Raw genomic sequence first — 115,343 nt, forward strand, 5'->3', positions numbered from 1 at the left:
TGATGAAGCATTGAAAAAGATATATCACGATCAAGGGCCGGACTCCTCGGACTATCAATCGTTGTGGCAAGAAATGTTGGAGAAGCGTGAGGCGAGTAGCGCACATTACCTGAAGCGGATTCAGGAGAGTCTGGAAGAAGTGTGTGAGTTGTCTGAACAGCGCGGATACGGGGTGAATTTCGGCATTGAGACTCGATCACGCTGTTACCAAATGCCGACGCTGCAGGAGGCGGGCGCACTTATCCGTGGAATGAAAGGGGCACCACTCGGCTTATGGTACGACATCGGTCACGGCATGATGATGGATCGAATGGGGCTTTATGATAATGTACGCGAAGCAAATGAATTGATCGACCATGTCGTCGGGGTCCATATTCATGAGACGGTAGGCTTATCGGATCATTGGTGTCCTTATATCCATAGTAAGGACATGGCATTTTTTGATTCATTCCTGGATATCATTGATCGTTCTCCGGTCAAAGTATATGAGTTGAAAGCAGCCTGCACACCGGAAGAGATTGATGAGAGTCACCAGTTAATTACAGCTCGTATCGCCGGACGTCAAGCGGCACGGCAGCACGGATAATCTGGCAAGAGAACAGCGGTGAAAAATAAACGTAAAGAGAGCGGTCAGAATAATCTTACCTTTTGGGTTAAGTGGTATTCTGCCGCTCTCTTTCCGATGTGATATTTTCTAATCAGTAATTATAAGATATAATATGCATTAATCAGGCTATGGTATCCCTTCCTTCTGAACTCTTACAATGGTATTAGGGGTGCCGCTTCCCTGATTTTTTTAGTTTTTTGGACTGTGTTATACATATGAAGAACCGCCACGAGCTAGGCCAAGTATACCAATGCTGAATATATTATCGTCATGTGGGAGAGTACAAGTGATGGATTTATTCTCAATCTATTTCAGCAGGAATTTGAAAGTGATCATTGCAGAGCGCAAGGGCAAGCTGCCTGTGCGTATATTGGCGACTGCACTGAGAAATTTGGAATCGCTGGGATATACGTTTTCGACGAAACTGATAGATGTGCTGAATACCTGGGAACGTGACAGATTCGTTTTCTGGTTTGAGCAATTGATAGATGAGCTTCGAAAGATGAAAGGAATCAATTTAAAGGAAATCCTCGTGTATCCGAAATTTCCTAAGCGGAAAATGAATATTCAGGAAAGTAAATTTTATTTAAATGCTTTGATGCATTCCTGGAGACAGCAGCTTCTTGAAAAGGAGCAAGAACAGGAGCAGCGCATATTACTGCTGAACAAGCTGCGACTGCGTGTGATTCATCTCGGCAGTGAAGCAGATTTTTACCAAGTAGGAATGGACCTGCTTACAGCAAAATCTTCGTTAATGCCAGTTGCAAGAGAGCAGTTGACCTGGTTTGCAACAAAGTACGAAGGCTGGGCCACATTTGAACCAGAGGCAGGGCAAATACCTGTGAGGGAAAATGCAGCCGTTTATTGCGCGGCTTTATTAAAGGCGGGGCGTGCTTCGGTGAAGCAACTCCAGCGACATTTGCGCACGGCAACAGATATATTGCGGCTGGCGGTAGCGTGTTCCGATGGAGATGTCAGTCTGAAGGAGAACACCCGCTTCCGTTCATTTACTCGATCTGAACGTCGGGTAATACTTGCTTTATTGGAGGGTGCTTCGAACCCGCTGGAAGATTTGTTTCGATATAAAGGGCGCTGGCAGAGATTGGCCGAGCGACTGCATCCAGGTGAATATCGTCACCGTTATCCAGGGGCAATAGCGGCGCTGGACCAGTTGCGACGTGGGGAACGACCGCTTACCTTTCATGGCCGAGTGGAGCGGGCATTTGAACAGAAGGATAACCAGCTTATTCTGGAGACGCTTGCGGAACGTCCGGGAGAGATGGTCGGTCAGCTCGACCGAATGATACGTTCCGGTGTTCCGGTGCAGCAAGTGATCGGCAAAATGGAAACTGTGGAAGAGAAGGTTTCGACAAGGGCGCTGCTTGGAGTGTTGGCCCATTTCAGCACACGGACGGAGTTTCAGGTCAGGAGGAGCTTTTTCCGCAAAGGCAACACGGCAAATCTGTATGTCTCCACTCAACCGCTACCGTCCCTCAACGTTGAGGATGTTCATGCGGTGATATCGGCGGTAGAGCATACACTGTTGAAACGGTTTGCCGTGCTTCCACCACTCGGTAATGTCTACATTGATGAAAGACTTCAAGAGTTTTCAGTTCCATGGGGAAAACGCCGGGCAAGCGAATCTCTTCGAGCTCTATCGCGTGCGTCATGGATATCGTTACCCACAGGAGATACCGTTCGTTTTTTTCTGTGGTGGAGAGAAGGCCTGAGCGGTGATGAGCGAATCGAACGTGTGGATACCGATCTGTCGGGTGTACTGTATGATGAGGATTGGCGTTATATGGACCAAACATCCCGGACCCCTCTGAAATCGAATGAATATATAGCTGCAAATAGTGGGTTTATGGTGACTGCACCGGATGGAGTGGCGAAGTATATGGATCTGCATTTGCCGTCCGTTTCTAGGTTAGGGGCACGTTATATTGTAATCATGGTTAACGCATTCAGGGATAATGCTATCAAGGATTTATCGGAGTGTTATGCTGGCTGGATGATGCGTCAGGTTCCACAGTCGGATGAAATGTTCGAACCTTCAACGGTGCAGGAGCGAATCGATCTGATGGCAGATTCCCGCAATTGTATTCCAGCCATTATTGATGTACAGGAGCGGTGCATTTTGTGGTGCGATCTTGGCTTAAAGAGACAGCCTAAAGCGCATCATCCGATGGGAGACAACAAAGCCGAATTGGCTTTGATCGCCCGGGCAATGACGGAGTTGAAACGACCAGATTTATATACCTTATTCATGCTTCACGCTAAAGCGCGGGGAACATTGGTTGAGACATTAGGGATGGCCAATCTCGTATTTACAGCGGAACTGGAATCCAATCGTGTGGCTGAAGTGGCAGAGTATCTGACAGAAGGCCCACCCGTGGAGCGCACTGTGATTACACCTCTGGAGCAGGAGTATATTATGAAGCAGTTTTTGTAACGATGTAGGTTCGGATGTTTAGTCATAGATTATTGTAAAAGGGGTATTTGTCACGTTGGACCTGCGCGGGTAACCATGACAAATACCCCTTTTGGTGTGGATTATATATTTCTGAGCCTATAGGTAGCATGAAATTGAATGGAGAAAATGAAGGTCGTTCCATTCCATTACACATTTTATTCGTACATTCGTTGTTCGACTTCAGCAAAAGCGATATCAGGGCTCTCATTTGAATTATCAATGTAAGCAACGGCTGAGGCGGGCAAGGGCCAGGCTACTTGTTTACGGGCAAGTGAAGCTGTGAAGGCATCCCAGTTCTCCAGCTTCCACTCATCCAGCGGGGATTTTCTGGCTGTAATCCGCTCTCGATACAACGCTTCATTTGCAAGATAAATATAGGCCACACGTACATCTGTATCATCAAGGGAACGTCCAATCCGTGCGAGTTCCTGCTCGATCCAGTCCGGAGTTCCGATTTCTTTGGTAAAGGGTCCTACAACCACGGTATCGATACCCAATTGCACGTTGTCCAGTGCAGCATCCATCGTAATACGGTATCCCAAATCACGGCACAGCCGTTTGTATTCCGGTGAATCCCGATCGGATGGATCGAGTCCTTGTAGGGTCATTATTGCTTCAGCAGCTGGACGCAGCAGGATATCCATATCCAAAAAAGCAGCTTTATGTTTACGCGAGAGGGCTTTGGCAAGGGTTGTTTTGCCACTCCCGGCCCCGCCAAGAAAAAAAATCAGTTTGCTCATGGTTTGAATTGCCTCCTCATAATCGATAGAAAGAATATGTAATGTCTAAGTAAGAATAAGAGATTCATGATGACACCTCAGGTGTGAAATGACTTGTTTATTTTATCACAAACGTCTTCAATTGATAGCTAGACAGAAAAGGAAGGATCAGGTAATATTATACCTAGTTTTACTATGCATAGATTTCCGATGTATGTAGCCAAGTGGATTTATTAGGTACATGTTGAAGTTTTAAGAAGTGTGGTAAAAGTGGATGTAGTTATTGGACGTGGAAGCATGAACCAAAGGGAGTGACAGCTTTGCAGGTAAACAAACAAATGATTAAAGGCAGCACGGAGACATTGATTCTTACGCTACTGAAGGAACAGCCGCTTTACGGTTATGAATTGATCAAGGAACTCCATCGTCAATCCGAAGGTGTGTTTAATTTGAAGGAAGGTACGTTATATCCCATTCTGCACGCGATGGAGCTTGAGGGATGGGTGGAGTCTTACTGGATGGAGGTTGAAGGTAGGAAACGTAAATATTATTCCATTTGTGACAAGGGTGTGGAGGCGTTACAGCATAAAAAAGCCGAGTGGCTTTTATTCCGCGGTGCCGTGGATCGGGTGCTTGGGGAAGGAGGCTTAACATGACGGATCGACATGAGAAGATTAAACATTATCTTGATCAACTGTGTAGTCAGGTTAAGGCACGTGAAGTACATACTGATCTGCGTGATGAGCTTGGCAACCACATGGAAGAAATGATGTTGGACAAGGAGCAAGAGGGACTGAGCCAGGAAGAGGCAGCTGCATACGCCATTGATCAGATGGGTGATCCCGCAGTGGTGGGCAAAAGTATGCACAGATTGCATCGTCATCGTATGCATTGGGGGCTGTTAGTTGGATTAATTGGTTTGTCTATAACTAGCCTGTTACTGATATGGATTTTTACGACGAATGTCGCAGATGAAAAGTATCAGTCCTTATATCGGGGGCATGTGGTGTATACCGTTATAGGTGTAATGATGATGTTGTTCTTTATTTACTTTGATTATCGTAAGTTGAAGAGAGCTGCCTGGTGGATCTATATTCTACTTAATGTCATGTTGTGGATCAGTCCAATGATAACAACGGATATTCATGGTAATAGCAGGTACTGGGGCTTATTTGGATTAACGATAGACCTTACCACAGCTTCAGTGTGGATTTTGCCACTTGCTATAGGTGCCATTATGTTGGACAAGCTTCGTTCCAATTGTAATATGCAATCCATTTTGACCTACATTGCAATGATAATGTTCCCCGCAGTACTATTGTTTCAAACGTTGGACTGGGTTCGGTTGTTTCTGTTTGGCATAATGAGCATTATTATATTTGGCTGGCTCACGAAAAAATGGCTTTATACAGTCATAGGTGCTGTTATAACAGGAAGTATTTTTGTACTGCTATTGTTTTTTGCAGATCAATACGGACGCCTGGAGAGGCTCTCTGTCGTTTTGAATCTTCAGGATGACCCTTACGGGAGTGGCTATAGCAACAATTCCATTATTGAAGTTATTCAATCATCCGGCTGGTGGGGGAATGGGATTGATACAACGTTCGATAAGTTTAAAACGAGTTATTATAATTACCCAGGTGTTCTGCTCATTGATGTGTTTGGTTGGTCAGCCGGGATCCTGTTATTGGTGGGGATCATCTGGTTTGTTATCAGTATGATGAAGATGCTTCCTCGCATCCGGGATGATTTTGGTCGTATGATTATTGTCAGTATCACCGCCGTTTTTGCATTGCAAATCATCTATTCGTTGGCGATGACCACTGGGAAGGCTCCGATTCTTAGTATTTCTTTTCCTTTTATTGGATACGGTAATCATCTGATGTTTGATTATGCCATGCTCGGTTTACTCCTCGGTGTGTACCGTCGGAAGGATACCATTTCGAAGAGAAATGAAAAAATACGGCACAAGGTGGATGCCGATCCAATGACCAGTTTATAAGCATGCAACATCATTACCGCATCTAGAAACGAATGGATTGTTATGCTCATTTAACGAGCATTCATGGGAACCAGATATGTCTGAGGTTTACCCATCCCTGGCTGTTAAAGGAGAGGCCACGAACGGAAGGCAGGTAGGCAGTCTCCACATGTTTTTCAGTTAAATGGAATAATAAACTCTGCTGCACCAGAAATTGTTCGATCCGATCCAGTTCGGCAGTTCGGTCTGCTACTATTTGCGAAGCAACAACAGTTTGCAGCATCTCTTGAACACTCTTCTTGGAAGATTCCTCCAGATGTTCGGATAAAGTGAGATAGAGATCGTACCTGCGTAATTCTTCGTCCCGGTCCCGAATCAAGGAGAAGAGAATCAGATCGGATTCCAGTCTCAGGTTCCCTTTGAATTGCTCCATCGTGCCTATGCGGACAGTACATGTGAAGCCGTACATTTCCAATGACGATGCCAAACGTCTAGCATCCATCCGATACTGAGGAATGGTTGTGATGTGCAAGGGGATAGGTAGATCAAAAGTAGGGTGCTGAGACAAATAAGTCAATTCTTCTGCATTCATCAACACTTTATCAGCATCTCCTGAATCAGCTTCATTACTTTCATTAATGCCATTCCCATACAATTTAGTAATACACGCCTGAACATGTGCTCTTACATCCGGATCGCTTAGCGGTCCGGTTTTTTGTGTATTACAAGTGAGTAATTTGCGTACCATCACGCCTGCACTAATCTGTGTCCAGTCTCTACTCTCAGACGAGGATGGATTATGAACAAGGTGGAAGAAAGGAGATTCGATATCTTGTTTTTCATCCAAATGTGCAGGAGCACTCCACGGGATTTGTAGAATATCTACTCGGTCCAGATGGGCCCTGCCTTGAAAATACATCGGAAAAGCTTCAAGTCTGCACAGGTGATCATCCCAGGTTGTGACCTTGAAAGGCCCCGTTCCTATAGGCTTATGCATGGTATTCGGTAGATCTGGTTCATTGTCTCCATCTTTATGTTGCCCGTAAGCGGCTTGTGAAACAATCGCTGCACGGCTCGTAGAAAGAAAGGGCAAAAACAGTTCGTGAGGGGCTTTGAGCTTGAAACAAACGGTCAAGGGATCTGCTGCTTCAATCGATAGAATTTGTTTACTCACATCGCGGTATAATGTCCGCCGTTCTGTGGATTGCAGTCGTTCAAATGTATACACCACATCCGCGGCTGTCAGCAGGTGTCCATTGTGAAAAGTAATCCCTTTACGCAAATAAAAAAACCATGTTTTCCGATCTGAACTGACATCCCAGGTATGAGACAGACAGGGAATAATCTCTCCGTGTTCATTACGTTGAACCAGCCCGTCGAACACATGACTAGTGACAAAAGATTCTGCCAGCAAATTGATAAAAAGGGGATCAAGGGCGTGCAGTTGTTGGCGGATCGGTAACCTGAGCGTATCAATTCGCTCATTATGGCTACCAGCTTCCGTATGGTGTCCAGAATAACCAAGCAGCCACTGGTTTAGGTGATCCTGCATTGTCGTAGTACTAGAGAAAGCACCAACCTGTTCGGCGGCTTGCTGCAACTCGCGGCGATTCATGGCCTGCATCATGTATTCTGCTGCAATTTGATCAGCCGGAACAAGTAGGGTCAGCGTAGAACGCCGTCCACGTCCGCGCTGGGACACCCACCGAATCCAGTCTTGGGCAACCATTTTTTTGACGATTGTTAATGTGTTACGGTGTGTACACTCGAGCAGTTCCGCAAGGTCAGAGAGCGTTACTTCATGTTCTAATAGTTGACCAAACCGGCTATGAAGCAGCAAATATTGCTGATGTAATTTCAAGGTTTTGATTCCTCCTGGAGGTTGTAGCTGATGCAATATAATAAAATAAGAAGTTTTATCGTTTTTAATTTCTATTTATATTCTTATTTTATCATCTAGAATTAAACCTAGAAAGTTTAATGGAGGTTTTTCCCATGATTGATAAAATAATGGCTTCACCCAACCGTGCTTTAATTACGCTACTATCCGCATTAATGTTAGCTATCATTCATCAGTATTTGTTCTATGGCAAGGATATTGGTGTTTCTTATCCCATCTTTGTTATCCTCTTTTATGGCTTTATGTTCTTGTTTGCCAGGGACCGAATGCGGCCATTGACCATGATTGATGCTTTTATGGCTGGGGTGGTGCTGATGCTGGCGCTAACGTTTCTGTTATACGACAATGAACCGCTGCGTATCCTTAATTTCCTGATCGTACCGGGGCTTATTATCTTACATATGACTTATCTGGTCGGCAGAAAACAGAGACAATGGTGGGACATTGGATTGATCGGTACCGCGATGGACCATTTGCTGCCACAATCCATCCGTCATTGGGGAACGGTCGCAAGCATTGTTGTGAAAACAGGAGGACGTGGGCTAGGTAAAACGCAGAAAACGGCTGCTTTCAAAGTATTCATTGGCCTTATAGCATCCGTTCCCATCCTCATCGTGGTTGTAGCACTGCTGACCTCAGCAGATGGGATTTTTAATGAGTATTTATCCGGTTTTCCGGAATGGTTAAATAAAATGACACTGACACCAGGATTTCCGAGAGTGATCTGGATTCTCATCGCGGGCGTTTTATTGTTCAGTTATGTATGGGGTTTCGTGCAGCCGATGCAATATGAAGCAGATAAGAGAGAAAATGCACATTGGAAAAATGGAAAAGCAATTACGGTTACTTCAGAAATCGAAAAGCGAGAAGATGTTTCCGTGAATTCCATACAGGAGAGTCCTTCCTTGAACTCAATCATAGAGGATCAGCCAGCAAATAAGCCCGCACCTGAGGCAATTTCTACTCAAGCTCATCGTGAACCTTTAAGATTGGACCCCATCATTGTGGGCACGATGCTGTTGGTCATCAACTGTGTGTATGTTCTGTTTGTACTTGTACAATTTTCTTATCTTTTTGGGGCGGGTGAGGGACATCTTCCGTCAGAATTGTCCTACGCAGAGTATGCAAGAAGTGGATTTGTGGAGCTGATACTGGTAACAGGCATTAATTTTTTCATCCTGATTATCGCTCTTCAGTTCACGCGTTCAAGCGGCAAAATAGGTTCTGTTGTGCATCAGGTGCTGCTCTTTGTCCTGGTGGGTTGTTCCGCAATCATGCTGTACTCGGCGTTTATACGCCTCAACCTGTATGAACAGGCTTATGGATATACCTACATTCGATTTCTCGTACATGCATTCATGATTTTTCTGGCGCTACTGCTGCTTATTGCAGCTCTTCGAATCCGTTATACCTCCATACCGTTGATCCGCTGGTATATTGTATTGTCCCTAGCAGCCTATGTGGCAGTCAACTATGTGGGCATGGATAATCGGATTGCAGAGCTTAATATTACACGATATCATCAGACAGGCATTATTGATGCATCCTACTTGACGAGTTTATCTGCAGATGCCGTTCCGATACTGCGAGAGTTTGCCCAGAGGGAGTACCCGGATTTGAAAGGGGAAATGCTGGAGCATCAAGCTAACTTTGACCTGGAAGAAACAGACAGTTCCTGGGCTTCTTTTAATATGGCAAGACATAGAGCTAAGCTAGAATTGTCCAAATTGAGAATGAAATGAATTCATCTACCTGTTTTCCAGCAATGAATTTATGCAAAATCCATATGTAAGTGTTATACTATAAAAACTAACCTATAAAGGGGGTGAATCCCTTGTTTGAACTTCAGGAATTGATACCGTATATATTTTCACTCGGACTCATTTTCACAGTCAGTTACGCTTATATTGCCCATCTGCATTGCGGCATTACAGAGTACTGGATGGAAGGTGGCGCCGGAGGTGGTCTGGAACCTGGATTGCCAACCTTGTCCTTGGACGGACAACACAGACCTGAAGCTTTAAGTCGAATCGTCAGACGAAGAGAATCCCCGGATGAAGATGAACCAGATTGCCATTCCTCGTTGTATGTACTTTCTACAAATCAACGAGGAGGATATATATGGAACATAAGACAAGCAAGGGGTTCACTTTTACATCTGGCAAGGGACGGATCTATGGCCTGATTGCAATTCTTTTTGCAGTGATGCTACTGGCTGGATGCAGTAACAACGTCTCAGAGATTAATTCATCAACACCGGGGTTCTTTAACCATTATGTTGTATTTCCACTGTCGTATCTCATTCAGCACATTGCAACGATATTTAATGGAAGTTATGGGGTAGCCATTATTGTGATTACCCTCGTTATCCGTCTTGCGTTGTTGCCATTGATGATGCGACAAGCAAAATCTCAGCAAGGTACCCGAGTGATCATGAATGCTATGAAGCCGGAGATGGATGCGCTCAAGAAAAAGTATGAGGGCAAAAACGACCCAGCCGATAAGCAGAAGCTTTCGCAGGAAACGATGGAGCTGTACAAGAAGCACAAGTTCAATCCGCTGAATATTGGATGCTTGCCACTGCTGATTCAGTTGCCTATTCTGTCAGGTATCTACACGGCTATTCGGCTTACGCCAGAGTTGTCATCTCACTCCTTTCTGTGGTTCAAATTAGGAGCGCCTGACTATGTGCTTGCAGTCGTGGTAGCTATTATTTATCTGATCCAAGCCAAGGTTTCGCAAGCCAATATGGCGCCGGAACAACGAAAACAATTCGCAATCATGGGATATATCTCTCCTTTGATGATGGCCTTTTTCTCGCTTTCGGCACCTGCAGCGATGCCGCTGTATTGGACGATCGGCGGTTCATTCCTGGTCTTGCAGACGTTATTGTTCCGCAAATTGTATCCGGTTGAACACCCGCAAGAGCCCGTGGCTGTGCAGGTAAAGAACAAAAACATCAAACCTGCGAAGCCCGCTAAGTCCTAAGTTTTCACTCATGAGAATGGTGCAGTAGAATTGAATGAATTAAACGTATGTGTTGATATAACTGATGTTCTTCACCATAATGCAGTGCAAAGATGCCTTGTCCCATGGGACAAGGCATCTTTTTTTGTATGTCCAGTTATAACATTCAAATAGCTGGTTCATCAGACAACTGGAAACGGGATACGAAATACCAGATTAACTCACGGCGGGAGGATACGTCTGTTTTGGCAAAAATGGATTTTAAATGATCCTGTACCGTGTAAGCTGATATATGCATTGCTTCGGCAATTTCTTTGGAAGAATAGCTGCGCAGCACGTAACCCAATAGTTCTCGTTCCCGAATGGACAACCCATGACTCTCTGCGAGTAATGGCAGTAAGTCCTGCGGCATAGCCTGTTCAAGCCTGATCGCAATCTGATCCGGACCTGAAAACTGTTGCATGCGGCTGGCATGAAGCACAAGGTAACGGCCATCCAGGAGTTGAATGCAAACTTTGGAAGGCGAATGAAGGATAGGTTCTTGCGCAACGATCAGGTCGGAATCTGTACGAATCTGACGCTGTAAATGCGAACTGACTGCACGGACTGGGCGCGGCAATACATCTGGTCCCACCTGCTCCAGTAAACGTAATTGTGATAGCCAATATTGAGCGGGAGCGTTCACGGATAACAGCTCGAAAGCGTCCGATGTGATCATAATACCAGGGTCCGAGGGACTTCCGCTCTTAATCTCGTCCATAAGAGTCAGACTTGTGGATCGTAACATCAAAGCAATAGAAGGTGTCCAGGCCTGAATGCTTAGTCGCTCCTCTTCCGTGAATACGGGTTGTTCCGTCTTGCGATATAGGGTTAGATACCCCCAACAGGCTCCGCCACTGACCAGTACAGCCCGAAGTTCATCACCGAAACCTGCGGGTTGAAGGATGTTATGATACCGAGCGCTTACAATAGGGTTTTCGCTTATCGATGCATGAAGGATCGCTGTATAGTCGCCGCTGTGAATCAAATCAGCATACTTATGTATATCTTCTTCCATGTATTCATTAACGAACAGCCGGTCATGAATGGCTTCAATGCCGTCTTCCGTCACGGCACCTGTTGAGAGAAGAGTCTGTGGATCAACTGTTGTGAAGCAATACGCGTCATAGGGAACGATGTTCTGAATTTGTTTCAGGACAGCTTCCCGGTATGTGCGCGAGGTCCAGGTTCCTTTTTCGAGAGAAGTAATGAGTCGCTGGTTCGGTTCCATGCGTGATGTCATAAAGCTTTCTCCTCTCCACATGCAGATATCCCATTGTTCTGGGATTGTACGCTCTGCGTATCATTCTATAATGAAATTAGACGAACGAAGAGTCAAGTCTAACTTGAATCCATGAGGAGTGTAGTATCGATGGACCACAATCAACCATCTTTGAGCTGGGATACGGCGGATGAAAACCGTTACGAACAATCGATAGCCCTGAAAATTCCGGGTTATTCTCATATGCATGATCTGATGGAGCGGCTGCTTGTCGCTTCTATCACGGATAACAACGAGGCTAAAATACTAATTGTCGGAGCCGGTGGAGGTAAGGAAATAGCTCTGCTTGGTTCTCGCCATGCGGGATGGACGTTTACTGGAGTAGATTCTTCCCAGCCGATGCTTCAGTTAGCAGAGAGAAGAGTCCAGGAAGCGGGAATCGAAGCCAGAGTTCAACTTAAATTCATGATGCTTGAAGCGTTACCGGAAGATGAGGTCTACGACGGGGCAACAAGTATGCTAATGCTGCATTTTATTCAGGGGATCGAGTCCAAAAGACGGTTCCTGTCCAATCTAGCGGCCAGACTCAAGCCTGGGGCGCCACTCATTATTGCAGCAGTGAATGCCGATCTTCATTCGCCTGTATATCCAACCATGATGCAAGCCTGGCAGGATCACATGTTAAGTAATGGTATTCAGCTTGAAGAATGGGAGCGGTTTGCAGCTTCCCTTGGCCGAGAATCGGATCCTATCTCATCTGAACAAATGATTGGGCTGATGAAAGAATGCGGATTCTCGCACATTACACGTTATTTCGGAGCATTTTGGGTGGAGGGATATTATGCGAAACGAGACTAAAACAGATTCTGTGAAAGACCAGATTTGGGTTGTTGGCGGATACGGTCAGGTGGGGCAAATGATATGTACGCAACTGGGACGATTGTTTCCCGGCAAGGTATGGGCGGCAGGTACGCGGATGAATCGGGCTGAGAAATTCAGCCGATCTACGGGTGGTATAGTCCAGCCGCTTCAATTGGATGTACGAAAAGCGATTGACCCTGTTGTGCTTCAATCGGTCAAGTTGGTGATCATGTGTGTGGACCAAACGGATACACGATTTGTCGAGGCTTGTGCGAAAGCAGAGACAGATTATATTGATATTTCAGCCGATTATGACTTTCTGGGTCAGGTCGAACAGCTGCATTCCAAAATGCAGCGTTCCAAAGCAACAGCCATGCTTAGTGTGGGACTGTCGCCTGGGGTGACCAATCTGCTTGTGCGTGAAGCAGGTGCCCATATGGAGCAAGTAGACGAAGCGGACATTACTGTCATGCTGGGGCTGGGTGAAAAACACGGAAAAGCCGCGGTGGAGTGGACTGTGGATCAGATGAATGCTACCTATCAGGTCATGAAAAAAGGTAAGCCAGCGGAAGTGCAAAGTTTTCACGATGGTAAATGGATTGATTTTGGCGCAGACTTGGGCCGCAGGAAAGCATATCGGTTTAACTTTTCGGATCAACACGTCGTTGCTCGTACACTTGATATTCCAACGGTTTCCACTCGGTTATGTCTCGATTCCCGTTGGATGACTAGATTCATGGCAATTTCGAAACGTATGGGGCTGTTCACACTACTGCGTATTCCCTCCCTTCGTAATGGCACGGTCAAGGCTTTTGGGGTTATTCCCGGAGGGGAGCCGATGTTTGCAGTCAAGGTAGATGCAGTGGGATGGAAAAAGGGCAAACAAGTCCATTTCGAGCAGCTGCTGGTTGGCGAGCGTGAAGCAGATGCAACAGCAGCAGTTGCGGCGGCGGTAGCGGAGAGAATGTATCGGACGGAACTACCGCATGGCGTTTTTCACATTGAACAATGCCTTTCCTTGCAGCATATTCAGGAAGCACTTCGTTTTCCATTGAAAGTAACAACGAAGATTACGTAAATCATATATGTTGTTGGATCATTTTTTTGCTCAGGCTCTCCGATCTGCTATGATGGAACAAATAATCATGGTAGAACGGAGGGAGATCATGAACTGCATTGCTGTATTGCCTTATTACAAAGTACAGAGAGAAGTGACGGGTCTCGCACAGGAAGTACTGCATAGTGATCGGTCCATGATCCTGTACTCGGACAAGATTGTAACGAAATACCGCGAGTTTAATATTACGGAAGTGTTCGACATGTCCTTTCGGAGAATGGGGAATGAAGGTGGTTTTTTCTATCTACATACCAGCACCGGAGTCTATCCTTATATGGTCAACATAGATCCCAAACCTTTTATCCAAACTTTCAGAACGATGACGACTCAAAAATTAACTTAGTCTTGACCTTGCCGTTACGTGAAGGCTTATCCTCGGATTTGGAAGTAAGGCAATCCAAACCTAGAGGAGTTGTGAAACGAATGAGTATTTTAATCCAGCAAGCCACAATCTTAACGATGAAAGACACCGATTCCCCCTTCAAGGGGGATATTCGCATTGTTGGCGACCGTATCGTAGAGATTGCTCCCCACATTCAGGCTCAACCGGGTGATGACATTATGGATGGTCAACATAAAGTGGCAATGCCGGGCCTGATCAATGCTCACCAGCATACACCGATGAGTCTGTTACGAGCATTCTCGGATGATCTGAAGCTGATGGACTGGCTTGACCGTAAGATGCTGCCTGCAGAAGCCCGGATGACACCCGAAGATATATACTGGGGAGCACAATTATCCATCGCCGAGATGATCCGTTCAGGAACTACAGCTTACGCTGATATGTACATTCACATGAATGAAATTGCAGAAGCGGTAATGATAACCGGTATTCGGGCATCGCTCACACGCGGCATGGTATTCGTGGAGGATGACGGGGGGCGCAGATTACAGGAAGCTGTCGATTTGGTGCAGCGTTGGTCGGGTAAGGCAGAGGGGCGAATTACGACGATGTATGGCCCGCATTCTCCCTATACTTGCCCAGTAGAACCTTTGCGGGAAGTCATCGCGATGGCGGAACGGGAGAACGTACCTATCCACATTCATCTGGCTGAGACGAAAGAGGAAGTTGTGAAAATTCGTGAACGCTATGGCATGACGCCAACGGAGTACTTGGAAGAGGCAGGTATGTTCGAAAAGGCACATGTACTGCTTGCCCATGGTGTACACCTGAATCGCAGAGATATTGGCAGATTGAAAGGCATGCGTGGTGGAGTAGCGCATAATCCGGTCAGCAATCTGAAGCTTGGCTGCGGAATTGCCCCAATTACCGAGATGATTGCACAGGGAATTAACGTGGGTCTTGGAACTGACGGGGCAGGCAGTGCGACAACCATCGATATGTTTGAAGAGATCAAGGCTGCGACCTGGCTGCAAAAGCTGGATTATGCTGACCCTACCCGGTTGTCGGCAAGAGAGGTACTACACATGTCTACACGGGGAAGTGCAGGTCTGTTGAACCTTCAGGATGAAGTAGGTGTGCTGGAAGTTGGGCGCAAGGCCGACCTGATTCTGATTGATCTGAAGAAACCGCATTTGCAGCCGGTTCATGAGCTGGAATCATTGCTTGCATACAGCGTGAATGGCGCCGATGTAGATACCACCATTGTGAATGGTCGTGTGTTGATGAGAGGCAGGCAGCTGCTAACGATAGATGAGGAAGAACTTTTCCGTCAGGTAGAGGTTCGTTCGAAGCGTATTGTGGAAGGGATTTAATGTGCCAAGCGGAACTAAGCAAACGGAGTCCTAATGAATGTAGGGCTCCGTTTGCTTTTCCTTACATATTGATTTTTGACAGCTACAATTCTTTTGCCAGGCAGACGCGAATTGTCCAGTTCATTATCAGTTCACACAAATTTGTTAGAATGTGAAATGGCCAATATAGATAGGGTGTATGACTTGGAGAGGAAGAGATCAAGATGACTATTTTAGAAGTAAAACATGTGAAGAAATCATACACGCTGTATGGTAAGGAAAAGGTTCCTGTGCTCCATGATGTGAATTTGAGCTTTGAGACAGGAGAATTCGTCTCGATCCTTGGTGAATCGGGTTGCGGAAAGTCAACCCTTATGAATATTATTGGTGGAATGGACTCCGATTTTGAAGGGGAGATCCTTGTTCATGGAAAGAACTTAAGTGCTATGACTGAAAAGGAAATGGATGATTATCGGAAGAATAATATCGGCTTTGTGTTTCAAAATTTCAATCTGATCCCGCATCTGTCTGTGCTGGAGAACGTTACGATTGCCATGCAAATGACGGACACAAGTGAAAAGGAACGCAATAAGCGCGCTATAGATATTTTGACCGAGGTCGGGCTGAAGAGTCATCTGAACAAACGGCCTAACCAGCTATCGGGTGGGCAGAAGCAAAGGGTTTCCATTGCTCGTGCACTATCGAACAATCCAGACATTATTTTGGCGGATGAACCAACAGGTGCTTTGGATAAGGAAAACGGGGATCAAATCTTGGCTCTGCTGGACAGTATTGCGCAAAAAGGGATGCTGGTCATTGCGGTAACTCACTCGCAGAAAGTAGCTGATTCCGGTACGCGTATTGTGAAGGTTGAGGAGGGACGGATTAAGGATGATATCCATCTAAAAGATCGTTCCTTGACCACTTATGAAGGCAGTCGTGGTGCTTCCAGAAACTTGGGCTTACTGGCTTCTTTCAAAATGGCTCTCAAAAATATGAAACTCAACGGCAAGCGTAATGTACTGGTTGCATTGGGTGGGTCGATCGGGATTTTAAGCGTACTCCTGATGCTCTCCTTGGGTAATGGAATAACGACATATATGAACGACGAAATCAATTCAAGTATGGACCCTTTGCTTGTGGATATAACGAAGCCCAGTGCAGATGCCAAAGATATGCAAGGCCCGCAAGCCTTGATGGCAGCAGGCGCCCCTTTTACAACAGTCGACATTGAGACTATTCGCAAATTCCCTAATGTGGATCATGTAGAGACCATCACTACCATTACAGGCAAATCGACTATGGTTAATTCAAAGCAAAGTGTGGCACTTACGCAGTTAACGACGTTAACGGATGCTTTTGATCCAGCAACGCTAACAACGGGTAAGCTTCCGGTAGAAAATGAGATGTTGTTACCCCTCGATACGGCGAATAAATTAAGTGGAAATGACCAAGCTGAATCCATGATCGGCAAGTCTGTGTTTCTATATATCAATGAGATGGATGGCAATAATAAACCCGTAACTTTGGAGAAAGAAATAACCATATCTGGTATTTATGAAGCATCAGATCAAAGATCACCAATGCAGCAATCACCGGGTTACATTTCATCACAGACGTTGGAGCAAATGTATGCGGACAAAGGAATAACGATTGGGCCAATTCAGGTTAACGCTTATGCAACCGATATGAAATATGTCAATGATATTAATGCAGCAGCTGTTGATGCGGGCTTCTCAGGCTCCCAGACGGCAAAAATCATGGAAAATATCACGACATACGTGAACATGGCCACGATCGTTCTGTCTGGTATTGCAGGCATTTCGTTAATCGTATCCGGTATTATGATATTGGTTGTGCTTTACATTAGTGTCGTGGAACGAACGAAGGAAATCGGAATCCTTCGTGCGATTGGAGCAAGAAAGAAGGACATCAAGCGAATTTTCTTTTCTGAATCTGCTCTATTGGGGGTATTCAGTGGTATCATTGCGGTAGTATTTGCGATAATTATTAGTTATGTGTTGAATATTCTCTTGGACAACGCTTTTGGAGCTAAGCTAATAAATCTATCGGGATACTACATTGTGTTCGGAATCGTTGTAAGTACAGTGATTAGTATCATCGCTGGTTTGATGCCATCATCGAAGGCTGCCAAGCTGGACCCGATGGAATCCTTACGATACGAATAAATTTAAGTTGTGAATAATGAAAATTGCGGAAAGGATAATGGATACATGAACACGATTCTTGTGGTGGATGATGATTCCCATATCCGCAAATTAATCCGAATTTATCTCGAAAAAAATCAGTTTTCCGTCGTGGAAGCGCCGGATGGCCAAGAAGCACTGAACATTTTGTCTCATACCAAAATTGATTTAGCGATTGTAGATGTGATGATGCCAAGAGTAGATGGTATTGAACTGACCGAAGACATTCGATCTTATCTGGATATTCCGATTCTGATGGTGACTGCCAAGGGAGAATCCAAGGATAAAGTCAGAGGATTCAATGCAGGGTCAGACGATTATTTAGTAAAACCTTTTGATCCTGTGGAGTTAATTTTGCGTGTGAAATCTTTAATGAAGAGATACAACAAGATTTCATCGAATGTTATTCATATAGGCGGTGCAACGATTGATCTGAGCAATTTGACAGTGGAGGCAGGAGCTCAAACGGTTGAATTGAAAAAGAAGGAATGTGAATTGTTGTTTGCTCTAGCGAGTTTGCCAGGGCAAATATTCACACGTACACAGCTTATAGAAGATATATGGGGAATCGATTATGAAGGTGATGAGCGTACCGTTGATGTGCATATCAAAAGGTTACGAGAACGGCTTGAACCGATCCCTGAGTTGATCATTTCGACGATAAGAGGACTTGGATATCGTTTGGAGAGTGTATGAAAATCGTGAGGAAAAGCCTGCGTCTACGAATCGTAGTTACCTTTTTTGGTATTGTGATCGTCAGTTTAATTCTCTCCTTTATATTAAATATGCGGTCTCAGGAAAACACACCAAATCATTCTATGGTTACGATTGCCGAAGACATAGCTACGATGATAAATCTGATTGATGATCCGGAAAAAGTGAAAACAAGCTTGGATATCTTTGCACGATACGGCTTGGACATAAACTCCGTGAATGAACAAAGTGAAGTGCTTGCTTCACTACCAGATGATAAAGTTCATGAATTATTCGATGAAAATACTAGGGAAGCGTTTATTCTATCCAATAAAGATGAAACAGCTATTGTCGGTGTTCCCAGGATGAATGAAGAAAAAGATGCGCTCCTGATCAAAATTAATTTTTCATCGATTTTTCATAATGTGAAACGCACATTATTTATATCGCTATTAACTGTCTTAGTTATAGGAAGCTTATTAATCATGTTCATGTCTGGGTACATTGTGAAACCGATCAAAAGGCTAACTGCTGCAGCTAAGAAAATGGCTTCAGGCGATCTGTCTGTCCGGTTGAAACATAATAATCCAGATGAATTTGGTGAGCTAATGGAAAGCTTTAATCATATGGCCCGTGAGTTGCAAAAAATAGACTCGGTGCGTGATGATTTTGTCAGTAATGTCTCTCATGAAATGCAGTCCCCACTAACATCGATTAGAGGATTCACAAGAGCGCTGCAAGATGGTGTCATCCCTTTGGAAGAGCAGAAAGAGCATCTGGATATCATATACGAGGAAACATTACGCCTTTCCAGGCTTAGTGATAATTTACTTCGGTTAGCCTCGCTGGACTCGGAGCACCATCCGTTTAATCTCAGTACGTTCCAATTAGATGAGCAATTAAGAAGAACGATCGTATTAGCAGAACCCCAGTGGGCGCACAAAAATATCAGGATTGAATTGGATTTATTGCCTTGCGAGATCACGGTCGATAAAGATTTGTTTGAGCAGGTCTGGCAGAATTTAATCAACAATGCGATAAAATATACGGGTACCGATGGGTCCATTCACATCGAAATCGAGATGTCCACGTCATTCGTGAAGGTATCGATTAGAGACTCAGGACAAGGAATACCCGAGGAGGCCCTTCCGTATATTTTCGATCGATTTTATATGGTGGACAAAGCACGGAGCAGTGCTCTTAGAGGCAATGGATTAGGGCTTTCCATCGTGATTAAAATTTTGAAATTGCATGATTGTACAATTGATGTGGAGAGCAGGGTTGGAGAAGGAACGCAGTTTACGGTTACGATCCCCAGACCTTCGACTACATCTTAAGTAAGCTCAATTAGCAATATTGAAGCAATCTTGGTCCTTAGAATACAAGACCCTGTTGCTTAAATATTGCTTTTTGGTGAGCACTGCGTGAAAGATCTGATATATTGTTTTGTTTAGTGGCAGATGATTTGATAAGATAGAAGAGATGTGAGTATCAATCCATTTATATGGTGACGAGAGTAAATTAGATTCAACGTTTTATTCTATCCGCTACCCCTGCACATCTATGTGAATATATGAACATAACAATTTATTATATACAGAATGGAGCCATCCAATGAAATATCGCAATATGGAAGATTGCATTAATGATCTGGAGCAGCATGGACATTTGATTCGAGTGAAGGAAGAAGTGGACCCTCATTTGGAGATGGCAGCGATACATATGAAAGTGCATGAGGCGAAAGGCCCAGCTCTGCTTTTCGAAAATGTGAAAGGCTCCAAGTTCCAGGCTGTTTCGAACCTCTTCGGTACACTGGAACGAAGCAAATTCATGTTCCGTGGAACGCTTGAAGGTGTACAACGTGTCATGGCTGTCCGGGATGATCCAATGAAGGCACTCAAGACGCCTTTTCAGCATATCAGCACCGGTCTTGCCGCGTGGCAGGCTCTACCTAAGCAGAAGTCCATCAGTTTGCCTGTAACCGCGCAAGAGATTCAAATCTCGGATCTGCCGTTGATCAAGCATTGGCCTATGGATGGTGGAGCATTCGTTACGCTGCCTCAAGTCTATTCGGAAGACCCAGACAAGCCAGGCATCATGAACTCCAATCTGGGCATGTATCGGGTACAGCTAAGTGGTAATGATTATGAACTGAATAAGGAAATTGGACTTCATTATCAGATCCATCGCGGAATTGGTATTCATCAGGCCAAAGCAGTCAAAAAGGGAGAACCCCTGAAAGTGAGTATATTCATTGGGGGTCCGCCGGCACATACACTTTCTGCAGTGATGCCTTTGCCTGAAGGACTCAGTGAGATGACTTTCGCGGGGCTACTTGCCGGCCGGCGTTTCCGTTACAGCTATAAGGATGGGTATTGCATCAGCAATGACGCCGATTTTGTCATCACGGGTGATATTTACCCGGACGAGACGAAGCCTGAAGGACCGTTTGGTGATCATCTTGGATATTACAGTCTGACCCATCCGTTCCCACTAATGAGAGTGCATAAAGTGTACGCCAAGCCGAATGCGATCTGGCCATTTACCGTGGTGGGTCGTCCTCCGCAAGAGGATACTGCATTTGGGGATCTGATTCACGAAATTACGGGTGATGCCATTAAACAGGAAGTTCCCGGTGTGAAAGAAGTCCATGCTGTCGATGCAGCAGGAGTGCATCCGCTTCTGTTCGCGATCGGAAGTGAGCGGTATACGCCCTATCAGACGGTAAAACAGCCAACAGAGCTGCTGACGATTGCGAGTCGTATTCTGGGTACAGGCCAGCTCAGTCTGGCGAAGTATTTGTTTATCACAGCAGAAGATCAGCAACCGCTGGATACGCACCGAGAAGTGGAGTTCCTGACGTATATCCTGGAACGAATGGATCTGCAACGGGACATTCATTTCCATACCAACACAACGATCGATACGCTGGATTACTCGGGAACCGGGTTGAACAGCGGCAGTAAGGTTGTATTTGCAGCCTATGGGGACAAGAAACGGGAATTGTGCCGTGAAGTACCGGAGACATTGAAGGATATCCGAGGTTATAGTAATCCGCAGCTGGTGATGCCAGGAATTGTAGCTATTCAGGGTGCGCCATTCAATAGTTATGCGGATACAGAACAAGAAATGAAGGCATTTACGGACATGCTGAAGGAAAAAGGAGACCTGTCTTCTTGTCCAATGATTGTATTATGTGACGATAGTTCTTTCCTGAGTGCGAATCTCAGCAACTTCTTGTGGGCGACATTTACCCGCAGTAATCCGTCCCATGATATGTACGGTGTGAACAGCAGTTACAACTATAAACATTGGGGCTGTGACCAGATCATTATCGATGCCAGAGTGAAGCCGCATCAGGCACCACCATTAATTCCAGACCCATCTGTTGAGAAAGGGATTGAACGCTTTTTCGTACAGGGAGCGAGCCTGAGTTCAATCAAAATTTAGTTGAATTCAATAAAAGCCCAAAGATTTTTTTGGGCTTTTTGGTTATATATGTGTAAAGCGATATGCCAGATATCTAAATACAAATTCAAACCGGGACTTTTTTGAAAATGGGACTGAGAATAAAGTCTTATACGTTCGTATTTCCTTTTACGATTAAGGTCGTTTGGACTATGGAGAAAAAGAATGTATTTATCGATATAAAGTAGTATAGGGATTTTTGGGACCCGATCTAACGGGTACTGTTGACTATAAATGATTGTTCAGGGGGAATACCGATTTGAGAATCCATATTATGAACCTGCAAGATGGAGACCGTCTAACTGCGGATACATTCAGCGAAGCGGGATTACACGTTCTGGGTCAGGGTACTGTGATCAAAAGTGAAGATATCACCTTGCTGATGCAGCACCGCGTAGACTATGTGGATATTGAACCACGCGAGGAAGAGATCACGGAAGCGGAATTCTTTGCTGCTGCAGCAAAATTTGCATCTGGAGCAAGCACAAGCACAAGCACCAAGGAAGAACCGCCTGAAGAAGAAATGAAATCCCAATTTATACAAACTGTACATAATTATCAATCCGCGTTTCTCGAAGCGCTGACGGTGGGCAAGTTCAACGCAACAATGGTGGACGATGCGCTTCAACCGATGGTGGAGGGATTGGACGAGCAAAAGGATGTCGTGCATCTCCTGATGATGCTGGAACGGGATGATGTCAATAACTACACACATTCCATTCAGGTTGGACTGTTGTCATTTTACCTAGCTAATTGGCTTGGTTATTCCCAAAAAGAAAGTTATCAGATCAGTCGTGGGGGCTATCTTCACGATATCGGCAAATGCAAGGTATCTCATCGGATACGCAACAAGGTGGAACCGTTAACCGCAGATGAACAGCTCGAATTGCAGCGTCACACGATCTACGGACATGATATTATCAAAAGTTCCATGACCGATGAGGCTACAGCGCTGGTAGCTCTTCAGCATCATGAACTGGAGGATGGTACCGGATATCCGATGCAACTGAAGAAAGACGAAATTCATCCATATACACAGATCGTATCAGTCGCTGACATATACATCGGGATGAGATCCGGCAGTCACGGAAGCAGCAATCCGAACCTGATCAATAACTTGCGCGATATTTATGCGATGGGATTCGGCAAACTGAATGAGAAGCCGGTTCAAGCCTTGATGCAGCATCTGCTTCCTAATTTTATTGGTAAACAAGTACTGCTGAGCAACGGCGAGCGGGGTGTTATTGTCATGAACAATACATCCGATATTTTTAAACCACTGATCAAGGTGGAATCGGAACAATATCGTGATCTGTCCAAAGAACGCACTCTTGCCATTAATGAATTAATTATCTAAGTTTGAATAACAAATGAATTCATACAGAAAACGGGCCTCCTATAAGATAACAGGGGACCCGTTTTTAATTTAGATCATGCACTGAATTGTTCTTCATGGTGACCAGGAGTATACTTTGCAAAGACCTTAATCTTCCTTTTTAGGCAAGGGTATGTTGAAATTTGTTGTTGATATTTGAAAATTACGAACAAGTGTTCTTTAATAAGGGCAATATAACTGTTCGGAGATGATTTGCCCATGGATTTAAAGGAACTGAAAAAGCTTGCTGATACGTTGGACGATAATGGTAAGCGAGAACTTATCTACTTTTTGCAGTCCCGAACCAACAGCTACCACAGCCGCTTGAAGAAATGGATGGATCGCATCAATGGTGTTGCAACAAAGTATTTGCAGAATTACTTGGCGTGGTTTCGTTACTTAGACAGCAAGTATGAGAATACCGCGTCGAATAAGAAAAATATGTTGGTCAAATTGTGTCTGTTTACTGTGACCGACTCGGCTTTCTACTTATTCTTGTTAAGCTAACGGGCAGTTATGCGTAAATTCCAGGGAATGTAAACATCTAAATAACGTAAGGAACGAGGAGGCAGACAATTCATGGGAGGAACGAATGTATGGGATGCGGAGTGGGAGGTTAACGAAGAGCAGGCGCGGACGCTGATCGGCAGACAATTCCCTCAGCTGTCATCGAAGCAAGTAAAGCGATTGGGCTGGGGCTGGGACAATACGGTTTTTCTCATCGGTGACGAGTATGTGTTCCGGTTTCCAAGAAGAAAGATTGCAGTTGGCTCTATTCGTATGGAAGGGAAGCTGCTGCCGAAGCTGGAGCCATATATGACCATCCCCTATCCGAAACCGTTGTTTTATGGCGAAGCAAGTGACGAATACCCGGCACCATTTCTTGGCTATGCCTACGTGTCAGGAGATTTCCCAATCGGTTTGACGGAAGAACGCCGGGCTTTATCGGCAGAGACATTGGCGAAATTTTTGCGGAGATTGCATGAGTTTCCGGTGCAGGCGGCGCTGAAGTGCGGAGTTCAGCAAGATCATCGAAACTTGACGGACATAGCATCGCGCAAAGTGAAATTGGAGGGCTTTCTATCGAAGGTGGTTGAACACTTGTCGCCGGAGGAGTCCGGTGTGATCGAAGCGTATATTAGCAGGCTGCAAAAGGACCGTGTCGAGGCGGTGAATGCACTGCTACATGGCGATCTTCATTTCAAAAATATGCTTGTAAATGAGAACGGGATCGTTTCCGGCATCATTGATTGGGGCGATCTGAGCGTAGGCCATCCGGCTTGCGATTTGAGCGTTGCTTATAGCTTTTTACCACCTTACGCTCGCGGCGTGTTTTTTGAAACGTACGGAGGAGCGGACGAGGAAACGAAGCTGCTGGCACGGCTGATCGCGGTATACATCCCCATACTGGTCTTAATGCAAGCGGTCGATGATGGGAATGAAGCGATTGCGGTAGAGGCGAAATCCAACATCATGCGGGCACTGTCGGATTAGACTCATTATTTCGTTTCGGCTGTGGGGCTAGGCTATCGGCACCATTTTGTCGTTTAAAGGCCTTGATAAGGTACGATCCGCCTTCTCTGATGCCGCTTTATGTTGAGGAACACGAAATTCAACAGAGTAAGTCCTTGCGCTAACGGGACACGATAGCAATAAACCGCCTTTTCAACGATTGCGGTTTTCTTATGGTCAAATATCAACATTAGAATTTAACATAGCCTTAGGCAAAGGAAGCGGAAAAGGAGTGATCGTCCTTGATTGAAGTGGTAACCGAGATTACAATACATGCGCCCATTGAGCGATGCTTTGACTATGCTCGGGACATTGATATTCATACCCGGACCGTCTGGAAACATACCCGTGAGCAGGCTGTAGCGGGTGTTACAACGGGCAGAATTGGTGAAGGCGATACGGTAACTTTCGAAGCGAGCCATTTCGGGATAAGACAGAAGCTGACTTCCCGGATCGCCGAGTACAATCCGCCGTATCTCTTTGTGGATCAGATGGAGAAAGGTGCTTTCAAGAGCATGAGACATGAACACAGCTTCAACAAGCTTGGAGAGCAGACCACTTGTATGAGGGACACACTGAGATTCGAAGCTCCCCTTGGCGTTCTGGGTTGGGTTGCAGAGCGGATTGTACTCAAGAGGTATATGCAGGCTTTCCTGGAGAGCCGTAATTTGAAGCTAAAGGCGTTACTAGAGAATAGATAGAGCCGATCTGTAAGGAGGAAATGATAGTTGATGGAAAACGAATATTTTGTAGGTTGGGGCACACTTGCCCTTATTAATGCCGGACTTGCTCAGGGAAAAAACAGAAGTGGTCGTAACTGGTTTCTGATTTCCCTGTTATTTGGTCCGTTAGCCACTCTGTTTATCGTGGTATGGAATAAGCTGGATTAAGTTCTTTTATTGATCCGAATTCCGATGGATATATCGATCAATGGTCCAGAACAGAAGCGCAGCGGCACTCACGCCTGCACCCAGCCAGCAAACGCCAGTCCAACCTGCCCATGCGTACACTTGAGTAGAAGCAATGGAGCCGGTAGCACTTCCTATTGAATAAAAAATCATGTAGGCGCCCGTCAAACGGCTCTGCGCCTCTGGTCGAACTTCATAGATCAGACTCTGGTTGGTGACATGTACGGCCTGCACGGCAAGGTCCAGCATAATTACCCCAGCTACAAGCAGCCATAAAGAGTGGTGAACATAGCCAATGGGCAGCCAGGATAGAAGCAATATGACCAGAGCGACGCCCGTCGTCTTTTGTCCCAATCCCCGATCAGCCAGTTTTCCAGCACGTGCAGCAGCCAGGGCACCAGCAGCTCCCGCGAGACCAAAGGCTCCAATAGCAGTATGTGACAGGGAAAGTGGCGGAGCACTAAGTGGCAACACCATGGAAGTCCATAACGTGCTAAAGGCTGTGAAAATTAACATGGCGAGAACGCCGCGTGTTCGCAGAATAGGCAACTCACGGTACAGTTGCATGACTGAAACAATTAATTGGGTGTAGCTGAGTTTCTCTCGCTTGGGTTCGTGTTTTGGGAGTACAAGAAACAGGGCGATAATCCCGAGTAATGTCAGACTGGCAGAGAATAGATAGACTGATCTCCAGCCGATCCAATCGTTTAAGGTGCCTGCTATGGTTCGCGCCAGTAATATGCCTATGACGATTCCGCTTGTGACCAGACCGACGATACGCCCTCGTTCTGAAGGTACAGCCAGGGAGGCGGCAAAGGCAACGAGTGTTTGTGTAATCACGGCAAGCAGCCCGATGGCGGCCATTCCAATGAATAGAACCTGGCTGGATGATGAGGTACCGACAGTAACCAGGGCGATTACGGATAAAAGCATCTGGATCATGATCAGCTTGCGCCGGTTCAATAGATCACCAAGTGGGACCAGTAATAACAATCCGAGGGCGTAACAAATCTGGGTTACGGTAATAACGATTCCAATAGAGGAATGAGAGATTCTAAACTCGTCAGCAATGGAGTCGAGCAAAGGCTGGGCATAATAAATGTTGGCTACCGCCAGTCCGCTGCACAGGGCAAATAACAGCGCGACAAGTCGGGACATGCCTGGACGTCCTTCGCTGAAGGGATGTGCTTGATGAGATGGATTTTGCATGGATGATTCACCTTTCTGTATTCGAATGTGGTAAGTTAGGGGGAGCGGTAAGAACACGGTTGAATTTAAATATACCGATCAGTACATTATGATTCCGAATAAACATACTTCACGCTTTGACACGATGTCAAGAAATAAAATGGAATGGTTGATTTTTCTTTTATAAATAAAGATAGGTTTGACATGGAAATTGGATCTAGATTAAAATAGATGTATACTGATCGATACATAAAGAGGGTGAATACATGGTTAGACAACGGGAATTTGATACGGATCAGGCACTGGAAGCAGCGATGCAGATTTTTTGGGATAAGGGATTTGAGGCGACGTCCCTAAGTGATTTGACAACAGCCATGGGAATTCAACGTCCCAGTCTTTATGCGGCTTTTGGTGACAAAAAGGAATTGTTTGAAACGGCACTTCGCAGATATACAACTTTGCATGCCGGGCAGGTCAGATCCAGGCTTCAACATACATCCTCTGTAAAAGAAGCCTTCCGTGCTTTATTTGAACATATCGGAGCAGAAGGGGACGTGACAGATACTCGTCACGGCTGTTTTTGCATCAATACGATGGTTGAACTGGCTCCACATGACCCCAAATTTGCTGTTCTGACACGCGAGCACCAGATGTATCTCGGGGCGATTTTCAAGGAAACGATTGAACGGGGGCAGGAAAACGGGGAACTGTCTAATGATTTCGACGCAAGTGCGTTGTCCAAGTCTCTGGTTGTATCGATGATTGGATTGACCGTGATGATGAAATCGGAGCCGGATCGCTCATTTGTGCAGCAGAGTATTAAGGTTACGTTATCGTTGCTTGAGGAATGAGGGAAGGATTTCATTTTTAGAGAGGGTGTTCATATGGAGCGTTATTTTCATAGGATCTACCTAGTCGTTTTATACATTATAGGTGTGCTGCTGACGACATACGGCGGGATGGGGATCATCGAGTTCAGTTTGATTGTGATTGGCATGCTTGCTTTTATTGCTATTGTGGGTTCGCTAACAGAGAATGATCAATCGAAATTAGATACGATTTTTTGGAAAATACGGTCCTTGCTTCAAGTGGCGATGGCCATACTGATGACGGCGCTGCTTTTCAAGCTGTTCTGAAGTGAGAGCGAGAAGCGGGAATCTGTTCCTGCTCTTTTTGTGTCTGAGGACATTGGGCAGATGAGGGCTTGAGTTGATACAATACAGATAGGGTATAGATTAAATTAGGGTGTATACTATGATTTACATATTCGGGTAACATGTTCAAAGAATGTTTGATGATGCACATATATGAGGAGGAGATTCAACCATGCAGACGAAGTTGCGTTGTGCCATATTGGATGATTATCAGAATGTAGCCCTTTCTTCAGCGGATTGGACTCCTATCCTGGATCGAGTTGAGGTTCAGACGTTCAATAACTATTTGGGATCAGAAGAGAAGGTCGTTCAGGAACTGCAGGATTTTGAAATTATTGTCTTGATGCGTGAGCGTACACCATTTCCTGAATCCGTGATTACACAATTGCCCAAGCTCAAGCTTCTGATTACAAGCGGCATGCGCAATGCCTCCATTGATCTCCGGGCCGCGGAAGAAAGTGGAGTAATCGTCTGTGGCACGGAAGGCAGCTCGAACCCGCCGACGGAACTGACATGGGCGCTGATACTGGGTCTGTCCAGACAGCTGGTAACTGAAAATAACGCACTGCGTTCCAATCGGAATTGGCAGAGTACAGTTGGCATGGATTTGTACGGAAAGACACTGGGACTGCTCGGTTTAGGCAAGATTGGCAGCCGGATGGCAGAGATTGCACAAGCCTTTGGCATGAACGTGATCGCCTGGAGTAAGAATTTGACACAGACAAGAGCAGAGGAGCAGGGAGTCCAGTGGTCAGAGACGAAGGAACAGCTGCTGGAACAAAGCGATATTGTTTCCATTCATCTGGTGCTCAGTGATCGCACTCGTAATCTGATCGGACGAGCCGAGCTGCAACGGATGAAAAATACTGCTTTATTGATCAATACGTCCCGTGCAGGCATTGTGGATCAAGAGGCGATGGTCGAAGCTTTACAGAATGAGTGGATTGCCGGGGCCGGTCTAGACGTATATGAACAGGAACCTCTTCCTGTGAATCATATGTTGCGTACACTGCCCAATCTGCTGGCAACACCGCATCTGGGTTATGTGACTCAAGGCAACTATGCCATTTATTTTAACCATACCGTAGAGGATATTGAGATGTTTATGAAAGGAACACCGATTAGACAATTGCTTACGAAGAAGTAATTGCTCGGAGGTGGGTTTGAGATAAAAGGGTGTGAATGAAGATAAAAAAAGGTGTTTCTCAGGACGAAATTCATTCCTGGTGAACACCTTTTTGTGTTTATCGAAGGTTTGGACAGTCCATTAGATCCGGTGTCTTCGCAATCATTCTTATGCGCGTGGTCCTTGTGAAGATGAGCGGATCATGGAAACGCTGGACTCGCGCACAATTAACCGTGGCTCAAATTGAATATGCTCGTAATCCGTGGTGCTCATCTCTCGAATCCGTTTTAACAGTAATTCCGTAGCAAGTCGGGCCACTTCTTCGCCCATAATCGAGACTGAACTGATCTGCGGAGACGTAACGGTAGTCCATTGGTTATTATCAACGCCCACAACTGCAATATCTTCAGGGACACGAACGCCGAGTTCTTTAAACCGATTTACCAGTCCGATGGCGACCATATCGTTAATCGCGTATACGGCATCTGGCATGTGAGTCAGTCCATAGAAATAATCCGCTGCATTAGCTCCTGTATTCAATGAAAAATCTTCTCCGAAGTAAACAAGCGAGATATCTACATGTCCGAGTGCTTGCTCATAAGCCCGATAACGCTCTTCAATAATGTCTTTGGGAGCACCGGCGTATGCAATGCGGGTCCGTCCAATCTTAATCAGATGTTCCATTACCAATTTCCCTTCAGGCTGTGAAAGAGAAACGACATCAGCTTTCATACCAGGGTCCAACTTTTTACCGTAATTGATCATGGAAATGGGAAGGGGAGCTTTATCAATTAAACCAGGCAATGTTTTGGGATATGCCAAAGGCATGAAAATAAGCCCGTCCACATGCAATTTTTTGATCGTACGAATGGTTTCCAGTTCCGTTCGTGCATTACCCGCCGTATTGATTTGAACCACATGATACCCATGCTGCTTCGCCGTTTGTTCAACAGACCAAGAGATCTCGGGAATGATAGCATTGCGTATGTCGGGAACAACCAGTGCGATCTGATGTGTCTGCCGTATTTTCAAACTCTGGGCAGAGGTATTGGGGACAAATCCAAGCTCCTCAATGGCCTGCAAGACTTTATCCCGTGTTTTGTTGCTGATGCCATCGGAATTGTTAATGGCTCGGGAGACGGTAGCGATACCTACACCTGCAAGTTCTGCAACGTCCTTGATCGTAATCTTCTGATCTTTACTCACGTTTAGTTAACCTCACTTCATCGGAAACGATTCCGAATTTTGAAAATATGTACGAATGCAAAGACAATCCTATACCTTGATTATAACATTTGAGCCAATAACTATCCCGTGAATACGATTGAAAGGACAGAGATGTCTGTTGGTTTTCCAAAAGAACCAAATGGATAAATAGAGAAAAATCGCGCATTCTATATCCATTGAATTAAACATATACACGAGAACGGACAGAAAGCCACAGAGCAAAAAATGATCGATATATTGAAAACGCTGTTATTACACCAGAATTATCGACGTAAAATTCATAAGATAGACATATGTGTGACAAATTATGTTTGACAGCCTATTTAAAATGTGACATATTTAACTTACGGAAACGTTTCCGATTATATCAAAACTTATGATCTGGGAGATGAAACAAATGAAAGCATTGCGTTGGCATGGAGTAAAAGATTTGCGTCTCGAAAATATTGATGAACCCCGCCCTGAACAGGGAAAGGTTAAAATAAAAGTGGAGTGGTGTGGTATCTGTGGCAGTGACTTGCACGAGTACACTGCTGGCCCGATCTTCATTCCGGCTCAAGCACCGCATCCGCTAACAGGGGAACAAGCACCTGTTGTGATGGGGCATGAATTTTCAGGACAAGTCGTTGAAGTAGGAGAAGGCGTGACACGTTATAAGGCAGGTGACCGCGTTGTGGTGGAACCGATCTATGCATGTGGTCATTGTGAAGCCTGTAAACAAGGGAAATATAATTTGTGCGATCAGATGGGTTTCTTGGGTCTGGCTGGGGGAGGCGGAGGTTTCTCGGAGTATGTAACGGCTGAGGAATATATGGTTCATGCCATTCCTGATTCCATCTCGTACGAGCAAGGAGCGTTGGTGGAGCCTTCCGCAGTAGCTCTTCATGCTGTTCGTCAAAGCAAACTGAAAGTTGGCGACACTGCGGCTGTTTTTGGTGCAGGTCCAATCGGGTTGCTGGTTATTGAAGCGTTGAAAGCTTCTGGTGCATCGGATATTTATGTTGTGGAATTATCCGAAGAACGTAAAGCCAAAGCGGAAGAACTTGGCGCTATTGTTATTGATCCTACACAATACAAAGTAGTGGAAGAAATTCATGCACGCACCCAAGGTGGCGTGAATGTAGCTTATGAAGTAACCGGTGTTCCACGGGTGCTGCAACAAGCGATTGATTCAACACGTATTGGCGGTGAATTGATGATCGTCAGCATTTTTGAACAGGAAGCACCGATCCTGCCAAACTCCATTGTCATGAAGGAGCGTACGGTCAATGGCATTATCGGTTACCGTGACGTATTCCCGGCTGTGATTAGCTTGATGGCTAAAGGTTTCTTCCCGGCTGATAAGTTGGTAACCAAACGAATCAGCCTGGATGAAGTGGTAGAGCATGGATTTGAAGCACTGCTGAAAGAGAAAAACCAGGTTAAAATTCTGGTGAAAGCTGAGTAAATTTACCAAGCAAATCACAAGCCAAGTAATAGAGTGGAAGTCAGCTAATGGCAACAAGTACCCAGTTGGAGCTCAACTGGAGCTGATGTGCAAGCGATGGGCAACTACAATGAATGAATGACAAATAGACAACGCATCTTCGGATGCGATTGTCTATTTTTTTTGCACAGAACGGGCGGAATTTGTTGCAAGTACGTTTCGTTTTACATAATATGAAAAGATACAATTTGTATCATTTTGATGTAAAGGTGTTATTTCATAAAAATGAAGGAGGAAGCGGACATGCAGAGCAATACAAAATGGGCAGCCGTGATTTTGACGATTGTTGCAGGCATGGGCTGGCTGCTTATGGGTAATTCGAAACCCAAAAACAATGTTTCAACCGATCATCAGCCGACTGCCGAACGGGCACTTGCCAAGGTGTCCAGTGCACCTATCACATCCGCTGATGTGACGTCCAAGATTGAGTTGCTTGGAAAACCTTTTAAGAAAGCACCGTATGCCAATAATGTTTGGGACTTGCAGCTGTACAGAGGGAAAATATATATGGGTCATGGGAACAGCAGTAATTTAGGTGTTTCACCTAATGCGGGTCCTATTCCAGTCATTTATTACGATACAGCCAATCCCAAATTTATAACCCAGTCCGTCACCAATAGCAATCCGAGCATCGTTCCTTCGACCAAATTATTTGTAGATGAGGAACAGATTGATATTTATAAAGTGCTGAACGACAAATTGTATATTCCCGGAAATGATTCGGATGGTGAACAGTGGGATATGGGAAACTTCTACCGGTTAGATGGAGATGTATGGACAAAGTATCGCAATCTGCCGCTAGGTGTACACGTATACGATTTGGCGTCCTATCAGGGCAAACTGTTTGCAGCGCTGGGTACCGAGCAGAAACCTACCGTATTAATCTCTCATGATCAAGGCGAAAGTTGGCAAAAATTCGCCACTATCAATACGTTTGGCTTCAGGGCATATACGTTATTTGAGATCAAGGGCAAATTATATGCATCAGGCATGATGTATCCTGCCAATAAAATTTGGGGCGATAAAACCAATGTATTAGAGATTAATGAGAAGCTTGAAAAGAAAGACGTGGTCATTTATGGTAGCAAAATGCTCCCAGGATTATCCTATCAAACGGGCACAGTTCCGTATAATAAAATAGGGAAAAATATTAATTTTAACAATAAGCTGCTTTATATTGCCGGAGGGGTATTCAATGATGGGCAACTGTTACCCAAATCCTTGAATGTGATGACCGACATTAATCAGGCAGCGCGCGTCATTTTGCCAGATACTCTAGCTCTTCCTACGGATCTACTGCTTCGGGAAGGGAAAGTCTATGTGCTCACCTACACTCGCAAAAGTGCAAATCTCTATATAAACCGGGTATATCAATCCACAGATTTGAACACATGGAATGAAATTCTCCGTTTTAACCAGGACACGTACGCCAAGTCTTTTGAAGAACACGAAGGTGATTTCTACTTTGGGCTGGGCACAGACCCCGACGTTCTATCGACTTCATCAGGCAAATTACTCAGAGTTAATCGCAATGATATCCCTGTTAATTCTAATTAAATGTAAGGAAGATTATGGATTATATACTATGCTTCATCCACATTTTTGGTTACAGAGAGAGCCGTTTAGGTTAATTGTACAGAGCAGGCCAAGATCGTAGAACTTCTTAGATGAAGCTACATCGAGCTTGCTCTATTTTTATGTTCAAGAGATTAATAATCCTTTTAAATCGAAAATTTGAAAATAAAAATCAGAAACTATAAAATAGAAAGGCGATATATCTTAACCAACTCACTGATTAACTTCTGTGGTAGTTATACAAGAGCATGTGCAAGAAAGTGTACATCTTTTCTTCCAATCTAATCGTAAAGGAGCATTACACAATGAATGTACCGTCAGCTTTGTTTAAACCATTTACCTCGGACAAGCTTACCCTGTCCAACCGGATCGTCATGGCACCCATGACTCGTGGATTTTCACCCGAAGGAGTACCCGGACCAGAGGTCGTGGAATATTATCGTCGCAGAGCAGCCGGAGGTGTAGGGCTGATTGTTACGGAAGGAACGGGGATTAACCACCCTTCATCCATTAGTGGCGCGAGCATTCCGCTGTTCCATGGCGAAGAATCATTGCAGGGTTGGGCGAATGTAGTCAAAGCAGTCCATGAGGCAGGTGGCAAAATCATGCCGCAATTGTGGCATGTGGGTACAGCCCGCCGTTCAGGGGACCTGCCTAATGCAGAAGCTAAGCCGGTAGGCCCATCGGGAATAAGCATGGCAGGTGAACCTGAGAGAGAACCATTGTCAGAGGACGAGATCAAGGGTCTTATCCAGGCGTTTGCCCAAGCAGCAGCAGATGCGCAGCGCATCGGTTTTGATGGTATTGAGCTTCACGGGGCTCATGGCTACCTGATTGATCAATTCTTCTGGGAGCACACCAATCGTCGTACGGATAAATATGGAGGCGATCTGACACAGCGCACGCGTTTTGCTGTTGAGGTTATTGAAGCATGTCGCGCTGCAGTAGGTCCTGACTTCCCGATCGTACTTCGTTTCTCCCAATGGAAAATGGGGAACTACGACGCACGGCTGGTGGAAACACCAGAACAACTGGAGCAATTCCTTGCACCCCTCACGGCTGCAGGTGTAGATATTTTCCACTGCTCTACCCGTCGATTCTGGCTGCCGGAATTTGATGGCTCAGAGCTGAATCTTGCAGGCTGGACACAGAAAATAAGTGGCAAGCCGGCGATCTCCGTTGGATCGGTAGGTCTCGAAGCGGAATTCGTGGACAGAGCGAACGAAAACCAGGGAACAGGTGACGCTCATCTGGATCAGTTGAACGAGAAAATGGAAAATAATGAATTTGACTTGATCGCGTTGGGACGTGTACTGCTGAGTGATCCGGAATGGCCAAACAAAGTTCGCGAAGGGCGCCTGTCCGAAATTGTTCCTTTTACAGCAGAAGCATTGAAAACACTCTAAACTGAAAACAAACCTGATGCCGCCGAAAGGCGGCTTTTTCACCTCCCTATAATAATAATTTCAACATATGAAAAATTCACAATAGAAAACCATTTTTCGCACCGCTGACACCTTTTCTCATCCCCTCCAATCGCACACGCCCTAAGGAACAACACCATGAAGTACCACACTTTAAGCCCAAAAAGGGGGATTTTTTTGCGTTTTTAGGCTGCATCATAAGAATTTGTACTTAAGCCGTCTCCATTTTGAAAATGAAGCACCTTATGATAAGGTTATGCCTGAACCACATTCAGACTGAATGACAACAATGCTTAAGGAGGATGACCATCCTTGTATATCGATAATCGCAAGTTAAAAAACAAACACATAAACACGCTTCAAATGTTGTGCCTGCTATTCGGAATAATGCTGCTCTTATCCGCATGTGGGCAGTCACAGAAGCCTTCCTCGTCAGAGCAAAATAACAATAATGCCGGAACGGAGACCAATGCGAATTCAAACACAGGTGCAATCAATCAGAATGATCAACAGAATACAGTGCCTCCACAGGAAGAGAAGGATCCGGTAGAAGAGCAGCTCGACCAATTGTCTTTGGATGAGAAGATCGGACAAATGATTCTGGCGGGTGTTCAGGGAACCACTTTGGATGCTCAAGCGAAACAGATGATCACGGATCAGAAGGTGGGAGGGATTATTTTCTATGCGAATAATGTCTCGACCGTGCCAGGAACGGCAAAGTTCGTGCAATCCATTAAGGATGCCAATCGTTCCAATCCAGTTCCAATTTTCATGAGTGTGGATCAGGAGGGTGGCAAAGTTAGTCGAATGCCAGAAACGGTAGAGTCTATACCTTCCAATGGGAAAGTGGGGAAGACGAAGGATGCTGATTTGGCTGAAACGATGGGCAAATTGTTAGCAAGACAAATTCAGCTGGTAGGTTTTAACGTCGATTTTGCTCCAGTGATGGATGTAAATAGTAATCCGAATAACCCGGTAATTGGGGATCGTTCATTTGGAAGTTCGGCCAGTCTGGTTTCACAAATGGGCATAGCTGAGATGAAAGGGCTGCGCAGCGAAGGGATTATTCCGGTGGTGAAGCATTTTCCCGGTCATGGAGACACGTCAGTGGACTCCCACTTGGATCTGCCTGTCGTGAACAAAACGGAGAAGCAACTTGCCCAGCTGGAGTGGATTCCGTTTGAGGCAGCGGTGAAGGAACAGGTGGAAGCGGTTATGGTAGCCCATATTCTGTTTCCCAAGCTTGATCCCGACCATCCGGCATCCTTGTCGGACGTCATTATTGGTCAGCAGTTGCGTGGCAAATTCAAGTATGACGGTGTGGTCATCACAGATGATCTGAGCATGGGTGCGATCGCGAAAAATTATAAGTTGAACGATGCCGCCGTAGCGACAGTTCAGGCAGGAAGTGATATTCTGCTGGTAGCTCACAGTTATGAGAGTGCCAAGACTATTTTTGATACGCTGAAGAGTGCGGTGAAATCAGGGGAGATTTCAGAATCCCGAATTAATGAAAGTGTATATCGAATTCTGGCTTTGAAGCAGAAGTATAACTTGTCCGATGAGGAGCAGCCGTCAGGAGATTTGAAGCAGCTGAACGCTGACATTGTGGATTGGCGCAAGCAGGTCGATGCCCGATAGTACCAACCTGTGTTATGATTTTGGAAAGAGAATTGCATATTCCATTACGACAGGTTAGAGGTGAGACCTTTTTTATGTATACGATAATGATTATTGAAGATGATCCGAAGATTGCGGGTCTTCTTCAATCCCATATCGAGCGATATGGTGACAGGGCCGTTGCGGTTGAGGATTTTGAGCAAGTCGTTCAGCAGTTTGAACAAATTAAGCCGCATGTCGTGCTGCTGGATATCAACTTGCCGAGTTACGATGGGTTCTATTGGTGTCGCCAAATTCGTTCCATTTCCACATGTCCGATTATTTTCATCTCGGCCCGAAGTGGCAAGATGGATCAGGTCATGGCGCTTGAGAACGGTGCGGACGATTATATTACGAAGCCGTTTGAGCATGAGATTGTCATGGCCAAAATTCGAAGTCAGCTGCGCCGGGTGTATGGCGATTACGCTACGCGTCATGAAGAGCGCAAGGTGGAACTGGATGGACTAACTGTTTATCTGGAAAGATTGGAGATGGAGCTCGGTGACCGCAAGATACAACTGACCAAGAAAGAAACCATTTTGCTGGAGACGTTGCTGCGTCGCAGTCCCAAACTGGTTAGTCGTGAAACCATCTTGGAAAAGCTGTGGGACGATTCGTTTGTGGATGATAATACACTTAGCGTGAATGTGACCCGCGTTCGTAAACGATTGACTGAGCTGGGAATTACAGATGCGCTGGAGACGGTAAGAGGTTCAGGTTATCGACTCAACAGTAATTGGAAGGCATCGTCGCCTTCATGAAGTTGTTTATCAAAGAACATATTGTACTGACTTGTTGGGTAATCGTTGTGCTGCTCACCGTGGTTGCGGTCTTCTGGTACGACGGCTACGACCACTGGTTAACGGCCACGTATGCGGTATCTCTGGGGTTAGTCCTATACGCAGCCTATCTCATTTATCGGTATCTGTCCCATCGCATGTTTTATTCCCGGATGTCCCATCGAATGAATGATCTAAAAGAATTTGTTCCATTGAATGAGCCTGCTCCCTTGCCACAGGCATTGTCAGAACTGCTGGACTCACAGTACGGTCATTATTATGCACATCTGCATCGTCTGGAACAGCGTCAACAGGAATATCTGACTTTTATGAATCAATGGGTTCATCAGATGAAGACACCTTTGTCCGTCATTGAACTGACGGTTGAGGATCAGGAGGATGAGGACCCCCGTTTCATCAGCATTCGAGAGGAAGCAGACCAGATGAGACGAGGACTGGAAACCGTGCTATACATGGCGCGGCTGGAGACATTTGAACAGGATTTCAGTGTGGAGCCCGTATCCCTCAAGGCGGCCGGAGAAGAAGCCATCCATGAACTGAAACGATTCTTCATTCGCAATCACGTGTATCCCGAGATGAAAATTGATTCTGCGTTAATGGTTCAGTCGGATGCGAAGTGGATTCGGTTTGTCCTCGTACAGCTGTTATCCAATGCCATCAAGTACTCTTCCGGGGGAAAAGGGCAAAAGGTAACCATCCAGGCTTATGAAGCCACACGGTCCATCATTCTTGAAGTGAAGGATCAAGGAGTGGGTATTCCCAAGTCGGATCTCAACCGCGTGTACCAGCCTTTTTTCACCGGAGAGAATGGGCGACATTTTAAAGAATCCACGGGGATGGGACTGTATATTGTAAAGGATGTCCTGACACGCATGAACCATCGGATTGACCTTACATCCGCTCAGGGAGAAGGAACCACTGTAACCATTACATTTGAAAACTAAATATAAGCGGATAATGCGGAACGAATTGAGAAGACGTCTGGTGCCCTGATAGGGATCGGCGTCTTTCTCGTTTTCTACATAGATGAAACACCCCAAAGGACGACGTGACATGTAACCTTACAATAATGTCATGAAGATGAAAGGTTAATCCATAGGAGAATGGTCGAAACTTCGATAGACTGAAGTCAGAAAGTAGAGAACGACCTCGAATTGCGATGAAGTTCAGTTCAACTTTGTTTAATTCAAATCCGAAATCTAAAAGGAGCCATTAACCTATGGAGATATGTTCAGTGAAACAGATTAGCAAAATTTATAAAGGGATCGTGTCATACGAAGCCTTGTCAGGTATTGATCTCAGTATTCAGGAGGGTGAATTCGTTGGCATCATGGGTCCATCAGGCAGCGGCAAAACAACGTTGCTAAACATGATTTCAACCATTGACCACCCTACTTCAGGGGAACTGAAAATCGCGGGTAAGAACCCGTTTGAACTGAATCACGATGAACTGGCTCTGTTCAGACGCCGAGAGCTGGGGTTCGTATTTCAGTCGTTTAACCTGCTCAACACACTCACGGTTAAAGAAAATATTGTCCTGCCGCTTACGCTGGATGGAGTACCGGTTGAGGAGATGAATGAACGTGTTGATCGACTTGCAGAGAAGCTGGGCATCGCATCTCTTCTGAACAAACGCACGTATGAAATTTCCGGAGGTCAAGCCCAGCGGACAGCAATCGCACGAGCCCTGATCCATTCTCCCAAGCTGGTGCTGGCCGATGAGCCTACAGGAAATCTCGATTCGAAGGCAGCGCGTGATGTAATGGAGATGCTGGAACGTCGCAACCAGGAAGATCGAGCCACCATGCTGCTGGTCACGCATGACGCTGTTGCGGCAAGTTATTGCAGCCGGGTTGTATTTATTAAGGATGGACGTCTTTACAACGAGATTCATTACGGAGATAACCGATCGACGTTCTATCAACGAATTATCAACGTATTATCCCTGATGGGAGGCTCAGGACATGAATTTTCGCCAGTTCGCCATTAATAATGTTGTTCGGAACAAACGAATTTACCTGGCCCATTTTCTGAGCAGTACGTTTTCCGTCATGATCTTTTTTACGTATGCACTTCTTTTGTTTCACCCAGATCTGAAGGATGGACTGAAGGGTTCAAGTGGGACAGTGACCATGCTTGCGAATCAGGGGTTTTTGATTGCTGAGATCATTATTTTCATCTTTTCGTTTCTGTTTCTGCTCTATTCCGTAGGTTCATTTCTCAAGACGCGTAAAAAAGAATTCGGCATATTTCAAATCATTGGCATGACACGTAAACAGATGAACCGACTGTTATTTATGGAAAACTTGTGCATTGGACTTGCCGCCATTGTGGCAGGCGTTGGATTAGGAATGATCTTTGCCAAGCTGATCCTGTTGATCTGCGGTTCGATGCTGGCGGTGGAAGAAAGTCTCCGATTCTATTTTCCATTAAAAGCAATCGCACTTACTGTCGGAGCATTTCTGCTGCTGTTTGTTGTGATTGCGCTGAGCTCATCGCTGCTGATGCGAAAAGGGTCATTGATTGACCTTGTAAAATCAGAGGAAAAACCCAAACCCGAGCCAAAGGCTTCTCGTCTTTTAGCACTTCTCTCCGTCATACTCATTGGGGGTGGATATGTGGGTGTATTTGCCTTTGTATGGATCACATACTCTTTCCCTTTGCTGCTTGGTAGTGTTGTTTTGGTTATTGCAGGCACGTATTTGTTATTCACCCAACTTAGTGTGTATGCCATTCGGGCGCTCAAAGGCAATAAGCGTTTGTTTTTCCGCAAAACGAATTTGCTATTTCTGTCCGAACTTACCTATCGAATGAAAGATAATGCGGTCATGTTTTTTATGGTGAGTGTGATTTCGGCTTCCGCCTTTACAGGCATTGGCACGATGCTGGCGATCGCTGATCCGGGATTGTCATCGATGTCAAATCCATATGCGTTTACCTACCAAAATTCATGGGATACACCTGGCGCAGAACGGCACATCAGGAAGATTGAAGAGACACTGATTGATAATGAGGTTCCGTACCAGAAAGGAAGTTATATTCCGCTGTTTGATGACGAAGGGGACTATATCATCAAACTAAGTGAATATAATCATCTTGCCAAGGCGCTCGGTTACCAAGAGCGAACTCTCGAGAATGTTAACGATTCCTTTATGACTCCGGGCAATCTTACGAGTCGTAAGACATTACGAGCAGAAGCTGGGCAGGGTTCAACTCAGAAAAATATCAGTATGTGGGAAGTTCAGGAAAAGGTCAGATTAACAACACCTGCAACCGATATCGTCATCCCTGTTGAATTCAAAAGGGAAGTTTATGTGGTATCTAATGAGCTGTACGACAAGATGAATAAGGAATTTAATATTCAAATCGAGGCTGATGAAAATTATTATCCCGATAAAAAAACTCAATTTGTTGTGACAGATTGGATGGGAACGCGGAAGTTTGCTCCTGATCTGGTCGAATCCATTCAAAATGACTCAGATGGTCAGGGGTACTTCGAGATCAGCGCTCTCGTGCTGGATTGGCTTAATTCCAAACAAACTAATGGTATTATCCTTATTCTGAGCGGATTGATTGGCATTGTCTTTTTCACCTTTGCTGCAAGCTTTACCTACTTCCGGTTATATGCAGATCTGGAACGGGATGAAGAACAGTACCGCATGATTGGTAAGATGGGACTGAGTCGCCCGGAGCTTCGCAACATCGTAACCAGACAGCTGGTGTTAATGTTTTTCCTACCAATAGTGTTGGCCATTATCCACAGTTCCGTTGCATTTGTTGCATTACAGCAGTTGGTTGATTTCTCTGTTATGGGTTATACTTTGCGCATTTTCCTCGTATTTGCATCCATGCAGATTCTGTTCTTCCTTCTGGTACGCTGGCGCTATCTGCGTCATATGTATGCCAAATTGATCTAATATAAATCTAATAGAACAGACACCGGACCTTAGGTTTGGTGTCTGTTGACTTTTTCCTCCAAAGCAAAGTACTATTTCAATAGATACAATATGTATCATTTTAGTTAACTTGAGTCTCGAAATGATTAAAAACATTATCATCATTGAGTTTCCTAGCCTTTCTAACTGAGAAGGAGGATTACATTGAGCATAACGATGTCCCGTGGACAAGCTTATCTGCAACGGTTGAACGATGAACGGAATGTATGGCTGGATGGAGAACGTATTCGAGTAACAGAGCATTCTGCCTTCCGGGGAACCTTACAAACGATTGAAAGTCTGTTCAATCTGGTGGATGATGCGGACACGAGAGAAACAGTGGCTTATTGGGATGAGCAGACGAACGGATATGTACATCAGGCTTTTCGAGTACCCTGCAATGCTCAGGAGATCAGCAGCAGGGCGGCAGCCTTTCGATTGTGGTCTGATCGCACCTACGGGGTAATGAGCCGTCTCTCGGATTACGCCCGATCCCGCCTGACCGGATGGTACGCCACACGGGATGCGATGGCTGCATATGACCCAGCATATGGAGGTAAAATCGCTGCCTATTATGATGAGGCAAAACGGAAGGATGCCTTCCTGACCATTGTGCAGCGGGACCCGCAGATTAATCGTGCTCTGCCTGTAGGGGAAGATGAAGATGCAATGTTTCAAATCATTCGTACCAATACAGAGGGCGTTGTCCTCCGTGGTGCCAAGATGGTGGCAACTGCTGCTCCATATGCGGACGATATCATTGCATATCCGATTCAGCGCATTCCTGGACATCGTCCGGAATTGGCGCATATGGTTATAGTGGCAGCAGGAAGTCCAGGATTACATATGGTATGTAGAGAATCTTTTGCAACATTAGATTCAGATACTGCTCATCCGCTCAGTAGTCAGTATGATGAGATGGATGCTATATTATTTTTTGACGACGTATTTGTACCTTGGGAGCGTGTACTGCTGCACAACAATCCGGAAGCGGTATGGCAGATTCGCTGCAACGTGGCATCCTCCAGTCTGGCTTATCATCAGAGCATTATTCGGCTGCATTCGAAGCTGGAATTCATTACAGCCATCACGTCTTCCATTGCCAAGGAGATTGGAGTGGATGCCTTCCTGAATGTACAGGAACAGCTTGGGGAGATGATCAGCCAGATGCATACGATTGAAGGACTCATCATCGCATCTGAGGCACAGGCTGCCCCGGATGTTCATGGGAACTGGCTACCATCATTCAAATATATCGAAACAGCCCGTAATCTGGGGAACCATTATTACCCGCGTGCTGTTGAGATTTTGAAGACTATAGCTGCAGGTGGCCTTATTCAGATTCCTTCCGGGAAGCTGGAGCTGGAAGGAAGTATCAGCCCTATGATGAACAAGTATCTTGGAGGCGTAACGATGCAGGCACCAGAGAAGATTCGATTATTTCAGCTTGCCTGGGAGCTGACAGGAAGTCCGCTGGGAGCCAGACATGATCTGTATGAACGTTTCTATGCCGGTGACCCGGTACGCAATCGGGCGAGTCAGTATGTGCAATATGATAAGGACCGATTATATGCCCGGGTTGAACCCTGGTTACGTAGCAAGTGATGAATGGTACTGAATCTTTACTTATTTTAGCTTTATATTTGAAGCTCTGGCCTGATGCCTGGGCTTTTTATTTAGGTTATCTTTAGAAATGGTTTAGATTGATTTAAGAGACGTAGTATATAGTAGTAACGTATAGACATATGAACAATAACAAATGGAATGTACGGATACGAATTCGAATGAAAACTGAATTTATTGAAATAGGAATGAGAGGATTCGCATGAGATACACACTATTAATTGCAGATGACGAACCCGAAATTGTGGAACTGCTTCAGCTGTACCTTGAGAAGGACTACAACATTGTGACAGCCGTTAATGGAGTAGAGGCGCTAGAGTGTATCCGTTCAACTCAGATTGATCTGGTCATACTGGATATTATGATGCCTGTAATGGATGGACTCCAGCTGATCAAACAAATCAGGTCCACACATCATATGCCCGTTCTGTTCCTGTCGGCCAAAAGCCAGGACCATGACAAAATCCTTGGACTCGGATTGGGTGCTGACGACTACATCTCCAAACCTTTCAATCCTTTGGAGATTGTCGCCAGAGTGGAAGCTTTGCTCAGAAGAGTCAATCAATTTGATGCACCTGACGTGCCTGCTGCTAAGGAGTTAAATCTTGAGCTGGGTGAGCTTAGGCTTGATCGATCCCAATGTATCCTTTTTCGCTCGGGTAAACCTGTGACATTGACCTCAACAGAGTACAAAATCGTGGAGCTTCTGCTTGAGCAGCCAGGCCGTGTCTTCACCCGTAAAAAAATATACGAAGCCGTCTGGGGAGATTATTACGCTCACGAGGACAGCACGATAATGGTACATATCAGTAACATTCGGGAAAAGATCGAGCGCGACTCCAGGCAACCGGAATATTTAAAAACGATAAGGGGACTGGGATACAAAATTGAAGCGCCCATGGAAAGCTAGAGAAAAGAGACTATTGCAAACGTCCCTGACACTGGACTTTTTGCTGTTCAACTTCTTTTTGTTGTTACTGGTAGCCATCGTGTACATTATCATTAATCTGGATGTGGTTGATTTCCGCATTTCGGATCAGGTGGTGGATCCTGATCTGAATGTGGAGGCACATGTGTACGTGACAGAACTGGAGAACGAATGGCTGTCCGGTAGTTCCGATGAGACCAATAATACCGAAATTCAGCGTCTCAAGGACAGTGGGGGATGGATTGAAGTGCTGGATGCGGATCGCAGGGTCATTCGTTATATCGGGGACAAGCAGGATACGTTCACTCAGTACAGTGAAGCTGAGCTATATGCAGGACTCGAAAACCGAAATGAACAGCCGTACTATTACTCCATTAGTCCACTTTCAACAGAGGGAGCTGCAAAGTACGTTTTGCTGAAGATTCCGCGTGACTTGGTCAGTGTGCGAATTAATGATAATCAGCTGATTACCAATTTGAAGCATCCGTTATCGTTCTACATTATGATCGGGATCGGATTGGTCTTGCTGCTGATATTTGTATACAGCTATTGGGTCGCCCGGCGAATCAAAAAGCCGCTAAGTATTCTCTCTCTAGGTCTTACCCAGATGATCCAGGGAAATTATAGTACACGCATGTCCATCTCGGCAGAGAGGGAATTTGTCCAGATTGGAGAAACCTTCAATTATATGGCGGACGTCATTGAGAATACATCTGCGGAGAAACGTTATGCTGAAGAGAGCAAACAGCGCTTAATTGTGGATCTGTCACATGATCTCAAGACCCCGATCACGAGTATTCAAGGATACGCCCAGGCTTTGGTGGAAGGGCGGGGGGAAGATAAGGACAGGCAGCAGCGATATCTGGGTTATATCTACAACAAGTCCGTTCAGGTTGCGCGCATGATTCAGAACATGCTGGAATTGCTCAAAGTGGATTCACCTGACTTCCGTATGCACATTCAGCAGCGGGAAATCGGCGAATTTGTACGTGAAATTATGGCCGACACATATGGTGAGATTGAGCAGAACCATTTTGGCCTGCATGTGCTCGTTCCTGATGAAGAGATCTATGCAAGGTATGATCCGGAACTGTTGTCCAGAGTGATTCAGAACCTGATTACAAACGCCTTGTCCTACAACCCGCGGGGGACGGAGCTGCGTGTGGAGTTAATCCCACTGGACAACCATGTGGTTATCGAGGTTGCTGATACCGGTGTGGGTATCCCTCAAGAGTTGTGGGCAACCATCTTTGATCCATTTGTGCGAGGGGATGAGGCTCGTACGGGAACCGGGGGTACCGGGCTTGGACTAGCAATTGCGCGGCGGAACACCGAGAAAATGGGGGGACGATTAACACTTTCCCAGCGTGGACGAGAGACGACGGTGTTCACTATACAGATTCCGAAATAAAGAACCGACATAAAGGATAAGGTTGACATAAACATGTTGTCATTCTGATCACCATTTGCAAAATGCTCATATAGAAAAGGTTAAGTGGAGGGGAAACTTTTTGTTCAAAGTAAATTCGTTTGTACGTTTCAGTATTGCACTGGCACTGATACTGATCAATATCTATCTGTTATCACGTGTCAGCTTTATTTTCCAACCGCTTGTTACCATGATTACGGTGATTACCGTGCCGATGATGTTGTCCGTATTCTTTTATTATCTGCTGCGGCCGCTCGTCAATTACATGGAAAAAAAGAAGCTGAATCGCACACTTAGCATTTTGTTGATCTATCTGGTGTTTGGTATACTGTTCGCCCTGTTTATTATAGGGTTATGGCCTTCACTACGCGAGCAGTTGATCAACCTGGTAGAAAACGCACCAAATTTAATCAATTCACTGAGTTTGCAGCTTAAAGAGCTCGAGCAGAACGGTGCCATTACGGCTTTGTTCCCGGAAGGGTCGACCCCGTTTTCGCAGATTACGGATTACATTAACAAAGGCTTCACCTTTGTAACGAACTATGTGAGTGGATTCTTCTCACTCATCTCAAGCTTTGCGATTGTTCTGTTTACCTTCCCGATCATCTTGTTCTACATGTTGAAGCAGGGAGAGAAATTCGGTCGTAAGCTGGTGCACATTGCACCTAAACGTTTCCAAAAAGACAGTCGTGATGTGGTACTTGAGATCGATCAGGCGTTAAGCGGCTTTATCGTGGGACGAGTTCTCGTGAATCTGGCTTTGGGCGTGCTGATGTATATCGGTTTCCTGATCATCGGTCTCCCGTATGCACTGCTGTTAACCGTGATTGCGGTTATTATGAACTTTGTTCCGTTTATCGGGGCGATCCTGTCTTCCGTTCCTATTGTTATTATGGGACTGGTGGTATCCCCTTCGGTTGCGATCTGGTCACTCATTATTATTCTGGTAGCGCAGCAAATTCAGGATAATCTGGTTGCACCGTATGTATTCGGCAAAAAACTAGATATTCACCCGCTTACCACCATTATATTGGTGCTGGGTGCAGGGGATCTGGGCGGCATTATTGCCATTCTGATTATCATCCCTGTCTACATGATCGTTAAGATTATTTTGGTTCGAATCTATCAGCTATTCTTCAAGGACAAATGGCAGAATGCTTAAACATTTATAAATGATATAGAAGGAGTGGAAATCATGTCTGAAATCATCCCACAACCATACACTGAACCTGAGTATATTGAGCCACAATCTGTTCCAATGGGCGCCATTCATATTTCCAACGATGTAGTATCCAAAATTGTTGGCATGGCCGCTCAGACTACAGAGGGAATATCCTCCATGTCTGTTGGTCTTACCGAAGGAATCGCCAAGAGTATCAGCGGAAAGAGCTTGCAGAAAGGGATTGACGTTGTGATCAAAGATGACCAGGCATCTATCCAACTGCGAATCAATGTTCAATTTGGCAGAAAGATGCATGAAGTCTGTCAGGAACTTCAACATAATGTGCAGCAAGCTGTCGAGCAATTAACAGGCATTATGGTGAATGAAATTAAAGTTCAAGTGGTAGGCGTGACCATGCAGGAGCAAGTTTAAAGCAGAACGATTAGAACGAACGAATGGAATTCAGTCATAAGCAGGTAGTGATATCCTGTGTAAAAATACAAAACAGCACTTTCCCATTAGCTGCATAAATGGGAAGGTGCTGTTTTGTGTTTGCGATAATACGTAGGGGCTTCGCCCATAACTTTTTTGAACATTTTCGAGAAAAGCAGCTGGTCGGCATATCCAACGGAACGGGAGATATCCCCAATGGTCAAAGCCGGATCCAGCGTCAGCTCAGCCGCCCTGCGCATGCGGTAATTGACCAGATAAGACTGAATGCTGGTGCCCATCTTGTCTTTGAAGAGAGAGCACAAGTAACTGCGCTGTAAGCCAACATGAGACGCAATGGACTGTACGGTTATGGTATTAGCATAATTAATCTCAATGAAATCCATCACCTGAGTGACATAAGTTTCTTTCGTATAGTCCTGGAGCGGAATAGGTCTGTCCTCACCGGCTCGATCAATCAAAATGGAGAAAAACTGAAAGAGCAATCCCGTCATGCTGATCTCCCATCCCTTATGGGTGTTGCGAGAGCTAATCATGCGGTGCAGACAGGAGCGCATCTCGTCATCGTCATTACCCATCTCAAAGATCGGATGGTGCTCAGACAGGCAGGCCTGCTGTAATAACGAAGGGCAGGTGCTTCCTTGGAAAGCAACCCAGCTATACTCCCACGGATCATCCTGATCTGCTTCATAATGAACGACAGAATGGGGGACGATGAGGAACCCCTGACCTTTGCGCAGCGTAACCTTTTTGCCTCCAACTTCGAAGGTACCTTTGCCGTCCAATATGTAATGGATTTTGTAATAATCCCGCATGGCCGGGCCGAAGTGGTGACCGGGTGCGCAAGCTTCTGTGCCGTAATGAAGGAGCTGCAGCTCCTGAAAGTGATTGTTTTTGCACATATACGTAATCAAGGCTATTCACTCCTGTTATGAGGTCGTTATACCTTGCATTTTAACATATAAAAGGTGAAAAGGGATCGTTTTATGAATATCATTTGATGAAGATACCAATCATTTTTCCATATCGTTATAGTGAAATGCCATATCGTTTTACATGGAAAGTGTCTAAGATGAAAGGGTATTCAATAACTTTTACAGGAAAAGAGAGATTAACGATGCCTTATACTGCGAGTGAACAACGATACAGTGAAATGAAATATGCCCGCTCTGGCAAAACCGGAATTAAACTGCCGCAAATAGCACTAGGCTTATGGCAGAACTTCGGTGGAAACCGCACCCTGGATATTCAGGAAGAGATGATCCTGCGCGCATTCGATCTGGGGATTAACCATTTCGACTTGGCCAACAACTATGGACCACCTCCAGGATCAGCCGAAGAGAATTTTGGTGTCATTCTCAAAAAACATCTGCGTCCTTACCGCGACGAACTGCTCATCTCAACCAAGGCAGGTTATCATATGTGGAACGGTCCATACGGCGAATGGGGTTCTCGCAAAAACCTGATTGCTAGTCTGGATCAAAGTCTGAGCCGGATGGGACTGGATTACGTAGATATTTTCTATCATCACCGTCCAGATCCGGAGACACCGCTCGAAGAAACGATGACTGCGCTGGATCATATCGTTAGACAGGGTAAAGCTCTGTATGTAGGCTTGTCCAACTATGATGCCGAACAGACGAAAGAAGCAGTTACTATTTTGCGTCGTCTCGGAACACCTTGTCTGGTTCACCAGCCAAACTATTCGATGCTGAATCGCTGGATTGAGGATGGATTGCAGGATGTGTTGGATGAGCACGGCGTAGGATCGATCGCATTCTGTCCGCTTGGCCGGGGACAGTTGACGAATAAATATGTGGACAAGATCAAGGAAGAGCGCGCTAATCCAACAGGCAATCTGAGAAAAGAAGCCTATACGGACGAACGAATCGCCAAGTTCGAAGCACTTCAGGCGGTTGCTGAACGTAGAGGTCAAACGATCTCCCAGTTGGCGCTGAATTGGATTTTGCGTGATAACCGAGTTACTTCCGCTCTGATCGGCGCAAGCCGTGTATCCCAGATTGAAGAAAACGTAGCGGCCCTTCAGGCACCAGACCTGACGACAGAAGAGCTGAATGAAATCGAAAGCATCTTGGATGGCATTGGAAACTACGCTTGGTAAACTTGTAACGGAGAGATACGACTTTGGAGATTTAGAGTCATGTCTACAATGATTAATTTGATCCCCATGATATAGATATGTTGGGATAACTAAGGTGTCTTCCTGTAGTCGGGAGGACACTTTTTTTGTCTTACTTATCGTTCTTTATATGTAGAGATAGACCTTTTAGAGCTTCGGCTTAATTGACCAATGTTTATTTTTTTCTTAAACTATTTCATATCATAGCACCAGGTCCTAGGATTTAGGGTATAATATATAGATGCTATACATTTGAAATATGAAGGAGAGGCTCCATTTGAATTTTCAACAGTGGATTTCGCCTGAAACCTATAACCTGACATCCGAGATGGAGAATCACCCGTCGGATCGGGTTGCACTTAGATGGCTGAGCGATCATAAAGAATTGGAAGAGATCACTTATGGTGAGTTATTGAAGCAGGCAAATCGTCTTGCTGGAGGCTTGCGTGATCTTGGTTTGGAGAAGGGCGACCGGGTGCTGGTCATGGTACCACGCCGAATTATTGCCTATGTTATATACATTGCCTGCCTGAAACTGGGGATTGCTGTTATTCCTTCTTCCGAGATGCTGCGTGCGAAAGATCTGGAGTATCGTCTTCGGCATTCCGAGGCCCGGGCTGTCATTGTCTGGTCCGAGACGACTGCTGAAGTTGAAAAAATAGATGCAGATCTGCCGGAATTGGCACACCGCATCGTTGCATCACCAAATGGTGATGATAGCTTACCTGGAGAAGGCTGGGTCAATGTACACCAGTTAATGCAAGGCCAATCCGATACGATGGCTGCGGTGGAAACACATCGTGACGATATGGCTATTCTCGCTTATACCTCCGGTACGACTGGTAATCCAAAAGGCGTAGTACATAGTCATGGTTGGGGGTATGCCCATTTACGGATCGCTTCATCGTTATGGCTGGATATTCAGCCTTCGGATACGGTATGGGCAACGGCAGCACCGGGATGGCAAAAATGGATCTGGAGTCCGTTCCTGTCTGTACTCGGAAGAGGGGCTACCGGACTGGTCTACAATGGATCATTCCAACCCAAACGTTATCTGGAACTGTTGCAGGAGCATCAGATCAACGTCTTGTGCTGTACGCCGACGGAATATCGGTTAATGGCCAAAGCAGACGATCTGGGTCACCATGATCTGTCCGCACTGCGCAGCGCCGTGTCTGCTGGTGAGCCGTTGAATCAGGAAGTAATTGAAATTTTCCAGCGTCACTTTGACCTGACGATCCGGGACGGATATGGACAAACCGAGAGCACGCTGCTGATCGGCAGCTTAAAAGATGCTCCCGTACGAATTGGTTCTATGGGGCAGTCCATTACACCAGGCCTTATTGAGATCGTCAATGAAGAGGGACAACTTGTACCTGCTGGTGAAGTAGGAGATATCGCAGTGCATAAGGATATGCCAGCCTTGTTCCGTGCCTATTACCAGGATGAGGGACGGAAGGAAGCGAATCAGCGTGGGGATTATTTTGTAACAGGTGACCGCGCACGCAAAGACGAAGAAGGCTACTTCTGGTTTGAAGGTCGAAGTGATGATATCATTATCAGTTCGGGATACACGATTGGACCGTTCGAGGTGGAAGAAGCGCTGATGAAACACGCCAGCGTGAAGGAATGTGCGGTCGTAGCAAGTCCTGATGAGATCCGTGGTAACGTAGTGAAAGCATTTGTAGTGCTGAGAGACGAGTCTCTCGCATCACCAGAACTGGCGCGCGAACTGCAAAACCATGTGAAGGAATGGACAGCACCCTACAAATATCCACGCAAAATCGAGTTTGTAGCCGATCTGCCGAAAACAAACTCAGGAAAAATCCGCCGGATAGAGCTGCGTGAGCAGGAGAAACGCAAGGCTTAAATGATTGTGCAGCAATAGTATTCAAATATGAAACAGGAGTGAACACAACCATGAGTAATTTTGAACAAACCTTTGAAAAATCGTTGGAACAATACGCAGAGCTGGTTGTCAAAGTTGGCGTAAATATTCAGAAAGGACAGGATCTGCTCGTAACGGCACCCATCGAAACATTGGAATTCACACGTCTTATCGTGCAAAAAGCGTATGCGGCTGGCGCCAAGTATGTACAGGTTGATTTTGATGATGACGATATTACACGCAGCCGTTTTGAACATGGCTCTGATGACAGCTTCGATTATTACCCGGCCTGGAAGGCGGAAATGATGGAGAAGTTTGCAGAAGCAGGCGGCGCTACGCTCACGATCAAAGTACCTGACCCTGAATTATACAAAGGCATCAATTCCGACAATGTTTCGCGTGCAACCAAAGCGGCGGCTCATGCACGTCGTGGATTTTCGAAATATACACGTAACCACGAAATTAGCTGGTGTCTGATCAAAGCGCCAACCAAGGCGTGGGCGAACAAAGTATTTGCCGACATTCCAGAGGAAGATCGCATTAACGTGATGTGGGAAACCATCTTCAAAATGAACCGTGTCGATGGCGGAGATGCTATTCAGAACTGGAAAAAACATCTGGACACCCTGAATGCTATGAGTGATTTGCTGAACAAGAAAAATTATAAAAGCCTGCACTACCGCGCACCCGGAACGGATTTGAAAATTGAGCTGGTGAACAACCATATCTGGGGTGGCGGCGGTAGCGAAAACAAGCAAGGTGTGTATACCGTTGCGAACATGCCGACAGAAGAAGTATTTACAATGCCGAAGCGCAGTGGAGTCAACGGATTCGTCAGCAGCACGATGCCGCTGAACCTGAATGGTCAACTAGTGGACCAGATGAGAATTACGTTTAAGGATGGACAGGTCGTTGCTTTTACAGCAGCTTCGGGTGAAGAGCATCTGAAAAACCTGTTTGCCACCGATGAAGGTGCACGTTATCTTGGCGAAGTTGCCCTCGTGCCGCATGATTCGCCAATCTCCAACTTGAATCGTATTTTCTATAATACCGGTATTGACGAGAATGCATCCTGCCATCTGGCCGTAGGAAGTGCATACCCGTTCAACATGAAGGATGGTACGACGATGTCTAACGAGGAATTGCTGAAACATGAATGTAACGTCAGTCTGACCCATGTGGACTTTATGATCGGCTCCGCAGAGCTCGACATTGATGGTGAGTTGCAGGATGGAACGGTGGAACCTGTATTCCGCAAAGGGAACTGGGCATTTTAATTGGTGAAAACAAGGCAATAAGTTAGAAACAAAGGCGACTTCAACGTTGAAGTCGCTTTTGTTGTTTTTGGCATCCACAACTTTAAATGATTTATAGCGGCTTAACGGGTACACATATTTCGCAAAAATCCAGAAGAAGCAGATCACCGGCATACCTTTCAAAATGGGTTTGTTGTCCATAATACAACCATTGCTCTGCAAATACGGGAAAATCTCGGTCCAGGCTTGCTGCACATCTTCTGCTGTGTGTTTGACTTTGCAAACCAGATATTGCCCGCCAGGAAGTTCAGCTTCTTCAAGTTGGGGAGTCGACTCATCCAGGCAGTAATCCTCTGATATGACAATACATGCATCATACCTGCATTGAGAGGGGAGGGTGGTTTCCGGGTTATCCTGCGGAATGCCGAACAAGATGGTCGAGCTTGTAAGCAGGCCTTGGTATCTTGCCCAGGTCTTTAATGTTTCCATCGCGTGACTGTTAGCAGGACCATACGGACCGACTTGTCGTACATAAGCAATTCGGGAGGTTGGCAGGTTTTCGATGTGGAATTCCATTGGTGTTCATTCCTTTCGTTACGATTATGGGTTACATCTCGAATGCTATCATGGTATAAAAAAATATTCATATGTATTTTTGGCGAAAGAGAGATTGGTTTGACGTGCGATTTGTTTATTCTGGGGAAATAGGAAAGAGGCCGATGATCTGATCATCGGCCTCTCTTTTGTAATGGAATCAGTGAAAAGTTACGGATGTCACATTCCCAATTTATTCGGCATGCATTTTGTTGAAGCTTACATATTCGTTAATCGGTTTGCGGTATCCGCGCGGACGTTGTTTGGCTTCGGACTTTTTGCCGATTGTAATTAGCATGGCAGGTACATAATGGTCGGGGATATCCAGACTGCGTTGCAACTCTTCCGCGTCGAAGCCAATCATGGGGCAGGTGTCCCAACCACGATCCTGAGCGATCAGCATCAATTGCATCGCTGACAGGCTGGCATTACGAATTGCATCTTCTCTCTGGAAGAACCTTCCCCGCGTTTCGTAAAATTCGATGACACTCTGTGATTCTTGCTCGTATTGAAACGGAGTCATCGCACCAAGGTTCAGCAGGCCCTCATTGATTGTGCGGATGTGATGGTGTGCGTTGACATCGCCGAGGACAACAATGACCGCAGAGGCCGTTTTTACTTTATATTGCTGGGAAGCTTCATAGACTTTTTCTTTCTGAACCGGGTCCGTCAGCACAAGATAGTGCGTATGCTGGAGGTTAAAGGCGGATGGTGCGAATTTGTTCAAGGCAAACATCTCTTGCAATTCTGACTCTGGAATCTCAATTCCTTCTTCAAAAATAACGGCCGATCTACGGTTTTTGACCAGATTCTCCAATTCACTCATGGTAGTTTCCCTCGCTTATGTATGGTTTATAAACTGACTATAACACACTAAGTTACTTTATGTAAGTATTATTTTTGAATAAGACAAGATCTGCCTGCCATACGATAAAATAAAACAGAAGAGGTGATTCATGAAAACATTCATCACTAGGTACAGAGCTGGAAAGTCGCGAAATGAATTTCAGGTATACGTCATCGAATCCTCCACGCTGAAACGTTTTTTGGTGGTGGAGATGGTACTGGGAACCATCGCGTATAATGTTGCACTTTTTTGGTTTCATAATGCACTTCTTGCTGGCGTTGGTTCCTGGGCTGGGACGGAGAGTGTGAAGAGGCTGCCAGTCGTTTTCAGAAAAATAACAGGTCGGCAGGAAGGTTCAGGGAGCATGAGCATGTTCTTTACTTAAGGAATAGACGGCTTATGGTTCCTTGGCTCTCTTTTTCAATTGCAAGGGACACCGGACACGTTATTTCCTAAAATGCTCCAAAACGTTACATATGGCCTAAACCCCGTTTTAACGTGTCTGGGGTTCCTTAGCATTTTGCAGGCGCTTCTTCAACCTCTCCTACACGTCTCATCTTTTTTACACTCCATGTCTTCTGCTCCAACCCCGAACGAGGAGAGAGGAACGCCATTTTTATATAAGTCTGGCGGCTAATCATCTCACCATTGTACCTCGTAAAAAAATTTCGACAATCTCCTTACCTAAATTTAAAGTGGAATCATATTCTCTTAATGTATCTACCTTATTGCCGATGACCATCATTGTTGAGAAAGTTTGCGCGAGAAGCATGGAATTGTTGCTTCGAAGCAGGTTATTATCCATCGCATCTTTAAAATAATCAGCCAGCTCTACGTAAATTTTATTTTCCGCTGCTCTGATTTCCTCGATCTGTTTCTCACTCAAATATCTCTCCGCATCTTTGAGCAGAGTCTCAATCTCCGCATGAGGATTAGCTAACCTTGCTTCTGCCACATGTAGCAGTCCTGTTTCCAGATTGTCTGCTTCTCTTAATAATCGTGACGTAGCTTGGTGCACATGTTTAAACATGGTCGTAACCGCGATCTTAAAAAGTTCCGGTTTACTGGTGAAGTGATAATAAATGGATGGTTTAGACACATTGCAAGCTTTAGCGATTTGTTGGAGTGAAACAGGTTCGTACCCATGCTCCATAAAGAGTTTGGCGGCCGTTTGAAGAATTATTTCTTGTACGGGTAAATCATCTTCTGCTTGTTTCGGTCTTCCTGGTGAGCGTTGTGAATCTGTATTCATTTTCATCATTACCTCCGTGAATATTTGATGACAACTTATCCATTGAATAAGATTAGACTTGTAATTTTACTTACCGGTAAATATAATTTACTAGAACTGAAGCAGCAAATCAATGATAACCTAATCCAAAATAATGATTGAAAGAGGTTTTAACTTTGGCAAAAACAGAGAAAAAAAACAAATGGACTAAAATATTGATATGGGGAGTTTCCCTCATCATAATTGTAATCATTGGCTTATTGGTATACCTCAATTCGATAACCTACAGTCCTTCCAATCAAGCGGAACTCGCTTTTCAGAATGATAATCAGGTCAAAGTAACAGAGGTCAAAGACGGTTATAAATTTGAGCCACAAACCGGGAAAGTAATCGAACCGAATATTATTTTTTATCCTGGAGGTTTAGTAGAACCTGAAAGCTACTCACCATTTGCCAGAGAACTGGCTCAACGGGGGCATCGCGTATATATTGCGGAAATGCCACTGAATCTAGCCATTTTCGGTCAAAATAAAGCGGACTCCTTTCTTGAAGAACACCCAGACGAATCATTTGTTATTGGGGGTCACTCTTTAGGTGGTTCATTTGCAGCGAGATATGCTTCGGAACACAGTGAGAAGCTTAAGGGTGTATTTTTCTTGGCTTCTTATGCGGATGAGGGCGGATCCATAAAAGACACTGATTTATCTGTTTTGCAAATTACAGGTACAGCAGATGGAGTTCTCAATAAAGAAGCTTGGGAAAGTGCCAAAACCAATCTACCTGCTGACACTTTGTATGTCAGTGTAGAAGGAGGGAACCATGGCCAATTTGGCTCTTATGGGAAGCAAAAAGGGGACAATGATCCAGCGATTGAGGAAGAGCAGCAATTAAAACAGGTCGTTGATGCTGTAGAGGAATGGAGCACAGAACTGAATAGTAAACCTTAAATCTGAAATGAATCGAACTTAACATCAATGTGGTTGAACTGATCCCTTATCTATTCGATTTGGAGAACGATTAAAATGTTGTAGATATAATGCAACAGGACGGCGCCCGAAATCGGGCCCCGTCCTGTTAGTTGTATCTGTAATTTACATACGATAGTCATATGAGAGTGGAATGAATACCTTTTGTCATCAGATTTCTACTGTTTATTTGGCGCGCTCCAGGTACTGTTCGAGTGTAAGATTCTGACTCGTAATTTCCCCCGCAATATACACGCCAACATAACGCACATGCCATGGCTCATAAGAGTAGCCAGTCAGTTTCTCCTGATCTTTGCCATAACGAATGATAAATCCGTATTTATGTGCATTGGCTTTCAGCCATTTGCCTTCTTTGGTGTTTCCAAAGCTTTGTTGCAAATCATATCCCGCTGATGCACTGGAGATATCCATCGCAAGACCCGTCTGATGTTCACTTTGTCCAGGACGAGCACTGGTTTTATTCGCAACGGCTTCGCCTTTGATACTTGCATTACGGTCAAAAATGGATTTTTGGGTAGCATAAGAGCGATAACCGGACACGGCTTTGATATCAATGCCGTCTTTTTTTGCTGCTGCGAACAAGTTCTCAATTGCGGTAGCGGCTACTTTACGCATTTGCTTTTTCGGACTGGAGCCGGAGAAGCTAAATGGGATGTTAGGAACAACCAGATCCTGAGGGGCATAGGTTGAAGGCAAGTTTCTCTTTTTATTCACTAGCACAACCGTGCTTGATAGATTCGTTACCGTTGCCAGGCCACTGCTGCTCGTTTTGATTGTGCGTCCAGGTGCATTATCGTGCAGGAATTGAGTGAAGCTGGAGCTGGCAGCAGATGCGACCGGATTCAGTTCCTTAGTGAAGGGCAGCGTTGTGAATGCTGAGCCTGCTACGACAGAACCTATAAGTATCGTGGATACGATGGATTTACGTGTAAAAGATTTCATGATGTGTGTTCCTCCTCAGGTTATATCAATCTCGTTCTTTGGTATATACCGAGTATACTAGAGGATTATATCCATAGGTTCTCCAATTGTTTCCGAGTTGTAAACAAAGTTTGCGAGATTCATAGCTTTTAATTGTCTGACGAGAAAAAGAGCATACAAAAAGACTCTGCACCTTTTGTGCAAAGTCTTTCTGTATACATAGATAGGCGAATCAAATGCTCATTATTTCAGCCACAAACTTTTGAATTACAGCTCGCATGAAACAGAATTGCCGGAGCTTCCAGCAGCCACAGCGCGAGCATCCCGAACACGGACATTGCTGCTGAGTACACCGGAATCACTGCTTAGTTTGAAGGAAGGATAGTTAAGTTCCGTGTCCAGCTTCATGTGCTGCTCCAGGTTTAACTGTTGTTTCGGATCGACATAGAATGGCACCAGATTGGTTTCAATTTGTACATCCAGAGCTTCGGGTTCATCCACGATAAGTATGGCGATAATTCCGTTACAGCCACAACCTTCCATGTCATAGATCACTTTGAAATAACCGGGCTGATCATTCAGGCTTTCAGTTAATCGCGCAGCAGCCAAATCTGTAATTTGAATATGCATATCGCTACACTCCTTTATATGTTGGCATGATTGTAATGGTAAATGAATTGATTCAACTTCTACTGTCATTATACCACTTTGGCAAAAATCAAAGCATTTATTTTCTTGACTGATCAGTCTGGAAGCCATAATGATTCCGTTCATCAAGGAAGCGTTATGGAGCGGCGTTAAACGATTCGTCTTGCTTGGCAGTGCTTCCGTTGATGAAGACGGACCTATATTTGGCAAAGTACATCAAAGCTTGAAGGAGCTTGCTCCTGAGTGGACTGTACTACAGCCTTCCTATTTTATGGAGAACTTTACAGAGGGACCGCATCGGGAGACGATGAAGCAGTTGGGTAAAATCTACAGTGCTGCTGGTGATGGTAAAATTGGTTTTGTCAGCGCAGATGATATCGCAGCAGTTGCCTTCTTTGCTCTGACAGATGTTGTCCCCCATAATACAGCTCATATCATTACGGGGCCAGAGACATTGTCTTATGGGCAAGTTGCGGACATCATTAGTCGTTTATTGGATCAGCGTATTCAGCATGAATCATTGTCGGATGCAGAACTGAGAAATAGCCTGATTCAGGCGGGAATGTTAGAAGATTACGCCACGGCTCTGGCAGGGCTGGATGTATTCATCCGTGAGGAAGGAAGAGAAGATCAAACGACGGAGACGGTATTGAAAGTCACAGGGCAAAGCCCGGTTTCTCTGGAGCAATTTATTAGGCAGCATATGCATTAAGGGAAATGATATAAGAATTATTATAAAAATATTGGAAGCAAATTCTGCTGAATAACAAGAAGACGGTGCCGGAACGCCCGTCTTTTTTGCTGATTGTTCAACCTTTAACAATACCCCAATCCAGCATGGTGATTATACGTGTACGCTTTTGGGGAAATAGATGAGAATGAATGTTTGATAAAAGGAGAGAAGAGAACGGATGATTCAGTTCGAAAATGTATCCAAGCAATACCCTGATGGAACCCATGCTCTGCATCAGGTTAATCTCAACATTAACAAGGGAGAGCTGTTCGTCATGATTGGTCCGAGCGGTTGCGGCAAAACCACAATGCTCAAAATGATCAATCGTCTGATCGAGCGGACAGATGGGACCGTACGAATTAATGAACGACCTATCGATGAATATAACATTCATGAATTGCGGTGGAATATCGGATATGTGCTGCAACAGATTGCGTTGTTCCCACATATGACAATTGCCGAAAATATAGCGGTTGTTCCTGAACTCCGAAAGTGGAAGTCAGAGCAAATCAAGGAGCGCGTACATACTTTGCTGGACATGGTCGGACTGAAAGGTACCACATATAGTGATCGCAAGCCTGCTGAGCTATCTGGTGGACAACAACAGAGAATCGGTGTATTGCGCGCACTCGCTGCCGATCCCGAAATTGTACTGATGGATGAACCGTTCAGTGCACTTGACCCGATGAGCCGTGAGAAATTACAGGACGATATTCTGGATATTCAGCGTCAGATGAAGAAGACGATTGTGTTTGTTACCCATGATATTCAGGAAGCGATGAAGCTGGGTGATCGTATCTGCATCATGAAGGATGGGCAAGTATTACAGGTGGGCACCCCGGAAGAACTAATCCAGCAGCCAGCGAATGAATTCGTACGTGACTTTGTCGGTAGTTCTGGTCCGGATAGGAGTTCACAGCCTGTATCTGGTGCGGGCGACCCGATGTATGAATTACAAACGGCCTCCGGCGAACAAGAACGACTGATTTCTATATTTGATCTTGAATCGATCATGTCCCCGCTCTCACCCGGGCATGTGCCGAAGTCGGCCAAAACGGCTGTTCCCGTATCAATTACGCTGCCTGATTTTGTGGAAATCATGGCATCTCATGATCATTTACTGGTCGAGAAGGACCACCAGATTATAGGCCAGGTCAGTCGAGCTGATCTGATCCAGTACTGGTCCGGGCAGTTGCAGGAACGAGGTGAAGCACATGAGTAGATTTACAGAGGTGTTCAGTGAGCGCAAAGGACAGTTATTATCCGCTCTCCTTGAGCATATTCAGATCTCATTTATCGCATTGTTCTTTGCCGTTCTGATCGCTATCCCGCTTGGCATTTATCTGACACGCAAGCCAAGAGTGGCTGAGCCGATAATTGGGGTAACAGCCGTACTGCAAACGATCCCGTCTCTGGCCCTACTCGGATTGCTCATTCCTTTATTCGGCATCGGTACATTTCCTGCGATTGTTGCGCTTGTAGTGTATGCCCTGCTTCCGGTACTCCGCAACACGTATACGGGCATATCGGAAGTCGATCCTTCCATGGTCGAGGCAGCGAATGCGATGGGCATGAACAGTCGTCAACGTCTCACCAAAGTAGAGCTACCACTCGCGATGCCTGTCATTATGGCAGGCATTCGTACCGCAATGGTTCTGATTGTAGGTACAGCAACGCTTGCAGCCCTGATTGGCGCAGGAGGTCTGGGTGAACTCATTTTGCTAGGTATTGATCGAAATGATACGGCATTGATTATTCTGGGAGCCATCCCAGCCGCATTGCTTGCCATTTTGTTTGATGTGCTGCTCCGCCAGTTCCAACGTTTATCATTCAAGAAAACGCTGGTCACTCTCGGAACACTCGCTCTGGTGGCCGTTCTGGTAATCACAATTCCTTGGCTCTCCCGTGGAGGGCAAAAAGATCTGATTATTGCTGGCAAGCTGGGTGCCGAACCAGAGATTCTGATTAATATGTACAAATTGCTCATTGAAAAAGATACCGATCTCAAGGTTGAATTGAAACCAGGATTGGGGAAAACCACATTTCTGTTCAATGCACTGAAATCAGGTGATATTGATATTTATCCAGAATTTACGGGTACCGCCATATCGGAATTTATGAAGGAAACCGCAGTTAGCACTGATCGTAAAGAAGTTTATGAACAGGCAAGAGACGGGATGTTGAGCCAATTCGATATGGTTCTTCTGAACCCGATGGATTACAACAATACGTATACGTTGGCTGTGCCTCAGAAGGTTGCGGATCAGTATAATCTGAAGACGATATCAGATCTCAAGTCGGTACAGCAGCAGATCAAGGCAGGATTCACACTGGAATTCTCTGATCGGGAAGACGGATATGTTGGTATTCAGAAGAAGTATGGCATCAAATTCCCGAACGTGGCCACAATGGAACCGAAACTGCGTTATGCAGCCGTACAGCGTGGAGATATCAATTTGCTGGATGCTTACTCCACAGACAGTGAACTGAGACAGTATAAACTCGTTGTGTTGGAGGATGATCAGGAATTGTTCCCGCCATATCAGGGGGCGCCGATGCTCCGCAAAGAAACGGCAGACCAATATCCGCAGCTTGTGGAGGTACTGAATCAACTTGCAGGCCGGATCACGGACGATGAGATGCGTCAAATGAATTACGAAGTGAACGTTAATGGAGCGATTCCAGAGCAAGTGGCAACGGATTATCTGCAAAAAGCAGGGTTACTGTAGCTTGATATTTACGGTTATACATGAAGAGGAGGAACTAACATGACACAACCTTATGATCTGATCGCGATTGGAACCGGGAGCGCTGCAAGCTCTGTTATATCCCGCTGCGCCGAAGCCGGATGGAAAATTGCCGTGATTGATGAACGAGAGTTTGGCGGAACCTGTGCGTTACGGGGCTGTGATCCCAAGAAAGTACTTGCAGGAGCGGCTGAACTGATCGACTGGAATGAACGAATGAAGGGCAAAGGAGTGGAAGGTAACGCCTCTATTCAGTGGTCGGAACTTATGGCGTTCAAGCGAACATTTACGGAGAGTATTCCGAGAGCAAGCGAGGATAAGTTCAAGCAGGCCGGGATGCATACGTTCCATGGCAAGGCTTCTTTTGTTGACGAAGATCATATTCGTGTAGGGGACGAAGTTCTACACGGGAAACATATTCTCATCGCAACAGGAGCGCGTCCAGCACCACTTTCTATTGATGGTGTAGAGCATCTGAAATACAGCGATGATTTTCTTGATCTGGAACAGCTGCCAGATAAATTGGTTCTGGTAGGTGGAGGTTACATTGCTTTTGAATTTGCACATATTGCGGCCAGAGCTGGTACGGAAGTCCATATTATTCATCGAGGTGAACAGCCGCTGGAACAGTTTGATTCGGAACTGGTGGACATGCTGCTACAAAAATCCGAAGAAGTAGGCATTCATGTACACTTGAATGCGGAAGTGAAGGCAATTCGTCAGCAGGGAAACACATATGTGGTCAGTGGAACCCGCAATGGGGCTGATCATCAATGGCAATGTGGACTTGTCGTTCACGGAGCAGGGCGTATTCCGAATGTAGAGGGGCTTGAACTGGAGAAGGGAAATGTCAGCTATACGAAAAAAGGCATCTCCGTTAATGAGTACTTGCAGAGCGAAAGCAATCCAAGAGTCTACGCGGCCGGCGATGTTACCGCAACGGAAGGACTTCCGTTGACTCCGCTCGCAGGCCAGGAATCACGCGCAGTATCCTTGAATCTGCTTGAAGGCAATCATAACAAACCTAATTATAAAGTAATGCCCTCCATTGTATTTACCGTGCCATCCCTGGGTTCTGTTGGCCTTGATGTCGAGCAGGCCAAGAAAGAGGGCTATGAGGTGAAGGTAAATGACATGTCGAAATGGTATACTTATAAACGTACGAATGAAAAATTTGCCATGGCCAAAGTTGTAGTCGACAAGGCAACAGGACGCATCCTGGGTGCCCATGTATTGGGTGGCAAAACAGAAGAACTGATTAACCTGTTCGCCATGGCAATTCAGTTCGATTTGACGACCGATCAGTTAAACACCATGAATTTTGCATATCCTACAGCCGCATCGGATATGGGCTCTTTATTTTAATGTGATGGTGTGAAAGGAAGGGAAGAATCATGTCAATTCATTTTCATCGGATTCATGAAGCCGAGTGGACAACCGAACCAGTTCAGGCGCGAACGGAAGGTGACCGTCTGATTGTGGAGGCACAGGAGGGCAGTGACTTCTGGGAGAAGACCTTCTATGGTTTCTGCCATCAGAATGGACATGCCATGCTTGCTCCATGGGATGGAACCAAGGCAATCGAAGTATCATTTGATCTGAGTTCATTCACGGAATTATATGATCAGGCAGGGTTAATGCTCTGGCATGGACAGGATCAATGGATCAAGGCGGGGGTTGAAGTAAATGACGGCGTGGCTCATGTAGGGGCGGTCGTAACGGATCGGTTTTCCGATTGGTCGCTTTCTCCTGTACCGGAGTGGGGTGGACGCATCGTTACCATTCGGGCTTCATACCATGACGAAGCCGTAGTTATTCGTGCCCGCACGGATGAGCATCCTTGGCGTACCATTCGGGTCGCGAGGTTTGCCTATCCGACGAACAAGCAAGCAGGCCCGTTTCTCTGTTCTCCGAAGCGTGCCGGGTTCGAGGTTGCGTTTACCAAATGGAAATTGACTGAACCGGATCAGGATCTGCACACTGACCCTCCCATTGCCGATTAATATGGGGTTGGTTGGGAAATGTGACTTTATTGCAACAAACGAAAACAAGCAAGTCTTCCTTGGTGGAGGACTTGCTTGTTTTCGTTTGAATTAGGCAGCACCATGAGGTTAATTTATCAAGCCTTCAACGATTATGGTGAGGCTTATTTGAATTTTTTTCACATGAAGTTGCAATACTGTTGTCGTTTATCCTCAAGGTCTTATTTGCTTGAGTCCGTATCCTTGGAGTCAGATTCGATGCCATCAGCATCCTCTGCACCATCACTTACTTCGTTCAACTCACGCATACGTTCTTCGTAATCATCCAGAAACCATAATGGGTCCATGTTATCTTCCTCGCCATTATAATTAATCAATACTTCTTCGCCGGCTTTGATATCTGTATAAGCATAGAAGTCAAAAGTGTGGTTTTCAAAGTTGATATCATAGGTGGCGTTAGGCTCGTAGGAATGGTTGATCAAACTGCCATAGCCCAGCAGGATAGCCGTATGATTGGCTCCGTATTCGAATACGTAATCTTCGAGAATTGTTTTCTCAACATGTTCGTGGTCTTCATTTGGATAAGGGACAACTGGAGCCTGATGGATCAGCTGGCCTTTTGGAATGTCTACGGTTGCAAATACGCCGCGGTTAAATTCGCCATTACCCAATTTGGATTGTTTCACTTCAATCATGATTTTCACCTGATGCTCTCCAAGAGAGCTCCATTCTTATAGTAGTAAGTCGTTTAAGGAAAAATTTTAACTCATCCATACCTATAAGGCAAATGTCATTGATATCAGTTTGAGTGGATCCGGGGTCAAAACGAAGGACATTTCATCGAAAAATGGTGCTAAATTTACAATAGGGCGTTGAGTTGTGCATGATATAACGCTTATAATATACAAAGAATTAAGTCTATATAGAAAAGGTGTCATGAATGAGCATATTAAATGTCGAAAAATTAAGTCACGGTTTTGGTGACCGTGCTATCTTTAACAACGTTTCTTTCCGCCTCCTGAAAGGCGAACATATTGGTCTGATCGGGGCCAATGGTGAGGGGAAATCTACCTTCATGAACATTATTACAGGTAAACTCCAGCCGGATGAAGGCAAAGTGGAGTGGTCCAAACGTATGCGTGTCGGATATTTGGATCAGCACGCTGTGCTCAGCAAGGGACAATCCATTCGTGATGTCCTTCGTGGAGCATTCCAGTATTTGTTTGACATGGAACAAGAAATGAATGATATGTATGGTAAGATGGGCGATGTAACTCCGGAGGAATTAGAACAGCTGCTGGAGGATGTAGGTACGATTCAGGATACGCTGACTAACCAGGATTTCTACATGATCGATGCCAAAGTCGACGAGACAGCACGCGGTCTGGGTCTAACCGATATCGGTCTGGATAAGGACGTTAACGACCTTAGTGGTGGACAACGTACGAAGGTATTGCTCGCCAAGCTGCTGCTTGAAAAACCGGATATTCTGCTCCTGGATGAGCCTACGAACTATCTGGATGAATTGCACATCGAATGGCTGAAACGCTATTTGCAGGAATATGAGAATGCTTTTATTCTGATCTCGCATGATATCCCGTTCCTGAACAGTGTAATTAACTTGATCTATCACATGGAAAATCAGGATCTCACCCGTTATGTGGGCGATTATAGTCACTTCCAGGAAGTTCATGAGATGAAAAAACAGCAGCTGGAGTCGGCTTATAAGCGTCAACAACAGGAAATTGCTGATCTCAAGGATTTTGTGGCCCGTAATAAGGCGAGTGTGGCTACACGCAACATGGCGATGTCCAGACAGAAGAAGCTGGACAAGATGGATGTCATCGAAATCGCCAAGGAAAAACCGAAACCACAGTTTAACTTCCGTGATGCAAGAACGTCCGGCAAGCTCATTTTCGAAACAAAAGGCCTAGTCATTGGATACAATGAGCCGTTGTCGAGACCACTGGACCTGCGCATGGAGCGTGGTCAGAAGATCGCTCTCGTTGGTGCGAATGGTATCGGTAAAACAACCCTGATGCGCAGCATTCTGGGCGAGATTCCAGCTTTGGAAGGAACCGTTCAGCGCGGTGAACATCTGGAGATTGGATATTTCCAACAAGAGATGAAGGATGCCAACTACAATACCTGTATCGAAGAGATCTGGCAGGAGTTCCCTTCCTATACCCAATTTGAAGTGCGTGCTGCACTCGCAAAATGCGGACTGACTACCAAGCATATTGAGAGCAAGGTTGCGGTACTGAGCGGTGGCGAGAAAGCCAAAGTTCGTCTCTGCAAACTGATCAATAACGAAACAAACCTGCTCGTACTCGATGAGCCGACGAACCATTTGGACGTTGATGCGAAGGAAGAGTTGAAACGCGCACTCAAAGCATACAAAGGCAGCATTCTGCTGATCTCTCACGAACCTGAATTCTATCGTGATGTGGTTACGGAGACATGGAATTGTGAGTCGTGGACAACGAAGGTATTTTAATTTTAGTGCCTGCACTAGAAGAAACATGAACAAGCATACAGAAGACAGCGCCAAGGTTAAATGGACGCTGTCTTTTTGCGTTGCAGAGGTTACTTGTAATGTCTGCCAATTTGATACACTTGCTCCAGCAAGCCTTCAATATGCGTTTTGGATTCGGATATGGTTTCATAGAGAAACTCGACTCGGGATTCCTGCAATCCTGCATAACCAGCGATCCCATTATTCAGATAATTCGAAATCATGTTGTAATAATCGTACTTATGGAATGAAGCCTCCGTTCCTCCAGCTAGTGCAATCCAGAGTGCCTTTTTGGAGTTTGCTTTGTTCAGCAGCCCCATGTTCCATACCTTGTCCAGATAAGCTTTGAGCATGGAAGGAACGTTGTACCACCATACCGGGAAAATAAAGACAATGGCATCAGCCGCGAGCACGCGATCCAGCTCTTTGCGAATTACAGGGGCATGCTGCTTATCGGGATTTTGCCAATCTCGCTCATCTTCTACGCTATATAACGGATCGAATCCATCATGGTACAGATCAAGGATATCAATTTCATGGTGATTCTCCTTCAGACCTTCTATAAAACGATTCATCACGGCAAATGTTAGAGAATCCTGTCTTGGGTGAGTAACGACCAGTTTAATTTTCATGTATGAGTGACTATCCTTTTTCCTTCATTTTTTGGTTTAACGTTCTGACCAATGTTATTATAAGTTTCATGACATCTTATTGAGAAGTACGCACCTTCGAGTGCTGTAGATACCTTAAGGTTCTTCGGTTACTTATAATAATGGATATACATATATGTGATTTAAGGGGGATTCCCAGTGGAGGAACTGAAAAGATATGAGAGTGGTGTGCAGGCAATGCTGGAACTGGTCGGAGGGAAATGGAGGATTCTTATTCTGCATCAACTGATAACAGGTAAAAAACGAACAAGCGAACTTCGCAGAGCTATCCCTGGCATTACTCAGAAGGTCCTTACCCAGCAGCTGCGTGATCTTGAAAAGAATGAAATCATCCATCGAATTATTCATCCCCAGATTCCACCCAAAGTAGAGTATGAGCTGACCGAGTATGGCTTGACACTGCAGGTAATCATCGACCGCATCTGTATGTGGGGAGAGAATCATCTGGACAGAGTATATGGAGATAAAAACAAAGTACTGGAGAATCATTTTAGCGAATATATTCCGCTTTCGACTTTGAACTAAACTGCTCCCAAATCAAAAAACAACAAAAACCTTCCTGAATCGAGGAGGAGGGTATTTGTTGTTTTTTTGTCCTTTATCAGTGAAACTGATAAATACCATAAAATCATCGAAATTGACCCCTACCATTGGGTATGGTAGGTTCAAGAGAGTAGAAATTAATATGATCATTTTAGTAGGAATTAAAATTGACGTAATGCGCGAGGTGGCAAATGGTGGAACTTCAAGTGACAAACAGCCCTTTTAATCAGGAACAGGTTGAGCTGCTCAATCGCCTTATTCCTACATTGAACGATGGACAGAAAACGTGGCTTAGCGGATATCTGACAGCCATTCAGGGATTTGCGGCTGTAGCTGCACCTGCTGGTGTGGAACAACAGCCTGCATCTTCAGCAGGTATTACTCCTGAAAGTGCACCTGTTGCGGTGTCCAGGGAAGTTACGGTACTCTTTGGATCACAAACCGGGAACTCCAGCGGACTATCCAAGAAACTGGCGAAAAAGCTGGAAGAGCAGGGGCTCCAGGTGACCCTGTCGTCAATGGGAGATTTCAAACCGAACGGACTGAAAAAAGTAGAGAATCTTCTCATTATTGTCAGCACACATGGAGAAGGCGAACCGCCGGATAATGCGATTCCGTTGCATGAATTCCTGCATAGCAAACGGGCTCCGAAGCTTGATGGATTGCGGTACTCCGTATTGGCTTTGGGAGATACTTCGTATGAGTACTTCTGTAAGACAGGAAAGGATTTTGACATTCGTTTGCAGGAGCTTGGCGGAACAGCGCTTGTACCACGTGTGGACTGTGATGTTGATTTTGATGAAGCGGCTGCAGAGTGGATGAATGATGTGCTTGCTTCACTTAGCAGTACACCGGCTGCTGCGGGAGTGGTAACCAGTGAAGCGGTTGGAGCCGCAGTAAGTAGCGGTGAATCTGAATTCAACCGGACGAATCCATACAAGGCGGAAGTGCTGGAAAATCTTAACCTGAACGGCAGAGGATCGGACCGTGAGACACGTCATATTGAATTGTCTCTGGAAGGTTCCAATCTGGACTACGAACCGGGTGACAGCCTGGGTGTGTTCCCTGAGAATCATCCACGCCTGGTCGATGAGCTGATTGCAGCCATGGAATGGAATGCAGATGAGCGCGTTACGGTTAATAAAAGTGGAGACCAGGTTTCTGTACGTGAAGCATTATTGCGTTACTTCGAAATTACTGCTGTCACAAGACCCGTTGTGGAGCAGCTGGCAAAGCTGAGCCCGGGTAGCGGGTTGCCCGCTCTGCTCGCAGATGATTCGGAATTCCGGAAAGCCATGAACAGTTGTGATTTGCTGGATCTGGTACAGGATTATGGGCTTAAAGGTATTCCGGCTGCATCGTTCGTAGCTGTGCTTCGTAAAATCCCAGCACGTTTATATTCGATCGCAAGCAGTTCGAAGTCTTTCCCGGATGAAGTTCATCTTACCGTTCGTACAGTACGTTATGAGTCACGGGGCAGAGAGCGCTATGGTGTGTGCTCTGTTCATCTGGCTGAACGAGTCGAATTAGGTGATACATTGCCTGTATTCATTCAACAAAATCCAAACTTCAAACTGCCGGATAACCCGGATGCTCCAATCATCATGATTGGACCAGGTACAGGTGTAGCTCCGTTCAGATCTTTCCTTGGAGAGCGTGAAGAGACGGGTGCAGAAGGCAAGACGTGGCTGTTCTACGGCGATCAGCATTTCTCCACCGATTTCCTCTATCAGACCGAATGGCAGCGCTGGCTCAAGGACGGCGTTCTTACGAAGATGGATGTCGCTTTTTCCCGTGATGCAGAAGAGAAAGTATATGTGCAGCATCGGATGCTGGAGCATAGCAAAGAGCTGTATCAATGGTTACAGGAAGGTGCAGTTATATATATCTGTGGTGACGAGAAACGAATGGCACATGATGTTCATGCTGCACTCGCGACCATTCTTGAACAAGAGGGTGGCCTAACACCTGAACAGGCAGCGGAATATCTGACACGGTTGCAGCAGGAAAAACGTTATCAGCGGGATGTGTATTAATTACAGATCATATGCCGGATAAGGCATCCCGGAGATACGAGAGGAGAAAGCAGCATGACTTATAATAACTTACTTAACCCGCAGCGCACGAACAGTGATGTGGAAGATATAAAGATCAAAAGTGACTACTTGCGTGGAAGTCTGACTGAAACGCTGGCGGATCGGATCAGTGGTGCGATTCCTGAGGACGATAACCGTCTGATGAAACATCACGGCAGTTATATGCAAGACGACCGTGACCTGCGTAATGAGCGGAATAAATCCAAGCTGGAGCCTGCCTATCAATTCATGTTGCGTGTGCGTGCTTCCGGAGGAATTGTTACACCCGAACAGTGGTTGATGATGGATCGTGTAGCGCATAAATATGCGAATGAGACCATTCGTCTGACGACGCGCCAATCATTTCAACTGCATGGTGTGCTCAAATGGGACCTCAAAAATACCATTCGTGAAGTAAACGATTCGTTGCTCAGCACCCTAGCTGCTTGTGGCGACGTGAACCGGAACGTCATGTGTAATCCGAATCCAGACCAATCGGACATTCATGCTGAAGTATATGAATGGGCATGCCAGGTGAGTAATCACCTGGATCCACGGACTCGTGCGTATCATGAGTTGTGGCTGGATGGAGAGAAAATTATCGATTCACAAGACACAGATGAAGAGGTAGAACCGATTTATGGCAAAGTGTATTTGCCGCGTAAGTTCAAAATTGGGATTGCTGTTCCACCATCCAATGATGTAGATGTGTTTTCGCAGGATCTCGGATTTATCGCTATTGTAGAGAACGGCAAGCTGCAAGGCTTTAACGTTTCTGTCGGCGGTGGTATGGGCATGTCTCATGGTGATCCGAAGACTTATCCGCAGGTGTCCAAAGTCATTGGTTTCTGTACACCAGAGCAAATGATTGATGTTGCGGAGAAGACGGTTATGATTCAACGTGATTATGGGGATCGTGCGGTACGTAAGCATGCCCGTTTCAAATATACAATCGATGACCGCGGCCTCGCCTGGTTTGTGGAAGAACTGACGAGTCGTCTCGGCTGGAAGCTGGATGCGGCGCGCGAGTTCCATTTTGAACATAATGGAGATCGTTACGGTTGGGTGAAAGGCAGCAACGGCAGATGGCACTACACCTTGTTCATTCAAAATGGACGTGTGAAGGATGTGGACGGTTATCCGCTCATGACAGGTCTGCGTGAAATTGCCAAAATCCATACTGGAGATTTCCGTCTCACAGCCAATCAGAATCTCATGATCGGGAACATCAGCAGCCAGAAGAAGAAAAAGATTGAGGCACTGATTGAGCAATACAATCTGACCGATGGTGCTCATTACTCGGCGCTTCGCAGAAGTTCTATGGCTTGCGTGGCGCTTCCGACTTGTGGTCTTGCCATGGCGGAATCCGAACGTTATCTTCCATCACTGATCGACAAGCTGGAGCCTGTACTGGACGAAGCGGGGCTGAGAGACGAAGAGATTGTCATTCGTATGACGGGTTGCCCGAACGGCTGCGCGAGACCGATGCTGGCTGAGATCTCGTTTATCGGCAAAGCTCCGGGAAAATACAATATGTATCTCGGTGGAAGTTTTACCGGGCATCGCTTGAACAAGTTGTACAAAGAAAATATTGGCGAAACCGAAATTTTGGATACATTGACTCCAATGGTGAATCAATATGCCAAAGAGCGCAATGATGGTGAGCATTTTGGAGATTTCGTCATTCGTGCCGGTTATGTGCCTGAAGTGCTGGACGGTCAACAGTTTCATGCCTAATTAGATGAATTCGTGAAGAGAAGCATTCCCTAGGGAATTGCTTCTTTGGCGTTTTTGGATCGTTTCTCTTTGGGATTTCTGAACGTGGTAAGGTGAAATCAACTTGTCTTTTACCATTTTTTCGTGAGTCTAAACTTGTTGAAGTACGCCCAACAAGATATAATGACAAAGTAGAAAGCAGATTATATGTTGAAAGTGAGCGGAAACGATATGGGTCGTAAGTGGAATAATATTAAAGAAAAAAAAGCTTCAAAAGATGCAAATACTAGCCGGGTCTATGCTAAATTCGGCGTTGAGATTTATGTAGCTGCCAAGAAGGGCGAACCGGACCCGGAAGCGAACCGCGCACTGAAAGTCGTGCTGGAACGTGCCAAAACGTATAACGTACCCAAAGCAATTATTGACCGTGCCATGGAAAAGGCAAAAGGCAGCGGGGACGAAAATTATGAAGAACTGCGTTATGAAGGATTCGGGCCCAATGGTGCCATGGTTATCGTGGATGCCCTCACCAATAATGTGAACCGTACTGCACCGGAAGTGCGCTCGGCATTTAACAAAAACGCGGGCAATATGGGTGTGAGTGGTTCAGTTGCTTATATGTTTGATCCTACAGCGGTAATCGGGGTAGAAGGCAAAAACTCCGAGGAAGTACTGGAACTTCTGCTTGAAGCAGATGTGGATGTACGTGATATCGTGGACGAAGACGATGCTGTGATCGTATATGCAGAACCGGATCAATTCCACGCTGTACAGGAAGCATTTAAAGCTGCCGGTGTTACTGAGTTTACCGTAGCCGAGCTGACGATGCTTGCGCAAAACCATATTGAACTTCCAGAGGATGCACAAGCTCAGTTCGAGAAACTGATTGATGCGCTTGAAGACCTTGAAGATGTTCAGCAAGTGTATCACAACGTAGAGTTCGTTTAAGCGAACTAAACGATACGTGGTTTGATTGCCAAAAAGAGTGTCTAGCCGATCAACGGATTGGACAGACACTCTTTTTATTGTTCTCCTATGAATCGGATTGCAATGCACCAGGAGATTTTTTCGATTTTGCCGATTTGCTACCGCCAAACTTGAATAACACAATACCGCCCACGATGACAAGAACACCAAGAAGCTGGTTCCACGAGAATGGAATCTGCTCCAGTCCAAGCCATCCCATGGAATCAAACAGCAAGGCGAAACTTAACTGGGATGTAAGTACGATAGAGATCGCAAAGGTGGGACCGAGCAGCTTCATGCCCTGAACGAGACAGAAGACCACCCCAACACCGATAGCTCCGCTAAGCCAATACCAGGGCTGCATATGTTGGAAGCTGAACGTATTTTTGCCCTCCACCACTAGAGAAATCAGAAACGATGCAATAAACCCGGTGAAAAGCACCATCGTTGTCGTGGACCACGAGCCGGTACGTTCATTTACCTTACTATTAAAGATGGTCTGCAGACTGACAAGAGAACCTGCCAGTAACGCTAGTAAAATACCTGTAATGATCATAGGATAGAGATCTCCTTATTCATAGATGTTGTGACCCGCCACTTCTGCCAGACCTGCCCGATCTTTGACCATAATAAAGCCCTGATTCCGCATGATTAATCCATCTGCACACAGCTTCTGAATCACCCGATTCAAATGCCGATAACTCGTACCGATCAGATTCGCGATATCTGTCAAATTAAAGGCGTCCAGTTCTTCGTGGACAACAGTCCCCGCTTCTTCGGTAGAGATGGAGAGCAGATAGCTGGCTAATCGAACCTCGACCGGATACATCAGGTTGAAGTTGGAGAAGTTCGAATCAATGTAAAACTTGTGGGAAATAATTTTGAGTAAAAATTTCAACAGGGGTGCGTAATCGCTAGCGAGTTCAACTAACCATTGATAATGAATGCGTAGCATCACGACAGGTGAGACCGCTTGTACGGTGTTCACGATGTTACTCTCCCGAACGTACTCAATATCACCAACCACTTCAAGCGGTGTTTTAAAACAAAGAACGAGTGTTTTATCCTGTGGTGAGGTCGTGAAGATTTTGACTTTCCCCTCGACCAGCACATATAAATATTCGGATGTTTCGCCTTCACGGCAGATTAATTCACACTTCTCGAAGTGGCATAACGTCATATGCGGACGCAGGGGCTGGTGAAATACCGATTCGAGTTGATATTGTTTTAAATAGTGCAATAATTGATGCTCATTCTGAAACTCTTCCATAACGTCTTTCACCCCCGACTATATACTCGACCAGCTACAGCTTCATAATAATGACGCCCGTAACCATTAATGCTATACCCAGAAATTGCGGTAGTTTCATTTTCTGCTTCACAACACCAAACCATCCGTTACTGTCGACCAGAAAGGTCAGGAAAAGCTGTGCAATCAACAGGGCGGAGATCGTAAAAGTTACCCCAATTTGCTGGATTGCTGTGACTTCACTGAAAATAATCACTGCACCAAACGCGCCTCCCGCCAGGTACATGGGCTTCACTTGCTTCAATCCTTGCAGGTTGATGTCCCGCACGAATACAAGGATCAGAGCCGCCAGAATGAACCCGGTGAGTTGGGTAATGGTTGCGGCTTGCCAGGTGCCCATGTCCGTACTGATTCGGGTATTGGCAACCCCTTGCAGGGTAATGCATGCACCGCCTAATAGTGCAAAAATAATTCCTCTCATGGTTGTACTCTCCTTGTCGCGTCATTACTTCTTCGATTTCTATTAAATGATATATCCACTCGAAAAGCCAAGGACAAATGTCCTCAGCTCAGAAGTTATAGCATTTAGAGTACATTAAACCCTCTACAAAATCCAGACAGGACTCAGGATGGCTCGTCATTCTGAAGATCACAATACTTGAAACACCGGTTGCTCACCAATAAAATGAACAGGCAATTCCGGGAAAGCTGTAGCCAATCTTTCAGACAAAAGCTTCATTCCGGAAGCCTCACTCTCGGCATGGCCGATCATAAGAAGAGCCTTTTGTTTTCCTTGCTGCACAGCATCTCGTATGTACTCCGGTGTCTCCCATTCGAATCCTTCACCTGCGATAATCAGATCCAGCTCTTCCTGTTGAAGCAGAGGAATGGTCAGATTGCCGTTGCCTCGAAAACCTACAAGCACTGCTGCTTGTCTGCATACCAACCTTGGATCACCAGCCAGGCGTATATATTCGATTCCAAGCGAACGTTTAATATGTTCTGCAATAAGCTGAACTGTCATTCCTTCCGGAAAGGATAGAATGTCAGCTTCCGGTTTACGCTGTACCACATAAGGGGACCATCCTAATGCCTGAACCAATCCTTCCGTAATGCCATCCGGTTGAAAGCGGTGAATTGCATCATGGCAACGATAGATCGCAATTCCACCATTATCGATTAGCGTTCTCTTGGTTTCATAGACCGGATCATCAGCCAGCCAATCGGTATGGCTATGATGGTTATAGAAGGGAGGTTCATGAGCGATAATTAGATTAGCTCCACGCTTTATGGCGTGCTCAATCACATGTTGTGTAGGCATAAAAGTTACAAAAACGCCTGTGACCGTTTGGTTGGGTGAACCCGTAATCAGTTGATCCACGGTGTGTTCAGGTAACTCAACATTTTCCGTGAGATGTTGTATAATGTCTTGAATCGTTATGTTCATAGGTATAATTCCTCCAGTGACAGGATATAGGATTAGTTTACCATTTTGAAGTAAGAACGGCACTTTAGATTAGACTTGCTAGATAGGGGAAAAGAGGTTATACTAACCAAAAGAAACGGAATGAACGTTCATTCCTAAAATAAGGAGGGATAGATTCATGGCTAAAGGCAGCAAAAAAGATGATATTTATGCAGCTGCTTTAACGCTTTTTGCCCAACGGGGGTTCGATGCAACAACCATGCCGATGATTGCGGATTCGGCTCAGGTAGGAGCGGGAACCATATATCGATATTTTACGAATAAAGAAGTATTGTTGAATGAACTCTTTCAGAAAAGTATCAAGGAGTTCCTTGATGCCTTGAGGCAAGGCTTTCCGGATAAACCCATTTCCGTACGTGAGCAGTTTCATCATATATTCCGTGGATTGTTTAAGTTCGCTGAGTCCAACCCGGATCGGCTAAAGTTTATTAACTCTACTGGTAATGCACTGCATTTTCACGATGAAAGCAAGGAAAGCGTCAATGAATTTATGGGGTTTCTGAATGAATGCATCCATAAGGGGCAGCAGCAGGGAGCTATTCTTATGTTGCCGACAGAAGCGTTAATGAACATTGTCTACGGTGCTTCTATGCATTTGTTTGAACACTTTAACAAAGGTCTTTTGGAAGCAACGCCGGAGTTAATGAACCAGCTTGAGGAGTGCCTGTGGAATGCCATTAGAGTCCATTGATTCTATTGGCCTTTTTTACAACATAAACGGAATGAATGTTCATTCCTATACTAGACATAAGGTGTGTGAGGATAAAGTATGAGTAAACTTAGAAACCCCAGAACGCTTTCCTTGATTTTATGGATACTTATTACCGTAGTTTCTGTAATGACGATGCCTGATTTTGGTCAGCTGGTCAAAGAAAAAGGAGAAATTTCAATTCCTGAAACGGCTCAGAGCCAAATTGCAGCTACGATGATGAAAGACATGGATAAGGATAGTGGGAATACCTATTCAATCATCGCTGTATTTAACAGTGGAGAAGGTGCACAGGCATTAACCAAGCAGCAGAAGACGGAAATCGAATCTGTTTTGTCCAACCTGAAAAATCAGGAAAAACAACTGAATATAGAGACGCTCACAACCCATCTGGATGGTGAAGAGCAAGCTGATCGACTTATATCCGAGGACGAAACCACGATTTTAACCCAAATCACAGTCACTAAGGATGAGGATATTCCCCTTTCGGAAGTGGTGAGTCAGTTACATGAGGCGACAGCCATCTCAGATGTGAATACATATCTGACAGGAGCAGATCTGATTGGTGATGACTTTGGCAAATCGATTGAGGATGGGGTACAGAAAACAGAAATTATCGCGGTTATTTTTATCCTCGTTATTTTGATTATTATTTTCAGATCACCGATCATTCCCGTTATCTCACTGCTTACGGTGGGTATATCATATGTTGTTTCATTAGCGATTGTGGGTCATCTTGTAGACATGTTTAACTTTCCGTTCTCTAACTTTACCCAAGTGTTTATGGTTGTGATTTTGTTTGGGATCGGTACGGATTACAATATTTTGTTATACACCAGATTTAAGGAAGAGTTAAGCAGACAGGGCGGGGATGTACTTCTCGCAACCAAAACGACGTTTAGAACGGCAGGACGTACTGTGTTATATAGTGGTATTGCTGTATTCATCGGATTCCTTGCTCTGATGCTCGCCAAGTTTCAGTTGTACCAGGCAACCTCTTCAGTGGCATTTGCAGTAGCGGTTCTCATTGTCGTGCTCAATACGTTGAATCCATTTTTCATGGTTGTATTAGGCAAAAAGATGTTCTGGCCATCGAGGAAATTTGAAGGTCACGCAGATAGCCGCTTATGGGGATTTTTGTCTCGGAACGCGGCAAGTAGACCTGTTCTTGCAATCTTTTTTGTTGCCGTAATCAGCATTCCGTTTTTGTTCAGCTACAGTAACCGGCTTAGTTATAATGATCTGTTTGAGGTCAATAACAATTATACATCCAAACAGGGAATTAATCTGATCATGGATCATTACCCACCAGGTTTCTCTGCCCCAACCACACTGGTTGTACAATCCAAGCAGTCGATGGATAACCAAACGTTTTTAAAAGCACTGGATGATCTGACGGATAAAGTATTCAAAATGGATGGTGTGTCCGTAGTTTATAGCGTTACCCGACCAACCGGAACAAAAATTAAGGAATTGTATATCAATGATCAGGCGGATGAGCTTAATCAAGGTATTGGGAAAGCGAACAATGGATTAGGCACCATCAACGAAGGATTATCTTCTGCTGCAGGCCAATTGCAATCTTCCAATGATCTGAGTGATGTGCAGCAGCTGATTGATGGTACAAGCCAGTTGCAAGAAGGAGTGTCAGCTCTGGGGAAAGCCATGAATCAGGTGACAGTCGGGTTGAACGATGGGAGGAAAGGCGCAGATACATTGAAAAATGGCCTGGCTACCCTCAGAGAAAAAGTAGATATACTATCTAAAGGTACAACTGAGTTGCATCAAGGATATGCTGATCTTGAACAGGGACTAGGTTCGTTCAGAGATACTTTTAATAGTATGAAAACAGCAATTCAGGGTGCACTAGATGCCTACGCTCAAATCGAAAGTAGTATGACAAGACTCATTACGAATCATCCTGAGTTACAGCAGGAAGAAGATGCGGTACAAATCATCGGCATTACCCAGGCGGCTCAAAGTGATCTGAACAAGTTATACACACAGATGGACCCGCTGATGGTGCAGTACAATGGTGCTCTGGGTTCATTCAAGGAAGCGAACAAAGCCCTGGCTCAGGTTAACCAAGGTTTAACTCGGGTGACTTCGGGTGTGGGTCAACTTGAAGGTGGAGCCGGAGAGTTATCTGCAGGTCTGGTTAATGGTGCAAGTGGCAGCAAGCAGATCGCTGGGAAAACGTCTGAAGTTGGAAAAGGACTAGTACAAATTAATCAAGGACAAAATCAGTTATTGACCGGTCTGAACGATTTGCAAGCGAAGATGGGTGAATTGAAATCGGGACTCACCGCAAGTACAGAAGGGCTTACAGATGTTTCCAAAGGTCTTGGGGATGCAGAGGAGTATTTGGGCAATCTGGGACAGTCCGATGCAGCCAAAAGTTTCTATATTCCTGAAGAGGTATTAACAGGAGAGGAGTTCCAAGCATCGCTAGATACTTATATGTCTGATGACCGGAAGACTGCGGAAATATCCATCATTTTAACAGACAATCCTTACTCTAAAGAGGCGATGGATGTTGTCCAAAATCTGAGCAACCAACTGAACACAGCCCTTGTTGGTACGGATTTGAGCGAAGCCAAAGTGGCGCTTGGTGGGGTGCCTTCACAAAATCTTGATCTACAAAAATTAGCTGGAGGTGACCTGAGCAGAACTTCCATGATTATGTTGATTGGGATTGGGCTCATTCTTCTGGTAATCATTCGTTCATTCTGGCAGTCCGTAATCATTGTTGGCTCGTTGTTCCTGACGTATTACGTTGCGCTTGGTCTGAATGAATTGTTAGTAGTGGGGCCGCTTAACGTGGATTATCTGAGTTGGAACGTTCCTTTCTTCAGTCTGATTATGATCGTTACACTTGGCGTGGACTACAGCATTTTCCTCATGATGAGATATCGCGAGATTGAAGGTGATCCGGTTCATAAAATCACGGAGGCTTCCCGCAATATCGGAGGAGTCGTCATCTCTGCCGCTGTTATTTTGGGAGGTACCTTTGCTGCCCTGATTCCTTCCGGTGTAGTTACATTGATTGAAGTTGCTATATCTGTCATCATTGGATTGGTATTACTCAGTTTTGTGATGCTCCCAATCTTGTTACCCGCTTTGATCAGTCTATTGCATAAGTTAGCGAATTGGGGATCTAAATCAGATGAAAATAAATAATTAATATTAATCTATGCTTAGCTAACGACTCCTGATCAATATATGTCAGGGGTCGTCTTTACTATTTCCTATAAAATAGAATTAAAGAGTTCAAGCTGGTTAGTATAATCGAACAAACGTAATAAAGATGTAACGATGCTGGATTCATATAGTTTTCTCGTACAAGAAAAAGTATACTTACATAGAGTCTTTATCTAGATGAAATGGAGTATCCATTCTAACCTACACTGAACATTCAGTTAAGTATAAGTCTTAATTCTGATGAAGAGATCCGACTTAGAAGGGCGATGATTACATGACAGCCAGTACCATTATGGAACGTCTGAAGAGTGAGACAGCTCATTATCACAGACAAGTGGAACAGAACGAGTATGCCAAGGCTATTATGAATCAAACCGTTAGCTTGGTAGAGTATAAGAAATATCTGGAGAAATTTTACGGGTTCCTGAAACCATTGGAAGAACAAGCTGTACAGCAGCCTTTCTGGGAAAGCACGGGACTGGATATCGGGATTAGAGGAAAAGCAAATTTGCTTGAAAATGACCTGCGGAATCTGGGCGCCAGTGAAGAGGAAATCAGACAGGTTCCTTTATGTAAGGATCTTCCTGATATATCGACACCAGCAAGGTTATTCGGTTATTTATATGTCATTGAAGGATCTACGAACGGAGGTCAGATCATGACCAAACGTTTGTCGCAGTTCCTGCCGATTGAAGCAGATCGGGGGTTGGAATATTTTAATGCCTACGGTACGGAAACCAGAACGAGATGGGCAGAGTTCACGGAACTACTGCGTCAATCCATCACGGGGGAAGAAGATCACGACATCATGGTGCACACGGCTTCGGAAACATTCCGATTACTTGATCAATGGATCAATACAAATACGGATAATCTGTAAGTTGAAAATAGAGTTATCACATCATGAGAGGGGATTTTTCAGGCTATGCCCGAATCGAAGTCCAAGAAAGAAAATAATTTGCTTAACCGTACATTGCTTAATCAGGGTACGTACACCAATGATCCAATTGATCTAAACAATTGCGACAAAGAACCCATTCATATCCCCGGCTTCATTCAACCTCATGGTGTGCTCTTGGCTGTGAGCACCAACAATATACCGACTATTGTACAATGCAGCCAAAATACGGAGGAACATCTCGGTCTTACTACGCAAGAGGTGCTGGGCCTTCCACTCGAACATCTGATTGGCAAGGATAATATAAGGCAGGTACTGGCACGCACCTTCAGTGCATCTGTAACATCAGACCTGCAATATATGGATCTCACGATTAACGTATCTGGAAATGAGCAGGTCTTCACTTCTGTCATTCATGAGAGTGAAGGCCTGTTAATTTTGGAAATGGAGCCTTCCTATGAAAAAGGAAATATGGAAGGGAATGATTTTGAGTGGATTTCCAGCTTCTTCAGCCGACTTAAAAGTACTGATAATCGGGTGGAAACGAGTCAAGTAGCAGCCGAACAAGTGAAGGAAATGCTCGGGTATGACCGGGTTATGATCTATGAATTTGACGAACAATGGAATGGAAAGGTCATCGCGGAAGCACGTGAGGAAGAGCTCGAACCGTTTCTAGGGCACCATTATCCAGCGTCAGATATTCCCAAACAGGCACGCGAGTTGTACCTGCGTAATTGGTTGCGCACCATCGTGAACGTAAATTATAAGCCAGTGGAGATCGTGCCCTTGCTTCAACCCTTGACGGGCAAACCACTTAATCTGAGCTTGTCGGTTCTGCGTAGTGTATCCCCGTTGCATATTGAGTATTTGCAGAACATGGGTGTCGGAGCAACCGTAACCATCTCTCTGATTCATGACAACCAACTATGGGGCCTGATTACATGTCATCATTATTCAGCCAGATATATACCTCATCGTGTTCGGAATTTGTGTAACTTCCTGGGTTCATTCTTCTCAAGTGAACTGTTTCAACGTCAGCAGCTGGATGAATATCAGGCTGAAATCAGGTCACGTGAAGCGGCTACCCAAATTGCCAATATTTTTATTGGGAATACAAGCCCAGTGAGGATTATTGAGGAATTGCAGGGCGAAGAGCAGACCTTATTGAGTTTGATGGATGCTTCGGGAGCTGCGATCTGTTATCAGGACAAGCTGCTGTTATATGGCGATACGCCGGCACGAGAGCAAGTACGGGAATTGGCTGCATGGCTAGCGGGCAAGTCGGTAGATTACAGTTATCACACCTCCAAGCTGAGTTTGGAGTATGATCCTGCTAAAGCTTACAAGGAAAAAGCATCGGGTATTGTTTATGTGGCCATATCCCCTGGGCAGCATCATTATATCATCTGGTTCCGGCCTGAAGTGGTTCAGCTTGTGGATTGGGCAGGTGATCCAGCCAAAGCCGTGATCAAAACCGATGATGGCATGCGTCTGTCCCCCCGAAAATCCTTCGAGAAATGGAGAGAGATTGTCCAATCGACCTCCTACCTGTGGACAACGAAGGAGCTGAATGTGCTTCCATTGCTCAAAAGCATCGTACGCCGTCAAACGGAGAACCAGCTTGTTCAGGCAGAGGAGCAGGCGTTGCAGAATGCACGTATTTTGCGTCAAAATGAGCAGCGCTACTTACAGTTGATGGAGTTTTCCCCGGTGGCGTTTTTTACGTTGACGGACGGGTTCGTTATTTATTGCAATAACAAGGCAGCTGAATTGCTTGGCTATGAAAATTCTAAAAATCTCATCAGCAAGGACTTCAGGGAATTTGTACCTGATAAGACGAAAACGATTTTGCAGCAAAACCTGGAGGAACTGAAGCTCAATAATACGCGTCTGTTTACTAACCAGGCGTACTTCACCACAGCAACGGGCACGTCCCTGCTGCTTGAGATTACACTGGCTTCTGTTACACATGCAGGCAAACCCTCAGTGATGGTCCTTCTGAACGGTGGCGCATCGAATCATGATCAGGATCATTATACGGAGACAACCAGTCAGCTCCAGAACTATCTCAATACAGATCCGTTAACAGACATGCCGCTTCAAACCATATTCCAATCTCAACTTCAGGATGATTGGAATGAATGTTTGCAGGAGAAATGCAGTTTGGGACTGTTTATTATAGATATCGATGATTTCCGTTCATATAATGCATCTTATGGACTTCAAGGTGGCGATCTTTGCCTGCAGTGGATTGGAGAAGTGCTGGCGGTGGTCAGTGAGCAGAATGATGCCATCATCTCCCGTCTTCGGGGAGGAACCTTCATGTTGAAACTGAAGAATGCAACATCAGAACGTTCAGCGGAGCTTGCCGAAGAAATCAGACAACATGTGCTTGCACTTCAAATTCAGAGAGATCTGTCCAGCCCGAGTGACGTGGTCACTGTTAGCGTTGGCGGTGCGGTAATGGTTCCTGAAGAAAAGCTGATGATGTCGAATCTGATTGAAAAAGCCAGTCAGGCCCTTGCTCAAGCCAAGAGTGACGGAAAAAATCGGGCTATCATGGTTTGATACGAGGTTTTACTAGCCTTACTGTAAAGGGTGCAGCAAAATGGTATAGAGGGAAGGCATTTAAACTGGATATCAGTTTGAATGTCTTTCTTTTTTCTGCTAATTAGGAAAGTATTATTTTCATCACCGCAGGCACAGGACAAGTGTTATAATGATGAATATGGATACACTTGTTCGTATTCACACGCAGAGGACGGTGAAACGGAATTCAATGAAAGAGGATTCAAGACAACTGGAATTTATGGAGATAGATCTGAGCGAAGAGCCTATCACAGCGGCAGTCCCGGTTCCTGATCGTTCAACGATTGTCCGTGCTGATTTTGATATAAGATTACCTGGCGGCATATTGTCTTCTGAGAAAAGGTTTGTAGAGGAAGCAAGGCAACTCATTGAAGTGGAAGGGGAGCAGGCACCCTTTGTTCCTTTTATGAGTTATTGGCCGACTTATGGTGTAATGAACGAACCCCAGCGCAAGTGGTATATGTATTGGAGGACGGAAGTCCGGCAAGGACGTTTCCCTGATACGGATCTGTCCTATCTGTTTGTTCATATTTATGAGCTGATAAACGGAATTGGTTGGCAGGAACCTGAGGAAGGTTACGACCAATTAAAAGAACTATGGATCAACTATCGTGAACGGCTTCCGCAGTTGGATGTGTACATGCAGGATTGGATTATTGATTATGATCTAGTCCATGAGTTGAACATGTCATTATCCGAGATGGTGGAGCTTTCGAGTGGTTATCTTCCACCGGAGATTCTGGATATGGAATTGCAACGGCTGTTGAGCAGCAATATATCGGATATCTCGCTGAAGTTGTTACAAAGATATTATGACTACGACATTACGCTCAGTAAATTTTACAGAGATGGCGGTATGAAGGTTCTGGAACAGTACATTCCCCGAGTTATGGTTTTGGTGGATTCTTATCTACTGCGTACACGCAAGGCAGGCATATTGGATCAGTTTGAGTTAAATCATGAAAGGACTATCGAACGTACGCTGTTTCGAAAAGCTGTATATGACGAATCCATTTATGGAAAATCGGTTCAAATGACATATGTTCCGATTGGAGAGCATGCAGATTTTGTCCAGTTTGTAACCCGAGTTTTTCGATGCACGGAAAATAAATGCCGTGAACTGCTCGGTTTCAGAGGGCGACTTCGTGGAAAGACGCTTGAACCTGAGCTTGCAAACGTGATTGAACGTTATCTGGACAAGGCCTTTGCAATCGAGCAAATGCCAGTTGTAGAGCAACCGATAGTCCGGATTGATGCAGAGAAACTTGCTTCGCTGCAAAAGGAAAGCGAATATGTGCGCAGAGCACTCATGATCGAAGAAAATCATACCTCCGAAGATGAGGATGCAAACAATGTGAGCAGCCTACCCACTACCGTGATCCAGAATTCAACGGAAGAAGCTGAAAGTGCTAAGCAGTCTAACCAACAGGAGGTTGACGTTGAGGGAGCGCTTAATACTGATGGAGGACAAGAAAACGGGATTAACGAGCCATTATCATTACAATGGGAGGCGGATTTTTCTGCTGATCTGGATGAAGAGTGGATACAGTTTTCTGAAATGCTATCTCAGCAGCATGTACAGGCAATTCACGCCTTGCTTGGCGTCAACCCGGATACGGAGCTGATGCGGGTGGCTGAGCAATACGGCACGATGCCTACACTCCTGTTGGATGAAATTAATGATATGGCCATGGAAACGATTGGTGACCTTTTGATTGAAGGTGATCGGATGGTTTCGGATTATATAAATGTGTTTGAACATGTGAAGAGGTGATTGGGCAGTGGCAGAACTTAAAATACCGAAGCGGCTGACTACCGCACTAGTGAATTCGTTGACAGCTGGCGTTGTGCCACGAATCGGACTGGAGCAGATTGCTGTTGGTCGGAAGTCTGAAGTGGACGCGATCTTGCGGGATATGGACAACATTGGGGAAGGCGGGGCAGCTTTTAAGCTGATTACAGGAAGGTATGGAAGCGGAAAAAGTTTTCTGTTACAGATGATTCGGAACTATGCGATGGATCGGGAATTCGTTGTGGCGGACGCCGACTTGTCACCTGAGCGCAGACTGGTGGGAACCAAAGGTCAGGGGCTTGCAACATACCGTGAGCTGATGACTCGTCTGTCTACTCGTACACGTCCGGATGGCGGGGCACTGGAACCGATTTTGCAAAAATGGATCGCTGGTCTTCAGCAGCAAGCGATGCAAAGTCAGGGCTTGCGCCCGGATGATCCGGCTCTTCCTGCTGAAGTCGAGAAGCAAATCTATGCGGTGACGAACGAAATGCAGAATATGGTGCATGGATTCGATTTTGCCAAGGTGCTTGCTTCATACTGGAACGGCTATAAATTGGCGGATGATGACCGCAAACAGGCGGCGCTGCGCTGGTTGAGAGGCGAATTTGCAACCAAGACGGAAGCCAAGAAAGAGCTAGCTGTCGGCGTCATCATTGATGATGATAACTGGTATGACTACTTCAAATTATGGTCCGAATTTACGGCACGGATCGGTTACAAAGGACTGCTGTTGTTCATAGATGAAGCGGTGAATCTGTACAAAATTACAAACAGCATATCCCGGCAAAGCAACTACGAGAAGCTGCTTACCATGTTCAATGATACGATGCAGGGCAAAGCAGAACACCTTGGTATCTTTGTAGGCGGCACACCACAATTTGTGGAAGATGAAAGACGCGGACTCTTCAGTTATGAAGCACTTCGTTCGAGACTCATTGATGGCCGCTATGCGGCAAGAGAATATGCGAATTACACAGGACCGATCCTGAAACTTTCGATGTTGTCCCATGAAGAGATTTTGATTCTGTTGCAGAAGCTGCGTCAGATACATGCCCTGCATTTTGGATATAGTGCTAGTCTAACAGACGAGGATTTAGTTGATTTTATGCAAACAGCGGTCAACAGGCTCGGCGCGGATGAGTTACTGACCACACGTGAAGTGGTACGGGACTTCATGGATGTGCTGCACACGCTCCATCAGAATCCTGAAGTGACCTATGTTCAATTGCTTGGTGAGCGAGCAGTCAAACCGCAGGAAGCAGGAAAAGGAACGGATTCTTCATCTGCTGATGATTTGGATGATTTTCTGGCGGAGTTTGAATTATGAGTGAGAACCCTTTCTATCGACTGGCACCTTTTGTACAGGAATTTATTTATAAAAAAAGATGGGAATCACTTCGGCCTGCCCAGATTGAAGCTTGCAACATTTGTTTTCATACCCCACATCATATGCTGATTGCGGCAGGTACAGCCTCCGGCAAGACGGAGGCGGCTTTTTTTCCTGCACTGACCGAGCTGCATGAACGGCCCTCCAAATCCGTGGGCATCTTGTACATCGGGCCACTTAAGGCGCTGATTAATGACCAATTCGAGCGACTAAAGGACCTACTGTCCGAGGGTAATATTCCGGTATGGCACTGGCATGGAGATGTGCCTCAGGCAGAGAAAACACGTCTCATGCGAAGTCCATCCGGTGTGCTTCAGATTACGCCTGAATCGCTCGAAGGTTTGCTGATGAATCGTCCCAATGCCATTCCGGCGCTATTTCATGATCTGCGATATGTCATCATTGACGAGGTTCATGCATTCATGGGAGCGGATCGAGGCATTCAGGTACTGAGTGAGCTGGCGCGAATTGAACGTATGGCTGGATGTAAACCGAGAAGAGTGGGATTATCTGCGACACTAAGTGATTATGATGCTGCTACAGCCTGGCTCGCTGCTGGAACTAATCAGGGGGTGGATGTGGTTTCTTCCCCCGGTGGTCGCAAGCTGCGTTTGCGGGTGGAGCATTTTTCGTTTCCAGATGCACGGGATGAAGAACAGGCGGAACATCTGCTTAACGCACGTAAAGTCTATTACGACTTCATCTATGAGAGTACACATCGCAAAAAAGCTTTGATATTCACCAATAGTCGAACGGATGCCGAAGTCACTATACTTGAGATGCGGCGTGTCGCCGCACGGAGACAGGAGCGGGACGTATTCCATGTTCATCATGGGAGCATTTCCGCCATGTTGAGAGAAGAGACCGAAGCCGCCTTACGAACCGGATCAGGGCCAGCGGTAGCTGCGGCTACCGTAACGTTGGAACTGGGGATTGACCTGGGTGAACTGGAGCGAGTTGTGCAGCTTGGAGCACCTTATAGTGCATCGAGCTTTGTTCAGCGCCTTGGACGGTCAGGCAGGCGTGAGGATATGGCTTCCGAGATGCTATTTGTATGTCCGGAAGAAGAGGATGAGGAAGCTCAATTGCCTGCTCGGATGCCATGGACACTCATGCGGGCTATTGCTGTTATTGAATTGTATGTAAAGACCAAGTGGGTTGAACCACTTGAGGCCCGGAAGATGCCGATGGGTGTGCTCTATCATCAGACGATGAGCATACTGAAAAGCATGGGGGAGGCTGAACCCAAAGAATTGGCTGAGGCCATGCTTTCGCTCGCACCATTCAAGGAGATTCGTGCAGATCAATATCAGATTTTTCTAAATTATCTGATTGAGACTGATCATCTGCAATGGACAGAAGATCGGACTTTAATCATCGGGCTTACGGGTGAGAAAACCGTCAATAACTATCGCTTTTATGCGGTGTTCAAAGATGATGAAGAGCACAAAGTGCTGAACGGTTCCGAGGAGATCGGGTCGATTACAACCGTGCCGCCTCCTGGATACTGTTTCTCTCTTGCCGGGAAACTGTGGAAAGTGGAAGAGGTCGATCACAAGCATAAATCTGTGTATGTGAAGGCGGCCAAAGGCAAAGTGGATACGTTATGGCTGGGTGCGGGTGGGGACATTCATACGACGGTCGTCCAGAAAATGCGTGAAGTACTGTCCGACACGGTGATATATCCGTATCTGTCTCCGCAAGCGGTAAATCGATTGGAACGCGCCCGTCGACTTGCACGTGAAAGTGGGTTGCTGAAACAGGTTGTCATTCCAGCTGGAGGAGATTCCTTGTATGTATTACCTTGGGTGGGAAGCAAGTCTTTCCGCACACTGGAACGTTTAATGAAGCACAATTTGTCTGACAAACTTGCCTTGCGATCTGTTGTACCTATGGAGCCTTATTATTTTGTCGTGTCAGGCAAAGTGGATGGTCGCACACTTTTGGCCGAGATCATGAGTGAATGTCGAACAGCGGAAGACGCATCTACGTTACTTTCAGAAGATGAAGCACCGTATCTTGGTAAATACGATGAATTTGTGGCTCCTCCTTTGATCCGAGAGGCCTTTGCAGTGGATGGATTGGATTTAAATGGTCTCAAAGAAGGATTGCAGCAAACGTTAACATGGGATTCTTCATCTATAAAATGACGTAATAACGTATGTCTTTTGTTTTTAATTTGAATTTAAAAAATTTAAATTGTGAATCAGGGTTGACACCACCTCACCTGCCATGTAATATATGAAAAGTCGTCACACACGAATCGCAAACAACAAATGCATATTTCATTTCGTATAACCTCGCAGGCCGAAAGTGTACACAGGGCGAGGGTCTCTACGGGAAGCCTATACTTCCTAACTACGATGCCAGGAATCATTGTATTCCTTGCTCGTAGTTAGGATTTTTGCATTTGGATGGTGTCTGTGACCTTGGCATGGATCAAACATGCGGACGCATTTTTCGATCATCAGGAGGTTTATCTACAATGAAATATTATCTGTCCGTTCTCGCAGGAGCGATGAGCTATGGCATATTATCCACAATTGTGGTTCTGGCTTACGGCGAAGGGTACAAACTTGGAGAGGTCGTGGGCACACAGCTGATCACGGGCTTCATCCTGTCCTGGATGCTGGCATTATACTCGAAGTTTAGAATGAAACGGAAATCACAGGCAGATGGAAAAACATCAGCTGCCGTGGCAAAAGCATTTCAGAAATTAACGTGGAAGCAACGTTTGATATTGATGGCTGCAGGGACGCCGACGGTGATTACCGGTCTTGTCTATTATCAGTCTTTACGATACATTCCCGCGTCACTTGCCATTATTCTTTTGTTCCAATTTACGTGGATTAGCGTATTGATTCAGGCCGTGAGCAAACGTCAGCGTCCTGACAAAGTAACGTTCCTGACTTTGATTATCCTGTTTGGCGGAACATTGCTGGCAGCAGGTTTCCTGGAACAGGGACTCGGAGAGTTTAACGGCTTGGGCATAGCGCTTGGCTTAATGGCGGCTGTAAGTTACTCCCTGTTTGTAATGTTCAGTGGTAAAGCGGTTCCATCAGCACATCCGGCTTTTCGCAGTGCATGGATGGTGACCGGAGGTCTGGTCTTGCTGTGCATCCTGTTCCCGCCGACGTTCCTGTTTAACGGATTGATTTGGAGCCAGCTGCTTGTCTTCGGATTGTTGCTTGGCTTCTTCGGAGCTTTTATCCCACCAGTACTGTTCGCAGTAGGTGTGCCTCATATTGGGGGCGACATGGCCGGAATTCTTGGTGCAGTTGAGCTCCCAATCGCGGTGCTGCTCTCAGCCATTGTGCTTCACGAGCATGTGAGCCCATTGCAATGGATCGGGGTTATTGTGGTGCTAATTGGTGTAGCACTGCCAGAGATCTATAAGTTACGGATGAGACGAAGTCGAAATACACCTCTATATTCCTGAGTGGAATTAGATAGAATGATAAAGACAATAGCTATAACTGAAAGAGCCTGAGTGATTCAGGCTCTTTTTTTGATGAATATATTTATTGGGCTAAGTGACGTCCCATCGATATGGCCCATTCGAGTCATTTTCAATTTTAACCGGATGGGGTATGCTGAAGAAGAGTTGCAATAGAATGGGAACATAGACAGAGGAGCGTTGAGATGAAAAGCTGGATTAGCAAAACCTGGCCTTGGCTTACGCTGGGAATTACTGTAGTTGTGCTGCTTGGATCTTTTATGGTGTATTTTATGGGCAAGGACATGTCCCCAGGCTCAGGAAGTGCCGTAACGGCCAAAGCCGAGACGCCGGAGGACTTGAAGGGATATGAAGTTGTTAATGTTAACGTAAGCAATGACGGTTTTGAACCTGATGTTATTGAAGTTAAATCCGGAGTCCCTACCAAAATCAACTTTATTCTTACCCGGCAGGTCACACACGTTAAATCTGTGGCATCAAGTAAGCTGGGCATGGATATGTACATGCAAAAGGGTGATAATTACTACACCTTGGACAAAGATCTCCAGCCTGGGGAATATGAAATTCACTGTGGCATGTACATGATTTACGGAACGGTTAAGGTCATATAGTGGACAGGAGCAAAGATTCAATTGAAGAATCTTTGCTCCTCTTTTGTGTGCGTGATATCATGGACTAGTGATCAATTTCATCTGGAGGTGGCCAAATATGAAAGCGCTATTTATTGGAGGAACAGGTACCATCAGTACAGCAATTACCGATCAGCTTGCCAAGCAAGGCTGTGAACTTTATTTGATCAACCGGGGTAATCAAAATGATAATTTGCCTGCGCAAATCAAAGTGCTGCAAGCCGATATTAACGATGAAGCACGGGTTGCGGAGCTGATTGCCGACCTGGAGTTCGATGTTGTCGCAGACTTTATTGCGTTTGTACCTTCCCAGCTGGAGAGAGATTACCGTTTGTTCAAAGACAAAACAAAGCAGTTTATATTTATCAGTTCGGCATCTGCCTACCAGACACCACTTGCTGATTATCGGATCACGGAAGGTACGCCTTTATCCAATCCGTATTGGGAATATTCACGCAACAAAATTGCATGTGAAGACTATTTGATGAAACAGTATCGTGAAGAAGGATTTCCGGTAACCATTGTGCGTCCAAGCCATACGTATAGTGAACGTTCTGTACCTCTCGGTGTACACGGGGCAGAGGGAAGCTGGCAGGTCCTCAAGCGCATACGTGAAAATAAACCCGTACTCATTCATGGAGATGGTACATCTCTCTGGACCATAACGCATAACCGTGATTTTGCCAAAGGATTTATTGGCCTTATGGGCAATATTCACGCCATTGGTGAATCGGTACATATTACCTCGGACGAGTCAGTAACCTGGAATCAGATCTATGAGATTATTGCAGGAGTGCTTGGTGTCAAGCTTCATGCGGTTCATGTATCTTCCGAGTTTTTGGCGGCGTGCAGTGATCAGGATCTTCGAGGCGGTCTGCTGGGAGACAAGGCGAATACGGTTGTATTTGATAACAGTAAGCTAAAAAGGCTTGTTCCAGAATTTGTGGCAACGATCAGGGCCGATCAAGGAATCCGGAGCACCATAGAATATATTCTTGCACATCCTGAATTGCAGACCGAAGATCCCGAATTTGATGCATGGTGTGACAAGGTGGTTGGAGTATTGGATGAAGCGTTGCTGAAAATTAGAGATGAGAAGTGAGGCGAGCATATGTCCCAAACCGGGCATCGACTGGTAAAGGAAATCACCAAAACCGTCACTTTGGACTATTTGCTGCACATTCCCGAGACGGAGGAACCGCTTGCTGCGGACCAGAAATGGCCTGTCATTTTGTTTCTTCATGGTTCTGGAGAACGTGGAAATGATCTGGAAAAGCTTAAAGCACACGGGGTTCCGCTTATTGCCGATCAGGACAAGAGTTTCCCGTTTATCGTGATTTCACCGCAATGTCCTGTGGACGAATTTTGGGGTATGCATCGCGAAGCTGTTATGGCTCTTCTGGAACATGTTTTGGAAAACGAAGCTGCTGACCCGAACCGGGTGTATCTTACAGGTCTGAGTATGGGCGGGTATGGTGCTTGGGATCTGCCACTGTTTTACCCCAATACATTTGCTGCATTGGCTCCTGTATGTGGGGGAGCAGACCCTTCCAAAGCGGAAGAACTGCATAATATACCGATCTGGGCATTCCATGGTGCCAAGGATGACATCGTTTATGTTACGGAATCCGAGAAAATTGTTCATGCGCTTGAAGCGTTGAACGCGGATGTGAAGCTGACGATATATCCTGAAGGTAATCATGATGCTTGGACCGAAACGTATGACAACCCGGAATTGTACAAGTGGTTTCTTAGCCATACGTTATAATCAATCAATCAATCAATCGTTCGTAATTGACAATATTCAGCATTATTAAGTATTTACTTTCGTTATTCGAATCGTTATAATCAAGAAAAAATGACACTTGTTAGGGGAGGCACCCCAACAGAGGACTTTGTTCCTTTGTTGGGGTGCCTCCTTTTTTTGTGTGCAGAAAAGGAGAGCAGACGTTGAAGAAATCTGAGAAGCGTATTAAAAAACAGGCCGAGCAGCTTACCAAAGTGGTACTTGCATTTGCTCTGCTGTCACCCCAAGCCTTGCTGGTCGAATGGGGTTCAACGGCCATTATGGCTGAAGCTGTGGAAACCATCAGTATTGTATCCGATACTTCCAGCATGAAGGCTGTTCAATCCTCCAAGGTGAAAGTGGAGATGAATAGTGATGGCAAATATAGAATTGTGTTGCTTCCTAATACAAACGTATTCTACGGTGGCGATACCGGGAATGTATCCACCATTATTGATCATAACGGAACACCCGTTAATTTTAAGTCGCTGCCCCTTAATTATTATCGAATCAATAATAATGTAATCGAAATGTCCAGGCAGAAAGACAACGTAGAGTATATTTTGCGCGTGTCCATCGTTAATGCCACATCTCAGGGCGGTTATATGAAGGTGGAGCTGGAGGCTGTTAACCGAAGCGGCTCTACGCTGAATCTGGGAGGTACGTTCTATTGGGATACGATGGTGAATGGCAACGATGCTTCTCCGTTTGAAGTGATTGAGAACGGCTGGCGCAATTACAGTGGAGGTGTTCAGGTAACTGCTTTTTATGCCAACACGTATAACGTTGTGGACGCAGATCGCATTTTCATGGGGCAGTACAATAGCCCGGACAATGCGCAGCTGACAGGTGGTTCTTCTCCATCTTCCTTTACGCCAGGGCAGACCGTTACCGCAACGGATACTGCTGCGCAGTTTTGGTGGAACGGCAAAGCAACCGCGAACCAGGCTTCACGCAAATTTTCGACGATTGTGGGGATTGGTCCCAAAAATGCACCGCCTTCATTTGCACTATCGGCACCGTCTTCGGGCCAGACCTATTACAAAGGAGAACAGCTTCAAATATCCGGTACAACCCGGGATACGGATGTGGGAGATCTTCTGACTGTCAAATGGTCAATCGACGGAGGCTCCGAAAACATGTTGACACAGATGACGGCTACAGGTTCCAATCAGTCGTTTAACACGAATTACACATTGCCAGACACGCTCGCAGATGGCGCACATACGTTGCAGGTGTGGGTAATGGATGACAAGGGAGGGGTCTCCTCTGCGAGCACTGTCAACTTCACGGTGAAAAGTTTCGTTGTTCCGGGAACACCGTCATTTACATCTGTTAACAATAATAATCTGACGGTCAACTGGGACAAAAAGGCGAATGATGCTTCCGTGACGTATGAACTGAAAAATGTAACGACGAATCAAACCTTTGATACGGGTACAACAAATAGTCGGCAGGTGACCGGGCTTACACCGAATACTCAATATTCTTTTGCTGTGCGCGCTAAAAATACAGTGGGTTCGTATACGGGGTATTCAAGTCCAGCTAGCAAATTTACACTAGCCAATGCACCAAGCGATGCAGCTGTGAGCCAGTCAGGTAACTCCGTTACGGCTAGTTGGAACAACAATGGCAATCCTGCGGGAACGAGTTACAAAACGGAAATACGTAACTCCGTCGGACAAGTGCTTGCATCGGGTACAACTTCATCAACTCGGACTGAACTTGCGTTAACTGGACTTGCAGACGGATTATATAACGTATATGTAGCAGCACTGAATGGAGAAGGCATACAGACTGCATTTACCTCTGCAGGTCAGATCACAAAGGACACAACCGGTCCCACTGCTCCCTCGATAGCAGTAAATCCTTCTTCTTGGACCAAGGAAGATGTCCTGGTTACGATTACAGCAGGCTCGGATGCCTTAAGTGGTGTACAGAAGACTGAGTACAAGCTGGGGATTGGGGGAGAATGGAAGGAATACACTGCTCCCATTACGGTTGCTTCTGAAGGAAATACACTCATTATTGCACGCAGCATAGATGCATTTGGCAATACAGGACAGGAGGCTTCTGTTACAGCACGAGTGGACCGTACAGCTCCGACACCTCCCGTCATCTCGTTAAATCCGACGGAGTGGACCCATTCGGCAGTAACGGTGACGTTAACGGCAGGTACGGATGAAGCAAGTGGAGTGGGTCTTACGCAATATAGACTTGGAGTTGAAGGAACTTGGGTCGATTATCGAGAGCCATTTACCATCAATACGGAAGGAATCACCGAGATTCAGGCGCGAAGTGTGGATCGGGCCTCTAATGTCAGTGCGTCAACTTCAGCCAATGCCCGGATCGACAAGACAGGGCCTGATGAGCCAAAGATTACACTCAGTGCTGATGAATGGACGAATCAGGATGTATCCTTTGAAATAACCAGCGGTGAAGATACAGGCAGTGGACTTGCCAAAAGCCAATATCGTCTAAACGAACAAGGCCCCTGGATCGATTACACTGGAGAAGTGAAGGTTACCGAAGAAGGACAAACCACAGTATATGCGCGCTCGCTTGACAGGGTAGGGAATGTAAGTACTATTACAAAAGCACTCATTCGACTGGATAAGACTGCTCCAACAGAGCCGGTTATTACATTAAGTCAGTCTGGCTGGAGCAAGGAAGCTGTACAATTTACGATTGCTGGCAGCGTAGACGAACATGCCATTTCTTATGAATATAGTTTGAATGGGGCCCCGTATATTGTAGGAAACTCAGGTACAGTGAGTTCAAACGGTCCCAACGTAATTCGAGCCAGAGCGAGAGACGCTGTCGGAAACGTTAGCAAGGAGGTCAGTCGTACGGCTTATGTCGATCAGGTTGCTCCAACGATTACATTTACACCGAATGGACAAGGCTGGATTGACACTAATATATCTGCTACCGTTCAATATGAAGATTCTGATTCGGGTATCAATGAGAATTCGCGATTGTACAGTGTGACCAACAGTACCGCATCGCCAGACAACTGGAATAAAGCCCGCTCGAATGAGCCTGTAATTTCAATTGAATCCGAAGGCATTTGGTATATCCATGCCAAAACAATAGATATGGCAGGGAATACATATGAGACCGTATCAGCACCTTATCAGATCCAGCGCAAGCCACAGCAGCCGGGAAATGCGAGCGTTACACAGATCAGTGAGACTTCGGCAGAACTTACGTGGGATCTGCCCACAGGAGAATGGTATACCGACGGGTATCAGTATGAAATCATAAACCATACGACAGGCCAGTCCTGGACACTGGATTATCCTAAACATAAGCTCATTGATCACTCCCTAAGTGGTGGGCAAGTCTATGATTACGAAGTGAGAGTTCGAAACCATACTGGCATAAGTGATGCAGTATCTGTCCGTGCACTGACAATCCCCGCGGCACCGGGATCATTACAAGTTCGAAAAGTCGATTCCCAGCCTGAGCTGGCAGAAGTACATTTCGATTCGGTTCAAGGTGCAACTGCCTACCGTATCACGGCTGCAACTTCGGATGGAAGTATTGTATTTGACCAGACGATCTCCGATTCTTCCAATATTCCGTACATGACCAATCTGGTCCCGGGGAGCATTCATACGATTTCGGTCACAGCACTGAATGAGAGTGGCACGGGAGAAAGCAGCAGGGTGGGATTCCTGACATTGCCTGCAGCACCTGGTGAATTTGTGGCAGTGCAGATTCGGGAGCATGAGATCTCTCTGGGATGGGAGACGGTAACTTCAGCTACGTATTACAGCCTTTCACGCAGTGGAGCTGGAGTCTACGAAGGATTGGAAACGGAGTATGTGGACGCAGGTCTGGATAGTGGAACAGAGTATAGCTATGAATTGCTGGCCGCAAACGAGACAGGAGAAGGTCCAGTAACAAGTTTGCAGAAGCTGCTGACATTGCCGGGGGCCATTGAAAGCTTGAGTATAGATAATGCTACAACAACGAGCATGCATCTCAGTTGGGATCCTGTAAGAGGCGCGGAGCGATACGAAGTCTTTGTGAATGGGGAGAAGCGGGAGACGCTGCTTGCTGGAACCCATGAATATCTGCTAACGGGATTGACTGCGGGAACGTTGGTTCAGGTGGACGTTCAGGCAGGCAATGGAAGTGGACAAGGTCAATCCAATCGAGTATTTGGAACGACGCTTCCCGAAAGTCCTTCAGGTCTTCACTTCGTTCAACCGACTGAAACAGGAGCAACACTCAGATGGGATGCAGTCCCCGGCGCGACGAAGTACCGGGTCGTTCTTGAGGGGCAGAGTTATGAGATTTCAGATACACAGATTGAAGTCCATCAGTTATCAGGCAACCGCCACTATACGTATCAGGTGGAGGCCGGAAATGCTGCTGGTTATGGTGCACCCACAAGCGGTGAACTGCTTACTTTGCCAACCAGACCTAAAGGGCTCAAAGTAACGCGTACGGATGAAACGAGCATTGGGGTGGAATGGGAATCTGTAAATACAGCCGAATCCTATATTGTGAGTATCAATGGGATCGAAGTGGGTCGAACTTCTGGACTTGCCTATACGGCTGAAGAATTGTCACCAGGCATGGAGTATTTAGTGGAAGTACAGGCCGTGAACACGTCTGGAGTCGGTCAGTCCGCCAGCTTGATTCGATTATCTAAACCAGCACCGCCTTCAGAAATCGTAGTTGAACCAGGGGTACATAAAGCCAACTTGTCATGGGCTTCGGTAGCAGGCGCTTCGGAGTATGTAATTCAACGGGGGAACAAAGAGATTTACCGTGGAACAGAGCTGACCACACTGATTTCAGGACTTGAGGATGGAACGATGCATCACTACACACTTGTTGCCATGAACAGACAAGGAACCCCATCCGAAGCGACGAATGTATCTGTACTGACATTGCCTGAGAAACCAGTGGAGATTAAGGCATTGGATGTGTCGGAAAACAGTCTTAGTCTGGATTTTACCAAAACAGGGGTAAAGGGTGCAGACGAATACATCATTGAACGCAATGGGCGAGAGATTGCTCGCATGGATGCGCGTGAAATCCGATTCGTAGATGAAGATTTGTCGCCAGGCACGAAATATACGTATAAGATCCGGGCGGTTAATGCAAGTGGTTCGGGTGCTTCCCTTACCTATGGAATAACCACTCAAACCCTGCCACTATCCTCAGATGGGATTACAGCGATCAAGGGAACGCACGCGTTTGATTTGGCGTGGGAAGCAGTAAAGGGAGCCGTCGCATATGAAATACGCAATCAGACAACGGGGGAAGTACAGACTGTGTCCGAACCATCGGTCCATCTCGCCAGTTTATTGGATGGCACGACGTATGAGTTTGAACTTACTGTTATGAATGAGGATGGTCACCGTTCTTCTCCTGTTCAGGTTCTTTTGTTGACCAAACCCATATCCCCACAAACAGCAAGTATTGCTGCCGTAACCGATCAATCGGCAACGCTGGATCTGAGTGGCAGCGCCACACGAGGCGCAGAACAGTTGATCATATTGCGAGATGGTATTGAAATTGACCGTATTCCGGCTGACAGCATTTCTTATGAAGACAATGACCTGACACCGGGAGAGAGATACACCTATACGGTTAAGACTTCGAATGCCTCGGGCGATAGCGATACGGGATTTGATGTTCAATTGCGTACCCTGCCTGCAACATTTACGGAAACGCTGCACCCAGATGTAATTGAAGAGACGGCAGCAGTGATTAAGTGGAAAAAGGTTCAAGGGGCAGAGGGTTACATTGTAATGATAGCGGATAACGAATTCACAACCATTACAGAGAATGATTTGACTGAGGTTACCCTTAATGGACTTACCAGCGCAGCTCAATATGATCAAGTACAGATCGTTCCTTATAATACGGCGGGTAAAGGAAGTCCAATGGTCATTGCTCCATTTTTCACCCTGCCTCATGTCGATTCTGTTGAGATGAAGCTATATCCGGAGACGGATCATGCCAGACTGGAATGGAATTTCCCTTATTTAAACGAAACGTTTGTGGTTCTAATGGATGGTATTGAGCTGTATAGAGGCAAACAAAAAGAGTATATCGTAAATGAGCTGCAGGGCGGAACGAACTACTACATCGAACTGTATACCGAGAACGGGCGGGGAGATACATCTCATAAGCTAGAATATACACTCTTGACCAAACCGGAAGCTCCCAAGGAAGTGGAATATCGTTCGACACAGGAGAGCATACAACTTCAGTTCGAAAAGAGCCATGTCAAGGGGGTTGAGCAATTCATCATTGAACGTGACGGTGCGGAGATCGGCCGAGTGTCTGTTGACGAGCCTTATTACAAAGACCATGGGCTTGAGCCAGGTGTAAATTATGTGTATACCATCAAAACCGTAAATGCTTCCGGTAAGAGCGAGGGCGGTTTCAATATAACAGCAGTAACGCTGCCTGGCAAAATTCCTTCTCCACCTCAAGTGGAAGAACGCGCTCAGCACGGTGCAGATATTATATGGGATATGATTCCTGGTGCAGCAGGCTATCGCATCTATCAGGAAGACGAGTTGATTGCGACAACAATGGAAACGTCGATTCATGTGACTGAATTGAAAAGTGCCCAGGTCTATTCCGACTTTTCTATTGTGCCTTTCAATAAGGCGGGAGACGGAAAGACAGTCGATGTACCCGAGTTCGAGACATTGCCTTCAGAAGAATTCACCGTTTCAGCGAACTCCCAGAGCACAAGCAGCATTGCATTGAGCTGGAAATTGGAATCTTTTAATGAAACGATCGTGCTTTCTAGTAGTGGGCGGGAAATCTATCGTGGAAAAGATCGAAGCTACATCTGGACAGGACTAACGGGCGGACAGCGCTATGATGTCATATTGTGGACTGAAAATTCAGCCGGGGAAAAAAGTGAAAGCCAGCAGGCCACTGCCGTGACTCTGCCATATCCACTTCCAAGCGGAAGTGGAGCTGGTTCACCTGCACCTTCCTCTAAACCGGAGGATGTTCAGTCGTCCGGAGTGTCTCAACCTGAGCAAAATGACAAAGCGGAAACAACAGCCAAGAAAGAGGTTAAGTTCATTGATATTGGTCAAACATTCAATAAAGATCAGATTATATGGCTGGCAGAGCAAAACATCATTCAAGGTGTGAGTGAAACCCACTTTGAACCCCGTCGTCCCATTACAAGAGCTGAGTTCACAGCACTTATTGTGCGATTAATGGGTCTGGATACATCTGCCGATTATCAGCATGCTTTTCGGGATGTGAACGATCAGGATTGGTTTGCTCCTGAGATCGAAGCAGCCGTAAGTCTTGGTATGGTACATGGCATGGGTAATGGTAAATTTGCTCCATATGCGCTGGTAACCCGGGAACAGGCATCGAAGATCATTGCGAATGTTATTCGCAAAATTAAGCCGGAATCCGCAACTTCACGTCGTGCTTTTACGGATCAGATGGATGTGTCCGATTGGGCCAAAGAAGAGGTTGAAGAGCTTGCTGGAATGTACATGCTTACCGGGTACGAAGACGGCAGTTTCCGACCCATGCAGCATCTGAGCAGATCTGAAGCCGCAGCCCTGATCTTCCGACTGAACAAACTGATCCGTATTATAGAAGAAGGTCAAACTATGGAGGAAGAGAACCGAACTATGGATGATAAAGGAACGAGTATTGATATAGACGGTAAGGCTAACATGTCAAAATTGGAGTAAAAAAACTAGGATTGAATCACATGGAAATTTATCATTTCATCATCCTCAGATGCTACATTATCCGTTATTCGACTTTTAATGTTATAATAGGTTGCCAATATGATAAAAAAGGGTAATGGACAGTGGTGATGAATGATGAATAATAAATTTATCCGAATCTATGAAGATATTGCAGCTCGTATTCGGACTGGAGAAATTGAAGCAGGTACGCTGCTTCCCTCGGAACTTGATTTATCGGAAAGTTATCAAACGTCTAGAGAGACAATTCGCAAAGCGCTTAAAATGCTGTCTGAAGAAGGTTATATTCAGAAAATTCAAGGTAAGGGCTCCATTGTATTGGATATACGTAAAATTGATTTTCCTATTTCGGGCCTCGTCAGCTTCAAGGAACTGGCTAAAAAAATGGGACATCGGGCCAAAACGTACGTTAAGGTTTTTGAAGAAAAAAAGGTTGATCAGGCCTTGTTCAAGAAAATCAATTTTGGCCTGAATGAAAAGGTCTGGGAGATCAGACGTGTACGGCAAGTGGATGGCGAACATGTCATTCTCGACAAGGACCATATAAGCCAGAGGCTTATTCCCGGTTTGAGCAAGGAAATATGTAATGACTCCATCTTCGAGTACATTGAGGAAGAGCTCGGGCTGACCATCTCTTTTGCCAAAAAGGAAATTTTGGTGGAGGAGCCTACTGCTGAGGATAGGGAATTGCTTGATCTCGAAGGATTCCACAATGTAGTTGTGGTTAGAAGTCAGGTTTACCTGGAGGATGCAAGTCAATTCCAGTTCACAGAGGCAAGGCATCGCCCGGACAAGTTCAGATTTGTGGACTTTGCCCGGCGTAGATGATATCCATTGACCATGGATATGAAACAGAGAGTACCTATTCACTTCTTTTAGGGGTGAACGAGGTGCTCTCTTTGTTTTGAAAACGATTTGAAGTGTTTAGGGGGTCGATTGCCAAATAGGGAGTGTTGATGGGGGAGGTAGCGAGTACAAAATAAATTCCTTATCATGGTAAAAATAACTTGACCAGTAAGCGTTTTCATTTTATTATATGTCCATAACCTTAACGATAAGGTAAATAAAATTAAATTATTTGTTTTATTATAAAGTTACTTATTGATTTTGATAACCTTATGGATGTGTGGGATACTCTTGATTTTAGTTAACTTATTGCCTTGAGCAGGGTTAATTGAAATAAATAAAAAAATGTAGGAGGTTCTAGCGAATGGTCAAGTTGCAAAAGTGTACAGTCTTTACCGTAATAGCTGCACTTATGTTGGTGATTCTGGGGAGTGCTGCACCCAAAGCGTCTGCTGCTACAGGATTTTATGTAAGCGGAGGCAAATTGTACGATTCCACTGGCAAGGCATTTGTCATGAGAGGTGTCAATCATGGACATTCATGGTTTAAGAACGACCTGAACACGGCTATTCCTGCAATTGCCAAAACAGGTGCCAACACCGTACGGATTGTGCTCTCCAATGGCGTGCAGTACACCAAAGACGATCTGAACTCCGTTAAAAACATCATTAATGTTGTAAGCGCAAACAAAATGATTGCGGTGCTTGAAGTACATGATGCAACAGGTAAGGATGACTATAATTCGTTGGATGCAGCAGTGAATTACTGGATTAGCATCAAGGAAGCACTCATTGGCAAAGAAGACAGAGTTATCGTAAATATCGCGAACGAATGGTATGGAACATGGAACGGTAGTGCTTGGGCTGACGGATACAAAAAAGCGATTCCGAAGCTGAGAAATGCCGGGATTAACAATACGTTGATCGTGGATGCAGCGGGCTGGGGGCAGTACCCACAATCCATCGTGGATTATGGACAAAGTGTATTTGCAGCAGATACACAGAAAAATACTGTGTTTTCGATTCACATGTATGAATATGCCGGTAAAGACGCGGCAACCGTAAAAGCCAACATGGAAAGCGTATTAAACAAAGGTCTGGCCCTGATCATCGGTGAATTCGGCGGATACCACACGAACGGAGATGTCGATGAATATGCGATCATGAAATATGGTCAGGAAAAAGGGGTAGGCTGGCTCGCATGGTCCTGGTATGGCAACAGTTCCGATTTGAACTATTTGGACTTGGCTACGGGTCCTAACGGAAGTTTGACAAGCTTTGGAAACACAGTCGTCAACGACACTTACGGAATCAAAAATACTTCAAAAAAAGCAGGGATCTACTAGGGTCTATAGGGTCTAGTTTTGCTAAAATGATTCATCCAATCCACTAGCGACATTAAGCTTGTTGTGACCACAAAATCTCTTCCAAACACTCTGACCAACACGTCAGGGTGTTTTTTTTTGAAAGAAAAATCATCAAAACAGAATTCTTTTGAATTTTTCCGTTTATATTCAAAATCTTTTGTTTTCAAAACAAAACAAAGATGATAAACTCTGATTAGGAATAAAACAAACATTATCGGAGGGGAACAAATGGTACAGAGTTTATGGAATTCATCACAGGCTTCGGAGAAAACAACCGGACTGGAGCAACTGGTCTACCGATCCAATCTGATTGGGTCAGATCGCCGTGTATGTAACATTTTCGGAGGCAACACGTCTACCAAAACGACGGTGAAAGATTTTCGCGGCCGTGATATAGAAGTGATGTATGTAAAAGGCAGCGGATCTGATCTGGCTTCTATGCAGGCGAAGCATTTTACAGGCCTTGGACTCGAAGATATTCGTCCATTAATCGAACGGGAATCCATGTCGGATGAAGAGATGGTCGAATACCTGGGTCATTGCATGATCGATTCCAAACACCCGCGTGCATCCATTGAGACGTTGCTGCATGCATTCCTTCCATATAAACATGTGGACCATACCCATCCAGATGCGATTATTAGTCTGTGTTGTGCAGATAACGGAAAAGAACTGGCGAAAGAGATTTACGGGGATCGATTTGTATGGGTTCCTTATGTGCGTCCAGGATTCACACTATCCAAGATGATTGCTGAAAGCGTATTCTCGAATCCCAATGCCGAACTGGTTCTGATGGAGAAGCATGGACTCGTGACTTGGGGAGAAACATCGGAAGAATGTTACGCCCAGACGATCAAAATTATTAATGAAGCGGAAGCCTTCATTGAAGCACGTGTTGACCAAGGAAGCCTGTTTGGCGGAGAGAAGTATCCTGCGTTTGAGGCAGAAGTGCGTCGCCAGATCGTATCCAAAGTAATGCCGACCATTCGCGGAGCGGTATCGGATAGCAAAAAAATGATTTTGTCCTTTGACGATCAGGAGGATGTGCTCGCCTTCGTTGGAGGAGTGGATTCGCCGAAGCTGTCACAGGTAGGCGCGGCGTGCCCGGATCATTTGGTGCACACCAAAGCGGTACCTCTATTCATCGATTGGACACCGGACGCGGAGGATATTGAAGGGCTGAAATCCAAACTGGTGGAAGGCGTAGCCGCCTACAAAGAACAATATCAACAATATTTTGAGAGCAACAAAAATGATGGTGACGTGATGTTCGAAGCTGCACCTCGCGTCATTCTTATCCCAGGTGTGGGCATGATCAACACAGGCAAGAGCTGGGCACTGTCCCAGGTGAGCGGGGCATTGTATCATAGAGCCATTGCCGTGATGCGGGGTGCGACAAGTCTGGGCCAATTCGTATCCCTCAGCGCCAATGAATCCTACAATGTGGAGTACTGGCCGCTTGAGCTTTACAAATTATCGCTGGCTCCGGCGGAGACTGAGTTTTCCCGCAAAGTGGCGTTTATTACCGGGGGTGCCGGTGGAATTGGAAGTGAAACCGCACGCAGATTGGTATCTGAAGGGGCACATGTCGTTCTCGCGGACCTCAACCTTGAAGGAGCACAGAAGGTAGCTCAGGAAATTAACGACCAATATGGTGCCAATCGAGCATATGCATTGAAGATGGATGTAACGGATGAGGAAGCCGTGCAATCTGCGTATGCCGAAGTTGCTGTACAATATGGCGGCTTGGATATTATCGTGAACAATGCAGGCCTGGCCACCTCTAGTCCGTTTGACGAAACATCGTTAAAAGAATGGAACTTGAACATGAATGTGCTGGGTACTGGGTACTTCCTCGTGGCACGTGAAGCTTTCAAGTTGATGAAACAACAGGGGATTGGCGGCAGTATGGTATTTATCGGGTCCAAAAACTCAGTCTATGCGGGTAAAAGCGCCTCAGCTTACAGCTCGGCCAAAGCACTTGAGGCTCATTTGGCCCGCTGCATCGCGGCGGAAGGTGGGGAATACGGTATTCGTGTAAATACGATTCTCCCGGATGCCATCCTGCAAGGTTCAGCGATCTGGAACGGTTCATGGAGAAATGAACGTGCAGCAGCCTATGGTATCGAACCGGATCAACTGGAAGAGTACTATCGTAAACGAACAACTTTGCTCGTCAATATTTATCCGAGAGATATTGCGGAAGGCATCGCCTTTTTTGCCTCTTCCAAATCAGAAAAAACAACCGGTTGCATGATGACGATTGATGGCGGTGTGCCAGCAGCATTTACACGATAATAAGGAGGGTTCTCGCACATGGAAAATCAAGTCAAGCAAGCATATGAAGCAGCCAAATTATTATATGCTCAGCATGGAATTGATACGGATGAAGTGCTGAAGAAGCTCGCGGAAATCAAAGTGTCTGTTCACTGTTGGCAAGGGGACGATGTAAAAGGTTTTCTGAATAAAGATGGGGAACTTACGGGTGGAATATCCGTTACAGGTCAATATCCGGGGGCTGCAACGACACCCGCAGAGCTTCGGGCAGACCTGGAGCAAGCCTTCTCCATGATTCCCGGCAAACATAAGGTCAATTTGCACGCGATCTATGCGGATACGGACGAACAAGTAGAGCTGGATCGGATTGAGCCGAAGCATTATGAGAACTGGGTAAAATGGGCCAAAGAACAAGGGCTCGGTCTGGATTTCAATCCAACCTGTTTTTCACATGAAAAATCAAGTGACGGTTTCACGCTAAGTCATTCCGATCCGGCGATTCGCAAGTTCTGGATTGATCACTGCAAAGCATCCCGCCGCATTGGCGCTTACTTTGGCGAGCAGCTGGGCCAGACTTGTGTAACCAATGTATGGGTGCCGGACGGGTTCAAGGATAATCCGGTCGATCGCATGACACCGCGGAAGCGGCTGAAGGATTCACTAGATGAGGTATTTGCCGAGAAGCTTGATCCCAAGTATCATCTGGATGCGGTCGAGAGTAAGCTGTTTGGCCTCGGCTCAGAAGCGTATGTCGTTGGTTCTCATGAATTCTATATGGGCTATGGACTGCAAAATGATACGTTAATCTGCCTTGATGCCGGACATTTTCATCCAACGGAAGTTATTTCTAACAAACTATCTTCACTGGCCCTGTTTACCAACGGCATTCTGCTGCATGTCAGCCGTCCAATGCGTTGGGACAGTGACCATGTTGTCATTATGGATGATGAGCTGCTGGAAATTGCTCGCGAATTGGTACGTCATGATCTGCTTCCAACGACACATATCGGACTCGATTTCTTTGATGGAAGCATCAATCGAGTTGCTGCGTGGGTAGTTGGCACACGCAACACCATTAAAGCATTGCTACGTGCGATGTTGGAACCTGTGGATGCTCTGAAATCAGCGGAGCTGGAAGGGGATTACACCCTTCGTCTTGCTTTGACAGAAGAGTTTAAGTCCTATCCTTTCGGCGCGATCTGGGATTATTATTGCGCCCAGCAGCAAGTACCTGTACGTGAACAGTGGATTGCTGAGATCAAAACCTATGAGCAGGAAGTTTTACTTCAACGAGATAAATCTTTCGTATAGGGTGATGCAGGCCACGGTGGAGAAGTTTTCCACTGTGGCTTTTTTGCATGGAAACAGCTGCGAAATGCATAACTGCGGTCAGAATTTCCATACTAAAAATACATAGAAAAATGCAAAGCTTCAATGCTAGTACTGCAACGTAGAGGAGGATGCATCCGATTTGAATCTCGCCCACAACAAATTGTATATCGCGGCACTTGGCGGCTTGAATGAAATAGGTAAGAACATGTATCTGATCCAATATAATCAGGACATCATTGTCATCGACTGTGGCTCCAAATTCCCGGATGAAACCCTACCGGGCATTGATCTCATCATTCCGGATGTGACGTATCTGCTGGAAAATCAGGACAAGGTAAGGGCGCTTGTGGTTACCCATGGACATGAAGACCACATTGGCGGCATTCCCTATTTGTTAAAACAAATCAATATCCCGGTGTATGCATCCAGACTGACACGAGGATTAATTGAACTGAAACTGAAAGAGCATGGGCTGCTGCGCAAAGCAGATCTGCATACGGTTGATTCCAAATCCAGCATTACGCTGGGTGGAATTCAGATTTCTTTTTTTGCGACCAGTCACAGCATACCGGATTGCCTGGGTATTTTCTTTCAAACACCTGGAGGAAATGTCGTCCATACCGGGGATTTCAAGTTTGATATGTCACCTGTAAATGGGCCGTATCCCGATCTGCACCGTATGGCCGAGATTGGCAAACAAGGTGTACACGTGCTGTTGTCCGAGAGCACCAATGCAGAGAGACCGGGGTTCACCCCTTCCGAGCGTGTCGTAGGTGACCACATATTGGACGCGTTTATTCGTGCCAAACAAAAAGTGTTTATTTCTACCTTTGCGTCCAACGTAAGCAGGGTTCAACAGATTGTAAATGCAGCGTTCGAGACGGGGCGCAAGCTGGCTCTGCTGGGTAGAAGCATGCTTAATGTAGTGTCCGTAGCTAGTGAACTGGGATACCTGGATGTACCAGAGGGGCTGCTCATTGAGGCCATTGATTCGGACCAGTTTCCACCTGATGAGGTCGTTGTGCTCTGTACGGGAAGTCAGGGTGAAACGATGGCTGCTTTATCCCGTTTGGCGGCCTCCAAACATCCTCATGTGAAGATTGCACCTGGAGATACCGTCATTATTGCCGCTGGGGCGATCCCGGGGAACGAACGCAATCTTGCGCATGTCATTGATAATCTGTATGTGCTCGGAGCACGCGTCATTTACGGTTCAAGCGGAGCAGCAGGCATGCATGTATCAGGACACGGCAGCCAGGAAGAACTCAAACTGATGCTGACCCTGATGAAGCCTGATTATCTAATTCCAGTTCACGGTGAGTTCCGCATGCTGTATCAGCATAGACAACTGGCGGAGTCCGTGGGGATCGAACGGGATCATGTATTCATCGTGAACAATGGGGATATGATTCAGTACAAAGATGGCGTGGCATCTCCTGGTCCCAAAATTGCTTCAGGCAACAGTCTGGTCGACGGTCTGATCATGGGCGACGTCGGGAATATCGTGCTGCGTGATCGCCGGCAACTGTCATCCGATGGAATGCTGGTGATTGTGACTACGCTGAGCAAAACGGAGAAACATATGGTGACAGCGCCTGAGATTATTTCCAGAGGTTTTGTGTTTGTGAAGGATTCTGAGGAGTTCATGAAAGAGATTCATGAGCTGGTTCAGAACAAGATGGATGAGTTAACCGGAAGCGGAGCGAATCAGTGGAATGTGATCAAAAGAAAGCTGAAAGACGAGATCGGTCATTACATCTACGCCCAGACAAAACGAAGACCAATGATTCTGCCCATTATTATTGAGGTTTGAGAAAGTGGAGCAGAGCCGATGTATAGAGATTAAGATGTGGATTAAAATTAAGATTAAGATAGTCAAAAGCCTGAGAAATGTAGGATCATACCGTTTTTCGTATGAACCACACATTTCAGTCAGGCTTTTATTGTTAACTAACCTATTGATCCTTCAGCAATCCAGATTGTCTCACAGAGGAGAGGAATTGGTGGAACTGCTCGATATTTAATTGCTGTGCGCTATCCGAGAGGGCTACGGCCGGATTCGGATGAACCTCAACCATAACGCCATCTGCACCCGCAGCAAGTGCTGCCTTGGCACAAGGGGCAAGGATATCTTTGCGCCCTGTAGAGTGGGTGACGTCCACAAGCACAGGCAGATGGGTTTCCTGTTTCAGAATCGGCACGGCAGAGATGTCTAGTGTGTTTCGTGTTGCTTTTTCATAGGTGCGAATGCCGCGTTCAATCAGCATAACTTGTTTGTTCCCGCGGGATACAACGTACTCCGCAGCATGAACGAATTCATCAATGGTTGCCGCCAAACCACGTTTCAGCAGAATAGGAATCTTAACATCCCCGGCAGCCTTGAGCAGTTCAAAGTTTTGCATGTTACGGGCACCGATCTGGATGACATCAATATACTGTCCAGCCAATTCAATATGACTTGGATGCACAATCTCACTAATGGTCTTCAGTCCGAACTCGTCGGCAACTTCCTTCAGAATTTTCAATCCTTCGATTCCGAGTCCCTGGAAGTCATATGGAGAAGTACGAGGTTTAAATGCACCTCCGCGCATTACGGTAATGCCGGCCGCTTTCAGCGCTGCTGCGACCTCGCGTACCTGCTCATAACTTTCAACCGAGCATGGGCCAGCGATCATAATGGGTTTGCCTGCGCCAACCTTGACGTTTCCGATGGAGACGACAGTATCTTCCTGCTGATTTTTGCGGCTAACGAGCAGTTGTTTCTTATGTTCGTCGACCTGAAGGTTCAGGGAAGCCTGGAAAATCTGTTTGAACAGAAGTTTGATGGCATCGTCTTGGAAAGGCCCAGGATTGGCAGCAGTCAGTTCCTCCAGCATTTCTTTTTCGCGAACCGGATCAAATTTGGGTACACCCTGTTTTTCCTTGATTTGACCAATTTCCTGTGTAATTTGGGCCCGTTCTGACAACAAGTGCAGGAGGTTATGATTAATCTCACTCAATCGGCCTCTTAATTGTTCCAAGTTCATGCTTTGATCCATGCTGATCCACTCCTTCAATTTAAATTTATGAAAAAACACAAAAAGGCCCTTCATCCGTAAGGGACGAAGAAGCCGTGGTACCACCCTAATTAGAAACGGTCCTGCTGATTGAATACAGCCGATCTGTTTCTCACTTTGACCTTTTAACGCAAGGAACGGATTGTCCTAGAAGCTATATCCATGAGGAGCAGCTCTTCAGCAATCGGCTCGGGAGTGAACTTCGGCGGCATGTTCCTTTCGGGTGCTCTCAGTCTTCGGCACCACGTCCCTGTAATGAACGATAACTCCGCGTACTCTTTCCGTCATAGCCTGTATGAATAATGATATTCGGTTCTGTATTTCATGATGCACGTTATGAATTGAAGTTATACTAGCATCTCATGTTCCTTGTCTGCAAGAAGCTGAATTAATGCCATGCATCAATAACGCTTTACCGTGACGCATTGCACATGCACTTTCAGAGTTCTGTGAGATTTACTAATATCTCCATGGGAATAGTATTCGCAAGGGTTTGCCATTCGAAGTATAATATAAGGTAATATAAGTGAATTCAAGCGAATGAGAATAAGAGGAGAAGTTATGAATAAAACGATTTCGGATATCGCCCAAATGGCAGGCGTGGCGAAGAGCACCGTCTCTCGTTTCCTGAATGGTGGTTCTGTTAGTGACGATACACGGCAGAAAATTGAGCGCATTATTAAACAATATAATTACGTACCCAATACGTTCGCACAGAGTCTTAAAGCCAAAAAAACCAGTATTATTGGAACGGTTGTTCCTCGTCTGGATTCCTTTGCAACCTCTCAGACATTGATCGGCATCGATGAAGAATTAAGAAATAATCAGTATCAGATGCTGATCGCGAATACGAGCCAGGATATGCAGCGCGAGATTGATGCCATATATGACTTTGCCAGACAGAAGGTATCCGGCATTATTCTGCTTGCCGCAGAAGTGACCGATGCACATCTCAAAGCTGTTGAAGACATCGGAATTCCGGTGCTATTGGTAGGGCAGCAGCATGAACAGTTACACAGTCTGGTTCATAATGATGATCAGGCGGGGTATGAGATGGGTAAACATGTTGTGGAAAAGGGCCATCGGAAAATCGTCTATATTGGCGTTACCGAGAGAGATCAGGCGGTAGGTATCCATCGCAAACAGGGGTTCAAGCGTGCGATCGACGAATGCGGTGGATGTGATGTGACATATTACGAGACAAGCTTTAAAATGTCCGAGGCGATCATTACCGCAGAAGCGATTTTGAAAAAAAGCAAACCGACGATTATTGTGGGCGCAACAGATAACATCGCACTGGGTGTGATGAAGATTGCTTTTTCCAATAAGATACAAATCCCGCAGGATTTATCGGTTACCGGATTTGGTGGTTATGAAATTACCGAGATGATTCATCCTACACTAACGACAGTAAAATATCATTATTTTGAGGCAGGTCAAGTGGCGGCCCAGCACATTATTCGTCTGGTACAAGGCGATCCGGTGGAGCAGTGCACGATTCTTGATGTGGAGATTATTCCACGAGAAAGCGTTGACAAGATATAAATGAATCCTTTATGATAATTCCATCGAACCGGTTCCACTCCGAATATCCATTAAGGATATGGAACACGGTGGCAGGCGAAAAAGCCATATGGAATTATTTTTTTGAGCGTGTTGGAACCGGTTCCTCTAATTTAGGTTTTACTTTTCGCTAGGATGGAGAACACTTTTTATGAAAATGACTAGAGAGCAACGCTACAGACGTATCGAGCAGGCAGAGCCTGGAGAAATAGGCAAGCTGGAAGCTTTGATCTCTGCTTGTCCGTGGAGACTGCATTACCATATCCAGCCGATAACCGGACTGCTTAACGATCCTAACGGATTCTCCTATTACCAGGGATATTATCATCTGTTCTATCAGTGGTTCCCACTCGGGACCGAGCATGGAATGAAGTATTGGTATCATACCCGTTCAACGGATCTGGTGCATTGGGAAGAAGTCGGAATCGGAATCCAGCCGGGCGACACATATGATTCACACGGGGCATATTCGGGCAGTGCTATTGAAAAAGATGGCCAGCTCAATCTGCTATACACAGGCAATACAAGAGATGAGGACTGGATCAGGCATCCGTATCAGTGTCTGGCGATTATGCATGAAAGCGGTTCAATAACCAAAGTGCAGCAACCTGTGATCTCTGAAGTACCTTCTGGTTACACGGAACATTTCAGAGACCCCAAGGTTTGGCAGCAAGGTGACACGTATTATTGTGTGATTGGAGCCCAGCGTGTAGATGAAACGGGATGCACCGTATTATATCGCTCGTCAGATCTCAGAAACTGGACGTTTCTAGGAGAGATTCATACTGGGCTACCTAACTTTGGCTACATGTGGGAGTGCCCCGATTATATGGAGATGCAGGGTAAGGGTGTACTGATCTTTTCGCCGCAGGGAATAGAGAGTCAGGGAGATGAGTATCACAACATTTTTCAGTCGGGCTATCTGATTGGCGAACCACTGGATCTTCAGACAAGGCACTTCGAACATGGTCCGTTTCAGGAGCTGGATCGTGGATTTGACTTTTATGCCCCGCAGACGATGCAGGCGCCGGATGGAAGACGAATTTTGGTGGGGTGGATGGGACTTCCCGATTTGGAGTATCCGACAGATAAGAGTGGATGGGCACATTGCCTAACAATTCCGCGGCAGTTGTCACTCCGGGAGGGGAAATTAATTCAGCAGCCAGTCTCTGAAATGGTGAAGCTGCGTGGGGATTCTGAAGGGACTCACATGGAATTCACAATGGATCATGAGACTCGATCTTTCGCAGACTTTGCTGGAATGGCTTATGAATTGGAATGTGAAATCCGTGATTTTGACGCAGAGGTAGTAGGCATTGAATTGCGGGCGAGTGCAGAAGAGAAGACCTTGTTGCAATACGATCGGTTGACTCAGAAAGTAACCCTGAATCGTTCGCAGTCAGGCGCCACGCTCGCGGATCAGAACGGGAATATTCGGCGCTGCGCATTGAATGCAGACGTGCTTAAGTTCCATATCTTTGTGGATTCTTCTTCTGTTGAGATCTTTGTCAATGATGGAGAAGAGGTATTCACAAGCCGTATCTTCCCAAGCAAGGAAAGTGTGGAGATTCGCTTCTTTGCACATGAAGGCAAGGCAGGATTTCAGGCATCAAAATGGGATTATTAGATATAACGTGAGAGGAATGAAGAACCATGTCGGATAATCAGCAGATTGCCCAGGACGTTATTCGTGCCATCGGGGGCAAAGAAAATATCGCATCATTTGCACACTGTGCAACACGTCTTCGGATCATGGTGAATGACAAGGACAAGATTGATCAGAAGCAGGTCGAGAACATTGACAAAGTGAAAGGGGCCTTTTTCAACTCGGGCCAGTATCAGATCATTTTTGGAACAGGAACAGTGAACCGGATATTTGAAGAGGTTGAGAAGCTGGGCATCGAAGGGTCTTCCAAGGAAGACGTGAAGAGTCAGGGCAAAAAGGAAGGCAATGCTTTTCAACGGGCCATTCGCACGTTTGGTGACGTTTTTGTACCGATTATTCCTGTGCTGGTCGCAACGGGGCTCTTCATGGGTCTGCGCGGGCTGCTCACTCAAAATGAAATTCTATCGCTATTTGGTGCAACACCGGAGGACATTTCGCCCAATTTCTTATTATTTACTCAAATCCTGACGGACACGGCATTTGCATTTCTGCCTGCACTTGTAGCCTGGTCTGCGTTCCGCGTGTTTGGCGGGAGTCCGGTTCTCGGCATCGTTTTGGGTCTAATGCTTGTGAATCCGGCGCTTCCGAATGCATACGCTGTGGCCGATGGATCAGCACAACCGCTGCATATGTTCGGATTCATACCGGTGGTCGGGTATCAGGGTTCCGTACTGCCTGCGTTCTTCGTCGGATTGATCGGAGCGAAGTTTGAGAAGGTTCTAAGAAGACGCGTGCCAGAGGCGCTCGATTTAATTCTCACCCCTTTTATTACGCTGACGGTCATGATTACGCTGGGCCTCTTCGCAATTGGTCCGGTATTCCATTCTCTTGAGGAGTGGGTACTGCATGGAACAACAGCCGTATTGGGACTGCCATTTGGTATTGCGGGTATTATTATTGGTTTCTTCCATCAAATTATTGTTGTTACCGGTGTACATCACATCTTTAACTTTCTGGAGATTCAATTGCTGGAGAAAACGGGCTTTAATCCGTTCAACGCGATTATTACATGCGCTATGGCTGCGCAAGGAGCAGCTTGTCTGGCGGTGGGGTTGAAGACCAAAAATACAAAGCTGAAAGCACTCGCACTGCCTTCGTCATTCTCTGCATTTCTAGGGATTACCGAACCTGCTATCTTCGGGGTTAACTTGCGGTATATGAAACCGTTTATCATGGGCCTTGTAGGAGGCGCTGTCGGTGGATTTATCGCGTCATTGTTCCATTTGCAAGGTACAGGTATGGCGGTGACGGTTATTCCGGGCACCCTGCTGTATTTGAACAGTCAATTGCCTTTGTACATTTTGTCCAACGTGGTGGCCATGGGAATTGCATTTGCACTTACCTGGTTCTTCGGATATAAGGATCAGCCGGTTGCGGAGGAAGTTCCGAGCAATGCAGGAGATGAGAGCAAGACGGAAGTTCTGTCGCAAAAGTCAAACTCACCTGCCAGCCAGGCCGTTAACCATCGCACCAAGGTAGATATGTTGGAAATTGCATCACCGATCACAGGCACAGCTGTTGCTTTGGAGCAGGTTCCTGATCCTGCATTCTCGGAAAAGCATATGGGAGAAGGGATCGCTATCGAGCCTTCTGAGGGCAAAGTATTTGCACCTTTTGACGGCGTCATCGCTCATGTGATGAATAAAAGCAAACATGCCGTAATCCTGGAACATGAAACCGGTGTTCAGATGCTTGTGCATATTGGAATTAATACCGTTGGACTGAAGGGTGAAGGTTTTACCGCATATGTGAATAGCGGAGACACCGTAACCGCAGGTCAACTGTTGATTGAATTTGACATGGAAGCGATCCAGGCTGCCGGGCTGCCATTGATTACACCTGTGCTCATCCCGAATGGGAACGAAAAGATCGAACAGGTGATGCCAACTACGACCGGCCCTGTTCAAGCTAATGGAGAAGCACTAATCGTTGTGAAATTTACTGAACCGCAATAAGCGTAAACTTTTGAAAAAGACAGGTCGAAAAATGCAAAAAGACCCGGTGTATATCACCAGGGTTTCTTTGCATTTTTATGTATCTTTTCTTCTAAACGGAAGGTGTCAAAAAGAATAATACGTCAGTGCGTATTGCATCATAAAGGCACGAATTTCTTCCCGGTTTAACATCACATCAGATGTGCTGGCTTGCTCCAGGTTAAGAAGCAAATTGCTGACGGCTTCATGCAGGAAAAGCATGCGTTCATTTCCCCATAGCTCTTGATGCTTCTGGATATAATGCATGACCTGTGACAGCTCCATACCTTTTAAGGCCCTGAACACCGAAGCCCATTTTACCAGATCAGAGGGATGGGAGCCCACAGGCAATTCAAATTCGGCAAAACCATGAACATTCCCGCATGAGATTTTGAACAATCCACAGTAGCAGGATGAACGTTCCTGCGCTATGAAGGGTAATTTTCGCATATCGTACCGAATAATCTCCATGGAACTAATTCGGGTATCAACACAAATCTCCGTTCGAATTTCCACATCACAATCTGCGATCACACGCTCCAACCTCCATAGGCAAAATCATCTTATTGTTTTCTATTGTTTTTGTTATCCTGCCGATTATATTACGACTGAACACAGCTCAAGTAAAATCAACCGGAATGGATATACGCCTGATTTTCCGATTTTTGGTATAGAATTCACACATGTAAGCGATTAACAAGTGATATATCTTCGTTTTGGACACGAATAACTCGATTTTTTCTTCCGCTTATGACAGACAGAGCAACATGCCGCATGACTGCGAAAAGAGGAGATTAGGCAAGAATTGCTCACCTGGATTGTCTGGAATCGATCAGAACGGTGCAGAAATCGGATGCAGTTGAATTGCAGAGATGCAGACAGAGGACTATGATTCGCACATAACGTACTCCAGATGGCATTTGCAGGATCTGATGTGAAGGCGAGGTTGGCGGCAATGGATGAAGCAATGATGGTGGTATCGACAGGACACGGTGAGGCGGGAAAGAATTTTGTGGATGTATTACTGAAGAGGGGATTTGCAGTTGTCGTGCTTGTACACAGCGAAGAAGAGGGGGAACAACTCCAGTCGCTTGGTGCAGTCACCGTGCGTTACATTCAGGAAATGGCATTCCGTAATCAGCTTCCGCCAGAATTTGTAGTGAAAAACGCCTTTGTATTCGAAAATAGCTTGCCGCAGTGCTGCCAGGACATTGAGCTGTGTCGCAGCTTGTGTCCGCAACAACTCTATGTCGTTTCTACCAACAGGGCACCTGTTGAGCTTGTTTATAAAGGTCTGGGAGCAACATATGTCATTCACAGCCGGAGTGGAGATGTTTCATTTTTATTGTAAAGGTACGATAGTGGCTCCTCGTCGCCAGTCAGATTAACCAAGTATAATAATGAAAAACGTTCTGCCCAGAGCCTCTTGCCCTGGACAGAACGTTTCGTGAATTCCAATATGCTGTAGATTGAGTTGTAAAATCCAATTAGGAAGAGATTCCGACAACACTGGAACCATTCTTTGTAATTTTGTACGTAATTACGTCTCCGCTCCAGAAGTGGAACTTGAGAATGACTTCTCCATTATTCGTTTCGTTGAAGAAGTTTTGTTTCAGTTCAATGACGTTGCTACTATAATTCGGACTGAAAGCGTAGGAAAATTCTTTGAATGAAGTCCAGTTTTGCGGACCCGCGTTTCCGCCACTTGTATAAGTTGCTTCCATGGTGGCCAACTGATTGCCGTTAAAGGTACTCGGAATCGCAAACGAGCTCGTTGTGCCCGTTACATTGCTCAGTTTAGGCGTGTCATACTTGATGATATTCAGGTTCCAGTTTGCACCTTTGTTGAATTTGACGGTCAACTTGGCATTAACCCCAAGATTGCCTGAGGTGGTCAGTCTGGTTAACAGGCTTGATTTCAATGTCAGCACATCACCACTGATCGTGTAATCTGTACCTTGAACAAGGGTAGTGCTGCCATTAGCAAGAGAGCTAAATGTATTGCCATTGAGATTCAGTTTTACTGTTTTATCCTGAATTGCAGCCCCTTTTTTCAGATAAACCAGATCGGATTCAGCTGTGGAAGAGCGACCTGTCCAGCTTGCTTTCATTGTGTTATACAGATCCTGATCAGACCAGGTGAAGCTGGTACGGCCAAAATGCTGTCCATTATCCCATAACATGGTGGTCATCTGTTTCTGACGCAGGTATTGGCCGATAAATTCGAAGAATTTCAGTTTCTCACCTTGCTCGATGACACCTGTGTGCTGATCAAAGCCGAGTAAGCCATACTCACCGACGATAACCGGAATACCTTTGGCTGTGAATGCATTGTAGACTCGGTCAAATGTAGTCGTAATATCCTGTTGCACTTCAGCATTATATTTGGTGTAACCTGCGATATTCACACTGAATGGCCAGAAACCATAGTAGTGAACGGTAGCGATAATGTTAGGGTCATTTAATTTCGCAATTGTCTGAGATAATGCATCGAGATCTGGTTGAGCGGAAGAAGTATGCATCGTTGGGAGGACCAATGGACGTGTTGCATTGTTGCCGCCGGATGCTCTCACGATGTTATGAAAAGATACATTTAACTCATCCAGTAAAGCATACGCTGTAGCAGTATTCGTTGTACCACCTTCGGTGAAGCGAGGTTCATTTACACTTTCGAACATCAGCTTAGTGGATGAGTTTTTGAATTTGTTGGCAATTTGAGTCCAGGCAGAGTTGTAACGTGCAAGGACATTGGCATGGTCATTCTCCATATAGCTGATCCACTGCCATGAATCGTGATGGATATTGATCATGACATACAGATTGGCATCAAGCGCCCAGTTTACAACCTGTTGTACACGGTTCATGTAAGCGGTATCAATAGTGTAGTTAGGAGCTCCACCTATATGAGCTTGCCAGGTCACTGGAATACGAATACTCTTATAGCCTTGATTAGCGATATTTTGAATCAGTTGCTGAGTAATC

The 115,343-nt window shown here is 45.6% G+C and carries 90 protein-coding genes and 2 pseudogenes (2 of these 92 only partly in view); 72 read left to right on the plus strand and 20 right to left on the minus strand.

Translation table 11 applies throughout. From position 1 onward, the window contains the following. Both BLV50_RS03150 and BLV50_RS03155 read left to right on the plus strand, forming a co-directional pair. On the plus strand, nt 1-586 hold the 3' portion of the coding sequence (locus BLV50_RS03150) for a sugar phosphate isomerase/epimerase family protein (protein ID WP_090805806.1). The gene continues 380 nt to the left of window position 1, outside the view; 586 of the gene's 966 nt are visible here — the last part of the coding sequence; its start codon lies off the left edge, out of view; it ends in the stop codon at nt 584-586. 310 nt (nt 587-896) lie between these two features. Further along, complete coding sequence (locus BLV50_RS03155) at nt 897-3,059, plus strand: hypothetical protein (protein WP_090805809.1); 2,163 nt, start codon at nt 897-899, stop codon at nt 3,057-3,059. Nucleotides 3,060-3,235: 176 nt separating this feature from the next. Here the strand turns inward: BLV50_RS03155 and BLV50_RS03160 are convergent, their stop codons facing one another. After that, the gene (locus BLV50_RS03160; RefSeq protein WP_064638833.1) at nt 3,236-3,820 is read right to left on the minus strand and encodes a P-loop nucleotide/nucleoside kinase family protein; all 585 of its coding nucleotides are present in this window, start codon (nt 3,818-3,820) and stop codon (nt 3,236-3,238) included. Between the two features lie 299 nt (nt 3,821-4,119). Between BLV50_RS03160 and BLV50_RS03165 the strand changes: the two genes are divergently transcribed. Continuing rightward, nucleotides 4,120-4,455, plus strand: a complete 336-nt coding sequence (locus tag BLV50_RS03165; protein WP_024631897.1) for a PadR family transcriptional regulator — start codon at nt 4,120-4,122, stop codon at nt 4,453-4,455. Then, a complete protein-coding gene (locus BLV50_RS03170; RefSeq protein WP_090805811.1) occupies nt 4,452-5,801 on the plus strand; it encodes an FtsW/RodA/SpoVE family cell cycle protein in 1,350 nt (449 codons plus the stop codon). The genes BLV50_RS03165 and BLV50_RS03170 overlap by 4 nt, the downstream gene beginning before the upstream one ends. A gap of 61 nt (nt 5,802-5,862) precedes the next feature. Here the strand turns inward: BLV50_RS03170 and BLV50_RS03175 are convergent, their stop codons facing one another. Next, nucleotides 5,863-7,641, minus strand: a complete 1,779-nt coding sequence (locus tag BLV50_RS03175; protein WP_090805814.1) for an ABC transporter substrate-binding protein — start codon at nt 7,639-7,641, stop codon at nt 5,863-5,865. Nucleotides 7,642-7,775: 134 nt separating this feature from the next. Here BLV50_RS03175 and BLV50_RS03180 point away from each other — a divergent pair, with 134 nt between their 5' ends. The 3 genes from BLV50_RS03180 to yidC all read left to right on the plus strand — a co-directional run bounded on the left by BLV50_RS03180 (nt 7,776) and on the right by yidC (nt 10,668). Next, nucleotides 7,776-9,422 carry a DUF4153 domain-containing protein gene (locus BLV50_RS03180; RefSeq protein WP_177031106.1) on the plus strand — a complete coding sequence of 549 codons (1,647 nt, stop codon included), beginning with the start codon at nt 7,776-7,778 and terminating at the stop codon, nt 9,420-9,422. Nucleotides 9,423-9,514: 92 nt separating this feature from the next. Next, on the plus strand, nt 9,515-9,865 hold the full coding sequence (locus BLV50_RS03185; protein WP_177031107.1) for a hypothetical protein: 351 nt from the start codon (nt 9,515-9,517) through the stop codon (nt 9,863-9,865). Beyond that, on the plus strand, nt 9,802-10,668 hold the full coding sequence (yidC, locus tag BLV50_RS03190) for a membrane protein insertase YidC (RefSeq protein ID WP_064638829.1): 867 nt from the start codon (nt 9,802-9,804) through the stop codon (nt 10,666-10,668). Before BLV50_RS03185 ends, yidC begins: the two co-directional genes overlap by 64 nt. Nucleotides 10,669-10,813: 145 nt before the next feature. Here the strand turns inward: yidC and BLV50_RS03195 are convergent, their stop codons facing one another. Continuing rightward, nucleotides 10,814-11,929, minus strand: coding sequence for a helix-turn-helix transcriptional regulator (locus tag BLV50_RS03195; protein ID WP_090805818.1), 1,116 nt, complete (start codon nt 11,927-11,929; stop codon nt 10,814-10,816). Between the two features lie 129 nt (nt 11,930-12,058). Between BLV50_RS03195 and BLV50_RS03200 the strand changes: the two genes are divergently transcribed. The 13 genes and pseudogenes from BLV50_RS03200 to BLV50_RS32650 all read left to right on the plus strand — a co-directional run bounded on the left by BLV50_RS03200 (nt 12,059) and on the right by BLV50_RS32650 (nt 25,726). Then, complete coding sequence (locus BLV50_RS03200) at nt 12,059-12,766, plus strand: class I SAM-dependent methyltransferase (protein WP_090805820.1); 708 nt, start codon at nt 12,059-12,061, stop codon at nt 12,764-12,766. After that, complete coding sequence (locus BLV50_RS03205; RefSeq protein WP_090805822.1) at nt 12,750-13,847, plus strand: saccharopine dehydrogenase family protein; 1,098 nt, start codon at nt 12,750-12,752, stop codon at nt 13,845-13,847. The genes BLV50_RS03200 and BLV50_RS03205 overlap by 17 nt, the downstream gene beginning before the upstream one ends. Before the next feature lie 88 nt (nt 13,848-13,935). Further along, nucleotides 13,936-14,229 carry a hypothetical protein gene (locus BLV50_RS03210; RefSeq protein WP_064638826.1) on the plus strand — a complete coding sequence of 98 codons (294 nt, stop codon included), beginning with the start codon at nt 13,936-13,938 and terminating at the stop codon, nt 14,227-14,229. An 80-nt stretch (nt 14,230-14,309) separates the two neighbouring features. Next, the gene (locus BLV50_RS03215) at nt 14,310-15,602 is read left to right on the plus strand and encodes an amidohydrolase (RefSeq protein ID WP_090805824.1); all 1,293 of its coding nucleotides are present in this window, start codon (nt 14,310-14,312) and stop codon (nt 15,600-15,602) included. A gap of 203 nt (nt 15,603-15,805) precedes the next feature. Beyond that, nucleotides 15,806-17,770 (plus strand): ABC transporter ATP-binding protein/permease, encoded by a 1,965-nt coding sequence (locus tag BLV50_RS03220; RefSeq protein ID WP_090805827.1) that lies wholly within the window; start codon nt 15,806-15,808, stop codon nt 17,768-17,770. Nucleotides 17,771-17,815: 45 nt separating this feature from the next. After that, nucleotides 17,816-18,484 (plus strand): response regulator transcription factor, encoded by a 669-nt coding sequence (locus BLV50_RS03225; RefSeq protein WP_063563439.1) that lies wholly within the window; start codon nt 17,816-17,818, stop codon nt 18,482-18,484. Continuing rightward, complete coding sequence (locus tag BLV50_RS03230; protein ID WP_090805830.1) at nt 18,481-19,818, plus strand: sensor histidine kinase; 1,338 nt, start codon at nt 18,481-18,483, stop codon at nt 19,816-19,818. Before BLV50_RS03225 ends, BLV50_RS03230 begins: the two co-directional genes overlap by 4 nt. Before the next feature lie 277 nt (nt 19,819-20,095). Further along, nucleotides 20,096-21,931, plus strand: coding sequence for a UbiD family decarboxylase (locus BLV50_RS03235; protein WP_063563440.1), 1,836 nt, complete (start codon nt 20,096-20,098; stop codon nt 21,929-21,931). Nucleotides 21,932-22,208: 277 nt separating this feature from the next. Beyond that, nucleotides 22,209-23,306 (plus strand): HD-GYP domain-containing protein, encoded by a 1,098-nt coding sequence (locus BLV50_RS03240; RefSeq protein WP_090805833.1) that lies wholly within the window; start codon nt 22,209-22,211, stop codon nt 23,304-23,306. 321 nt (nt 23,307-23,627) lie between these two features. Further along, nucleotides 23,628-23,796: pseudogene (locus tag BLV50_RS33725) on the plus strand (IS1595 family transposase); the annotation flags it as partial. 107 nt (nt 23,797-23,903) lie between these two features. Then, nucleotides 23,904-24,818, plus strand: coding sequence for a phosphotransferase (locus BLV50_RS03250; protein WP_090805836.1), 915 nt, complete (start codon nt 23,904-23,906; stop codon nt 24,816-24,818). A gap of 269 nt (nt 24,819-25,087) precedes the next feature. Next, on the plus strand, nt 25,088-25,537 hold the full coding sequence (locus tag BLV50_RS03255) for an SRPBCC family protein (protein WP_371129229.1): 450 nt from the start codon (nt 25,088-25,090) through the stop codon (nt 25,535-25,537). Nucleotides 25,538-25,564: 27 nt separating this feature from the next. Further along, entirely contained in the window at nt 25,565-25,726 is a 162-nt protein-coding gene (locus tag BLV50_RS32650) for a hypothetical protein (RefSeq protein ID WP_157258459.1), read from the plus strand. 6 nt (nt 25,727-25,732) lie between these two features. Here the strand turns inward: BLV50_RS32650 and BLV50_RS03260 are convergent, their stop codons facing one another. After that, complete coding sequence (locus tag BLV50_RS03260; protein WP_063563445.1) at nt 25,733-26,953, minus strand: MFS transporter; 1,221 nt, start codon at nt 26,951-26,953, stop codon at nt 25,733-25,735. Between the two features lie 245 nt (nt 26,954-27,198). On the opposite strand from BLV50_RS03260, the gene BLV50_RS03265 reads away from it, so the two are divergent. From BLV50_RS03265 to BLV50_RS03275, 3 genes are all read left to right on the plus strand, one after another. Next, on the plus strand, nt 27,199-27,783 hold the full coding sequence (locus tag BLV50_RS03265; protein ID WP_090805839.1) for a TetR/AcrR family transcriptional regulator: 585 nt from the start codon (nt 27,199-27,201) through the stop codon (nt 27,781-27,783). 33 nt (nt 27,784-27,816) lie between these two features. Beyond that, on the plus strand, nt 27,817-28,068 hold the full coding sequence (locus BLV50_RS03270) for a hypothetical protein (protein WP_072732596.1): 252 nt from the start codon (nt 27,817-27,819) through the stop codon (nt 28,066-28,068). 190 nt (nt 28,069-28,258) lie between these two features. Further along, a complete protein-coding gene (locus BLV50_RS03275) occupies nt 28,259-29,233 on the plus strand; it encodes a D-2-hydroxyacid dehydrogenase family protein (RefSeq protein ID WP_090805840.1) in 975 nt (324 codons plus the stop codon). A gap of 147 nt (nt 29,234-29,380) precedes the next feature. Here BLV50_RS03275 and BLV50_RS03280 read toward each other — a convergent pair whose 3' ends face one another. Beyond that, nucleotides 29,381-30,418 (minus strand): LacI family DNA-binding transcriptional regulator, encoded by a 1,038-nt coding sequence (locus tag BLV50_RS03280; RefSeq protein ID WP_090805841.1) that lies wholly within the window; start codon nt 30,416-30,418, stop codon nt 29,381-29,383. Between the two features lie 418 nt (nt 30,419-30,836). On the opposite strand from BLV50_RS03280, the gene BLV50_RS03285 reads away from it, so the two are divergent. The 13 genes from BLV50_RS03285 to BLV50_RS03345 all read left to right on the plus strand — a co-directional run bounded on the left by BLV50_RS03285 (nt 30,837) and on the right by BLV50_RS03345 (nt 46,892). Then, nucleotides 30,837-31,886 carry a 2,3-butanediol dehydrogenase gene (locus BLV50_RS03285; RefSeq protein WP_063563450.1) on the plus strand — a complete coding sequence of 350 codons (1,050 nt, stop codon included), beginning with the start codon at nt 30,837-30,839 and terminating at the stop codon, nt 31,884-31,886. A 282-nt stretch (nt 31,887-32,168) separates the two neighbouring features. Then, nucleotides 32,169-33,482: a hypothetical protein gene (locus tag BLV50_RS03290; RefSeq protein ID WP_090805842.1), complete on the plus strand. Its 1,314-nt coding sequence runs from the start codon at nt 32,169-32,171 to the stop codon at nt 33,480-33,482. 323 nt (nt 33,483-33,805) lie between these two features. Further along, a complete protein-coding gene (locus BLV50_RS03295; RefSeq protein WP_090805843.1) occupies nt 33,806-34,906 on the plus strand; it encodes an NADH:flavin oxidoreductase in 1,101 nt (366 codons plus the stop codon). Nucleotides 34,907-35,236: 330 nt separating this feature from the next. Continuing rightward, a complete protein-coding gene (nagZ, locus tag BLV50_RS03300) occupies nt 35,237-36,565 on the plus strand; it encodes a beta-N-acetylhexosaminidase (RefSeq protein ID WP_256337835.1) in 1,329 nt (442 codons plus the stop codon). Between the two features lie 74 nt (nt 36,566-36,639). Beyond that, nucleotides 36,640-37,344 carry a response regulator transcription factor gene (locus BLV50_RS03305; protein WP_090805844.1) on the plus strand — a complete coding sequence of 235 codons (705 nt, stop codon included), beginning with the start codon at nt 36,640-36,642 and terminating at the stop codon, nt 37,342-37,344. Next, entirely contained in the window at nt 37,341-38,327 is a 987-nt protein-coding gene (locus BLV50_RS03310) for a sensor histidine kinase (RefSeq protein ID WP_090805845.1), read from the plus strand. The genes BLV50_RS03305 and BLV50_RS03310 overlap by 4 nt, the downstream gene beginning before the upstream one ends. Nucleotides 38,328-38,602: 275 nt before the next feature. After that, nucleotides 38,603-39,373 (plus strand): ABC transporter ATP-binding protein, encoded by a 771-nt coding sequence (locus BLV50_RS03315; protein ID WP_072732602.1) that lies wholly within the window; start codon nt 38,603-38,605, stop codon nt 39,371-39,373. Beyond that, complete coding sequence (locus tag BLV50_RS03320; protein ID WP_090805848.1) at nt 39,348-41,300, plus strand: ABC transporter permease; 1,953 nt, start codon at nt 39,348-39,350, stop codon at nt 41,298-41,300. Before BLV50_RS03315 ends, BLV50_RS03320 begins: the two co-directional genes overlap by 26 nt. Before the next feature lie 195 nt (nt 41,301-41,495). Continuing rightward, complete coding sequence (locus BLV50_RS03325; RefSeq protein ID WP_072733464.1) at nt 41,496-42,923, plus strand: 4-hydroxyphenylacetate 3-hydroxylase family protein; 1,428 nt, start codon at nt 41,496-41,498, stop codon at nt 42,921-42,923. Between the two features lie 220 nt (nt 42,924-43,143). After that, nucleotides 43,144-43,851, plus strand: coding sequence for a response regulator transcription factor (locus BLV50_RS03330; protein ID WP_064638805.1), 708 nt, complete (start codon nt 43,144-43,146; stop codon nt 43,849-43,851). Between the two features lie 13 nt (nt 43,852-43,864). Then, nucleotides 43,865-45,280, plus strand: a complete 1,416-nt coding sequence (locus tag BLV50_RS03335) for a HAMP domain-containing sensor histidine kinase (RefSeq protein ID WP_256337836.1) — start codon at nt 43,865-43,867, stop codon at nt 45,278-45,280. A gap of 100 nt (nt 45,281-45,380) precedes the next feature. Further along, the gene (locus BLV50_RS03340; RefSeq protein ID WP_063563459.1) at nt 45,381-46,460 is read left to right on the plus strand and encodes an AI-2E family transporter; all 1,080 of its coding nucleotides are present in this window, start codon (nt 45,381-45,383) and stop codon (nt 46,458-46,460) included. 33 nt (nt 46,461-46,493) lie between these two features. Next, a complete protein-coding gene (locus BLV50_RS03345; RefSeq protein ID WP_090805851.1) occupies nt 46,494-46,892 on the plus strand; it encodes an Asp23/Gls24 family envelope stress response protein in 399 nt (132 codons plus the stop codon). Between the two features lie 86 nt (nt 46,893-46,978). Here BLV50_RS03345 and BLV50_RS03350 read toward each other — a convergent pair whose 3' ends face one another. Then, on the minus strand, nt 46,979-47,824 hold the full coding sequence (locus BLV50_RS03350; protein ID WP_063563461.1) for an AraC family transcriptional regulator: 846 nt from the start codon (nt 47,822-47,824) through the stop codon (nt 46,979-46,981). Between the two features lie 203 nt (nt 47,825-48,027). On the opposite strand from BLV50_RS03350, the gene BLV50_RS03355 reads away from it, so the two are divergent. The 3 genes from BLV50_RS03355 (at nt 48,028) to BLV50_RS03365 (ending at nt 52,215) form a co-directional block, all read left to right on the plus strand. Next, entirely contained in the window at nt 48,028-49,032 is a 1,005-nt protein-coding gene (locus BLV50_RS03355) for an aldo/keto reductase (protein WP_090805855.1), read from the plus strand. Nucleotides 49,033-49,378: 346 nt separating this feature from the next. Beyond that, a complete protein-coding gene (locus tag BLV50_RS03360) occupies nt 49,379-50,920 on the plus strand; it encodes an acetate--CoA ligase (RefSeq protein WP_256337925.1) in 1,542 nt (513 codons plus the stop codon). A gap of 50 nt (nt 50,921-50,970) precedes the next feature. Beyond that, on the plus strand, nt 50,971-52,215 hold the full coding sequence (locus BLV50_RS03365) for an aminopeptidase (RefSeq protein WP_064638801.1): 1,245 nt from the start codon (nt 50,971-50,973) through the stop codon (nt 52,213-52,215). A gap of 225 nt (nt 52,216-52,440) precedes the next feature. Here the strand turns inward: BLV50_RS03365 and BLV50_RS03370 are convergent. Then, a pseudogene (locus BLV50_RS03370) lies at nt 52,441-52,770 on the minus strand (GyrI-like domain-containing protein); the annotation flags it as partial. A gap of 211 nt (nt 52,771-52,981) precedes the next feature. Then, on the minus strand, nt 52,982-53,614 hold the full coding sequence (locus BLV50_RS03375; protein ID WP_090805861.1) for a nitroreductase family protein: 633 nt from the start codon (nt 53,612-53,614) through the stop codon (nt 52,982-52,984). Nucleotides 53,615-53,744: 130 nt separating this feature from the next. On the opposite strand from BLV50_RS03375, the gene BLV50_RS03380 reads away from it, so the two are divergent. Next, nucleotides 53,745-54,020 carry a hypothetical protein gene (locus BLV50_RS03380; protein ID WP_090805864.1) on the plus strand — a complete coding sequence of 92 codons (276 nt, stop codon included), beginning with the start codon at nt 53,745-53,747 and terminating at the stop codon, nt 54,018-54,020. Nucleotides 54,021-54,272: 252 nt separating this feature from the next. Here the strand turns inward: BLV50_RS03380 and BLV50_RS03385 are convergent, their stop codons facing one another. Then, complete coding sequence (locus BLV50_RS03385; protein ID WP_246318136.1) at nt 54,273-54,893, minus strand: TetR/AcrR family transcriptional regulator; 621 nt, start codon at nt 54,891-54,893, stop codon at nt 54,273-54,275. Between the two features lie 149 nt (nt 54,894-55,042). Between BLV50_RS03385 and BLV50_RS03390 the strand changes: the two genes are divergently transcribed. Further along, nucleotides 55,043-55,813, plus strand: coding sequence for an alpha/beta fold hydrolase (locus tag BLV50_RS03390; protein WP_090805870.1), 771 nt, complete (start codon nt 55,043-55,045; stop codon nt 55,811-55,813). 204 nt (nt 55,814-56,017) lie between these two features. Here BLV50_RS03390 and BLV50_RS03395 read toward each other — a convergent pair whose 3' ends face one another. Beyond that, complete coding sequence (locus BLV50_RS03395; protein WP_064638795.1) at nt 56,018-56,794, minus strand: M15 family metallopeptidase; 777 nt, start codon at nt 56,792-56,794, stop codon at nt 56,018-56,020. A gap of 246 nt (nt 56,795-57,040) precedes the next feature. Further along, nucleotides 57,041-57,403, minus strand: coding sequence for an iron-sulfur cluster biosynthesis family protein (locus BLV50_RS03400; RefSeq protein ID WP_072732612.1), 363 nt, complete (start codon nt 57,401-57,403; stop codon nt 57,041-57,043). A 130-nt stretch (nt 57,404-57,533) separates the two neighbouring features. On the opposite strand from BLV50_RS03400, the gene BLV50_RS03405 reads away from it, so the two are divergent. From BLV50_RS03405 to BLV50_RS03425, 5 genes are all read left to right on the plus strand, one after another. Then, entirely contained in the window at nt 57,534-58,133 is a 600-nt protein-coding gene (locus tag BLV50_RS03405) for a Rossmann-fold NAD(P)-binding domain-containing protein (RefSeq protein WP_177031108.1), read from the plus strand. Between the two features lie 199 nt (nt 58,134-58,332). Further along, a complete protein-coding gene (locus BLV50_RS03410) occupies nt 58,333-59,376 on the plus strand; it encodes an ABC transporter ATP-binding protein (protein ID WP_090805873.1) in 1,044 nt (347 codons plus the stop codon). Next, nucleotides 59,369-60,883 carry an osmoprotectant update ABC transporter permease/substrate-binding subunit OpuFB gene (opuFB, locus tag BLV50_RS03415; protein ID WP_090805875.1) on the plus strand — a complete coding sequence of 505 codons (1,515 nt, stop codon included), beginning with the start codon at nt 59,369-59,371 and terminating at the stop codon, nt 60,881-60,883. The genes BLV50_RS03410 and opuFB overlap by 8 nt, the downstream gene beginning before the upstream one ends. A 39-nt stretch (nt 60,884-60,922) precedes the next feature. Next, a complete protein-coding gene (locus BLV50_RS03420; protein WP_090805878.1) occupies nt 60,923-62,266 on the plus strand; it encodes a dihydrolipoyl dehydrogenase family protein in 1,344 nt (447 codons plus the stop codon). Nucleotides 62,267-62,295: 29 nt separating this feature from the next. After that, a complete protein-coding gene (locus BLV50_RS03425; protein ID WP_079694442.1) occupies nt 62,296-62,904 on the plus strand; it encodes a DUF1349 domain-containing protein in 609 nt (202 codons plus the stop codon). A 200-nt stretch (nt 62,905-63,104) separates the two neighbouring features. Here the strand turns inward: BLV50_RS03425 and BLV50_RS03430 are convergent, their stop codons facing one another. After that, the gene (locus BLV50_RS03430; RefSeq protein WP_063563624.1) at nt 63,105-63,578 is read right to left on the minus strand and encodes an SET domain-containing protein; all 474 of its coding nucleotides are present in this window, start codon (nt 63,576-63,578) and stop codon (nt 63,105-63,107) included. Nucleotides 63,579-63,823: 245 nt separating this feature from the next. Between BLV50_RS03430 and BLV50_RS03435 the strand changes: the two genes are divergently transcribed. Then, a complete protein-coding gene (locus BLV50_RS03435; protein WP_063563476.1) occupies nt 63,824-65,380 on the plus strand; it encodes an ABC-F family ATP-binding cassette domain-containing protein in 1,557 nt (518 codons plus the stop codon). Between the two features lie 89 nt (nt 65,381-65,469). Here the strand turns inward: BLV50_RS03435 and BLV50_RS03440 are convergent, their stop codons facing one another. Then, nucleotides 65,470-66,030, minus strand: a complete 561-nt coding sequence (locus BLV50_RS03440) for an NAD(P)H oxidoreductase (protein WP_090805880.1) — start codon at nt 66,028-66,030, stop codon at nt 65,470-65,472. A 216-nt stretch (nt 66,031-66,246) separates the two neighbouring features. Here BLV50_RS03440 and BLV50_RS03445 point away from each other — a divergent pair, with 216 nt between their 5' ends. The 4 genes from BLV50_RS03445 (at nt 66,247) to BLV50_RS03465 (ending at nt 71,351) form a co-directional block, all read left to right on the plus strand. After that, entirely contained in the window at nt 66,247-66,594 is a 348-nt protein-coding gene (locus tag BLV50_RS03445; protein WP_090807444.1) for a winged helix-turn-helix transcriptional regulator, read from the plus strand. A gap of 212 nt (nt 66,595-66,806) precedes the next feature. Further along, nucleotides 66,807-68,648 (plus strand): assimilatory sulfite reductase (NADPH) flavoprotein subunit, encoded by a 1,842-nt coding sequence (locus BLV50_RS03455; protein WP_090805883.1) that lies wholly within the window; start codon nt 66,807-66,809, stop codon nt 68,646-68,648. Between the two features lie 54 nt (nt 68,649-68,702). Continuing rightward, entirely contained in the window at nt 68,703-70,424 is a 1,722-nt protein-coding gene (gene cysI, locus BLV50_RS03460; protein ID WP_063563481.1) for an assimilatory sulfite reductase (NADPH) hemoprotein subunit, read from the plus strand. Nucleotides 70,425-70,634: 210 nt separating this feature from the next. Further along, nucleotides 70,635-71,351: a YebC/PmpR family DNA-binding transcriptional regulator gene (locus tag BLV50_RS03465; protein ID WP_064640900.1), complete on the plus strand. Its 717-nt coding sequence runs from the start codon at nt 70,635-70,637 to the stop codon at nt 71,349-71,351. Between the two features lie 85 nt (nt 71,352-71,436). On the opposite strand, the gene BLV50_RS03470 is transcribed toward BLV50_RS03465, so the two are convergent. The 4 genes from BLV50_RS03470 to BLV50_RS03485 form a co-directional block, all read right to left on the minus strand. Beyond that, complete coding sequence (locus BLV50_RS03470; protein WP_063563626.1) at nt 71,437-71,922, minus strand: DMT family transporter; 486 nt, start codon at nt 71,920-71,922, stop codon at nt 71,437-71,439. A gap of 18 nt (nt 71,923-71,940) precedes the next feature. Beyond that, nucleotides 71,941-72,639 (minus strand): Crp/Fnr family transcriptional regulator, encoded by a 699-nt coding sequence (locus tag BLV50_RS03475; RefSeq protein ID WP_090805885.1) that lies wholly within the window; start codon nt 72,637-72,639, stop codon nt 71,941-71,943. A gap of 34 nt (nt 72,640-72,673) precedes the next feature. Next, complete coding sequence (locus BLV50_RS03480) at nt 72,674-73,099, minus strand: DMT family transporter (protein WP_024633836.1); 426 nt, start codon at nt 73,097-73,099, stop codon at nt 72,674-72,676. 168 nt (nt 73,100-73,267) lie between these two features. Beyond that, entirely contained in the window at nt 73,268-74,065 is a 798-nt protein-coding gene (locus BLV50_RS03485) for a Nif3-like dinuclear metal center hexameric protein (RefSeq protein ID WP_072732619.1), read from the minus strand. A 157-nt stretch (nt 74,066-74,222) separates the two neighbouring features. On the opposite strand from BLV50_RS03485, the gene BLV50_RS03490 reads away from it, so the two are divergent. The 17 genes from BLV50_RS03490 to BLV50_RS03570 all read left to right on the plus strand — a co-directional run bounded on the left by BLV50_RS03490 (nt 74,223) and on the right by BLV50_RS03570 (nt 105,916). Further along, on the plus strand, nt 74,223-74,795 hold the full coding sequence (locus tag BLV50_RS03490) for a TetR/AcrR family transcriptional regulator (protein WP_090805887.1): 573 nt from the start codon (nt 74,223-74,225) through the stop codon (nt 74,793-74,795). Between the two features lie 78 nt (nt 74,796-74,873). Beyond that, the gene (locus BLV50_RS03495; RefSeq protein ID WP_090805890.1) at nt 74,874-77,993 is read left to right on the plus strand and encodes an MMPL family transporter; all 3,120 of its coding nucleotides are present in this window, start codon (nt 74,874-74,876) and stop codon (nt 77,991-77,993) included. Nucleotides 77,994-78,288: 295 nt separating this feature from the next. Next, entirely contained in the window at nt 78,289-78,894 is a 606-nt protein-coding gene (locus tag BLV50_RS03500; protein ID WP_090805892.1) for a biliverdin-producing heme oxygenase, read from the plus strand. Nucleotides 78,895-78,939: 45 nt separating this feature from the next. Beyond that, on the plus strand, nt 78,940-81,480 hold the full coding sequence (locus BLV50_RS03505) for a diguanylate cyclase domain-containing protein (RefSeq protein ID WP_090805894.1): 2,541 nt from the start codon (nt 78,940-78,942) through the stop codon (nt 81,478-81,480). Between the two features lie 154 nt (nt 81,481-81,634). Next, entirely contained in the window at nt 81,635-83,275 is a 1,641-nt protein-coding gene (locus BLV50_RS03510; protein WP_218135358.1) for a TerB N-terminal domain-containing protein, read from the plus strand. A 7-nt stretch (nt 83,276-83,282) separates the two neighbouring features. Further along, entirely contained in the window at nt 83,283-84,623 is a 1,341-nt protein-coding gene (locus BLV50_RS03515) for an ATP-binding protein (RefSeq protein WP_090805899.1), read from the plus strand. Continuing rightward, complete coding sequence (locus BLV50_RS03520; protein WP_090805902.1) at nt 84,620-86,833, plus strand: DEAD/DEAH box helicase; 2,214 nt, start codon at nt 84,620-84,622, stop codon at nt 86,831-86,833. The genes BLV50_RS03515 and BLV50_RS03520 overlap by 4 nt, the downstream gene beginning before the upstream one ends. 335 nt (nt 86,834-87,168) lie before the next feature. Further along, nucleotides 87,169-88,122, plus strand: coding sequence for an EamA family transporter (locus BLV50_RS03525; protein WP_064638771.1), 954 nt, complete (start codon nt 87,169-87,171; stop codon nt 88,120-88,122). 203 nt (nt 88,123-88,325) lie between these two features. Beyond that, complete coding sequence (locus BLV50_RS03530; RefSeq protein ID WP_063563492.1) at nt 88,326-88,751, plus strand: cupredoxin domain-containing protein; 426 nt, start codon at nt 88,326-88,328, stop codon at nt 88,749-88,751. A 97-nt stretch (nt 88,752-88,848) separates the two neighbouring features. Beyond that, nucleotides 88,849-89,871, plus strand: a complete 1,023-nt coding sequence (locus BLV50_RS03535; protein WP_064638770.1) for an SDR family oxidoreductase — start codon at nt 88,849-88,851, stop codon at nt 89,869-89,871. 9 nt (nt 89,872-89,880) lie between these two features. Next, nucleotides 89,881-90,537 (plus strand): carboxylesterase family protein, encoded by a 657-nt coding sequence (locus tag BLV50_RS03540; protein WP_063563494.1) that lies wholly within the window; start codon nt 89,881-89,883, stop codon nt 90,535-90,537. Nucleotides 90,538-90,719: 182 nt separating this feature from the next. Next, complete coding sequence (locus BLV50_RS03545; protein WP_090805905.1) at nt 90,720-98,264, plus strand: fibronectin type III domain-containing protein; 7,545 nt, start codon at nt 90,720-90,722, stop codon at nt 98,262-98,264. Between the two features lie 135 nt (nt 98,265-98,399). Continuing rightward, nucleotides 98,400-99,110, plus strand: a complete 711-nt coding sequence (treR, locus tag BLV50_RS03550; protein WP_079694432.1) for a trehalose operon repressor — start codon at nt 98,400-98,402, stop codon at nt 99,108-99,110. Between the two features lie 430 nt (nt 99,111-99,540). Next, nucleotides 99,541-100,473, plus strand: a complete 933-nt coding sequence (locus tag BLV50_RS03555; protein ID WP_371121417.1) for a glycoside hydrolase family 5 protein — start codon at nt 99,541-99,543, stop codon at nt 100,471-100,473. A gap of 249 nt (nt 100,474-100,722) precedes the next feature. Further along, nucleotides 100,723-102,792 carry a bifunctional aldolase/short-chain dehydrogenase gene (locus BLV50_RS03560; protein WP_090805909.1) on the plus strand — a complete coding sequence of 690 codons (2,070 nt, stop codon included), beginning with the start codon at nt 100,723-100,725 and terminating at the stop codon, nt 102,790-102,792. A gap of 18 nt (nt 102,793-102,810) precedes the next feature. After that, entirely contained in the window at nt 102,811-104,082 is a 1,272-nt protein-coding gene (gene rhaA / locus BLV50_RS03565) for an L-rhamnose isomerase (protein WP_072732628.1), read from the plus strand. A 160-nt stretch (nt 104,083-104,242) separates the two neighbouring features. Continuing rightward, a complete protein-coding gene (locus tag BLV50_RS03570) occupies nt 104,243-105,916 on the plus strand; it encodes a ribonuclease J (RefSeq protein ID WP_090805911.1) in 1,674 nt (557 codons plus the stop codon). A 142-nt stretch (nt 105,917-106,058) separates the two neighbouring features. Here the strand turns inward: BLV50_RS03570 and BLV50_RS03575 are convergent, their stop codons facing one another. Further along, complete coding sequence (locus BLV50_RS03575) at nt 106,059-107,141, minus strand: bifunctional 3-deoxy-7-phosphoheptulonate synthase/chorismate mutase (protein ID WP_063563501.1); 1,083 nt, start codon at nt 107,139-107,141, stop codon at nt 106,059-106,061. Between the two features lie 579 nt (nt 107,142-107,720). Here BLV50_RS03575 and BLV50_RS03580 point away from each other — a divergent pair. The 3 genes from BLV50_RS03580 to BLV50_RS03590 all read left to right on the plus strand — a co-directional run bounded on the left by BLV50_RS03580 (nt 107,721) and on the right by BLV50_RS03590 (nt 112,343). Next, on the plus strand, nt 107,721-108,704 hold the full coding sequence (locus BLV50_RS03580; RefSeq protein WP_063563502.1) for a LacI family DNA-binding transcriptional regulator: 984 nt from the start codon (nt 107,721-107,723) through the stop codon (nt 108,702-108,704). A gap of 169 nt (nt 108,705-108,873) precedes the next feature. Continuing rightward, nucleotides 108,874-110,349 carry a glycoside hydrolase family 32 protein gene (locus BLV50_RS03585; RefSeq protein WP_090805914.1) on the plus strand — a complete coding sequence of 492 codons (1,476 nt, stop codon included), beginning with the start codon at nt 108,874-108,876 and terminating at the stop codon, nt 110,347-110,349. A 26-nt stretch (nt 110,350-110,375) separates the two neighbouring features. Next, nucleotides 110,376-112,343, plus strand: coding sequence for a sucrose-specific PTS transporter subunit IIBC (locus BLV50_RS03590; protein ID WP_090805917.1), 1,968 nt, complete (start codon nt 110,376-110,378; stop codon nt 112,341-112,343). 105 nt (nt 112,344-112,448) lie between these two features. On the opposite strand, the gene BLV50_RS03595 is transcribed toward BLV50_RS03590, so the two are convergent. Next, nucleotides 112,449-112,895: a hypothetical protein gene (locus BLV50_RS03595; protein ID WP_083584564.1), complete on the minus strand. Its 447-nt coding sequence runs from the start codon at nt 112,893-112,895 to the stop codon at nt 112,449-112,451. A 379-nt stretch (nt 112,896-113,274) separates the two neighbouring features. On the opposite strand from BLV50_RS03595, the gene BLV50_RS03600 reads away from it, so the two are divergent. Next, nucleotides 113,275-113,712, plus strand: coding sequence for a hypothetical protein (locus BLV50_RS03600; protein ID WP_072732634.1), 438 nt, complete (start codon nt 113,275-113,277; stop codon nt 113,710-113,712). A gap of 136 nt (nt 113,713-113,848) precedes the next feature. Here the strand turns inward: BLV50_RS03600 and BLV50_RS03605 are convergent, their stop codons facing one another. Continuing rightward, nucleotides 113,849-115,343, minus strand: the 3' portion of a protein-coding gene (locus tag BLV50_RS03605; protein WP_090805920.1) for a cellulase family glycosylhydrolase. It continues 230 nt past the right edge of the window; 1,495 of the gene's 1,725 nt are visible here — the last part of the coding sequence; its start codon lies off the right edge, out of view; its stop codon occupies nt 113,849-113,851.

The organism is Paenibacillus sp. 276b (assembly GCF_900107875.1).
Lineage (GTDB): Bacteria > Bacillota > Bacilli > Paenibacillales > Paenibacillaceae > Paenibacillus > Paenibacillus marchantiae.

Excerpts from the sequence above, each read along its gene's own strand:
- BLV50_RS03155 (WP_090805809.1), top strand. The coding sequence starts at position 897 with ATGGATTTATTCTCAATCTATTTCAGCAGGAATTTGAAAGTGATCATT.
- BLV50_RS03160 (WP_064638833.1), bottom strand. The coding sequence starts at position 3,820 with ATGAGCAAACTGATTTTTTTTCTTGGCGGGGCCGGGAGTGGCAAAACA.
- BLV50_RS03170 (WP_090805811.1), top strand. The coding sequence starts at position 4,452 with ATGACGGATCGACATGAGAAGATTAAACATTATCTTGATCAACTGTGT.
- BLV50_RS03180 (WP_177031106.1), top strand. The coding sequence starts at position 7,776 with ATGATTGATAAAATAATGGCTTCACCCAACCGTGCTTTAATTACGCTA.
- yidC (WP_064638829.1), top strand. The coding sequence starts at position 9,802 with ATGGAACATAAGACAAGCAAGGGGTTCACTTTTACATCTGGCAAGGGA.
- BLV50_RS03195 (WP_090805818.1), bottom strand. The coding sequence starts at position 11,929 with ATGACATCACGCATGGAACCGAACCAGCGACTCATTACTTCTCTCGAA.
- BLV50_RS03200 (WP_090805820.1), top strand. The coding sequence starts at position 12,059 with ATGGACCACAATCAACCATCTTTGAGCTGGGATACGGCGGATGAAAAC.
- BLV50_RS03205 (WP_090805822.1), top strand. The coding sequence starts at position 12,750 with ATGCGAAACGAGACTAAAACAGATTCTGTGAAAGACCAGATTTGGGTT.
- BLV50_RS03210 (WP_064638826.1), top strand. The coding sequence starts at position 13,936 with ATGAACTGCATTGCTGTATTGCCTTATTACAAAGTACAGAGAGAAGTG.
- BLV50_RS03215 (WP_090805824.1), top strand. The coding sequence starts at position 14,310 with ATGAGTATTTTAATCCAGCAAGCCACAATCTTAACGATGAAAGACACC.
- BLV50_RS03220 (WP_090805827.1), top strand. The coding sequence starts at position 15,806 with ATGACTATTTTAGAAGTAAAACATGTGAAGAAATCATACACGCTGTAT.
- BLV50_RS03225 (WP_063563439.1), top strand. The coding sequence starts at position 17,816 with ATGAACACGATTCTTGTGGTGGATGATGATTCCCATATCCGCAAATTA.
- BLV50_RS03230 (WP_090805830.1), top strand. The coding sequence starts at position 18,481 with ATGAAAATCGTGAGGAAAAGCCTGCGTCTACGAATCGTAGTTACCTTT.
- BLV50_RS03235 (WP_063563440.1), top strand. The coding sequence starts at position 20,096 with ATGAAATATCGCAATATGGAAGATTGCATTAATGATCTGGAGCAGCAT.
- BLV50_RS03250 (WP_090805836.1), top strand. The coding sequence starts at position 23,904 with ATGGGAGGAACGAATGTATGGGATGCGGAGTGGGAGGTTAACGAAGAG.
- BLV50_RS03260 (WP_063563445.1), bottom strand. The coding sequence starts at position 26,953 with ATGCAAAATCCATCTCATCAAGCACATCCCTTCAGCGAAGGACGTCCA.
- BLV50_RS03265 (WP_090805839.1), top strand. The coding sequence starts at position 27,199 with ATGGTTAGACAACGGGAATTTGATACGGATCAGGCACTGGAAGCAGCG.
- BLV50_RS03270 (WP_072732596.1), top strand. The coding sequence starts at position 27,817 with ATGGAGCGTTATTTTCATAGGATCTACCTAGTCGTTTTATACATTATA.
- BLV50_RS03275 (WP_090805840.1), top strand. The coding sequence starts at position 28,259 with ATGCAGACGAAGTTGCGTTGTGCCATATTGGATGATTATCAGAATGTA.
- BLV50_RS03285 (WP_063563450.1), top strand. The coding sequence starts at position 30,837 with ATGAAAGCATTGCGTTGGCATGGAGTAAAAGATTTGCGTCTCGAAAAT.
- BLV50_RS03290 (WP_090805842.1), top strand. The coding sequence starts at position 32,169 with ATGCAGAGCAATACAAAATGGGCAGCCGTGATTTTGACGATTGTTGCA.
- BLV50_RS03295 (WP_090805843.1), top strand. The coding sequence starts at position 33,806 with ATGAATGTACCGTCAGCTTTGTTTAAACCATTTACCTCGGACAAGCTT.
- BLV50_RS03305 (WP_090805844.1), top strand. The coding sequence starts at position 36,640 with ATGTATACGATAATGATTATTGAAGATGATCCGAAGATTGCGGGTCTT.
- BLV50_RS03310 (WP_090805845.1), top strand. The coding sequence starts at position 37,341 with ATGAAGTTGTTTATCAAAGAACATATTGTACTGACTTGTTGGGTAATC.
- BLV50_RS03315 (WP_072732602.1), top strand. The coding sequence starts at position 38,603 with ATGGAGATATGTTCAGTGAAACAGATTAGCAAAATTTATAAAGGGATC.
- BLV50_RS03320 (WP_090805848.1), top strand. The coding sequence starts at position 39,348 with ATGAATTTTCGCCAGTTCGCCATTAATAATGTTGTTCGGAACAAACGA.
- BLV50_RS03325 (WP_072733464.1), top strand. The coding sequence starts at position 41,496 with ATGTCCCGTGGACAAGCTTATCTGCAACGGTTGAACGATGAACGGAAT.
- BLV50_RS03330 (WP_064638805.1), top strand. The coding sequence starts at position 43,144 with ATGAGATACACACTATTAATTGCAGATGACGAACCCGAAATTGTGGAA.
- BLV50_RS03345 (WP_090805851.1), top strand. The coding sequence starts at position 46,494 with ATGTCTGAAATCATCCCACAACCATACACTGAACCTGAGTATATTGAG.
- BLV50_RS03355 (WP_090805855.1), top strand. The coding sequence starts at position 48,028 with ATGCCTTATACTGCGAGTGAACAACGATACAGTGAAATGAAATATGCC.
- BLV50_RS03360 (WP_256337925.1), top strand. The coding sequence starts at position 49,379 with ATGGAGAATCACCCGTCGGATCGGGTTGCACTTAGATGGCTGAGCGAT.
- BLV50_RS03365 (WP_064638801.1), top strand. The coding sequence starts at position 50,971 with ATGAGTAATTTTGAACAAACCTTTGAAAAATCGTTGGAACAATACGCA.
- BLV50_RS03375 (WP_090805861.1), bottom strand. The coding sequence starts at position 53,614 with ATGAGTGAATTGGAGAATCTGGTCAAAAACCGTAGATCGGCCGTTATT.
- BLV50_RS03380 (WP_090805864.1), top strand. The coding sequence starts at position 53,745 with ATGAAAACATTCATCACTAGGTACAGAGCTGGAAAGTCGCGAAATGAA.
- BLV50_RS03385 (WP_246318136.1), bottom strand. The coding sequence starts at position 54,893 with ATGAAAATGAATACAGATTCACAACGCTCACCAGGAAGACCGAAACAA.
- BLV50_RS03395 (WP_064638795.1), bottom strand. The coding sequence starts at position 56,794 with ATGAAATCTTTTACACGTAAATCCATCGTATCCACGATACTTATAGGT.
- BLV50_RS03400 (WP_072732612.1), bottom strand. The coding sequence starts at position 57,403 with ATGCATATTCAAATTACAGATTTGGCTGCTGCGCGATTAACTGAAAGC.
- BLV50_RS03405 (WP_177031108.1), top strand. The coding sequence starts at position 57,534 with ATGATTCCGTTCATCAAGGAAGCGTTATGGAGCGGCGTTAAACGATTC.
- BLV50_RS03410 (WP_090805873.1), top strand. The coding sequence starts at position 58,333 with ATGATTCAGTTCGAAAATGTATCCAAGCAATACCCTGATGGAACCCAT.
- opuFB (WP_090805875.1), top strand. The coding sequence starts at position 59,369 with ATGAGTAGATTTACAGAGGTGTTCAGTGAGCGCAAAGGACAGTTATTA.
- BLV50_RS03420 (WP_090805878.1), top strand. The coding sequence starts at position 60,923 with ATGACACAACCTTATGATCTGATCGCGATTGGAACCGGGAGCGCTGCA.
- BLV50_RS03425 (WP_079694442.1), top strand. The coding sequence starts at position 62,296 with ATGTCAATTCATTTTCATCGGATTCATGAAGCCGAGTGGACAACCGAA.
- BLV50_RS03430 (WP_063563624.1), bottom strand. The coding sequence starts at position 63,578 with ATGATTGAAGTGAAACAATCCAAATTGGGTAATGGCGAATTTAACCGC.
- BLV50_RS03435 (WP_063563476.1), top strand. The coding sequence starts at position 63,824 with ATGAGCATATTAAATGTCGAAAAATTAAGTCACGGTTTTGGTGACCGT.
- BLV50_RS03440 (WP_090805880.1), bottom strand. The coding sequence starts at position 66,030 with ATGAAAATTAAACTGGTCGTTACTCACCCAAGACAGGATTCTCTAACA.
- BLV50_RS03445 (WP_090807444.1), top strand. The coding sequence starts at position 66,247 with ATGCTGGAACTGGTCGGAGGGAAATGGAGGATTCTTATTCTGCATCAA.
- cysI (WP_063563481.1), top strand. The coding sequence starts at position 68,703 with ATGACTTATAATAACTTACTTAACCCGCAGCGCACGAACAGTGATGTG.
- BLV50_RS03465 (WP_064640900.1), top strand. The coding sequence starts at position 70,635 with ATGGGTCGTAAGTGGAATAATATTAAAGAAAAAAAAGCTTCAAAAGAT.
- BLV50_RS03475 (WP_090805885.1), bottom strand. The coding sequence starts at position 72,639 with ATGGAAGAGTTTCAGAATGAGCATCAATTATTGCACTATTTAAAACAA.
- BLV50_RS03480 (WP_024633836.1), bottom strand. The coding sequence starts at position 73,099 with ATGAGAGGAATTATTTTTGCACTATTAGGCGGTGCATGCATTACCCTG.
- BLV50_RS03485 (WP_072732619.1), bottom strand. The coding sequence starts at position 74,065 with ATGAACATAACGATTCAAGACATTATACAACATCTCACGGAAAATGTT.
- BLV50_RS03490 (WP_090805887.1), top strand. The coding sequence starts at position 74,223 with ATGGCTAAAGGCAGCAAAAAAGATGATATTTATGCAGCTGCTTTAACG.
- BLV50_RS03495 (WP_090805890.1), top strand. The coding sequence starts at position 74,874 with ATGAGTAAACTTAGAAACCCCAGAACGCTTTCCTTGATTTTATGGATA.
- BLV50_RS03500 (WP_090805892.1), top strand. The coding sequence starts at position 78,289 with ATGACAGCCAGTACCATTATGGAACGTCTGAAGAGTGAGACAGCTCAT.
- BLV50_RS03505 (WP_090805894.1), top strand. The coding sequence starts at position 78,940 with ATGCCCGAATCGAAGTCCAAGAAAGAAAATAATTTGCTTAACCGTACA.
- BLV50_RS03510 (WP_218135358.1), top strand. The coding sequence starts at position 81,635 with ATGAATATGGATACACTTGTTCGTATTCACACGCAGAGGACGGTGAAA.
- BLV50_RS03520 (WP_090805902.1), top strand. The coding sequence starts at position 84,620 with ATGAGTGAGAACCCTTTCTATCGACTGGCACCTTTTGTACAGGAATTT.
- BLV50_RS03525 (WP_064638771.1), top strand. The coding sequence starts at position 87,169 with ATGAAATATTATCTGTCCGTTCTCGCAGGAGCGATGAGCTATGGCATA.
- BLV50_RS03530 (WP_063563492.1), top strand. The coding sequence starts at position 88,326 with ATGAAAAGCTGGATTAGCAAAACCTGGCCTTGGCTTACGCTGGGAATT.
- BLV50_RS03535 (WP_064638770.1), top strand. The coding sequence starts at position 88,849 with ATGAAAGCGCTATTTATTGGAGGAACAGGTACCATCAGTACAGCAATT.
- BLV50_RS03540 (WP_063563494.1), top strand. The coding sequence starts at position 89,881 with ATGTCCCAAACCGGGCATCGACTGGTAAAGGAAATCACCAAAACCGTC.
- treR (WP_079694432.1), top strand. The coding sequence starts at position 98,400 with ATGAATAATAAATTTATCCGAATCTATGAAGATATTGCAGCTCGTATT.
- BLV50_RS03555 (WP_371121417.1), top strand. The coding sequence starts at position 99,541 with ATGTTGGTGATTCTGGGGAGTGCTGCACCCAAAGCGTCTGCTGCTACA.
- BLV50_RS03560 (WP_090805909.1), top strand. The coding sequence starts at position 100,723 with ATGGTACAGAGTTTATGGAATTCATCACAGGCTTCGGAGAAAACAACC.
- rhaA (WP_072732628.1), top strand. The coding sequence starts at position 102,811 with ATGGAAAATCAAGTCAAGCAAGCATATGAAGCAGCCAAATTATTATAT.
- BLV50_RS03575 (WP_063563501.1), bottom strand. The coding sequence starts at position 107,141 with ATGGATCAAAGCATGAACTTGGAACAATTAAGAGGCCGATTGAGTGAG.
- BLV50_RS03580 (WP_063563502.1), top strand. The coding sequence starts at position 107,721 with ATGAATAAAACGATTTCGGATATCGCCCAAATGGCAGGCGTGGCGAAG.
- BLV50_RS03585 (WP_090805914.1), top strand. The coding sequence starts at position 108,874 with ATGAAAATGACTAGAGAGCAACGCTACAGACGTATCGAGCAGGCAGAG.
- BLV50_RS03590 (WP_090805917.1), top strand. The coding sequence starts at position 110,376 with ATGTCGGATAATCAGCAGATTGCCCAGGACGTTATTCGTGCCATCGGG.
- BLV50_RS03600 (WP_072732634.1), top strand. The coding sequence starts at position 113,275 with ATGGCATTTGCAGGATCTGATGTGAAGGCGAGGTTGGCGGCAATGGAT.